Source organism: Lacihabitans sp. LS3-19 (assembly GCF_024343575.1).
Lineage (GTDB): Bacteria > Bacteroidota > Bacteroidia > Cytophagales > Spirosomataceae > Leadbetterella.
In genome coordinates this window covers 115,343-230,685 of record NZ_RJUA01000002.1, presented here as the reverse complement: position 1 = coordinate 230,685, position 115,343 = coordinate 115,343, and the positions used below count along the sequence as shown (strand labels likewise).

Genomic DNA, 115,343 nt, shown 5'->3' with positions numbered 1-115,343 from the left:
CAACGGCTTTTTTATTATCGTTTTTATCGCATTTTTGGCCTTGTATTACTACAGGACGCAATTGTTTATTCTATTGAGCCAAGCCAGAACCTCTATCAAAAGCGTAATAGCGGTGATACTAGTATTGTTTGTGATGGGTCTGGCATATTTTTGTAGTCTAAAAATCCAAAACATTTACGAAAACTCGCTATACAACCTTGGATATTCTATGAATCTAGGCTTCACTAAATTCAAGGTCCTAAGTTTTATATATTATTTTTTTGTTTTAGGAGGCTTTTTTATTGGTTCTCATATAGCGATCAACTTGTTTTTAAAACTTATTCCAAAAAAGAAATCTGGCTTTTTTCACTGGTTATATGGTTTTTTAGCAGGAATAATTATCTATTTTTTTATAGACGGTTTCGAGATAGCATTTATACTTGCAGGCATATATTTCTTCATAGTTTATTTCTTTAAATTACCGAGATATTTTTACACTTTAAGATTTCAAACTTTGATGTACTTCATCCTTGCAGCATTTTGTTTTGCACTGATTTCAGTAAAAACAGTTGAAATGCAAGAAGCTAAAAAGAGTATTCTGGATAAAAATAATTTCGGAAAAAGATACCTAGCAGAAAATGACCTACTCGGAGAAGGACTTCTAGATAGATTTAGGCAAATGCTCAGAAATAATGAGTCAATCATTGGAGCTTTCAAAAGAAATGACCTAACTTATGAGTCTATTAACCAACAAGTTAAAGATGACTTATTAGACATTTATTTTGACAAATATGATATAGAGGTTAAGGTTTTTGACAGTACGGGAAGAGCTTTAGGAGCTATTGAAAATGAATATCTTGAGAAACTTGGAGACAAATACAATTTAGAAAATCATAAAACAGATCTACCAAATATCTTTTTTATAAACGAAACAGGAAATAGTTTCATAAAGCAATACATCACTATCAATGAGGTTTTTGATGGAAATAATAAAATCGGGACAATTGTTTTAGATTTAAAACTAAAAGACGAAAACGCAACAAGCGTTTATCCGGAATTGCTGCTTGATAAAAAGTTTGTACAAAACCCCGAATCAAAAAATTATAGCTATGGAATATTTGACAATAAAAACCGCCTGATATTTAACTCGGGTAGTTTCAATTATTTGATGCATTTTCCAATGCAGCTATTATCAGAGGGTGTTATTTTCCAAAAAGAAGTGATAGCATCTGGCAGCTCTCATTTTGCAATAAAAGGTCAAAAAGGAAAAACAATAGTGGTTTCACAGCAAAACAATTATTGGAAAAACTTGCTTTCAAACTTCTCTTTCTTGTTTTTAATTTCAATTTTAGGTGTATCTGCACTTTTATTGGTATTTTCTACCTTAAACGGATTTAAGAGCTTCACGATGAATTTTTCAACCAAAATTCAATTTTATCTCAATGCCGCATTTCTTTTGCCACTGATTATATTAATAATATTGACATTGAGTGTAGTTAGGACTACCTTGATTTCGATTCAAGAAAAATCATTTTTAGATAATACAAAGAATATCTCCAATAGCCTTCAGTTTCATCTGGAAAACTACCAAGCAGGAAAATCAAGCAGAGCATTTTTTGAAAACGAAATAAATGAACTAGCTAGAAACACTAAAGTAGATATCAACTTATTTGATAACAATGGCAAACTCAATTTTACTACTCGTCCATTAGTTTATCAATATCATTTATTGTCAAATTTCCTCAACCCTATTGCATATAGTAACATAATTGAGCAAAAAGCCAATGAATTATTGACCAACGAATCACTCGGTGAATTGAGCTATAAGACTGTTTACATAGCCGTAAAAGGGAAGGAAAATAAAAATTATGGTGTTGTGGGTATTCCGTTTTTTGATGCAAAAACTTTGCTTGATATTCAAGTAAAAGAAGTGGTTGCTACTATACTCATTATCTTCCTTCTGATGTTTTTGGTTTTATTAATATCATCATATTTTGCAAGTTCGCAGCTTACTTCACCTCTAAAACTTATAGCTCAGCGAATAAAAAAGACCAACCTTGACAAATTAGATGAAACAATAGATTGGAAATCTAATGACGAAATCGGGCTGTTGACGAGGTCTTACAACAAAATGATTAAAAAGTTGGACGAAAGTAAAATAGCACTTTCGCAAAGTGAAAAACAAACCGCTTGGCGAGAAATGGCGAAACAAGTAGCTCATGAAATCAAGAATCCTTTGACGCCAATGAAACTTTCGATTCAACAGTTGCAAAGGACTCTCCCACTTGACGACCCGAAATCACGAGACAGAATTCAAAGAGCTTTAAATTCTTTGACAGAGCAAATAGATAATATCAGTGAAATAGCTAATTCGTTTTCTGAGTTTGCCAAAATGCCTGTTCCAAGAAACGAGCGGTTTGACTTAGTGCCAGCCGTACAAAAAACGGTGGATCTATACTCACAAAACAACAATATTAAGATTGCCTTTGAATGCAAAGAAAAAGAAATCTTTGTAATGGGGGACAGAATGCTCGTAAACCGCGTAGTTACCAATTTGATTTTGAACGGATTACAAAGCGTCCCACCCGTTCGCCAACCTGAAATCCGGGTAAAATTATACAAAAACCCAGAGGAAAATTTCGGTATGATTGAAGTAAAAGACAATGGTGTGGGTATACCAGAAGACATCCGCAAAAAAGTCTTTATTCCAAACTTCAGCACCAAAGTAGGCGGTTCAGGCCTTGGATTGGCGATGGCGAAAAGAGGCATAGAGCATGCTGGAGGTAATATTTGGTTTGAAACGGTAGAAGGCGAAGGAACGACATTTTTTGTTGACTTACCTTCAAACTAAGAAAATTTAAGAGCAAAAAACCTCCTTAATGCCTATATTTGTCAAAATTTTGACAAACAGATGACCAAAATAAAATCTTTCGTATTCTCTCCTTTTTCAGAAAACTCCTATGTACTTTATGACGAAACCCTTGAAGCCGTAATAATAGACCCAGGCTGTCTATCTCAGGCAGAGAAACTAGAATTAAAAGATTTCATAGTCGAAAATAAACTTAAAGTAAAGGCACTTTTACTGACGCATGCTCATTTAGATCACGTATTTGGTGCAGCATTTGTGAAAAGAACCTTCGATGTCGAAATGTACCTTCACGACTTAGATTTACCAATTTTGGCAGATGTGGAAATGAGATGTAAAACATGGGGAATTCCCGGATATGAGCCTGTGGAAGCTGACAAAAGCCTAAATGAAGGGGAAAGTTTCACTTTTGGAAATACAAAACTTGAGATCATACATGTACCAGGACATGCACCAGGACATGTGGCATTTATTTGTCATCAAGGTAAATTCATTATGGGGGGCGACTGTCTTTTTCACAGAAGTATTGGCCGAACTGATTTTCCAGGGTGTAGCCACGAAGCTCTTATACATTCAATAAAAACCAAATTTTTCACGCTCCCAGATGAATATACTGTATATGCTGGACACATGCAGCCTACCACCATCGGAGCAGAAAAACAAAACAACCCATTTTTAAAATGAAACTATTCACTTTACCGAATTTCATCACATTAGGAAACCTTATATGTGGTTGCTTGGGAATAATATATGTGTTTGAATCAAATTTTGCTATGGCATCTTATTTGATGTTGGCTGCTCTAATTTTAGACTTTTTAGATGGTTTTGTTGCGAGGTTATTAAAAATTAGCTCTGAGATCGGAAAACAGTTGGATTCGCTTGCTGACGTTGTAACTTTTGGTGTTTTGCCATCTTTTATAATTTTTAGATTTTTAGAAAATTCAAATCTTGAACCTCCGTATCTTAAATATTCAGCCTTTATTATGGTTGCCGCGTCCGCTTTACGCTTGGCCAAATTCAACATTGACACAAGGCAATCCAGTAGTTTTATTGGCTTACCAACTCCAGCAAATGCAATGATTGTAGCCACTTTCCCTTTTTTAATTAATGATTACGGAATCCTTGGAGAGTTACTGAATAATCCTTGGGTATTAATTGGATACGTTTTAGTGTTTAGTTTTTTATTAAATGCTGAACTACCTTTGTTCGCTTTAAAGTTCAAAAACTACTCTTGGGCAGATAATAAAACAAAATTCATATTTTTAGGTACTTGTGTAATTCTACTTTTTTCTTTAAAACTTGCTGCTGTACCTTTAATTATTTTGATTTATATTCTTATGTCTATGGCTGTAATGCGAAAAAGCAGAAAGAAATAAATATTATCTTTCGAATAGGAAATTTTCCAAATAAGTAAAAATTCTACCGCCTTCTTTTTCTTGGCAAATCAAGTGCAATTTCGGTTTTCTTTTTATAGTCTACTTTCAAATTATATTGTTTAGTCTCTATCCTTTTTAGACTTTTAGGCCGAATCCTGTTTATTTTCAAAATATCTCTTTTTAAAATTTCCGCCTTAGTAGATTTCGTTAAAAACTCAGCGTTTTTTAACCATTCATAATAATTTACAGGCCACGGATAAAAAGTTTCATCTAATTCTAAAAACATCAAGTGCAAATGTGTATCCGACCTCTTATTTAATGCATTAAAGCCTGTACGACCTACCTCTCCCAGCTTGTTACCTGGTTGAACTATTTGCCCAGGCACTACCACAACTTTACGCTCATGAGCATAATACCAAAGACCTCCTCGTTCGAAATCATAAACCCAAACATAATTACCTCCTCTGTAATCAGAGCTATCTGTCCAATCTTTTTCAACGGCTAACACAATTCCATGACTTACTGAAACCACATCAACATATTCATTTTTTCGATTATCTATACAATCATGATCTGGATCGAATATGAAAATATCATGAGCCGGATGGCTTCCAGTAACAGCATGGTCGAACATATTATATTTTCTATCATAAAAACCTCTTCCTTTGCCCCCTACTGCCGAAATACTACTTTTGATTAATGGAAAAACGATTTCTTGATCCGCTCTATATTTTTCTGAATTTGGAAATTCCTCTTTCAAAAAACGCATAATACTTTTAAACTCCATTTCTGCTTCGATTGGAGAAATTTTCTCTTCTCGAATATCTATGAGTAAGTTTTTATAGCGAGAGAGGTAGTCGGTTTCGTTAGAAAAAGTAAAAGCAGGACTTATATCCGATTTGATACTTAAAATCGAAAAAAAAGAAAATAAAATATTTAAAAGCATGCTAGTTTTTATGGAATTCAGGAATTTTATTTTTTTAAATAAAGTACAAATATACACGTTGAAACATTGCTCACCAAAATCATAAACTTTTAGAACAAAATACTGAAAAAGTTTACTAAATAAACCAAAGTAAAAATTGGGAAATTATTTAAGAACTTGTAAAAACATTTAAAATATAGGATATTTGCGTTTCCAAAAAAACAATTTGAAGAAAATTACCAAACTTATTAAATCTAAAAAATCCCTTATTGCATATTTTTTTGCGGCAGGTAGTGGGGTAATTGTTCAATATTTGGTGGGAACTACCTATTGTATTGGCCATCTAAATATGAAACCAACAACAGGCTATTCTATCGGCTTTATTGCCTCTGTTCCCGTAGGTTTCATATTATCAAAGATTTTTGCCTTCAAAAGTCGTAATTCTGGAAATACTTCTAGAGAAATGATAAAGTTCGGGATTGTACTTTTCTTTTCTTATTTAATTACCGTATTTGGATCTGATTATGCTTTAAAAACACTGACCTTAATTTTTGGAGAATTAAAAACCAAAAACCCATTTACTGATACAGAGTTTAGCCTTATCGGCACTTTAAGTCACTTTACTGGTATGGGCCTAAGTTTTATTTTCAACTATTTTACGCACAAAAAATTCACTTTTGTAGAAACTGGCCTTTTTGATAAAATTAAAGAAATCAAAAATAACAAAGCTTAAGCTCCTTGAGCTATTAATTCTCTGAAAATCAAAGTCATATTCGGCTCTGCTTTCGCAGCATTTGCTAATATCTTGTTTAATTCGGCTTTTTCTAGCGTTTCAGGAATACATAAATCTGTAATAACCGAAATACCGAAAACTGGTATTTCCAATTGTCTGGCAACTATTACTTCTGGCACTGTACTCATTCCTACGGCATCAGCTCCCACCAATCGCATCATTCTATACTCTGCCTTGGTTTCAAGTTGCGGACCTGTTACACTTACATAAACGCCTTCTTTCAAACTTGAAATATTATTTTTCAAAGCTATTTCTTTGGCTAAAGCTATCATTTTGGGATCATATACTTCACTCATATCTGGAAATCTATCTCCCATGATGTTTGGGCCAATGAGTGGATTGCCAGGAAGAAACTGCGAAATATGATCGTTAATAATCATTAAATCGCTTTCCTTAAAACTTGGATTTAAACCACCTGCAGCATTAGAAATCAGCAATCTCTGTATACCTAGCAACTTCATCACTCTGATTGGAAAAGTAATCTGAGACATAGAATAGCCTTCGTAATAGTGAAATCTGCCTTGCATACAAACCACATTCTTTCCAGCAATTTTTCCAAATATTAACCTTGATTTGTGAGACTCAACAGTAGCCTCAACAAAATTTGGAATAACACTATAAGAAAATTCAAAATCGATTTCGATTTCATCGGCTAATTTCCCTAGTCCAGTACCTAGTACAATACCATATTGAGGCACAAAGCTGCCAATTTGTTTTTTTAGAAACTCTGAGGTTTCAGTTATTTTATCAAGCATAGGGCAAAAAAAAAGATTGAATTTCGAAATGATTCAAAATTCAATCTAAAAAAAAATAAAAAAATATTTTATAAAGCTAATGTTCCTTTACGAGCTGCACTCAATAAAGTAGCCTCTAATCCTTTTTTGTTGATAGTTCTGATTGTACTAGTAGCAACTTTCAATTCAACCCAAACACCTTCTGACTCAAGAAAAAACTTCTTAGTCTTAAGGTTAGGATAAAACTTACGCTTAACTCTATTATTAGCGTGCGAAACATTGTTTCCAGATCTTGTTCTCTTACCGCTTATTTGACAAACCTTTGACATGATTGTTTTATTTTTAATTTTCTAAACTCCGTTTACTCGAAACGAACACCTTAATTGGGCTGCAAATATCCGAATATATATTTAAAAAACAAAATCCTATTTAGATATTTCTAATTTATATGGACAATTTAAGCAATTATTTTTGCAGCAATAGCCTCTTTTAAGGTGGTATTCTGCCGTAAAGACCATAAGTCCTTCTTTATTAAAATAATAGTCTCTATGTTTTAAAGTTCTTTTTTGCCCAATTTTCATTTTTTCTCTTCAAATTATTTTAAAGAGGTATCCGTGTAGACCATTTTACTTCGGTCATTACAAACATGGATTGTACGTTTTGAATATTTTCAAGAGCCGCCAATTTGTTTACCAGAAAATTTTGATATTGAGCTATATCCTTCACCATAACCCTAAGTAAATAATCGAAATTTCCAGCCAAATAGTAACATTCCACTACCTCAGTAAAAGTAACTACTTCTCGCTCAAATTGTTCAAGAAAAGGTTTAGCATGTTCTTTTAATTGAACACTACAATAGGTCAAAAGGGGTTTTCCAATCTTTTCTCTATCTAACAATGCCACATAACCAGATATTACACCTTCTCTTTCCATGCGTTTGATTCGCTCATAAATCGGCGTCTGAGACAAATCAAGGTCGTAGGATAGTTCTTTGGTTGTGGTGCGTGAGTTTTTCTGTAAAACCTCTAAAATTTGTCTATCTATTTGATCTAATTCCGTCATTCTTTAAAATATTATTATCCAAAAAGCTCAGAAAAAACTTCTTCTAATTTACTCACTGCAATTATTTTGATTTTGAAATCTTCCATATTTAAACCTTTTGTATTGTTTTTTGCTATAAATATTTTCTCAAACCCCAATTTCGCCGCTTCCGATATCCTGCTCTCTATTCTGTTTACTGGCCTTACCTCACCACCCAAGCCGCACTCAGCACAAAAACATATAGAATGACTTACAGGCAAGTCTTCATAAGAAGAAACAATAGAAACACATACGGCCAAATCAATAGCTGGATCTTCAACTTTTAATCCACCGGCTACATTAAGAAAGACATCTTGGGTTCCTAATCTAAATCCTCCACGTTTTTCTAAAACAGCCAATAGCATTTGTAATCTCCGAGGATCAAAACCATTGCTACTCCTTTGGGGCGTTCCATAATTAGCCGTACTAACCAATGACTGAATTTCAATTTGTAAAGGTCGATTTCCTTCAATCATTGCAGCAATAGTCACTCCTGAAATACTCTCATCTTTTTCTGAAATCAATATTTCAGAAGGATTACTTACCTGACGTAAACCCGTACTTAACATTTCATAAATACCTAACTCTGAAGCATTTCCAAATCTATTTTTTGTAGTCCTAAGGATTCGATAAGTCATAAACTGGTCACCTTCAAACTGCAAAACGGTATCAACCATGTGTTCTAAAACTTTTGGCCCAGCTAAAGAACCATCCTTCGTAATATGGCCAATCATAATTACAGGAACATCAGACTCTTTGGCATACTTCATTATTTCTGATGCACATTCTTTTACTTGGGAAACACTTCCAGCACCACTTTCTATTAATGGCGAAACCAAAGTCTGGATGGAATCAATGATTACAATATCAGGCTCAATCAATTCAATTTGCTTAAAAATAGCATCCGTCGCAGTTTCTGTCAAAACATAACATCTATCGTTTGACAAAGGAATACGCTCAGCTCGCATTTTTATTTGCTGCTCGCTTTCTTCACCCGAAACATACATTACTGTATAATCTTTCAAACTCAAAGCCAACTGTAGCATCAATGTAGATTTTCCGATACCCGGCTCACCTCCTACCAATGTTAACGAACCTGGCACCAAGCCTCCACCAAGAACCCTATTGAATTCATTATCCTCAGTTACAATTCTATATTTCTCTGCTTTATTTATTTCGGAAATAAGTCTTGGTTTATTGCTAGTTTTTGCACTTTTACCAAATCTCCACGAACCTTTTTCTGGCTCATCTTTTGCTATAAGTTCTTCAACTATAGTATTCCATTCGTTGCAAGATGGGCATCTACCGAGCCATTTGGGCGAATTATAGCCACAACTTTGGCAGAAATAGGAGCTTTTTAGTTTAGCCATTTGTTAAAGACTCGTTAATTTTGTACTAATAATTCGCAATATACGTTTATAAGTACGATTCAAAAAAATATTAATTAATATCACATTTATGAAAAAAATAATTTTTGCTTTTATAGCATTATTAGCTGTTCAAAATACTTTTGCCCAGTTTAAACTTGGCGTAAAAGGAGGAGTAAACGTTTCGAAAGTTTATACTGACGCCGGTTCATTTAAAGCGAATTTTAATGAAAGTATGGATACTAAAACAGGTTATTCATTTGGACTATATGCAAGAGTAGGCAAAAAACTCTATTTGCAACCAGAGGTAATGTTTGCAACAAAAGGTGGAAAGGTAAACGTAACTCCAATAGGCGGAGGAAGTCCCGTATCAGTTAATATTAAAACCAATAATATTGATATTCCAATTTTGGTAGGATATAAATTGTTTAACAGAATTAGAATTAATGCAGGGCCAGTGGCTTCAATAAAAATAAATGAAGATGGGAAATTTTTAGAAGAATTAAAAATGGTTACATCAAATCCTAACCAAGCCTTTGAAAACGCCACATTTGGCTACCAGGCTGGCGTGGGAATCAAACTTTTAGGATTTGATATAGATTTAAGAAAAGACGGAAGTTTGTCTGATATTTCTTCAAAACAATTTGATGGTAATCAATTCAGCCAAAGATTGTCAGGTTGGCAATTGACCTTGGGAAGGAAAATAATCTAAAATTTTTTAGCTATAGAAAAAGGTCGCCTCGGAAGAAGCGACCTTTTTTATTAAATCCCAAAAGTTAAAAACTTAATCTACATCCCAGAAAAGTCTAGTAGCAAAAACGTCAATAGTTCCTTGGGCCGTAACGTTTTCAGCATTCGAACCTGATTCAGTATTTGGATAATAGAATCTAATTGGACGCTTGGTATCAGGCACCTGGATACTTTGAGGAGTTACAGGCAAGCCAGTTTTTCTGTATTCACTCCAAGCATCTAGACCGTTAAAATTACAAAGTGCTAGCCATTTTTGAATTGCAATTGCATCTAATTTATTAGTTGTAGCTGCATAGTCATAATTTTGAACACCACTTCCAATAAAATTTGCTGATGCTGTTGAACTTGCACCTAAGGCTCTATAAGATTGCTTGATACCTTCTTCGAAATACTCTTGGGCAGAACCTGTTAAATTTACACCAGAGCCGTATCTTTCTTTAGCTTCAGCCAAGTTTAATAAAACCTCAGCAGCCGTCATCAAAATATATGGTCTGTTGTATTCTCCTTTCACTAAAAGACTAGGTCCAATCGCACTACAGCTAGCTGGCAAAAACCCTGAGCTTGTACCAAAAGGTGCACCAACATAATTAGCCGCAACTTCAGCTTTAGCACTAACTCCAGGAGTAGAACTTTCACCACCAATAGCATATCCAATTCTTTTTAATCTGACAGTGTCACCAGAGGCTTTCATAGAGTTTACCAGATATTGGGTTAATCTTGGATAATTATTCAAGGCTCTTTTTGCTCCATTAGCATCATATCCCCAACGATCATATACTGGATTTAACTTACCGGCAGTTGCCAAATAGAAACCATTTCCACCAGAACCTACTTCTTCAGAAGTTAAAAATCCAGAACCTTCAGAAACAATTTTGTTAATCTCTGTTTTAATATAAGAATCTTTTCCACTTACTTTGGCTTGACGCATTAAGATTCTCATTTTCAGACCATTGGCAAACTTAACCCATTTTGAAGTATTTCCTTTGAACACCAAATCTGCATTTGCGAAAGAACTAGCAAAAGTGTTAGCTTTTGTTTCCACAATTGCTTCATCAAGGGTTTTAATTAAATCTTCATATACTGCTTTTTGATCATCAAATTTAGGAGCCAAAGAAGCCACTCCTTTTAATGCATCAGAGTAAGGAATACTCCCGTACATATCAACCAACTGCTGGTACAACAAAGATTTCATTATTTTAGCAGGACCTGAAAGATACTTTTGGTTATAAGAATCTGCGTTATCTATTACGAATTGATAATCATTAAGGTTATCATAATATCCATCCCAATAGTTAAAATCACCATTGGTGAAATTATAAGCAAAAGTTGTAGTTGAAATGATATAACCGTTAGACTGCGTCCATTGTCCTGACCAATAAGATCCGATTTCATTGGGAGAAACCATATTAGCAGCGGAGGTATTTAAAGCATTTGTAAAAACAAAGCTCGGAGAGGCTGTTGGAAGTGAATTAGGGTTTGTATTGATATCTAAAAAAGATTCAGTACAGCTTGTTCCTAAAACTGCGACCAAAGCAGTAATTAATATTGATTTTATTTTCATTGTCTTAAATTTTAATTTAATTAAAATACCAAGTTTAGATTTACACCATACTGACGAACTGGAGGAGTTTGAGAAGTATTGTTGATACCTAAACCATTTCCAGTAGTGTAGCTATACTCAGGATCCGTATAGTAGTTTTTCTTATCAACAATTGTCAATAGGTTTCTACCATATGCTGCAATACTAGCACCAGAAAATACTTTTGTTTTTTCCAAAATTGCAGATGGAATAGCATAAGACAAATTGATATCTCTAAGTTTAATAAACCAAGCTTTGTTAACAAAATTCTCAGAAATCAAACGATAATTATCAACCCAAAGAGCATATTCTGCTTCACGTACATAAAGAGAAGTATTAGGTGTAACTGTCTTACCATCAGAATTTAAAATAGCAGAATTTGGGAATATTTGAGGCTCACGATTTGAGGTCCAACCGCCTGCACCTGTAAATGTCATTTGACGACCCAAATCACTAAACATATAATTTCCTCCACGATATTCGAAGTTAAACGTGAATCCAAATTGACCATAAACAAACTTAGATCCTAAGCCCATAATATGACGAGGCAATGTACCACCTCTAGTAGACAAAGTAGTTTGTCTTAATGGATATCCAGTAGTTGGATTTACCAATACCATTCCAGATCCATCTGGTGCATATTGGTAACCGTCAGTTTTCAACATCGGAAATCTTTCTCCTTTGATTACGTTGGTATTTGCATAAGAATAACCACCATATTGGAATTCATTAATTCCGGGATATAGATCAACCACTTTGTTGTCGTTGTAAGAATATCTGAATGACATATCCCAGCTAATCTTTTGTTTTCTGAATAATAAATACTTCAATTCAGCTTCATATCCCCAGTTTTTAGTCTCACCAACATTTATCAAAAGGTTGTTAAAACCAGTTGTATTTGGAACTTTTACTGTGATAACTTGACCTTTAGAAGTTTGAGTATAAGCAGTAACATCCAAGTTTACTCTATCATGAAACAATTGGAATTCTCCACCTATTTCTTTGGAATATACTTGCTCAGGCTTAAGGTTTGCATCAGGCAATACATTTCCAACAGAAAGACCTACTGTATTTCCATAAGGGAAATTTGCACCATTTGTATAAGCTAAATCTAGGCCGTACAAAGGGATGTTATCATTTGCATTCTTGTTGATATTGGCACGAATCTTCATGAAATTAATAACATTGCTCTTCAAGCCAGGAATCGCATCTGTAGCAACAAAAGACAACGCAGCACCATAATAAGGATAAGAATAAAAACTCTTAGCACGATTTGGTTTGTAGAATCTAGAAGTTTGGTCATAACGGAAAGTACCGTTAAAAATCAACCAGTTTTTATAGTTAGAAGTTAAGTCAGCATAGTAACCTAGTTTTCTTTCCATTGTATTTGACTCACCTCCAGTTAGTTCTCCTTGACGGTTAGATACGTTGTAGATATCAGGAACTACCAATGAGCTAGACCCAATTGCAATGTCTTTAGTATATCTCTGATAAATACTATAACCAAGAATCAAACGATTTTTAACTGTGCTGAAATCTTTAGTTAACTGAGCCTGAAATTCACTATTAAGAACGTTTTCTGTTGAAGAATAATCAGAAACTGAACCTAAAACGTTTGTAATAGCACGATAAATACCATCATAGTCGTCATCATGGGTCCATGGCTCAATTATGTTGGCACTATTTTTTGCCCAGTCAGAATACAAAAATTGTCCAGTCGTATTTTTTCCAGTTCTAGAGTTGTTCATAATACCCAAACGCTCAGTAAATTGCAGCCAGCTCGTAGTTCTATGTGTCAAGCTCATATTTCCTGATAAGTTTGCATCTTTGTAGTTCATTCTGTTATTTCCAGCAATGAAATAAGGGTTATTAAGATAATCATTGTAATATCCATTTGGACTTGCTAATGGGTTATTTCTCCAATCTCTTAGCTCATTTAATGGAATATTAGCAGGTTGGTTTAAAACCTCATTGTAGAAATTACCAGAAGTTCTATCGTAGATAGCTTGCGTATAATTTCCATTAAATCCTGCAGTTAATTTACCATATTCTTTTGTACCTGAAATTCTCACACCAGTTCTATCACTTTTATCGCCTGGTACCACACCGTGAACCAATTGATTTTCAATTGACATATAAAATGAACTTGTTTCATCACCACCTTGAAAACTCGCTTGGTTGTTAGTAGAAACACCAGTATCAAAAGTTTTTCTTCTTATTCCAGCAATAGGAGCATAAGGAATCACTAATTTACTTCCGTCTTCGGCAACTCTACCTTGTAATCTAGTAGAACCATCAAACGCATCACCATATTGTTGATTCTCATAAGGTCTCCAGTTTCCAGCCATTCTAACTTTGTAGTCAGTACTGTATCCTGCAGATCCAAAAGACTGATAATAGTGAGATCCTGAACCATATTTATCTTGAAAATCTGGCAAAAAGCTAATGTTCTCAAAGTTAGTACTATTAGAATATTGAACTTTCAATTTGCCCTTAGTGCCTGTTTTTGTAGTAATTACGATTGCACCATTGATACCAGCAGAACCGTACAACGTTGCTGCTTGACCACCTTTTAGGATAGATACGCTTTCGATGTCGTTAGGGTTGATTAGAGCCAAAACAGTTGAAGTTGTTTGCATACCATTCAATACAACCAAGGCTTCGTTGTTTCCTGTTAAAGATCTAAATCCTCGCAAAACCACTTTTACTGCTGGGTCTACAGAGTTGTTAACATTGTAAACAGCCAAACCTGTTACTTTGCCAGAAAGTGCCTGAGCCAATTGTGGCGAACGCCCAACGGTAACATCTTCTGTAACAACTTTAGAATAAGCGTAACCGATTTCCCTTACGTTTTTACGAATACCTTGTGCAGTTACCACAACCTCTTCTAATTGAGAAGCATCAGTTTTTAAAGCCAAATTAATAACGTTCTGACTCCCAACTGTGACACTTTGGCTAGTAAAACCAATAAAACTGAACAGCAAAACATCGCCTTTTGAGGCCGTAATTTTGTAATTGCCATCGGCGTCTGTAGTAACACCTTTAGAGGTGCCTTTTACTGCAACGCTTACACCTGGAAGGGCTGATTTGTCGTCACTAGAAGTGATACGACCTGACACATTTACAGATTGAGCAAAGGACTGCACAACCCAAATCATCAGAAAACTGACGAGTAGAATTTTTTTCATAAAGTCTGTTATTAAAGTTTTTTAAAAATTAAAATTCGAATTTATTTCCAAATCTCAAATTCAAATTAAATGTTATAATTTTTGTTAAAAAATGTTAATAAATTGTTAATAAAATCCTATACATTATAAAAAAAATTAATAAAAATTATAATTTTTTTTTATGTAATCTATTTTTTCTAAGAAAAAAACTTTGAGGATATTTTATAAAAATCATATATACAAAATTATATTTTATAAAATCAAATAATACTTATCCCTTTTTTTAGCTTTTAATAAGAATGAGAGTCATTCTAAGGTTATTTAAAAAGAGAATTATTAAAAATATTATATACCTAAAACAGCCTTGAATTCAAAATCAATAAAACAAAAAAGGCCGCTTCTTTCGAAGCGACCTTTTTCAATAAATAAACTAATAATTACTTACTTATCCCACCAAGTTTTAGTTTCCATTTCATCAGGACCTTGACGAGCTAATGCAGCTTCGTAGTTAACCTTATTAAGCTGAAACTCAGATGAGGTATATCCACGTCTTCTAGGAATTTCTCTATCAAGGGTAGCATTTGGAGCTCTTTGTAATACAGGATAATCTAACCTTTTCCATTCATTCCAAGCCTCTTGGCCTTGTGTATATAAAGAAACCCACTTCTCTTCACCAATAGACTTTTTCCAATTTGTTGCATCATAGGTTGCGGCAGCTAAATAAGCAGTACCGTCAACTCCCCATTGCTCCATAGAGGCAGAAATAGCAGATTTAAACAACGCTTCAGCATCACCAGAAGTCCAACCGCGGGCCGCAGCTTCCGCTTGATTAAACAACACTTCGCTGTAAGTCATATAATAATAAAGTGATTTTGCAGATCTTACAGCAATACCCGGGAATGAAATTTCATCGTTGGTAATGCTTCCAGCTATGGTATTGTTTACACCATATGGCATACCCACATAAGTTGCAGCTTTATCCAAAGGAGCTGGAGCAGGATCCGCAAAAACTGGCAATCTTGGGTCATTTTTCGCTAACATCTTATCTGTCAAAGTATTACTAATCGCATAATCCGTTCTTGTTAAGAAATGATCATAGTAAGGATTCCAGTTATTTGCATCAGACAAATGCTTATAGGTAGCATTTTCATCGTTTGAAGTCAATACGCCACCAGCTAATGCTGAAGTTACGGCAGCTTTTGCCGCTGCAGCATCAACCTCTGACATTCTCATACCAACTCTAAGCAACAAAGAGTTAGCAAACTTTTTCCACATAGCCATATCACCATTATAAATAATATCCCCAACTACTCCTTTCTCTGAAACCTGAATTTGGCTAGCAGATTCTTGAAGCTCCGTTACAAGACTCTTATAGATAGACTCTTGAGTATCATAAACAGGCTGGAAATTTTCATTTCCTTTCAAAGCCTCAGTATAAGGAATATCTCCCCAAACGTCTGTCATTTTTTGATAAGCCCATGCTTTTAAGATTCTAGCAACAGCTATCTGGTTGGCATTAGAACCAGAGGCAGATATTGTACCTTTTGTAGCCTCATCTGTATTAAGCTTAATTACAACATCTAAGTCAGCAAGATTGGCATAAAACCCATAAAAACTTAACTCAGGAGTTTCATATCTCGAAGTTTCAGTATACTGAGTTTCAGCCCAATGCTGTGCATATAACATACCCGTTGTTTGAGCTACTTGTCCTCTTAAGCCTCTCATGGTATTTGTAAATACATAAGAAGAAGGTACGGTACTCACATTATTAGGATCGATATTCATCTCTTCAAAATTCTCACAAGAAGAAGTAAGAATCAAAAGAGGTAAAACCAAAAGCATTGCAGCTTTAAATTTTAAAAAATTATATTTCATTTTACTATTCAATTTAAATTATAAAGAAATTATAGACCAAAACTGATATTAACACCCATTGATCTAGTAGAAGGGTGCTGACCGTTTTCAAATCCTTGAATATTGCCAGAACCTAAAGCAGACTCAGGGTCAACATTTGGAATATTCTTAAATAAGATAGCTAAGTTCCTTCCAACAAATGACACTTTGGCGTTTTTGAAAGGAGTTTTAGTTAAAGCTTTAGATGGAATATTATATCCAAAAGTAACTTGACGTAATTTCAAGAAACTTGCATCATATACAAAAAACTCACCTCTATAATTTCTCAAAGTACCCCAATAGTTTTGAGCTTCAACATATTTGGTATTTTCAGTTCCATCCTCTAATACACCAATTGACCTTAAACCACCGCCTGCTGAAACAGGATCACGCATAGGTACGCCTTTATCATTAAGCCCTACTGTGTTACCCAATAAACCTGAGTATGTTCCATATCTATTAGTTACAGAATATATATCGCCGCCTTTTTGGAAGTCAACAACAGCTCCAAGAGTAAATCCTTTATAGGATAGATCATTAACTAAACCTCCTGTATAATCAGCAAGAACTTTTCCTGCAACTTGATTTCTTTCAATAATATAGTATCCGTTTGACCCAACCAACATTCTTCCTTGATCGTCACGCTTAACAGTTTCAGCAATAATAGTTCCGTATGGTTCTCCAACTCTAGCATTAACGGAAGGTCCCCATGATGCAATCAAGTAGTTATCTAAGCCTTCCGCAAGTTCAACAACTTTGTTTCTGTTTCTAGCATAGTTAAATGACATATCCCATGTAAAGTCTTTTGTTTTAATTGGGTTGAACAATAACTGTAATTCAATCCCTTTATTCTCCATTTTTCCAGCATTTACATAAGCTCTATCATAACCTGATGTACCAGAAACAGCGATATCGAGAATTTGGTCAATAGTGGTATTCTTATAATAAGTCAAATCAAAACCAAACTTACCGTTTAAGAATCTCATATCTAAACCAGTTTCCCATGAAGTAGTAGTCTCAGGTAAAAGATTTGAATTTCTGATAGTTCCTGGAACATAGAATGCTGGATTAGAACCGTAAGGGTTAGCAGCACCATAAATATTATTTAGCTGATAAGGGCTTGTATCGTTACCCACTTTTGCCCAACCTGCTCTTAGTTTACCAAACGATAAAAATTTGGTATTTTCTAATAAACTTCCAAATACAAAACTTCCTCCAAGTGAAGGATAAACATAAGAGTTATTAGCGGCAGGCAAAGTTGAAGAAACGTCATTCCTTAATGAAGCATCAAGATATACAATATCTTTATATCCGAAATTGGCACTTCCGTAAATTGAATTCACTTGTTTTTCTTCAAAATAATCAGAAACTGCAGGTCTATCAACCGAAGCAGCTATATTAAAATAGTTAGGCACACTAAGTCCTCCAGCAGTACTTACAGAATTCAAGTAATAATTTTCTTTACGAATATTACCACCGCCTATCAGATTCATTGATAAATCACCAAACATTTTTTTGTATTGAGCCAATAATTCATAATTATTCTCTCTTTTGTCTCTAACTTCTTCTTTATACCAATCCTGTGGAATAGAGTTAGTTGCTATTCTTTGCTCTCTTCTGTCTGTGTAAAAATCAGTTCTTGCAAAGGCTGTGATTGTTAAATCTTTAACCACCTCATAAGCTAAACTAATATTTCCGAACATACGGTTACGAGAGTCAACAGTTGGAGATTCATATAATACCCAATACGGATTTTCCCAATAAAGTGGGTCAATATTGGTAGGACTTTTGATATTCCAAGTTCTATCTAAACCGTCTGCTGTTTTATAATTCCTTAGATTATCCATGCTCAACTGTCTTTGAAACCACTGATTAAAACTAGTCGCCACGTTTCCTTGCTCATCGCTATATCCAGTTGAAGGCCTACCGAATCCGTCATTTCTAACATAAGATGCATTAATACCAGCCGTAAGTTTGCTTCCAAGTTTACTACTTCCAGAGAAAGTCAAAGTATTTCTGTCTAATTTTGAATTAGGGAATGTTCCTTTTTGGTGCATATTAGAATAAGACATTCTAAACTGAGTGGCATCATTTCCGCCGCTTAATGCTACACTATTTGTCAACAAATTTCCTGTTTCATAGAAATCACGTATATTATTCGGACTAGGAACAAACGGCGTCATTTTTCCATAATTGGGATCATCAGGGAACCAGCTATACCATTGTCGTACTGGAGTTCCATCCATTTTAGGCCCCCAACTTTCATCCGCGGCATAATTTACAATAGGCTCGCCTTGGTAAGTATCAAAAGTTTGTTTGTATCCACCACCATACTCATTTTGATATTTAGGCAAAACAGCTACAGTGTTAATCATTGTTGATGAATTTACTGAAACACCAATACCTTTTCTCGATTTTCCTTTTTTGGTAGTAATTAGTATTACACCGTTTGAGGCTCTTGATCCATAAAGTGCAGAGGCTGAAGGTCCTTTAAGTACCGAAATTGACTCTATATCATCAGGATTGATATCTTGAGCAGCATTACCAAAGTCAGTACCACCACCACCGGTTTGCGTACCTGAAGAGTTATAGTTAGAGTTATCGATAGGCGTACCATCAACTACAAATAAAGGTTGGTTATTTCCATTGATTGAATTAACACCTCTTAAGATAATTCGTGAAGAGCCACCCAAGTTACCTGGTGATCCTGTGATTTGTACACCTGCTAACTTACCTTGAAGCGAGTTAACTATATTGGCATCTCTTGCCTCTATAAGTCCTTCACCTTTTACTTCTTGAACAGCATAGCCTAGAGATCTCTCCTCTCTTTTTACTCCCAAAGCCGTAACAACCACTTCTGATAACATTGCGTCATCTAAAGTCAAAGTAACATTGATAATTGATTGACTACCAACTACAATTGTTTGTGGATTCATCCCCACAAATGAATAAACTAAAGAAGAACCTTTTGAGGCTTCTATTTTATAGCTACCATTTGCATCAGTTACAGTACCTCGGTTGGTACCTAAAACTGCCACCGTAACACCTGGAATAACTGAACCATCCTCTGAAGCAGTTACCTTTCCTGTGACGCTTAATTGCTGTGCGAAAGTGAGTACACTTAGGCTTACAAAGAGCATCATAAAGTAGATTTTTTTCATAAAGTCTGTTAATTAAGTTAAAAAAAGAAAAAACTAATCTAAACTTTTACGATCGTTTTTTTAATGCTATTTTAATTTTTTTATTAAAATAGCATTAAAATTATTCATAAAATACAATGAATAATTAGATAATTACCATAGGGTTTGGCCACTTTTGACCTTTTCTTTTACTAACCATTTAACAATTTTTAACTTTTAACCTAATATTAATACTCAGAAGAATTAAAATATTTCAGATTAATAAAAATGGATAACAAAATAAAAATTACGCTTAGAAATAAAAGAGGAATCTTGAATAAAACAAGTATTAACAAACCTACAAATGCGAAAAAATACCATTGCATTTTTGATTCTTCACTAATGGTATTTACGTAAATAAATTGGTGAGAAAGAAAGAGAAGTGAAATAATAAAAATGAGCCATGAGAAATTAAAAAAAACAGAAATCCCAATTGGCTTTTGCATTAAAAAAATGAAAAACTCAGGTACAATTATTATTAAATATCCCGACATTACATAACCATTCCTGACCAAAAAAGACAAAGGTAAATTTCTATAAAACTGAAGATATTTATGCTTAAAATAGACCCATTCTGACACTATTTTTAAATGTGCCGCAGCAATTATTACAGCAAACATCCCAAAAAGTCTTTTATCATATTCGTCTGTTGGAAAAAGCCAAATAACGAAAAGCAAACTCAAAATACTAAAAGCTTTGGATAGCAATAGCAAAATTGGTTCTTGAACCAAAAGGTAATTTGGATAAAATAATAAGTAGGGCTTGGGGAATTTCAACTGAAATGAAAAAATATTTGTTAGCTTATTTTCTTTTTCAGGATGACTGAGGGTTCTTTTTTCAAAAATAAATACCCCAAAAATTATCAATATAAAATTTACTAATAGTATAGCTCCAACAGTAAAGTAACTCATTTGAAGTGCACCCATAATAGCCATAAAAACGGCATAAGAAAAGGTAAGCTGAATAAGTGAAAATTGAACAATAAACCAAATCCAAATTCTCTTCCTAAAAGGCAAAAGTCTGATATTAAATAAAAACCAAAAATCAGGCTGATTTAAAGTTCTAAGCACAAAAAGATAAGTTTTGAAAGCATAAAAGGACCATCCTAGAAAAATGAAACTTAAAATATACCAAGATTTTAATGCAGACTTTACAAAAGTTTTGTGTTCTTGTCCACTCAAAAAACCAAAAGAAAAAAGGATTACTACTAAAATAAACAATGAATTTTTTCGGTAGTAATTCCAGATAATAGACTTTTGAAAAACCAACAAAACCTCTTTCATTTTTTCACAATGATTTTATTGTCAACAAAATACAATCCGTCTACATGGAGCTTGGAAGGCACCAAATCTTGATGTGAAGAAAGAAAAAAATTGACATTATGGCTTTCTCGCAATTCCGAAATTTTGTTATACAATTTTTCTATCGAGGCGGCATCTATTAATATGAAAGGCTCGTCCAAAATTATCAAAGTTGGATTTCCCAAAAAACCAGAAACAAGCGTAATTTTCTTTAACATCCCACTCGAATAGGATCCGATTTTTTGTTCCCAATATTCATTTATCCCAAAATGCTCAGCTAATTCTTCCATTTGTCTAACCGAAGCTTTTTTGGCGTATGCAATGAACTTTAGGATGTCCTTTCCTGAAACAAAATCTGGATATTTCGGTTCTGCTTCGGAGTAATTTACTAAAAACTTACACTCTTTTTGACTTGGCAACAAACCTCTAAAAAGCATCTTTCCTTCAAAAGGTGTGATTCCTGCCAATGATTTAAAAAAAGTTGACTTTCCCGAGCCGTTTTTGCCAACAAACCAATGTATCCCCTCTACTATTGACAGTTCAGGAATATCTAATACCAAATGTTGATTATATTTTTTAAGGTAATTTTTAACTTCTAACATAGATACTGACAAATAAGTGGCTTAATGGTAATAGGTTTTGATTTTTGGGGCCTAAAAAAATATTTGGTCTAAAAATTGTAAATAAACTCTTAAGTACCCAAAATAACCAAATGATTAAATTTTTTACAATTTTAATGGTCTTAATGACCACTCTATTTACTTTTTTGACAGGAAAACGAACAAGTAATACAAATATTCAAAAAAAACATCTTAAAAATTCAGTAGATACATCACGAGTATTTTATTATTCTTTTAGCAAAGAAAAAGTTGTTGATTTAAAGGAAACAACCAAAAAGCCATTAAATGAGAAACTTATTGTTAAAAGCGGTGCAAAAGTAGTTTTAGAAGCCCCCATTTTTTATGCAAATGCTTTGTACTTGTGGGAAGGACCGGCAGGTTTTAGATCTTACTCACCTAACGTTCATTTTGATAAAGTAGAACAAAGTGATAGCGGAATTTATACAATTTCAGTAAAAAAAGGAAACGGTTCTGTGGCTGGACAAATAGAATTACTGGTTTTAAATAATTAAGCCCAAAAGTTTGATTTTCCAAATACCCGAATTTATTATTAAATTTGAAGATATTTCAAACAATTTATGATCATCATAAAAGGTGTAAAACTTCCGAGAATAGGCGGCATAGCTTTGTGGCCTTTTATAATTCTCAGAGCCAAAACACCTGGAAAAGTTATTATAAACCACGAAAGAATCCACCTACGGCAACAACTGGAATTACTTATTTTACCTTTTTATCTTTGGTATTTGACCGAATGGCTTCTACTTCTAATTAAGTATCGAAACCTATATGAAGCCTACATGCATATAAGTTTCGAAAAAGAAGCATATAGCAATGAATCTGATCTAAAATACCTAAGGAATAGGCCTTTCTGGAGTTTTCTTAAATATTTACAAATCAGATAGTTTGAGAAAATAGTTTTTCAGTTTTTTGATTTCTCTGCAAATATTGATCAAAAACCATACAAATATTCCTAACAAAAGCTCGTTCCAGAACCTCGATTCCGTCATTTTTAAGCACTAATATTCCGTCTCTCTCCATTTCCTTGAGTTCATCATAAATCTCATCTGAATCTATCTTTACTAATTCCTCAGCAGTCCATTTGGTATTAAAGTGGCACATAAGATTTAAAATTTGTTTTCTCACAAACAAATCAACTTCTGATAAAATATGACCTTTTTCCAAAGATAAATTCCCTTCAAAAATCTCTCTTTTATAAACTTCAATATCCTTGCTATTTTGTGCAAAAGCCCCCCAGATATCACTAATAGATGACGCACCAAGACCTATCATGGCTTTTGAAGATTGAGTGGTATAGCCCATGAAATTCCTATGAAGTTTATTTGCTTCCATAGCTACAAAAAGCTCATCGCCCGGCAAAGCAAAATGATCCATCCCGACTTCAAAATAACCAGCCGATTCGAACATTTCAAGACCAGCTTCATAAAGAGCCCGTTTTTCGCTCGGTGATGGCAAATCTTGTTCATCAAAACCTCGCTGACCGTTGCCCTTTATCCAAGGCACATGGGCGTAGGAGTAAAACGCGATTCTATCAGGTTTTAATTCAAGTGTTTTTAATATAGTATTTTTTATAGATTCCATTTTTTGAAATGGCAAACCAAAAACTAAATCGTGGCTTACGGAAGTATATCCAATCTTTCTGGCTAATAATGTAACATTTTCAACCGCCTCAAAAGGTTGAATTCTGTGTATAGCTTTCTGAACAATCGGGTCATAATCTTGCACACCAAAACTTACCCTTCTAAAACCCAAATCAAATAACGCTTGCAAATGTTCCTCTGTGGTATTGTTTGGGTGTCCTTCAAAACTAAAAATAGGACTTTCGTCTATATCGCTTTTTTCAAGGATTTCATTTATTAAACTTCCTAAATTTTGGGCCGAAAAAAAACTCGGTGTTCCTCCTCCCAAATGAATCTCTTTTATATTCGGTTTGTCTTTTAAAAGATCAACATACATTTGCCATTCGGCCAAAACCGCCTGAATATAAGATTCTTCTACACCATGATTTTTCGTAATTCTTTTATGGCAAGCACAAAAAGTGCAGAGGCTTTCGCAATATGGCAAGTGTATATAAAGGCTCAAACCATTTAATTGTATCTCTGCTTTTCCATAATCTAGTAATCCTGATTTCCACTTCTGCGAAGAAAAATTTACGACATCCCAAAAAGGAACTGTAGGATAACTGGTATATCTAGGACCCGCCACATTATATTTTTCTATGCGTTGAAGTTTCGCTTCTGTATTCATTCCAATCAATTTTTGACAAAATTATCTCTACCTAATGGATATATTTTATGATATTTGTCAATCAAACCTAAAATATTTTTTTTAAAGCAAAAATGAAATTAATAATAATAAATGGCCCAAACCTCAACTTATTAGGTAGAAGAGAGCCAGAAATATACGGCAGTCAGAGCTTCGAGGATTATTTTTTAGAATTAAAAGAGAAATTCAACACTGTTGATTTAGAATATTTTCAGTCGAACCACGAAGGAGAAATTATCGACAAAATACATGAAATTGGTTTCACTTATGACGGTATAATTCTTAATGCTGGCGGCTTAACACACACATCAGTTGCACTTGCTGATGCTTTGGGAGGTGTAAAAACACCTGCCGTGGAAGTGCATATTTCAAATATCCATGCTCGTGAAGAATTTAGAAAACATTCTTATTTAACGCCAAAATGCAAGGGTTTGATAACTGGCCTTGGCCTTAAAGGCTACGCACTAGCCATTCAATGGTTTTTATAAATATTCAGTTTTATTCCAAAAAAAAGCCGGATTAACCGGCTTTTTTTATTTTTGTTGCTTTAAAGATTCTTGCTTTTTTTCATAAAAATTAAGGTAACCGACCAAATCATCCAGTGGTACTCTTTTACCAATTATTTTCTTTTCACTATCCAAAACAAAAATGGTAGGCGTAACATAAACGTCATATTTCTTTTTGAAATCGTATCTAAGTTTTGAGTCTAAGACATTAATCAACTTATCTGTTTTATACTTTTTTATAAACTTTTTAGTTTCTTTAAGTTCCTCCACGGGCTCAAAAACTTCATGAACGCCTACATGGAAAACCTCTATGCCTTTACTTTTATTCTCTTCATAAAATTTCACTAGCTGTGGTGCATGATCTTGACAGTGTCCACAATTATATCTATAAAAATAAACTATTGTATATTTTGCTTTTACATCATACAAGTTAACGTCTCTTCCAAGTGTATCTTGTAATATCAAAGGTGGCATGATATTCCCAGTTTCAATAGGCTTCAGTGTCTCCACTCGTTCCTTGAACTTAGCTCTCTGAGTGCTATCCAACCAATCGGCATCTTTTAAATAATAGTTTTCAGCCAAATGAATAAAAACGCCATCAAGACCCACTATATCAATGTTTTCATACTTATTGGTAATCATCCAAAGTGCGTAACGATAAACATCTTTCTCTTTTTTAGAAAGCTTCAATACTCTGTCAGCATCAACTACGATTGAATCTTTCACTTGGTAAACCAAGTCCTTAAAATATTTTTCGATTTTAGTTTGTAAAAATGGGGTGCGGAGCATTCTTTCATCCGAAAAATCCAGATTATCGAAAAATTTATTTTTGTATTGTCTAAACATAAATGTGGAATCCTTTTTTCCATTGGCCAAAAGGGGAATCTCTTTTGGTAATTCAGGTTCCATGTTTGCTTTAATTATTTTGGCTGCAAACATACCATCATTCTCTTTTACTGTGTTTTTCATATAAGCTTGCACCTCTTCTTGCAAAGCTTTCATTTTTACTTTTATTTCCTTTACTTCGGTTGCCCCTTGAGCACTAGCCATTTCTTTCTGAACTGCCGACGCATCTTTTGATTTCTCTTCGATATATTTTCTATAAGAATAAAGAAGTTCGTTTTCACTTGAGCCTTTAAACTTAACAGTTCCCATAAAATCAGCAGTATCCGCTTCAATAAAGAACTCTTTCTCCGTTCCACTTACCAGTATATCATAATATTTTGACGGGGAAAGTACAATAACATACATACCACCTTTTAGCGGCTCGGAACCTCTAAAGTCCGCTACACCATTTTTTACAATTGCTGAATCTGCTTTAAGAAATTGATTTCCATAATAATTTGCCAATTGCACGCTTTTATTCTCTTCCAATCCCTTGATTTTAACAGAAATATGGTAAGCATCTTTTTGCTGGGCATATGAATTTCGAAAACTGAAGGTTATTGTTAAAAAGATAAAAAATCTTAGGGTATTCATAATATAAAAAAATGGGTTGTATCGATTATCCTTAAATACGAATAAAGCCGGATTAACCGGCTTCTTCTTTTCATTTAGTTTTTAAAGAATCTTGTTTCTTTTCATGAAACTCTATAAACTTATTAAATTCTTCAATAGGAATTCGTTTTCCTAAGATTCGTTTCTCGCTGTCGAGGATATAACTCGTAGGTGTAGAATAAATGTCAAACTTATTTCGAAAATAGTATCTCCCTTTGGCATCCCAAAGATTCTTCATTTTACCTGTTTTATAGGTAGTTATGAATTTTTTAATTTTCTCCAAATCATAATCTACCGCAACATTGAGTATCTCTATACCCTTGTCCTTGTTTTCGTCATAATATTTCACAAGCTCTGGTGCGTGATCTTTACAATGGCCACAGTCTGGGCTATAAAAATAAACAATGGTATATTTTGCTTTGATTTTATCGAGAGGCTGTTCCATACCCAAAGTGTCTGAAAGTATCAAGGCAGGCATTATTTTGCCAGTTTGAATTGGCTTCAGTATATCTACTCTTTCTTTAAACTTCGCCCTTTGGGTACTGTCCAACCAGTCTGCATCTTTAAGATAGTAGTCTTCAGCTAAATGTATAAATACGCCATCTAAACCTACGATATCAATGTTTTCGTATTTGTTTGTAGTCATCCAAAGCACATATCTGTAAACGTCTTTGTTCTGTTTCGACAGTTTCAAAACCTTGTCTGCATCAACAATGATGGAGTCAGTAACTTGATAAACTAAATCTTTAAAATATTTCTCTACTTTAGACTGGATAAATGGCGTGCGAAGCATTCTTTCATCCGAGAAGTCTATATTGTCAAAAAACTTCTTTTTGTATTCTCTAAATAAAAATGTGGAATCACGCTTTCCATTGGCCAACATTGGAGCTTCCTTTGGTATTTCAGGTTCCATATTAGCCTTTATGATTTTTCCTGCAAACGTAGAACCATTGTCAATAACTGCTTTTTTCATATAGGCAGTAACTTCTTCTTGCAGATTTTTCATTTTGGTTTTAGACATTTCTGCTGAAACCGGATCTTTTTGAATTTGCATGGTTTTTTGAATCACCATTGCTTCTTCTGATTTATCAGCAAGGAATTTCCTGTAGTTAAATAAAATATCATTTTCTTTAGAGCCAGTAAATTTTACTGATTTTATAAAATCGGTGGTATCGGCTTCTACACTGAACTCAGACTCATTGCCGCTTACTACTATATCGTAATATTTAGCTGGAGATAATACAATTAAATATATCCCGCCTTTTAAAGGCTCAGCTCCTCTGAAGTGCAAAACCCCATTTTCGGCTTTAGCCGAATCCACTTTCAAATATTGATTATAACCATAATAATGAGCCAAATGAACATATTTATCAGGAGTAATTCCGTTCATTTTTACAGAAATATGATATCCTGTCTTATCTTGTGCGGAAATCTTAAAAAGAAACAAAGAGAAAAATAATACAAGCCAAAAAGATTTTTTCATATAGTGTTTTTTTTCGCAAATTTAAAAAAAATTAAATTTTGATTTTAAAATTTAACAATTCATTATGTTTTTTATTTTTTCTAAAACTATCTCATTTATTGTAAAACCATTGGGCTTTCTATTTTTAATGATTCTACTCCAATTATACATTAAAAATCATACCAAAAGAAAACGACTTACTGTCTTTATTCTTGTATATCTCTATATATTTTCATGCCCAGTTATTACAAACGTTTTTATGTCAAACTTAGAAGTTCCAAATCTAGACATTACTAAAGTGAATAACTATCAAATCGGTGTGGTTTTATCAGGAGGTTTTGTAAATGAATCTAAAAGTACCAACCAAAACCTATACCTTGGCAATCAAGCTGATAGAATATGGCAAGCTGCAGAATTGTATAAATTGGGCAAAATCAAACAAATATTGATAACAGGCGGCGACGGTTTTAACAAGAAAGATGCAGAATATATCTACGAAAACGATAAAGGAAAAGATTTTTTGATAAAATGTGGAGTATCGCCCGAAGATATCATTCAAGAAAAAGAATCTGTAAATACCTATGAAAATGCATTATTTTCTTCAAAAATAATTAAAAATAAAACAGAAAAAGTATTGGTAATCACTTCCGGTTTTCATCTTAAAAGAGCTTTGGCATGTTTTAGAAAACAAAATATTATTTGCGACGGTTATCCTACTTCTCCAATTAGCAAAAACAGCAAAGTAAAATGGATAGATTTTTTCCCAACGCTAAACAGTTTCCATGATATGGACTTTTTGGTAAATGAATATATTGGAATATTAGTTTACAAAATATTTGGATATATTTAAACAATTAGCTTTTTATCTAATAACATCATAAGTTAAAAAAAAATCTCCAAAACGAATTTGGAGATTTTAATTTTATAAGCTAATAATCAAATACTTAAAATATGTACCATTCTTAAAAGGTCATCATGAATTGGCTTTTGTTTTTTAATGGTATCAATAAACGGCGTATAAACTAAGTCATTGTTTACTATTCCGGCCATTACGTTTTTGTAGCCTTTCATTAAACCTTCTACAGCTGCCAAACCCATTCTCGACGCAAGGATTCTGTCATATTGTGTAGGCGAACCACCTCTTTGGATATGACCTAAAGTAGTAACTCTTATATCTAATTTATCTCCTACCTGCTCTTTTATTTTTTCTGCAATTTCTGCAGCATGACCTTCTTCATCACCCTCAGCGACAACTACAATAGAGGATGACTTTGATCTTGTCCAACCTTCTTTCAATGTACTTACCACTTTTTTCAAAGGTGTATGTGTTTCAGGCACCATCACAATTTCAGCTCCACCACCTATGCCAGACTGTATAGCAATATAGCCAGAGTCTCTACCCATCACCTCAATGAAAAATATCCTATCGTGCGAGTCAGCAGTATCTCTGATTTTATCAATCGCCTCCAAGGAGGTGTTCACTGCTGTATCAAAACCAATGGTGTAATCTGTGCCATAAAGGTCGTTGTCAATAGTTCCAGGACATCCGACCGTTGGAATTTGGTATTCATTATAAAAAACCTCAGCTCCCGTAAAAGTCCCGTTACCACCTATAGCCACCAATCCTTCAATATTATTGGCCATTAAGTTTTCGTAAGCTTTTTTACGACCTTCAGGCGTCATAAACTCCTTACTACGAGCAGATTTCAATGTAGTGCCTCCACGCTGAACTATATTACTAACTGATTGTGAGGTCATTTCAAAAATATCCCCCGAAATCATTCCATTATATCCTCTTCTAATTCCATAAACTTCAATGCCATGATAGATAGCTCCACGCACCACCGCTCTTATACACGCATTCATTCCTGGAGCATCGCCACCCGATGTAAAAACAGCTATTTTTTTCATTAATACTTTCGTCTAATAGTTTTATTAAAAGCAAAAATAAGGAGATTTATTAAAACCGAAAAACTTAATTTTATTTTGTACGAATAGTTTTTGGAAATACTTTATTCTGAATATTTCGATTTTGCAAAATATTATTAGAATAGTGATAAAAATGGAGAATTTTGGATTTTACCGATAGTTAAGATTTGAAAATAATGATTGTTTATAAATTTCAATTAAATTAATTTTATAAAATTATCTAAACCTAAAAAAAACATGACAAAATACACATTACTTTTTTTATTTTTTTTAATCTCCAAAATATCAAATGGACAGGAAAAATTAAGCAACCTTAAGTACTTTGATTCGTATCAAAACAAGTCTTTAGTTTATTCTTTTAAAAATGACACTTTAATAGGAGGAAGCTTCTATAACATAAAGTTTGGAAGTCAATTTGAATATTATTTTTTTAAATATCAAAATAATGAAAATATCAAAATAACCCTCCCAAATGATTTATTAAAAGAATATTTGAATATAAATAGTACTAAAAAATTTGGTCTAGACTCTTTTGATGTGGTATTAAATTCGAATATAAATATTAATTATTGGATTAGAATAAACTATAAGACGGGGGTGAGTAGAATAATTAGAAAGGTTGAAAATAAAGAGAAAATATATTACGACTTTTCATTTTACAAAGATGGCATCGCCTCATTTAAAAACGATTCTTTGTTTTATATTAATGAAAATGAAGATAGCCTTTTCAAAATCTCACCATATTTTGCAACAACTGCTCAAATATTCGAATCCCCTTATCCAATATCTAGAAAAATTACTGAAACCGAATTTTCTATTATATACCAAAGAAAAATAAACATTGAAAATGTTTTATACGACCTAAAAGATCCTATAGGCGGTTATAAAACCATTTTCTATAAGGGAGACTACCTAAGCTATTCAGACACTACAATTTCGAAATTATCTAAAAAAAATAATACCTTGGAAGACTCTATTATTTTTAGAGGTAATAATATTATAATGCAAAATACAAATGATATTCTTTTTCAATCAACAGAAAATAGTAAAATAGTTTATTATAAAATAGAAAATAATAAAATACAACCTATTGAAGAACAATTCTCACCTTTAAAATATGGTGGACAGGGTTGGGAAGATGGTCAAATAAAAATCAAAAATGGTTACTCCCCTTTTACAGGAGGAGGTTTTGTAAATTATACTTTTGTGGTAAATCTTTCTGACAATTCTTATTACAATATTTCTGAATTATCAAGCTTCCAATATAAAGGTTTAGGATTACAAGATGCTTTTTTATCAAAATCAAAAACATCGAATGGCGTAACGATTATTCATACCTATAGTAATAAATCAAGTGACAATGAAGGTTTTTTATCATTTGACACCAATGAATTTACTTGGGAATTTAGCTCATATAAAGTATTAAAAAAACTATCGCCTGAGACTTTTTTAGTACTGAATAATAAAGATGAATTTGGGAAATTCGACAATAAACTTAGCATTTTCACAAAATATTCATCAATTGTTTCTAATCCCTTAAGGGACACTATATTTACTGATTTTTCTAATTATTCGAAATCTAGCGGAATATTACAGTGTGGAAAAGAAAAAATAATAGTAGAATTATTCAACAACCCTTTTGAACTTACTTATGAAAAAGAAAAAAACGCAAAAAAAGTTGAAATAAACTATAATTTCAAAAAATATACTTTAACAAGGGATAGTATAATTGCATGGAGTCTGGATAAGGAATACACTATTGCAGAAAATAGGCTTTCAGTCAAAAATTCATTGTATTTTTTTAAAAAATATCAAGACACTCTTTGGTTTTATAATTCTAATACAAAAAAATCGGAATTTATTATCGATGGAATTAAAAGCAATCAGCACTCTCTTAACTTATTTTATTTAGAAAATAACGAAATTCAAATTTTAGTTGATCAAACACTGTTAATATTAAAAGACAAAAAAGTAGTAAAATTCAGACTGCCCGAATATGCGAAATTTTTCCATTTCCAATACTTAATAGACTCCAATGAGCTTTTCTTTCTTTATCTAATTAGTCGTTTTAGCTCTATTTCAGAAAGGTATTCAACTTTTAAATCGTGTAAAGTATCTGATAATATCCTTAAAGAATTTACATTTAAAAGCGATCCCAATATCTCTTTTTTTAATGGAATTGGAATATCATCATTTAATTCTTCCAAAATCATAATAGATTTAAAAAAAGAATCGGTAAAAAATGTATTTAGTGGAGTGACTGGTGGACTAAATCTAAATTTCGTTTATCAATGGAAAAACTTTCAATTATTTTTTGAGAATTCGAGCTATGATAAAACCACATTAAGAATTTTAAACTCCCAAACTAATAGGAATATAAATTTTCATATTCCTGGTTCTTCAAGCTTTAAATATTTGTGGGCTGAAGACGAATTTGTATATTATTTAAATGGGAGACTAGATGAAATTTTCAGATTGAATTTGGAAAATTTTGAAATATCCAAACTCCAAGAAAAGATCAAAACCACTTCACAAAAGTACCATGCACTTATCATAGAAAAAGAAGATGGATTTTACCTTGTTTCAACTGACCTTAATAAAATCTATACAAATATTAATTTCTTTTATGGAAATGACTTTTATGAATTCCCTAATTTCGACATAGATGGAAATAAAGAATTTGTATATTTCCTAATTTTAAATTCAAATCATCCTCAGTTGTATAAAACTGAAAATTTACCAAAAAGGATTAATTCTTTAAAATGGATTGTTACAGAAACGATAGATGCTAATGAGCTTTATTCTTTAGAAGAATTTGTCATTTCAGTTTTTCCAAACCCGGCATATGAAAAGGTAAAAATAATTTCTAATCAAGCAATAAAAAATATTGAAATCTTTGACATGCATGGAAAACAATTATTAAATAAACCCATCATCCTAGATTTAGGATATCAGGAACCTTTAATAGTAAACAACCAAACAGCAAGTAATGAAATAAATGCCTTATTATATGGCAAAAATTCTCAAATATTTTTAATAAAATTTACTTTTCAAGACAATTCCACTTATTTTAAAAAGTTGATATCTATTTATTAAAACTATTTTTTGCATTTAAATATTACCCTTAAAATCCATATTTTCCTTATATTTGCCTAAAGTGAATTTATGGATTTTAAAAGATGAGTGACGAGAACCCGAACTACGACCCTACTCAGCAAAATGAGGTAATTGATGACATGTTTGAGAAGTATTTTCTAGAATATGCTTCTTATGTAATTCTTGAACGTGCTGTGCCCGCTGGGGAAGACGGCCTTAAACCTGTGCAAAGAAGATTACTCCATGCTCTTAAAGAAATGGACGACGGCAGGTTTAATAAAGTGGCCAATGTGATTGGTTCAACCATGCAATTTCACCCACATGGTGATGCCTCTATCGGTGATGCCATCGTAAATATTGGTCAAAAAGAACTTTTGCTTGATATTCAAGGCAACTGGGGTGATATCCGTACTGGAGACTCAGCTGCCGCTCCTAGATATATAGAGGTTCGACTTTCGAAGTTTGCCCTTGAGGTACTTTTCAACGAAGATACCACAGAGTGGCAGATGTCATACGATGGAAGAAAAAGAGAACCAGTAACACTCCCAGCTAAATTTCCTTTGGTACTTGAAATGGGCGTCGAAGGTATAGCGGTTGGACTTTCGACCAAAATCCTTCCGCATAATTTTATTGAACTATGCAATGCTTCAATAAAATATCTTAAAAAAGAGCCATTCGAATTATACCCTGACTTTTTAACTGGCGGTCAAGTAGACGTGAGCAACTACAACGACGGTGCCAGAGGCGGCAAAGTGAAAATGCGGGCCAAGATTGTCGAAGTTGACAAAAAAACGCTTAAAATAACTGAAATACCGTTTTCAACTACCACAGGAAGCATTATTGAATCCATAATAAAAGCCAATGATGCAGGTAAAATAAAAATCAAAAAAGTAGAAGACAATACAGCAAGAGATGTCGAAATTTTGATTCATTTGGCACCGAATACTTCCACCGATATTACGATAGACGCACTTTATGCATTTACAAACTGCGAAATGTCAGTTTCGCCAAATGCGGTAGTGATTATAGATCAAAAACCTAGGTTTTTAGGGGTTTCAGAAATATTGAGAAGTTCTACTGACCAAACACTTTTTTTACTAAAAAGAGAGCTTCAGATTCGGAAGGCGGAGTTAATGGAGAAATTGCTTTACAGTTCTCTTGAAAAAATATTTATTGAAAATAGAATTTATCGAGATATAGAGGAGTGTGAGACTTTCGATGCAGTTATTGAAACCATAGATGCTGGCTTAGAGCCTTTTAAGAAGGATTTTTACAGAGAAATTACGCGTGAAGATATATTAAGATTGACCGAAATCAGAATTAAGCGAATTTCTAAATTTGACGGTTTCAAAGCAGACGAATTGATGCGACGTTTGGAGGAGGAATTATTAGAAGTTGAAGATAATCTAAACAACATCGTTAGATATACCGTCAATTTCTTTGCTGATTTGATAAAAAAATACGGAAAAGGTAGAGAAAGAAGGACTGAAATCACGCAGTTTGGTGAAGTGCAAGCTGCCATAGTAGCCGCAAATAACCAAAAACTTTATGTTGACAAAGTAGGTGGTTTTGTAGGCTATGGTCTTAAAAAGGACGAATTCATAATGGAATGCTCTGATATTGATGATATTATAGTTTTTAGAGCCGATGGAAAACTCTCCGTAGTGAAAATCCAAGAGAAGGTTTTTGTTGGAAAAGATATCCTTTATTGTGCTGTTTTCCGAAAAAATGATGAACGTAGAATATATAATGTAATATATCTAGATGGAAAAACAGGCAGAACTTTTGCTAAACGATTCGCTGTAACGGGAATCACTAGAGACAAAGAATATGATATTACCAAAGGATCACCAAGATCTAAAATTTTGTATTTTTCTGCAAATGAAAACGGAGAAGCTGAAACAGTTACAATAAATTTAACAGCAAGTTCTACTGCTAAGAAAAAGATTTTTGACTTTGATTTCTCGGAATTACTGATAAAAAATCGATCAGCTATGGGCAATTTAGTTACCAAATATTCCGTTAGGAAAATTGCCTTTAAAACAGCAGGCAAATCAACCCTCGGTGGCGTAGACATTTGGTACACCACCGCACTTGGAAGACTCAACAAAGACGAACACGGTCAATATTTAGGTAATTTCGGTGCAACAGATAAGATATTGGTTATTTACAAAACTGGTGAATATGAGTTGACAAACTTTGAACTTACCAATCACTATGACCCTCGTCAGGTTCATACAATTGCCAAGTTTGACGAAAAAAGAGCAGTTTCGTGTATTTATTATGATGGTGACCAAAAAAATTATCACATTAAAAGATTCTTAATAGAAACCTCAACTTTGGATAAAAAATTCTTGTTTATCACAGATCATAATCGCTCTGAGATTTTGATGGTTTCTTATGAGAAAAAACCGAGAATTGAGGTAAAATTTAAGAAACTGAGAAAATCTGACGCAGAGACTTCACTTTTCAAAGTGGAAGAAATGATAGAAGTAAAAGGATGGAAAGCTTTAGGAAATAAGCTAGTATATGACAAAATTATTGATATCAAAATCTTAGAACCTGAGATAGAAGAAGAGGAAGATGAGGATGTTGAAGAATCAGTTTTGGAAATGAACAATGAAGACATTGAAGAAAACGAGGAAGAGTTGAATGTAGAAGGCGAAGAAGAAATAAAAGATGCTGATACAGAGAAAAAATTTACGAATATTGAATTACCTTCTGAAGATAAACCCAAAGGTGGCGAAGCTGCACATGACGGGGAGCAATTGGGCTTGTTTTGATTTCAAAGCATGCTTTTGGTTTTTATTTGTGTTTCTGGCATTTGTGCAATTGGGATATACTCAAGGAGGTTATTTTGTGGCTAAAGGCAAGATTTTGGAAAAAGGGACCGATTCTCCATTAAATGAAGCCTACATCTGCATTCCGAGCACAGGTTATGGCACTGCTCCTAATCTTGATGGAGATTTTATATTTCAGTTCCCAAATTTAAGTTTAGATTCTACTGTCATAGTTTCACTTATTGGCTACAAAAGCGAGACATTTTTGGCTTCAGATTTAAAGAAAGAAAACAATACTATTTACCTCGAAAAACAAGAATTGTTTAATGGAAACTATGGTTTGTCTGACGTAAATATTATGCTTCGAGCAGCTCTAGACAGCATTCATGTAAACTATTCTACATCGCCATATTACCAAAACGGTTTTTATCAGGAAATAATCTCATTGCCAACCATAGGCCCTATAAAAGTAAATGAAGGTGTTTTAAGAGTAGAAAGATTTCCAAACCTAAAAGATAAACCAGAAAAGGTAAAACTATTAAGAGGCAGAAGAATTGAATGGCGAGGGCAAACTCAAAAAATAGAAGGTTGGGGATTTCAGAATGGTTCTGATTTGGTTTGTAGGTCTTTGGAAAACAGCCTACCAGATTTCTTAGAAAGAAAAAAACTTAATGATTACGATTTTAGACTTGACTCTGTAATGATAAAATATGAGGATTTGTCATTATTCATCATACATTTCACGCCTAGAAAAAGTAAATTGAAAGGAGCAAAAGAAGGAACTATCTATCTCGAACCTGAAACCAAGGCAATTGTAAGAATAGAGTATAGATTAACACCAAATGGCTTAAAGGATTTGATAGACTCAAACGCAGGACCTGTTAAAATTAGAGGTAAAGAAACAAGCGTAGTATTTCAATATAGAAAGTTTAATAAAAAATGGTGTTTGCAGGAATCTCGGGTAAATTTCGATATAAATTTTGAGGACAAATTAGATGGAAAGTATAAAATAGATTCACACATTTTGATGCGGTATGTGGCATTTGAAAACCTGAACCTTATAAAATCAAATATATTCCCAAATGAAATTTTGCTGTCTACCAATAATTTCGCTGTCTCAAATTCTGTTAATTATGAATATTGGGCACCTTACAATTATCTTTTGAGTTCTGATGAAGCAAAAAATCTTTCGAGTTTTTTAACAAAATAGCCGAAATGAAAAATATAACATGTAAAAAACTATATACGCCAAATGAAGTTTTAATAAACCAAAAGATTTGGATTGAAAATGGTCTAATTTCAAAAATAGAACATCTTAACAGTGATGAAATTGCTGAATTTGAGAACCTCGCTCCTACTCTTATCGATTTACATATTAATGGTGGCGAGCAGTTTCATTTCACCCAAAAACCTGAAAGGGAAACATTAATAGATATAGAGTTTTCGGCAAAGAAAAATGGCGTTGGTTATGTTTTACCTACATTGATAACTTCTTCGATTGACAACATTTTCAGAGGTTTAGAAACTATAAAAAATTATTGTAAAGAAAATCCAAATTCAGGTGTTTTGGGAATGCACCTTGAAGGTCCTTTTCTATCCATTAAAAAACGAGGTGCACATCTTGAAAAATACATTAAAAAACCAGACAATCAAACACTTAGAGAAATCATAGACTTTGGTGGTGAAAGTCTTAAAATGATAACTATTGCTCCTGAGAATTTTACGAATGAACAAATACTGATGTTACTTGAGTCAGGCATAAAAGTATCACTAGGGCATTCAAATTGCACTTTTGAAAGAGCAAAAGAAGCGTTTGGATTGGGTGTGAATTTGGTCACCCACTTGTTCAATGCTATGTCGCCCTTCACGCACCGAGAACCTGGCCTTGCGGGAGCTTCTTTGTCTAACAATCAGGTTTTTACACCTCTAATCCTTGACGACGTACATGTAGCAACGGATGCAGCGAGGCTGGCTTTTAAGCTAAAAAAAGAAAAAATGTTTTTAATATCAGACGCACTTTTCCAAAACCACAAAAAGGAAAGGTTCCAATGGGAAGAGTTTGATGCATTTATAACAGATGGAAACTATATGAATTCGGATGGAAATCTTGCAGGTGCAACAATATCACTCGCAGATGCTGTCAGAAACGCTAAAAATTGGTTAAGTGTAGATACAAAATATGCATTAAAAATGGCAACTGAAATTCCAGCAGAAGTTATGAACTTTAATATAGGAAAAATTGAAGTTGGTGCAAAAGTTAAGTTTAGCTGTTTTAATGATGATTTAGAGGAATTTCAATATATTGAAATATAATTTTCAATAAATTCTGAAAATACAATTTATACAGTACAAAAAGAAAATTCTTTACCTACCTTTAAATTTTGGAATAATTTTTGATGTTAATGTTTTAGAAATAAGAAACTTAATTGATTCTATTTAAAAAACCATTTAATAAAAAAGGTTGCATATGGAATGTAGCTTTTGATTCTTAAACTATTTTAGAGCTTTCCAAAAAAAATAAAACTCAAAAGAAATTTTGTTTGGAAGCTTATATGCTAAAACGTTTACTATTCATATGCTTATTTTTTAGTTACAATTTGACTACTGCTCAGATAGTAATAAATGAAATAATGGCCTCTAATTCAAAGACAATCCAAGATAATGTTGGTGAATTTTCAGATTGGATTGAATTATTTAATACAAGTAACGCTCCTGTGAACTTAAACGGCTATTATTTAAGCGATAATCCCGAAAAAATAACAAAGTTCCAACTTAGCTCTACAAATGGAAATTTGACCATTCCTGCCAAGGGTTTTATTTTAATTTGGTGTAGCGGAAATACAAAAAACGGAGATAATCATACCTCATTTTCACTCTCATCTGAAGCGGAATTTATTATTTTGACTAAACCAGATGGAAAAAATATACTTGACAATATTGAATTTAAAAACCAAAGAACAGATATTTCATTTGGTAGAACTCAAGATGGTGGAAATCAATTAAAATATATCCAGAAAGCTAGTCCAAATCAATCAAACAATAATATCCCATTTTTTATAGATGCACTTTCAGAACCTGTTTTTTCTAAAAAAGGAGGTTTTTATGAAACCAATTTTTCTTTAACACTTTCGCATCCAGACCCAACAGTAAAAATCCTTTACACTTTGGATGGTTCTATTCCCAAAAAAGAAAGCTTGGGTGGCAAAACCTATTTTTACAAAAATCAATATCCTGAAAAACCAGGACAAGCAGATGGCGAACTTTTGGAAGGGCATTTTGAAACTAAAACGTATGAAAACAGCACAATAGAAGTCAAAAAAAGAAATCAGGAAGTAAATAAAATTAGTCAAATCTCATCTACTTGGCACTTTGACCCATATTATATTCCTAAGTCACCCATCGCAAAAGCGACTGTTGTAAGAGCTGTAGCTATAAAAGAAGGGTATCTAGAAAGTAAAATAATTGCCCAAACTTATTTTCTTGACAATAATGGCCCAAAAAATCCAGCTTTTGATTTAGTATCTTTAAATATCCAAGAAGATTTCCTTTTTGATTTTAACAAAGGACTCTACAATGCCGGAAAAGCATTTGAAGAGTATAGGATTCAAAATCCAAATGTTACGGCGGAATTTTGTACCCCAGGAAATTTCTCCAATGAGGGAATTGACTACGAAAAACCACTAAACTTCGAACTTTTCAGGAATCAAAACCAAGAAATAAACCAAAACATAACGTTCAAAATCCATGGAGCTTGCTCAAGAAGTAATCCTTACAAAAGTCTGAGAATATATGGATCCAATCAATTTGACAAATTTCCGTTAATCAAAAGAAATAACGATTTAAAACTTGAAAATATTCTTCTCCGAAACACCGGAGATGATTTCAATAACGGCATGATACGTGATGTTTTCATACATGATTGGCTGCACCACTTTAAATTTGGCTCTCAGGCTTCACAACCCACTTTGGTTTATTTAAACGGAGAGTATTGGGGTGTACAAAACATAAGAGAAAGAATAGATAAATACTATTTGAATGAACACTATGGCGTTAATATTTACAATATTGACTTAAAAAAAATAGTTTGGAATGGCCCTGATGAAATAGAATATGGCGATGATATCCACTATAAGCAAATGATGAATTTCTTAGAAACTACAGACTTGACCGTAAAAGAAAACTATGAAAAAGCCATTACTTTTTTGGATCCAGAAAGCTTGATAGATTACCAAATTGCAGAGATTTTTGTTGGTAATATTGATTGGCCACAAAACAATGTAAGGCTCTGGAGAAACAAGACACCTGAATATGCACCATTTGCACCCAAAGGCATGGATGGCAGATGGCGATATTTGTTTTTCGATGCTGACAAAAGCCTTGGCATGATAATAAATGCGGAAGATGATGCCTTTGAAGTAGCATTAAATAAAGAGGAAAATTTTATTTTTAGAACCTTCATAAAAAATGAAACATTTAGAAAACAATTCATCCTTCGTTTTCAAGATCATTTAAACTCTACTTTTCTCAAAGAATATTCTACTTCGGTTTTCAAAGAATTTAGAGACAAATATCGACTTGATATTGAAGACCATATCTCACGTTGGAAAACAGTTGAAAACCTTAGCACTTGGGAAAACAACTGTAATGTTATAGAAAACTATATCAGCCAAAGGGCTGAAAGTATGCGAAGATTCTTAAAAAACAGGTTTTCTCAAACTCAAGAAAATATACTTAGTGTTGCTTCTATTGATAATTCTATGGGATTTGTAAAAGTTAATTCCTTAGATATTAATGTTGATCAACCTGGCGTTTTAATAAAAAATGATGGAAATTGGGAAGGAAAATATTTTCAATCAATACCTTTAACCCTAACTGCAAAACCAAAACCTGGGCATCGGTTTTTGTATTGGGAACATGAAAATCAAAAAATTACGGATAGTGTTTTGGTAGTAATTTTAAACAAAAACGAAAAATATGTAGCGTATTTTGAGCAATCTGAATTTATAACTCAATTAAATACTCCAGCAAGTTCTCTAATAGATTGTGGATATTATTTTGAAGAATGGAGTTCGTTTTCTTCAGCTGGATCAACCCCACCAAATGCTAGGTTCGTATTTTTAAATCAAAAAGAGCCAGAAGAAAGTGCAACAATAGCTGGCTTCACAAAAGGAACTTTTGACCAAGACAGTAAAACCAGAGTTCGGGGTTTGGAAAGCGAAGGTATTTCGTTTGTAAATACAAGCGGACCGTCAGAAAACACTGGATATCCTTATAATCAACTCGGTGGAATGATAATCGCCGTAAATACAAAAGGAATAGACTCAGCCTGGGTGAGTTGGACAGCAAAAACTATAGAAGTAGGTGAACGTAAATACGGTATAAAACTATATTACAGAATAGGTGATTCGGCAGAATTTGTTGAAATTGATAAAAATCAAACCTATTTAGGAAATAATATAAAAGGTCATTTAGAAAATTTTCTAAAAATTCCAATTCCTAAAGGTGCAATTGGGAAAGAATATGTACAGTTTTTTTGGAAATATTATTACACAGGAGTTGGCAAAAGTGGACCCAGAGATGAAATTGGCCTTGACGATATAATTTTCACCACCAATTTTGATAAGACAACTTCAGGCAGTTTTGTCAATTCTGAGAATAATTTAAGACCGAAATGGTCATTCATTGAAAATAATTTAAAACTTCAAAACAATGAATTCAAACTAAATTCTGGAAATTTTGGAAGTGTAAGACCAAAAAATCCATTCATTGAATCAAAGAAACTCGAAATCTGTGGTTCTGAAAAATTAAAGATTACAGCTTCAGGTTGTATAAATGGAACTATTTTTTGGTCAAATGGCGAAATCGGGAGAGAAATTGAGGTTTCGGAAGGCGAATATTATGCTTACTGCAGTGCAAGTTGTGGAATTTCAGAAAATTCTAATTCTTTAAAAATAAAACGCATAGAGAAACTAAAAGGCCCTGAATTAGAGAGTAACAAAGAAATAATTTGTTTAGGTGAGGCCGTTACTTTAATTGCAAATTCGTGTGATGGAATCGTAAATTGGTCGAATGGTTTATCTCAAAGTAAAATAACCGTAAAACCATTAGAAAATACTTCATATTCAGCCACTTGCGAAGCCAATCAATGCCAAAGTGAACTTTCTAATCCAATAAATATTTCAATTGGCAAACCTAATATATTAAAAATCCAATCTTCCTCAAATAAACTATGTTTGGGTGAAAGTACCTTTTTAACGGCTCCACAATGCGATGGAACAGTGGAATGGGATAACGGAAATTTTGGAGAAACAATAAAGTTTACGGCGAGCAAAGTTGGTGAAACTATCTTTAGAGCAAGATGTAATTCATTCTCAAAAACTTGCACCGGCGAATGGTCTGAGCCTATTTATTTTTCAATTCCGGAAAAATTAACAACTCCAGATGTTTTATCTGAATTATATGTAGATTGCTCTTTTGAATCAACCGATTTAAATCTTGCACTAATTGACAGCACTAAAAACTTAAGCTTCGACTACATATTTTACAAAAAGGATGATCAAAAATCAGCTCCTCTTTCAAATACAAAGAATGTTGAATCTGGGAGTTATTATGTATACAAGAAAAACGCAATTGGCTGTTTTTCAAAACCAGCAAAAATCAATATTATCACAAAAAACTGCGAATCAAAAATTGGCAAAGGCGATATTGGAATATATTTAAAATCTGATAAATCAAAACTTATCCCATCAGATTCTATTGAAATCAAACTCATTATCAAAAATAATGGAGACCTAAAGTCAAAAAATATTCTTTCAAAGGTCCCGATTCCAGAAAATTTAATAGTTTTAAATAATTCTCAAAATTCAAATAATGAATTAATAATAAACTCTTTAGAGTTAAACCCCAAAGATAGTCTTATTTACGATTTTAAAATTCTAGTCTTGAATTCAAGAGAAACAGAGTTGAATGCATACATCGAAAAGACTGATTTTAATGATTATAATTTAGAAAATAACATTTCCACATTAAAATTAGAAACAAACAATCCGTTGGGCATAAGTATAAATGAAGGTGAACTTAGACTTGTGAAAAATAATGTTTTTGAAAAGACAATTGAAATATTTTTAGAAAATACCAGCTCGAAGAATATTACCCCAATTCAATTGAACCTAAACCTCAATAAATATTTTCCAACATCTGCAAAATTTATAGAAGACAGTATAAAAATTGAAACAGAAAACAATTTGGTGGTAAACAAAAACTTTAAAGGCAATCTTGAAAACCAAAATGTTTTAGTTGATTCGCTAAGCCATTTAAAAGCTAAAAGTATTCACAAAATACGATTAAGCTTCCAAGTTGATTTATCAGAACCTGAGGATAAAACCTTTTTTATACAAGCGTCAGCTAACTCTTCAAATGTATATTCAGACCTGTCAACCAATGGCATAAATCCGGATCCAGACTATGATGGAAATGCAGACAACAACATGGAATTCACCCCTTTAAATTTTGAAAGTCAGGTACCAAAACCAGCGATTGCCATAGCTCAAGCAATTATAGACAGCAATCCGATTAGCATTTATGAACATGCGTTTACCTTTGCAGTTTTAGTAAAAAACATCGGCAAATCGAATCTGAAGAATGTAATAATCAAGAATAATTTAAGGGCAGTATTTGGTGAAAACAGTTTCTATTTTCTTAAAGAAAAAATTTCGAGTTCGAAAAATTCCGTTTTAATTCCTAACCAAACATTTGATGGAAACCAAAATATTGATTTTACTTTAGGTTCGGTTAACCTTGAGCTATTACCCAATCAAACGGATACACTTGTCTACACAATTCATGTGGGTAACCAAAATCTCGAAGGACCATTTTTTAGTTCGATAACTGTTTCAGCTTTAGATCTAAATGGAGAAGTGGTTTCAGATACTTCTAACAATGGTTTAGAAATAATACCTTTTTATTCTGACCCAACAGTTATTATATTCGAAAATATTTATCGCGACAAACCAATAGTGAGTGGTGGTATTTCACCTAACGATGATAATCAAAATGACGAGCTTAATATATTTATCCCAAATGGAATAAAAATTGAATACATGGATATTTACAATAGATGGGGTATTAAAATTGCCACTTTAAGTGAAGAAAACAGAGTCGGAAATAATATAAAATGGAAAGTGCAGAAAGAAATGACAAAAAGTGACACTGTTGAAACCTTGTATTATATTTTAAAAGAAGAACGTAATCCGATTCCAATTATCAACTATATTAGCGTTCAGCCATAATTTCGAAAAAAGTTATTGTAATTTTCAATAAAAATTGAAAATACAAAAAATATAGAAAATACAATAAATACAATATTTATAATAAATATGAATGATATTGAAAAAATAATTTCAGCTTTAAAATTTATAAAATCCAACAATTGGGAAGCTGCACACAATATTGCCCAATCAAAGGAAGGGCATCCGGATTATGATAGAATTCACGCTTTACTACACAGAATAGAAGGAGATGAATGGAATGCAAAGTATTGGTATAATCGATGTAAAATCCCTTTTCCTAAAATCAGTATTGAAGAGGAAATTGAGGAATTGGGTTTAATTTATAACAAATAAAAAATAATCAACTCGAGAATCTCTCCTAATCCTAAAAACTTTTTTTAGGTACCTTACCCCTTTTAATATCCTGCTTTAACTTAGCTTCTTCAAATACTTATTTTCTAGCAAATTCAAACCTAAAATCCATGACAAATGTCATTCAAAATACTGTATAGAGTATTTTTTATTATACTCTAATTTTTTGAATTTAATGACAAAATAAAGACTCTCTTTCCAAAATTTCCGTTTGCACGATTTGCTAAGGAGACCCAAAAATGCAAAGACAAGAAATTGTAGTAGAGGTCAAAAATAATCACTTAAAATAATTCTATTATGAAAAATTTGATGGTGCTTTTGATACTGCTTCTTCCTAAACTTGCCTACAATCAAATCTATATCAATGAGGTAATGGCACTAAACACTTCTACAATAGTAGATAACACTGGAAATTACAATGATTGGATTGAAATTTATAACGCAGGTCCTTCGGATGTGGACTTGGCCAACTATTTCATTTCAGACTTGGGAACAAACCTTACCAAATTCCATTTAACTTCTGTTCCTAACCAATTGGTGGTTCCTTCGCAAGACTTTTTATTAATTTGGGCAAGCGGAAATACTTCTTCTGGCTATAACCATACTGACTTTTCTTTATCTTCTACAAATGGGGAAGCGGTATATTTAACAATGCCTGACGGCGTCACTTTGGTAAGCTCACTGGTATTTCCTCCCCAAAGAGAAAACGTTTCCTACGGTAGATTAACAGATGGGGCAAATACCATAAAATTTTTCTATCCAAGTTCGCCAAATAACAGTAACAATACTGCGACTTCTTATGATGGTTTTCTTTCTCCACCAAGCTTTTCAAGACAAGGTGGCTTTTTTAGTACAGATTTTTCGTTGACTCTCTCGCACCCAGAAAACGACGTAAATATTATTTATACCACAGATGGTTCAATTCCAGTTTCTACAAATTTATCTGGAACATCCTATAATTATAAAAATTCCTACCCAGAAAACCCAGGAGATCCTTTTGGTGGTTTTTTATCTAGAAGTTTTTCATCCTTAAACTATAGCTTGCCTATTTTAATTCAAGATAAAACATCTCAATCAAACCAAATTAGCACTATTTCGAGTACTTGGCACAAAACACCGACTTATATTCCTAATTATCAAATAAAAAAAGGAACTGTTATTAGAGCAATAGCAAGCAAAACGGGGTACTTACCAAGTAATGTAGTTACGAATACTTATATTTTTAGCAGCTCAGGTACTAATCCATTCAGTTTTCCCGTAGTTTCAGTTGCTGTTCAAGAAAACCACCTTTTTGAATACAATCAAGGCATTTATACCGCAGGAGTTACTTTTGATAATTACAGATTGGCTAATCCTAACGTACCTATAGACGTTTGCTCTCCAGGTAATTTTACCAATGATGGTTCTGCGTGGGAACGCCCAGCTAATGTGGAATTGGTAGAAAACCAACAGAATGTTTTAAATCAAGCATTGAGTGTAAGAATACATGGTTCATGTTCACCTTCTTTCCCTTATAAATCTCTAAGACTTTATGGAGCAAACCAATTTGACAGTTATCCTTTTTTCCCAGAATATCCACAACTATTTCATGATAGAATAATATTAAGAAACTCAGGAAATGACTACAACCAAACGATGTTTAAAGATGTGTTCGTGCAAGCATGGATGAAACATTTAAACTTTGCGAGTCAAAAAAGTCGACAGTCCATAGTTTTTCTAAATGGTGAATATTGGGGTATTCATAATATAAGAGAGCGAATAGATAATTATTTTTTAAATGCTTTATATGGTGTCGACAAAGACAATTTAGACATGAGGAGTGTGTCTTGGACGGGTCCTGACGAAATAGAAGAAGGAGATGCAGTGCATTATGACATCATGTATAGTTTTATTACTGGTAATGATATGAGCAATTTTACAAATTATAATACAGTCAAAGAGATGCTCGATCCTGAAAGTCTAATAGATTATGAAATTGTAGAAATTTTTATTGGAAATATAGATTGGCCACAAAATAATGTTAGACTTTGGAGAACTCGAACCTCGTACACCCCAAATGCTCCTTTTGGTAAGGATGGTCGCTGGAGATGGATTTTATACGATACTGACAGATCTTTAGGGGAAGTTGTAAATTATCAAAATTTAGATTTACAAAACCAAACCAATCATCCAGACAATATTCTTTTCAAAAAATTACTAGATAATTTAGAATTCAGAAATCTTTTTATAAATAGATATGCTGATTTATTAAATAGTTCCCTAAAATCAAGCTATTCATTACCAATTTTTAATAATCTAAAGAATATATATGCACCAGAAATTTTGGAACATATAACTCGTTGGAAAAACTTGGCAGACTTGAATGCTTGGGAAGCTCAGTGTTCGATTGTTTCGAACTATATAACTGGCAGACCAAACGAAATGTATTCACAAATTAAAGATTTTTTTGACATTGATGGTGAGTATAACCTAACTGTAAGTACTCCTGATACTGCTAAAGGCTTTGTAAAAGTGAATATGATGAACATTAAATCTTCCACAAAAGGCTTACCTGAAAATATTCAATCATGGACAGGTATCTATTTTGACGATATCCCACTAGAAATAAAAGCAATGCCCAAGATAGGATACAAATTCGCCTATTGGATCCATAATGGTGTTCAAAATTCCAATGAGACTATTTTAATAAATACAAACACTGATGTTAGTTATGAAGCTTTTTTTGAACCTTTGATATTATCTGACCACCCAATTCCCGAAATAGCTGCGGAGATAGCAAACTGTGGATATAAACTTTATTCTTGGTCAGCTAATAATTTGGCAGGCAGTTCTCCTTCAAATTCAAAATTCGTTTATCTAGACCAAGAAAACCCAACTATAACTGCAAATATTGAAGGTTTTACTTCCGGTGTGTTTAATTTAACGTCAGCCACTAGGATAAACGGCCTTGAAGATTTAGGGTTTAGTTTTATTAATACTGGAAGTGGAAATGAAGGCTATCCTGGTTCTAAACTCGGAGGATTTCTTTTAGCCATAAATACAGAAAATCTGGATACAGTGAAGGTTTCGTGGATGGGTAGAACAATTACTCCGAATCCGCGAAAGTATAAAATCAGGTTATATTTTAGAGAAGGAGATATTCAAGCATTTCAGGAATTCAATCCGATAATTGAATATACAGGAAGTACTTTTGCAAACGATTCTGTTCTTTTCAAAAACATACTAATTCCTTCTGAAATAATGAATAAACCTTACGTGCAATTATTTTGGAAATATTATTATACTGGTACAGCTACCTCAGGTGCAAGAGATCAGCTAGCGATTGATAATATAAATGTTCAAGGGACAAAGGTTTATTCAGGTACAATAAATGCTTCAAATACCTTAAATATTACACCCAATTATATTCAAAACTCAGGAAAAATATTTAGCGGAAATCAAGTATCTAATAATTCAAAAGATGGAATTATGTTAAATCCTGGTTTTGAGGCAAAAGCGGGTTCGGTATTTAAAGCCGAAATCAAAACGTGCAATTAATTTAGCGGAATATTTTCACATCCTCCAATTTGTGCTTTGAAAATTGTTCCTACTTTAGTTTCAAATCCTGGTAAAAGTTCAACTGACTTTTTAGCATCAAAATTAATATTAGTATTTGGAGAAATAATAGAACTTCCAATTATTTGATTGGAAGTTTTTAATATAATAACAGAAGAAGGTTCTATAAAAGAATCAACCGTTTGGGATGTAATACAAGGCCCAACAGCATTTAAAATTAAGGTATCCTTAAAACAACCTTTGGTATCTTCGACATGAAAAACCATCCCATCAACTGGATTAGAAACAGAAATTGATGGAACGACTCCTGCGGAAGACACCCAATTTGAAGGTTCTAGATAAGGACTTTTCAATTCAAAACTAGATACATTGGCTACAAAATCAATAGCATTCTTTTGGTTCATATCTTTTACCATCGTAAACTTATCTCTTATGTCTCCGTTTTGGCCAATCATTTTAAAGTCTAATCTATTATTTTCTATTTCCATATAAACACTCCCACCAAAATCTGGCTCAACAAATGGCAAAGCTTCGTGAGGAAAACTTGTTTGATGGTAAAGTATTTCAGCAGATGAACCAGAAACAGCATATACAGTTCCTTTTATTGTACCATTTGATTTTTTTTGATATGGACAAGAGTCAAAACTTCCATCGTAATACCCAGAAGAAGTGCTAACTAGATGAGCGGAAGGAGAAAATGTGTTCTCCAAGCCAAAATGACCCTTAATCATTTTGCTACGTTCATAATTATGAGAATGAGCCGTTAAAACCAAATCTACATTAAATCTTTCCAAAATGGGCACCAATCTTTCTCTGATAGCAACCAAATCCAACTCAGTGTCTGAATTGTGCGTTCCCATGGTATATGGAGGGTGATGAAAATAGACAATGGTCCATTTTTTTGAATTTGCAGCTAAATCTTGTTTTAACCAGACCACCTGCGGGCTTAAAGTATCCGCTAAGGCCCAATTGTTTGCAGTTTCTAAACCATAAGAATCTAAGGCAATAAAATGCACATTCCCTATATCGTATGCATAATACTCTTTATGATTTGATGGTACTCCTCCCAAAATCCCATTTCCAGCGGAACTAAAAATATCATAATATGGAATAATGTGGTCGTATTTGGCATTAGCAGTGGCATAATAATCATGATTGCCAGGCACAGGATAAATGTTGGTCTGTTTCATTATCCTATCACTTTGATATGGCAAAAAATAATTGTTCTGATATTCGTAATCCAAACCAGTATTGTAGGCATTGTCACCCAATAAAATCCATGAATCTATGTAGTTTTCACCAACATAATTCAAAAAACTATTCTTAACCGCCATTTTTACAGGCAAAGGTGTAACACAATCGCCCGTAGCCCAAAATCTAATCTTTTGAGGTGAGTTAGGTTCCTGAGTCGTAATAAAAAAATTCACATTTGAACCTTCTAATTTTTGTGTATTATTGTAGATAGCATAAAAATATTTGGAATTAGAAGCTAAACCAGAAATATTAGCCAAATGATCGTAGGTGTTTGATGAAATTACAACTTCATTATTTAAGTTTTTTGAGGACAAACCATACTTAACCCGCGTTTCTATATTTTGATCTGTTCGATACCTAATCTGGATGCTATGCTGAGTACGAAGTTGAAGATATGGGCCTCTGACAATTAATTGAGGAAAAACCAAAAATGGGACAAAAATAAGTCCAAAGGATACAAGAAAAGTTTTCATTATTAGAAGCAATGTTGAAATATTACTTCAACTATGCTATTATTTTCTAACTCCTAAAATAATAAAAAATACCCTTAAAAAAAAATAAATCCCCAAAAATATCGAGGATTTATCACACAAAAAAATATAACGTTTGGGAAATTCCTTTAATCAAAAAAATCTTCTAATTCACTAAGCTCCAGATTCCAAGCATCAGCTACACCTTTATAAACTACCGAGCCATTTACTACGTTTAGCCCTTTCTTAAGCTCAAGATTTTCGGCACAAGCTTTTTTCCAACCTTTATTGGCCAATTGCAACACATAAGGCAATGTGGCATTGGTTAAAGCCAAAGTTGAAGTGTAAGGCACCGCTCCTGGCATATTCGCTACACAGTAATGCACTACTTCGTCAATTACATAAACAGGGTCTTCGTGGGTAGTTGGTTTACAAGTCTCAATACAGCCTCCTTGATCAACAGCTACATCAACAACCACCGTACCTGGTTTCATCAATTTTAGCATGTCTTTTGTAATCAAATGCGGAGCTTTGGCTCCAGGTATCAAAACAGCTCCAACTATCAAATCTGCATCTTTAATAGCATCCTTGATATTATATTCGTTTGACAATATAGTTGTTACATTGGCAGGCATAATATCAGCCAATTGCCTCAATCTATTTAAACTAATATCCATAATCACTACTCTTGCACCTAAACCTGCGGCCATTTTTGCGGCTTGAGTACCTACTATTCCTCCACCCAAAATCAAAACTTTACCAGACGGAACTCCAGGAACACCACCCAACAAGACACCTTTACCTTTCTGCGGTTTTTCAAGATATTTTGCTCCCTCTTGAATCGCCATTCTTCCAGCCACTTCTGACATCGGAATCAATAAAGGCAAAGAACGGTCTGTCTTCTCAACGGTTTCATAGGCTAAACATACTGCCTGACTTTTCAGCATAGCTTCTGTCAATGGCTCTGACGAGGCAAAATGAAAATACGTAAAAACCAGCTGATCTTTCTTTATCAAACCGTATTCAGAAGCTATTGGCTCTTTTACTTTTACAATCATTTCGGCAATAGCATATACCTCTTCGATTGTTTCTAAAATTTGAGCACCTGCTTCTATAAATTCCTCATCTTTAAATCCGCTGTTAACACCAGCATCTTTCTGAATAAAAACTGAGTGACCAAACTTGGCCAACTCCATAACACCAGCTGGGGTCATGGCCACTCTATTTTCATTGTTTTTTATTTCCTTTGGTACTCCTAAAACCATTAGTTTGTTGAGATTGTATTGCGACGCAATATTATTTGTTTTTTGAAATGTGCAACAAAATTATATTATAAAGAATATTTTCGCACATACTTAAAAAAATAAGAATTTTATTATAGTTTTAATATAGATTTGCAGTAAATATTTCGATTATTTAAAAATATTATTAAAAAAAAAGTAATTTTTTCGGATGAAAATAAAGATAGACGATATAGACAAAAAAATTCTAAAACTATTGCAGCATAATTCTACTTTGACTTTCAAAGAAATTGCTCAAAAAATCAACCTTTCCTTGAGTCCTGTCCATGATAGAATCAAAAGATTGGAACAAGAGGGAGTGATAGAAAAATACGTTGGAATCCTGAACAAACAAATGTTAGGGGTTGGTTTGACCGTTTATTCGCAAGTAACTTTGATAAGACAAACGAGAGAAGTATCAGAGATTTTTGACCGTGCAATATTGCTACTTCCTGAAATTGTAGAATGTAATTTTGTGTCTGGAAGTTTTGATTATCTTTTAAAAATAGTTGTAAAAGACATGGAAGAATATCATAATTTTCACCAAATGAAATTATCAGCGATAGAAGGTGTATCACTGATAAATTCATTCTTTGTGATGTCTGAGGTAAAAAGCACTACCGAAATATCGCTTTAAAAACTCAATTCCTGCATTCTAACCAATCATAATCTTGGTCTATCGGCTGACCATCAGGAGCTATAAAATAACCTTTTGAGGCCAATTTGATATACTCAGATTTTAAAATATTATCCAAATAAATTCCAAATCCACCTAAAACTACTTGATTTTTAGCCACATATGCCGAGATGTTTTTCAATTCAGCTAATGTATTGCTTTTTGCTTCAATATTTGCGGTTTCGTTTTCAGAAAGCATTTTCAACTCTCTTATATACATTTCAGCTACGACTCTTTTCAGTTGTCCCGTATAGTCGTTTTTCGATAAATCGGGACTTTGAACTAAGTTTTTTGTCATTTTACCTAAGACTTCTAAAAAAGACGGAAGGGTTTTGTCAAAAACTTGTTGTGTTGCTAATCGTGAAGCTCTAGTTGGCTCCAACATCAAACTTAAAGACAATTCAGCAGAACTTTCGGCTGGAGAAAGAATATCGAAACTCATCCCTGTGTGTCTCTTAAAAGTCTCCTTTGGATTAGCTGGATACCTAAACGGCCTTGGCGGTATAAGTCCGAACAACTGTTTTGGAACAGCCAAAAACGAAGGTTTTAAAGTTTCAAGCAAAGCATCTAAGCTTTTTCTTTGATCTGCTCCGTTTACTGGTTTGAATATTTCTTGTTTGTCGCCTTTAAGTGCATTGGTATAAAAAGCTCCCCCTAAAGACTTGGCAGAAGCCTGTACTTGGAACCTATGAAACATATACATGGGCACAAAAACCTCTTCCAATGTAGCCATTGGCTGGTTTTGTTGTAATTTCTTTTCGTCAAAATTTTCCAAAACGTGTTTTCTGAGAGCAATCAATCTATTAAGTTCATCTGTAGAATTTGCTCCATTGTCCCACAAGTGCGTTTCGGGGTGAACAGAACCATTTGGTCTGGCATCCTGATCTGTCAAAAATTGCATTTTACTAGCAAACAAATCTTGCACTATTTTTTCCAGCTCAACTTTTTCGTTTTTGTTTTTTGGAAAATCCTGATATCCCCAAATAATTGAAGCCTTGTCATATTCTCCAATGCCTTTTGCATAAGCATCTGACAAGTCAACTTTTCCATTGCTCAGCGTCACATAAGGATGTGGGTAATCCATTACTGAAGCTCTATTATGCACACTCGAAATGTAATTATGAGGTAAACCCAGCGTATGACCAATTTCGTGTGCCGACAATTGTTTAAGTCTATCTATAGATAAATTATGTAATAATTCGTCACTTTGACCCGGGCTGAAATCTCCCGTAAGTCCTTGAGCCAACATGTAATCTTGGCGTACTCTCAATGAACCCAAAGAAACTTTTCCTTTCAAAATCTCCCCAGTTCTCGGATCAATTATACTCATTCCGTATGACCATCCGCGTGTACTTCTGTGTACCCATTGTACCAAATTGTAACGAACATCCATAGGGTCAGCATCTACTGGAAGCATTTTCACTTGAAAAGCGTCTTTATAACCGGCCGCTTCAAAGGCCTGATTCCACCAGGTGGCACCCTCAAACAATGCCGAACGAATTGGCTCAGGAATACCTGGGTCGATGTAATAAACAATTGGCTCAATTGCCTCACTTACAGCAGCATTAGGGTCTTTTTTCTGCAAACGATGCCTTGATGTAAACTTCTTCATTATAGGCTCATTGATAGGCGAAGAATAATCAAAAAACTCAATTCCGCCATAGCCAATTCTTGGATCATATTCTCTAGGAACATACCCTGGTTCAGGTAATTTCACAAAAGAATGGTGCTGATGCATAGTAATAAAATCAGTATTCGGAGCTACTTCAGCTACCATTCGGCCTGCTCCGCTTCCACTAAGTGTTATTACAGACTGAAACTCGGTGTTTTTTGGAAATGATTTACACATAGGCATATAAACACCTGACCTAGACAAATCAAATGAATAATTCCCTTGCTTTAGATTGGAAATATCCTTGGCAGAATTTAAGGCATCACGTAGTAAAAAAGGTGTAAAATCCACTAGGAAAACCCCATCTTGATTTTTCAAAATTTCAAATCCAAACAATATAGATTGGGCGAAAGATTCTTCCACTGCTTTCTTCTCAACGGGGTCATTACTTATGGCTCGGTATCTGTAATTGGGTTCTACCATCATGATTTTATTACCCAATCGCTCAAACTTCAGAATATGCTCGTCGCTCAATCTTCCTCGGTCAAGTCCAATGTCGTTTGACCCAAGTCCTTGTGCTAAACTTGGATAATAAAGAAATTCTTCATTTAAGGTTTTGATTTCTAGGAAAACTTTTCCTTTGGATTCGTTCCAATAAAAATTAAAAAATCCTTCAATCTTTTTGGCGTCTTTTAGCTGAGCATCAATGTCTTGAGCGTTTACTTTCCCAAAAAGAAAGGAAATGAATAAAATAAGAGATAAGATTTTTTTCATGTTTAATTTGGTTTATTTGATGAAATTTTTCTCTCCTGCATTCACAGCAACAGGAAGGGCGTTTTCCTTTGGAGGAACTGGGCATATATAATCATAACTGTAAGCACAATAATAATTTCTTGCAGAATTAAAGTCTATCACAATTTTGCCATCCATAAGATTTACTTTCGGAATATTGATATACCTGCCTCCACCGTAAGACTCTTGCCCATTTGTCAAATCTCGAAAAGGCAAAAGGTAGGATTGTCCTTCATCAAAAACATAAAAAGTAATCTCTTTTCCGTCTTTTGTGAACTTTCCTTTACCAGCTATTACAGCATTTATTTTTGAAGAATCCGTCATATCCATCTGAAAATCAACATTATCAATAGTAGGACTAAATTCCGCTTCTACAATCCAATCTTTATCTGGCTCAAAAAAATCGAAGGTTCCCTTTTCCCTTATCGGACTGTCTTGCATAGTACTAATATGCTCCTTATATTCCTCAAAAGTTTTTAAAGTTTGCTCATTGTAGCCGGGAGTTCCTGATAATGTATAATAAAGAATTCCTAAAATCCCTAGGACTACAATACCCACAATTAATTTATTCTTAAACATAAAAAATCCGTATTTTTGTGAATCATAAAATTAATAAAATTGCTCTAATGGAAAGAGCAATTTTCAAAAAACTCAATAAATGTTTACAGGTATAATAGAAAACAAAGCCCATTTGATTGAAATTATTAAGAATCAAACAAATGTAAGTTTTGTATTTGAAAGTTCGCTCACTCCAGAACTAAAAGTCGACCAAAGTGTGGCTCATAACGGCGTATGCTTGACAATTGAAAATATAGAAGGTTCACGATATCAAGTAACAGCTATTGAAGAAACTTTACAAAAAACTAGCTTGTCGGAATGGAAAATTGGCGATTTTGCTAACTTGGAACGAAGCATGCAGGCGAATTCTAGGTTTGATGGCCACATGGTACAAGGCCATGTTGACCAAATTGGTTTTTGCAAAAACATTATTGATCAAAATGGAAGTTATAGAATTGATATTGAATATAACCCAAAGTCTGGAAATATTACAGTTGAGAAAGGTTCTATTTGCTTAAACGGAATTAGTCTAACAGTATTCAATTCAACTGAAAATGGCTTTTCTGTGGCAATAATCCCTTACACTTGGGAACATACGAATCTAAATGCTTTGAAAATTGGAGATAAGGTAAATTTAGAATTTGATATTATTGGAAAATATCTTGCTAAAATGTTTAAGCCATTCGCTGAAAAACTTTCCTAGTAAAATATTCTTTTTAAAATTAAAAGGTTATTTAAAACTTCTAAAAGACAAAATAGGTGATTGCTAATTCTCAGGCATCTCTCTTTTTTTTTAAACACCTAATTTTTTATTTCATTCTGAAAGATTCAGAATGAAATAAAATTTTTAAAAATCACTTCACTAGCTCTTTAGGCACTTTACTGCCACTTCCTGAACTTACATTGGAGGTTTGACAAGGATTCATAATTTTAGCTATAAAAACAGCCCCAGTTTCCACTTCAAAGCCTGGGTTAAGGGAAATGGAATTACCTGCTCTAAATTCCGCTTTACCATTTGGCTGTAAAATAGAATTTATAGCTAAAATATATCCCACAGCTTGAGTTATTGGAACTGCTGTGCTAATATCAGAATTCCAAAAAACAGTTTGAGCTTCAGGAGATATACCTACACTAATAGTAGCTATTGCCGATGTATCTGCTACAAAATCGCAACTACTAGTTCCAGATACAAAACAACGATATTGAAAGCCATTTACTGATGAAGGAGGTAAACTTAGATTTAAAACAGGAGAAGTAACTCCCTGATAAATACCCCCGTCCAATAAATTAATAAATCCAGAACCACTATTTACTTGCCAACGATAACTTAGATTTTCTCCCTGAGCATTCACAGTAAAACTTGCATTATTACCTACACATATTTCTTGATTAACAGGATTTTTAGTTACGTTAGCAACAGGAGTTACATTTAGCGTTTTAGGTATTGTTTGACAGTAATCATTTATTAAACAACGAAATACTGCTCCATTCCACCCTGAGGGTACATTGTTGATAGTTAATTTATTTCCAATCGCTACATATCTACCACCAGTAATAACATTCTCCCATGTGGTAGCACTTGTTTTACGTTGCCATTGATAATTCAATACTCCCGGACTTAGTTTCACAGCTAAGGCTAAAAAATTAACAGAACTAAACTCGCATACTGTCTGAGAGCTAGGTTGAGACAAAATGGTAACGTCAGAATTTATAGTAATTATAGCGGATTGGGAAGGTACTTGAAAACAAGCAGTATAAATCAAGCATCGAAATGGTTTTCCACTTTTGGAATAACTAAAATTAGAAATTATAAGTTTTTTGCTATTTATTCCATAATATTCAGGGCCATTGACATTTTCAAAACCTCCACCATTATCAATTTGCCATTGATATGAAACCCCCAAACCGTTAACTTCTACCTCTAAAACAGCAACGTTGTCAAGGCAAACACTTTGAGTTATTGGTTGTTGCAAAATAATAGGTAATGCTCCTACTTTTAATTTAAAAGTATCAGAAACAATAACTTCACAACCATTAGAAATGATCGCACGGTATTGGAATCCATCTAAAGCCAAGCCACTTGGATTAATCATCAAAGTGTCAGTACTAACTCCAGCGTAAGGCGTGGTTTCTGCAAGGTCAGTAAATATGCCATTTATATTTATCTGCCATTTATAGGCAATCAAGCTAGGATTTGCCACATTTATTCCTATCTTAGTTAAACCATTTTCACAGGCAAAGACATCATTAAATTCGGATAAACTTCTAGATAATATTTCGATTCTTGGAAATACTTCTATTCCATCCATTTCAGAGCTTGTACAATTATTTGCGTTTGTAAAAGTATATGTAAAAGTATGTAACCCTACTCCAGCTATGCTTGGGTTAAAGGTGTAAGTTGTACCATTCCCATCATCTATTACGCCAGGTCCTGAGTATACTCCTCCAATAGGTAATCCTCCTCCTAATCCAGATTGCAAGCCAGCATCAATACATAAATCAAAAGGGGCAGCAAAAGTAATTACTGGTAGGGCAAACACTTCTATTCCATCTGATGTTGTGGTGGTACAGTTATTTGCATTTGTAAATGAATAAGATAGCGAATGCACTCCTACTTTGGCAGTGGTTGGGTCAAAAGTATAGGTTGTACCATTTCCATCATCCGTTACACCTGGTCCTTCATAAACCCCTCCAATTGGTAAACCTCCGCCTAAACCAGATTGAACACCAGCATTTACACAAATATCAGAAGGTGCGGAAAAAGTTACTGAAGGAATTGCAAATACCTCAACATTATCTGTGGAAGAAGTGACGCAACCATTAATATCCGTAAAAGTGTAAGTCAAAATATGAGTGCCTATTCCAGCTACCAAAGGGTCAAAACTATACGTCAAGCCATTTGCATCATCAGTTACTCCTAAGCCACTGTAGATTCCACCCGTTGGCGTGCCTCCGCCAAGTCCTAGTTGCAAACCTTCATTTAAACATAAATCTCCAGAGGCAATAAATGAAGCTTGAGAAGCAGAATTTACAATTAAATCCGCTGATGCAGTTCCAGCATTCAAAATTTCTACAGAACTAAGATTACCTGCATTGCTAGAATAGGTATTGGCAACTGTCTCACATGGTATTTTTACTGATACGGCAAAAGCACAAGTTTGACCAGGAGACAATTCTCCTCTTGCAAAATTAACAGTTGAAGTTCCACTTACTCTTGAAAAAGCACCACAAGTACCATTCAAAGGTAAATTAGTAGCAACAGCACCGCTTATAAATGCATCTAAATCATCACTAAAAGTAATTTCGGTAAAGGTTCTGCTAGGATCAGTATTGGTAATACTATAAGTTAATGTTGTAGTTCCGCCAGATACTACTGGACCAGAGAAAGATTTATTAAACTGAAGAGATTGAAAGATTAAATCATCTGAAGCTGGATCACCCACGACTGGAAGCCCAGAAATTGTTCCAGTTAGACCACTTGAAGTAAAAGTTATCACTGACCCATATGATGCACTGGCAGGGGTTTGCAAAATCAAACTAAAAGTACAAGAACTACCTACACCTAGACTACCTCCAGTATAATCAAGAAGGCCTGTTCCTACCCCAGAAATTATTCCATCACAATTACTAATACCTACACTTAAAATTGTCATACCTGACAAAACTGATTCAAAGTCTTCAGAAAATGCAATTGCTGTAACAGGAGCAGTACCAAGATTGCTTAATGTATATTCAACAGTCACATTTTGCCCGGGTATCACAGGGTCATTAATAAAAGCTTTTGATAAAGAAATTAAATTCTTATTGACAACTAAACTTCCCGAGGCTGCAGGCAAAACCTTTGCTATACCATTTAATGTTAAAGATAAAGCCGAGGTAATATTGTTATATGTATCAGATGTAGCATTTAAAGGAATCCTAACAGGTACATCAAATGTACAACTAGAACCTGCATTTACTGTTGCACCAGATAATAACAATAAAATATTACCACCTGCTACAAAAGACCCTCCACATGGACTGACTGGAAGAGGTGCCTCGGCCAAAGTTCCTGAGACTATCGATGTTAAATTATTTGTAAAAATGATATCACTTGCATCATATATAGACGTATTATCTATCGTAAATCGAAGTGTAGTTAAATCTCCCGGAATCACTGGATTTGTTAAAAACTCTTGTGAGAATGATATTCCCCCAACCTCTAATTCATCAGTAGCTATATTACTATTTGCAACTTGCTCACCAACTGTGGCTGTTAGTGTACCAGTCGAACTCGAATAATTCCCAGGAATAGCTCCAGCAGGAACCAAAACTGGCACTATGAAAGTACAACTACCTCCAGGAGAAAGTGCCCCTCCAGTAAATGTCAAACTTGTAGTTCCACTAATTTGGGCTCCAGTCCCACACATATCTGTCATTGGCAATCCAACAGCCGCCAAGCCAGGTAAAATTGCGTCTAAATTATCCAAAAAAGAGATATCCGTCGCATCTCCAGAAGCAAATTCATCATAGGTTATAGTATATTCCAAATTCACAATACTTCCTGGATTTACAGGGTTACTTAGAAAAGACTTCGAAATCCTTGGAACAGCCAATACTTCTAATTGATCAATCGCAGGATTTGCTAAAACAATTTTTCCATCCAAGATTCCAGATAAATAACTTGTATTATTGGTATACTGTCCTCCATTAATATTTTCTGAGACTTTTACATCAGCAGAAAATGTACAAGAACTATTTGGGTCAATATTTCCACCCGACATCTGAAACTGTAAGCCGTCAATAGTAGTCGACATAAAGAAAATTGATCCCGCTCCGCAAGAACCACTCGCAGGCAGGTTACTTAAGGTCGAGCCAGCTATAAACTTTTCTATAATATCAATAAAAGTAATATTCGTCAAGGCAGAGGTACTGCTGGTGTTGGTTATAACAAACTCTAAAGTCGAAATTCCTCCACCTGGAATTGGGTCATTCAGAAAATTCATAGAAAAAGTGGGAACATCCGCAATAAATAAATTTTCTGAGGCAAAATTCCCCATCACTGATCTACCATTTATGTCGGCCGTAATTGCTGAAGAAATACTAGGATAGCTTCCCAAAACCGCACCCACTGGTATTTGTAATGGTACACTAAAAGTTACAGAACCTTCTGCAGGAATATTCCCTCCGGAAAGTGTTAATAATGTAGAACCAGAAAGTGATGAACCGGACCCACAAATATTAGTTAAAGGAGTACCTGTTGCTGTAAGCCCAGTTAAAACATTGGTTAAGTTTTCAGTAAAAGTAATATTTGTCGCTTCTGATTCCCTGCTCAAATTCGAGATGGTATATATTAATTCAGTTGTACCTCCAGGCGAAACAGGGTTTGTAGCAAAAGTTTTTTTTATGAAAATTTGAGGTGGCGTGAGTACATTTAATGAGGCCGCTGCTTTCCCATTTAATGTTGATGGATTAAAGTTATTATTACTGGACAAATTCCCTGTTTCATTGATAAGTTGACCAAAGGTATTTCCAATTACATCCACACTTATAGTACAACTAGCTCCAGCAGAAAGTGTTGGCGTAACAGAAAGTGGATAATTGTAAACTATAGAATTAGAACCCGGCATAGCTGTCAAAGTACCTCCAAAACAATTTAAAGAAGCATTGGCCGGATTTGCCACAACCATTCCTGCAGGTAAAATATCTGTAAAATTTAGACCATTTAAATTGTTTGCATTCAAGGTATTGTCAATGGTAAAAGTAAGTGTACTTCGTTCCCCCAAATTTATACTAGAAGGACTAAAACTTTTTGAAAAGCCTGGCATATTACCAGATACTGTCAAACTTGCAAAAGCAGGGCCACTATTACCTGAGCTTGAAGTCAAATCTCCTGTAATATTATCATGTACTCCAACGGTATTACTTGTAACATTAACCGTAATTGTACACGAACTATTTGCACCCATAGAACCGCCAGAATAACTAATAGTTGAACCTCCATCTGGCGTAGACAATTCCCCTAAACTACAGGTATTTGTTGCATTACTTGGATTAGCAATTGTCATTCCAGCTGGCAAATTATCCGTAAAACTTATATCTCTTAGCCCAGCAGCTGATGCTGAGTTATTAATTACAAATATCAACTTGGAAGTAGACCCATGTCCAATTGTAGTCAAGTCATAAGACATACTAAAAGTTGGAGGATTCAACAATAACAGGCTTTGATTACTATTGTCCAAATTTTGGCTCAATAATCTTGAATTGTCAATACTATTTGCTTTATTAGTACTTGCATCTTTTTTACTAATTTCACGAGTATCTAAATTTTTAATTGCTTTAAAATTAACCTGATTTATTTTCTTGACTTTTAATTCCTTAGGGTTATTTTTTGCTTTTGTTTGCTTATTTTTATTTGAAATCTTTTCTTCTTCTTCTTCTTCTAATTCCTTAAAGGCTTTTGAATTTACATTCTCATTTTTACTATGAAATATTTCCAAATCAAAATCCGTTGGAAATACTAACGAAATTGTTGATTCTCTTTCTTTTGCAGTAAAAGATTCAGTAAAGGAAATAGTTTCTCGTTTCGAAGATTCTGATTCATTTAAGTGAAGATAATTTTGTTTTGAATCAATAAGAAAGCCATCAGAATGATTTATATTTTTTCCATCATATAAATTATTCTGGGCTAGTAATTTCGCTGCAAAAAAATTGCAGGAAAACACTAATAGTATTAGGTAAATTTTTTTCATAGTTTTCATTTTTTTAGCTAAAAAGTTATAATAACGATCAGTAGACGTTCGAAAAAAAATAAATAAAATACGGTATTTTAAATGTACACCCTCAGTTCATAAATACAATACTTTTTTCATCAATGCATTCTTGATTTTTTCAATTTGACAAAACTTGATATTCAGCAAATTAACCGATATATTTTAGATTTTATTAGAAAAGGAAAATGACCAGTTTAACACTTTATGAATATTTTATAAATACTTCTACTTATAGACTTTCAAAAAAATAAATTATGGTGTATTGAAACTTAAAAAAGGTCTGTGTTTTATATCGCAATCAGAGATTTTTATTTTTTTCATAAGGAAAATGGCTATAGATATTAAGAAAGTATCTTAAAAAACCATAAGGTAAAAAATAATTTCTATAAACAAAACCGAATCATCAAAACAATAATTTCTTGAGTCGTGTATCAGAACATATTTTAGAAGTTTCATAATGAGAATTACTAAGTTGTGATAATTCCATTTTTTATTTAAAATCAAAATTTCCAAGCTAGTTTGTCTATATTTCAATGCTTTTCAGTAAAAATTTCTACTCAAAACCTCAATTCTCAAAATAAACTAAGTAATGCATCAAATACTTGATTTGGTTTTTCGTATAAAAACAAATTACTTTGTCTTTTGATAAAATTTTATAAAATGCCCAAATACAGCACCAATACTAAAACTGACATTTTAATTCATCTGGCTATCATTGTTTCAGTAATAATGATTTTGTTTTTTGGGTTTTTCTTTGTGTATTTGCCATGGAGCACAAACCATGGAGATGCCATCAAAGTACCGAATTTAAGAGGGCTCAGTATGAATGATGCGGAGAAGATATTGGACGACTACAACCTGGATTATGAAATCAGTGATAGCTTATTTGTACCTGGTGCCCAGGCGTTGAGTATTTTATCTAATTATCCTAAATCAGGTGCCAATGTAAAAACAGGTAGGAAAATTTATTTGACTGTAGCTTCTATTTCGGCTCCTTTGGTTAAAATGCCAAACATAGTAGGAAGATCAACTTCAAGTGCTCAAAACCAACTACTTAGCTCTGGTTTACTATTTGCAGGAGAAGAAAAAATAGCTGCTCTTGAAGAAAATACTGTTTTGAAAGTCAAACTAAATGGAAGTGAGATTCAACCTGGCGATGATATTCCGAAAGGCTCCAAAATAACATTTGTTGTAGGAGATGGATATGGAAACTTAAAAATAGACGTTCCGAGTTTGGTGGGAATGGCACAAGACGAAGCTGACATATTGCTATCTGGAAAAGGCTTGAGTATGGGTAATATAATATATGAGCCTTCGGATAAGCCTTCAGGAACTGTCATCAAACAAAGCCCATCCGCTGGGGACGGCGAAAAAATAAAAATTGGCTCACCTATTAATGTTTGGGTAGCAGGCGATGGTTCATCAGATACAGATTTAAACTAAACTAATAAAAACATGAACGAGAATTTTGATATTACAGTAGCTCAACTAAAAGAAATGATTGAGAGCGGTGAAAAATTTAACCTTATCGATGTTCGTAATCCTGACGAATATGAGGAAGACAATATTGGTGGGATTTTGATTCCTTTGGGTGATCTACCTGACAGTTTAGACCAACTAGAAACTATGAAAGGACAAGACATATATGTGCATTGTAGAAGCGGCGCAAGAAGTGAAAGAGCTAAGCAATATTTGCTTGCTGAAGGGTTTGAAAAAGTACACAATGTGTTGGGTGGAATTATGGCTTATAGATCGTAACTGCTTAATCCCCAGCAAAAAGAGGCTAAATGTATATTTTTAGCCTCTTTTTTTTATCCGATACTAACAATTCTAATCAAAAAAAATATAGAATAAGGAGTGTAATTTCCTAGTCTATATATTTCTTCTTTTAATTAAACCCACTCCTAATATTAAAATTAATATGGCTAAGCAAAACTTCGGAAACCATTCAGGGTACTTAGTAAAAAAGCTTTTCTTGGTGACCATCAACACTTCCTCAGTACCTAAAGTTGAAGTGTACCACGGAAGTTTACTATAAACTTCCCCAAAGGGATCTATAAAACAAGAAATACCACCATTGGAGCTCCTCACTATGCTTCTTCGGTTTTCTATGGCTCTGAGGCGAGTAATGCTTTGTAATTGGTAAGCACCCTGAGTTTTGCCAAACCAGGCGTCGTTGTTCATCAAAGCAACAAACTGAGCTCCATTATCCACCAAGCTTGCCATTTTTTCAGGAAAAAGTTGTTCCCAGCAGATGGTAAGAGCAACATTAAACATTTGATCATCGAAGTTTTGATATCGAAAAACATAGGGTTCATGTCCGCGAATCATGGCTCTACCTGCCGGGGTAATGCTTTTTTCAAAATAGGGCATTAGTTCTGAAAAAGGTACGCCATGTTCTTTTTGATATACCTTCACGTCTTCAGGTTTTATTTGCAGAGAATCCCAATATCCGGCCAATTGTGGCGTAAAAACAATGACATTGTTTTTAAAAAACTGGCGATTTGAAGTATCTGGATACTCTACAAAACCCACTGCCACAGAGGTTTGCCAGGCATTTATAGCTTGTCTCGTGTAAGAAAGCATATTTTGGTTATGCATTAAGTCAAAAGGAATAGTACCCTCAGGCAAAACCAGTAAGTCAGGTTGGTCTTTACTTACGGCCGAATCAGAAAGGCTAAAGATTTCATCGAAAAGCTTTTGGCTGTGCTTAGAATCATGAATGGCATAGCTATCTTGATTGGTTTGTATAATGGAGACTTTACTCTTTAAATTCCCTAATCCAGTTATTCCTTTTGGGTGGATTTTCATACACCAAAAACTATAGACCAACGGTAATAGAAGCCATAAAGCAGGTTTAATGTATGCCAATTTTGACTTTTTGTCAATGGCCAATGCAATAAGTATATTCATCATGATAAGCCAAAAACTAATGCCATACATGCCAGTTAGGTCTGTAAACTGCACCACCCAAATGTTATTGGCTTGGGTATATGGCAAAAGGTATACCTGCATGCTGTGGGGTAGCAAATGAATGAACCAATCATTGGCGGCCCAAAGAAATGGAAGCGTCAGAAGGGCTTTGTGCCAGCCCAATTTATTTTTAAAAAAGAAATAAAGAAATAACGGTAAAAGATAAAAAGGGGCTATGTCCAATACCCCAATTAGCATATAGTGAAATTTATAATAGCCTACCCACCAGACATCTACAAAAAGAAAAGATAAAACAAAAACGGCGGATTCAAGAAAAAAGCTCTTAAAAGTCTTTTGCTGCCTTTGGTCTAAAAGAAAAGGCACGAAGGCAAACCATGCTAAGATGCCGTTTGGAATTCCTTCTACTAGAGGGTAAGAGAACCCTAAAAGAACTCCCGAAATAAATGCATATTTTAATTTATAGATAGCTCCCATTTACTTTTTGCTACCTGACCAAGTACCACCAATCCCATAAATTGCGTTTGACCAAGTGCCGCTCATGTTGTTTCCATCAATTTTTCCGGTCATAGATGAGGTAGTACTTGTCACTTGAATGTCAGCTAAGATATCACCATCAACGCTTACAGTACCCTTCCCCGGAAAAGTTATGCCCGGCACATTGGTCGACAACAAACCTCCAGTGAGTGATCCATCTGATTTGATGTTCATGGTCCAAGTGCCCATATCGTCACCTTTAAAAGTCCCCTCCCATTCGCCAGCTGCTAAAGCTCGGTAGTCGGTGGTTTCATCTTTTTCACATGAAAAAAGGAAAAAACTTAAAAGAAATAGAAATAATAATTTGGTTTTCATGAGAGTATATTTGGTTTAAATTAAAAAAAAGCCTTGCTTGTATTAGTCTAAAGCTTGAAAACCTTTGGTTTTTGCTTACATTTTCACATTGCGTTTTTTCAAAAATTTGCAGTTTTCTGATAGGTTTAGCAAATCTTCTTTCATCCTTCGGCTTTTGGGTATTTATAGGTTTCGCACCTTTAAAAAATAGGTTTCGAATAATTTTAGTAAATTCAAATTCACATAGTATTTGCGAAAGAGCCTTATAAAAGATATACACTGACTTAAAAACTGCTTATGCCAAGGTATGTGACAAGAAGATATTTCCTAAAGCCATCACTTTTGGGGAGTACGGTATAATTGGAATTGACCTTTAATAGTACGATTGCATTTTCAGTATTTGGTACTTTTGTTTTCATATGGCTAAGTGATAAAACATAGCTATTTCTATTTCTGAATCGAACTTTTCAATGCATCAATTTCTTTTTGCTGCTGAATCGTGTAAAGTGTCAATTCTTCTATTTTCTCTAATAGTTTTGAGACCATATCATTCATTGATACCCCTTCTTTTACCACCTCTTTGGCTGAAGGAACATTGGGCAAATGTTGGTTCATATCAATGAAATCAGATACTTCTGTTAAAGGCATCAATGTGTAATTCTTTTCAAAAACCTTGTCAGACCAAAGGCCTTCATTTGCGTATTTAATTTTGAATTCATTGAGTACAAATTGGCCTTGATTGTCTAATTCCAAGAAGTTTCGGTCATTGATTTTCATGCTCGGAGCATTGTAAGCCACACGCATGTTAAATACCCCTTTGACATCCAAGCGGTATTGGGGATTTGAAAGGCCAATGCCCACTTTCACCAGGGTGGTATCTCCTAGCACTAATGCATCATCAACAGATACTTTTGCGTTAACCCCAAGAGCCCCAGCTCTTTGAAGATTGTCTTTGTTTGGACCTATAGGGCCTGCATAAGTTCCAAAATAGGAGGTATTTTGAGCAAACGAACTAATTTCTACAAATGCAAAAAATAAGATAAAATATATTCTTTTCATTTTAATATGTTTTAAGTAATTAAATTTTTATAACTCAATTATCGTCCAGCTGAATTTTATATTTGAATTGCTCCTGCCTTGCTCTTTCACCTCAAAACCGGACTCCGTTTTTTTGCTGATATACAAGCCATTATTTTCACCTTCGGCCTGAAGGTTTACGATGTATTGCTCAGGGTCTAAGGTTTTTCCATCTGGAAAAGAAATGAAAGATTTTCCCTTTGTAAGTTTTGAGATACCTGCGTTCTTCTTAATGTTTATATTTTGAGAAGGTTTTACAGCCACTCGGGCAGAAGCTCCGCCGCCTGTATTATCCAATCTTTGCCAAGCGGCACCGTCGTAATAATAAAAGCCTGGTGAATTGTCGGTTTGATAAATCAAAAGGCCTTCTGTAGCATTTGCTGGTCGGTTGGCTTCTAAAATTCTCGGAATCAAAATGCCTAAACTATCACTTTCTACATCTAGGACTGCCGATGAATGTGCTCCGGCACCGTAATTATTTATGCTCACTCCAGTTCCGTCATTATTGATTTGGATAATATCATTTCCTTCATCAAAGAGGGCTGTGGGAACGGTATATCTAATTTGAATATTGCTCATGGTAGCAGTACCGCTGGCAGCTGATTTATTGGCTGTAAACATAAAGCCTTCTTCGGTTACAAAACCCACTAAATTGGTAGTTGCACTAAACGTAAATGGAGAAACTTCATCGACTCTGGAGTATTTATCTGTAGAAATTGTAAACCTTAAACATTCATATTGACCAGTTGGCGTATTAATCACCCCAAAAGCATCTACCGTTTTGGTATGAACCAAGCTGTCTAAGTATTTATTAGTAACCGGGTTTTTATACATTTCAGTAAACGAATAGCTATCTCCCAAACTCATAGGGACATCCGTAAACTTATAATTATCTGCATCAAAACTATTTTCATCTCCTTCTAAATAATAATAATAACTAACACCAATGTTTATAATCTCTGTGTCGTCGAGGTAGAAGTGGTTATAAACTTCAATTAAATTTTGCTCGGCATCACGATAATAAGATTTAGCGATGATGTTTGCCTCAGGAAACTGGAGTTCTTCTGGAACCTCCGCCATGGGAACAAAATCTTCATGTGCATAGGTTGAATAATTTAAGAGATTTCCGGGCAGATTCCATATCTGTGGGTTAGCATAGTCCACTGTTCCTATATCCATTGAAAAAGTACGGAGAGGGTCATAAAACAAGAGCCAGCTTTTTCTTACAGCTGCTATCTGTTCAAATTCCGCTTTCTCAATTGATATGGGAGTCGTGGCAGTTTTTAGAAACTGGTCTTCATCACCGGGTAGATAAAGTTGTTTTGACTTTGGAGTAAGATTCAATACATCCGGATTATATTTTTGCTTATTATTTTTGCTGAAAGCGACCCGTGCGTTAGGGTTAAAGGCACCTTCGTCACAACCTTCAACACAGTTTGGAATTTCACAAGTACTACCCAATGCAAAGCATGAGAAGTCTAAAAACAATAGGAAGACAAGGGAGAGTAAAAATGTTTTCATGAGTTGACCTGATTTTAATTTCAGAACAAAATTCATAAACAAACAAACGGTGGAGTATCAGTTTTCAGACAAATCGCATCAAAATACAGACATAGTTGCTATCTGATAGTTTTAAAGCTGTTTTTTGAACTCACCCGGAGGCATGCCATACTGTTTTTTGAAGTTCGCCACAAAATAGGCGGTGCTGCTAAATCCGGTTTTAAAGGCGATGTCTGACACATTTCCCGCATCTTGTTTCAGGAGCTCAGCGGCTCTTTGGAGGCGAATGGTTTTTATAAAATCATTGGGCGTTTGGTTTATCAAGGCCTTCAACTTCCTATTCAGTTGGCGAGTGCTTAAACCTATTTCTTTGCCCAAATGCTCTATCGTAAAGTCTTCATTTGGGATATTTTCTTCAATGATTTGCATCAGCTTTTCTATAAACTGTTGGTCCACGGAGTTTCCGGTAACTTCAGAGGCTTTGATTTGAATGGCAGCTGCAAATCGCGAACGTAGTTCTCGTCTGAGTTTTAGAGCTTTTAAATATATAATAGCTAGAATTTATTTATTCCATACAGCCTTGTATATAGGCATGAAATACAGTTCCGGCTTTAGCCTCAAAAGTAGTTCCACCTCCTGTCTGGCTAGGAGCCAATTCAATTGAATTTCCTGCTTTCATTACCACTGAGGCATCTCCACTAATTATGTTACTAGCTTTTATTGTTTCGTTAGCTTGAAAAGTTGTAGCTCCTGTTGACAAATCATTGGTAGTACTAATAAGTACCAAAGTAGTAGGACAAGGTGAACCTGACTGATTAATTTTTGTAGTAAAAACTCCACGACCATGGGTAGCCACCGCCAAGGTATTGTCGCTAGCTCTAAATTTAAGCATGTCGCACCGAACATTCGCAAGGTTGGCGTTGGTAGGTGCCCATTGAGGGTTCGAAACAGTAATATCTGATGAAGACCAAACACCCAATTCTGTTGCGAGCAGTACTTGTTTCGGGTCTACTGGGTTTATTAGAGCATATCGTATAGGAACATTGGGTAAACCATAGCCTGTTTCGTCTTTCGAGATCCAATTCGCTCCCGCATTAGTGGTATGAAAAACTGAGGCAATATTGTAATTTGATTTTGTTACCACAATCATATTTTCATTCAGGCCAAAATCAATACACGACACATTTCCTTCTGAGGTATTGGTTTTGTCCATTATTTTAGTAATAGTTGTAAGAGTCTGGTTACCAGCGGTATTTACACCAGTCACTTTAAAAACATCACCTGTGGTAGTTCCTATATATAAATTGCCAGCCGTTTTACCCAGTTTTAAAAATGAAATATCTAAAGCTCCCTGACCTTGTATTGTGAGCGTTGAGGTTGTGTAAGTATAATTTGGCGAAGTACCAGCAATATGATATCTGAATATTTTTGTGTCAGTTTCAGAAGTAACTGAAGAATTATGGTATAAAGTATGATTTGGCGAATCATAATCAGCAGGGTTGATAAATTGTCCTCTATCGCTAAATTGTGGCTGCATTTCTACTGCATTGTCAATGCCAATACCTTGGAAATTAAGCTTCGGCGACACATTGGTATAATTGCTAATAACAATGTTGGAGTCCAATTTATCTATAAAACAGAGTCCGCCATCTCCAGAGTTTATTTCGTATCCCGAACCTACTGTGCCATAAGCTGATGAAAGAGTTTGTGTACCATTGTCTTGGGAACCGGCTATAACCGAACTATTGTTGGCATAGCTGTTTATGTCTACACTAAAAAACTGAGTCACGTTGTAGTTTTTATTTCTTTTCTGAAAAGTGGGATAAGTATTTGAAGGTGAACTTCCCCAATTTGCGGAATAATAAACTCCTCCATCATTTCCAAAAACGGCTTCATTTGAAAACCCGGGTCTGGCGGCAAATGAATGGTTATCAACATGCATCATGTTTCCAATATCAGAGTAGCCCAATTTAGGCAGCCAGCTTGCTCCAGCATTTTTACTTATGCTAAATGTTATGCCTGCAGTGTATAGAATATCAGGATCGTTGAGGTGTGTGCCCAATATTAAATCATAATCTCCTTGGTTGCCCACAAAAGGCTTTTCTCCACCACCATTTAAATCATCATATAGTGGGATTGCCATATTTTGCCAATTGCCACCTGCGTCAGAACTTTGAGTAAAAAACCTAATACCATCAGACCAAGCCCCCAAAGCATATACACGTTGACTGCCTGCTGAGGTGCTTGGGGCCAAAGCCAATTCTACCCGTCCATTTGCAAAACTTCCTGCAGGTGTAATATCCACAAAATCATTTGCAGCACTTGAGGTGCTTTTAATAACCTGAGGAGGTACATCGCTATAAATTCCTCCAACGCCCACATAAAGAATATCTCCAAAACCTATTTCCAGGTCACTGATAGGTTCTGTTGGAGCATTATTCCCCGTAACCAAAGTCCAGCCAGTTCCATTGTTGATTGACTTAAACAGTCCTCCCCATGTGCCTGCGAATACATCTCCTGAACTATTAACTACAATTTTCTGAATTTCTCTGAAGGCCAATCCTTGTCCTGAAGCATTTGCTGCATAATTTGGAATTGTATTTGTAAGCCGAGCCCAAGTTGTACCACCATCTGAAGTTTTCCAAATCCCCCCACCCCCAGTGGCCGAATTTCCAGTATTTCCCACTGAGGAAGAGCCTCGTTCTCCAGTACCTACGTACATTATTTGCGTATTGTTGGGATCGTAAGCAATACAACTAATAGCAATATTGTCCCAAAAATCATCTACTTTAATCCAGCTACTATTGGCATTTGTAATATCATTATTATACCAAAGTCCTCCTGAAGCTCCCCCTGCCCAAACCTTTTTCGCAGTTGCATCATTTGGATCCCACATCAATGCCCTTGTTCTTCCGCCAATATTATTAGGCCCCCTTTCAGACCAAGTTACGTTTGGAACTGCCCCCATCAATTTTATCATTTTAGACATGATTCCCCTTGCCTTTTCTAATTCATCTCGGGGAACTATACCCGTTTTAGGGTCTTTTGTAATCTTATATTCATACATCGCCCTTTCATTCGGATTGTCTTTTCTCTGGGCCTGGCTAGTCAAAAATGCTGAGGAGAGAATTAGGAATAATACAAATTTTAAAAATAGTTTCATTAGGCTATTATTTTTGGGTTTTAAATTATTAGATAATTTTCATTCTTTAGGTTGTTCCAGTTTTCGGCTTATGATTATCTTTGGAATAAAAATAGTCCGTAAATTTTAAAATAAAAACAAATTTCTCTTATCAATTTTCGGACAATTCGTATCAAAATACGGACATTACTGTCTTAAAGTTCTCCTAAAGCTGTTTTTTATACTCTCCCGGCGGCATGCCGTACTGTTTTTTGAAGTTCGCCACAAAATAGGCGGTGCTGCTAAATCCGGTTTTAAAGGCGATGTCTGACACATTTCCCGCATCTTTTTTCAATAGTTCAGCGGCTCTTTGCAGGCGTATGGATTTTATGAAATCATTGGGGGTTTGATTGATCAAGGCTTTCAGCTTCCTACTCAGTTGGCGAGTGCTTAAACCTATTTCTTTGCCTAAATGCTCTATCGTAAAGTCTTCATTGGGGATATTTTCTTCAATGATTTGCATCAACTTTTCCATAAACTGTTGGTCAACGGAGTTTCCGGTAACTTCAGAGGCTTTGATTTGAATGGCAGCTGCAAACCGCGAACGTAGTTCTCGTCTAAGTTTGATTAAATTTTCTATTCTAATTTCGAGTTCATGCAGCTCAAATGGTTTGGTCAAGTAGGCATCCGCTCCCATTTCTAGGCCATCAGTTTTTTCTTTTTGGCTGGCTTTGGCAGTTAATAAAATGATTGGAATGTGACTTGTTTTGATATCACTTTTTAAGGTAGCTGTAACTTCATAGCCACTTTTGCCAGGCATCATTACATCGGAGATAATAAGGTCAGGTTGAAGGTCCTTGGCTCTTTTGATGCCTTTTATGCCATTTTCAGCTTCACTAACCTGGTATTTCCCCTCCAATTGCATTTTTATAAAAGCCCTTACCTCAGCGTTGTCTTCTATAAGTAAGATATGGTTTTCGGCTTTTTTTGCTTCATTTCCCACCAGAATTTCTTTTGGGACCAAAACGGAAGAGGGTTTACTTAATTCTATTTTCTCAAATCCTGCGGTGCGGATAGGTAACTTCACTTCAAAGTCAGACCCTTCCCCTTTTTTAGACTTTACGCTAATTTTACCTTTATGTAAACTTACAAGTTCTTTTACCAAGGCCAATCCAATTCCGAAACTAGAGTCATGTTCCTGTTCATCACTTGCTCTATAAAAACGCTCAAAAATTTTATCTAAATCTTGTTTTGATAAACCAATCCCAGTATCGATGACATTAAAAACAGCATTGTTATTTTTCCTTTTTATTATAAAATTAACTACTCCTCCCTGATGTGTATATTTAATTGCATTGGTTATTAAATTCACAAAAATACTTTCTAATTTATCTTTATCTACCGCCATATCTAGTTTCCTCAAGTCTGAATCGAATTGTAACTTTATTTTTTTATCAGCAGCTAGAGACTCAAATGAATAAAATAAACCTTTAAGAAATGGAATGACATCTAAAATCTTTAAATCTAAATCCATTTTTTGAGCTTCTAATTTCGACAAATCCAAAATCTCATTGATCATTTTAAGCAATTTATTGGCATTATTTTCTACCAAATCAGCTAAGTTTTGCTCTTGGCCATCATTCAAAGATTTACGTAACTGAGTAATGGGGCCTTTGATAAGCATCAATGGCGTACGAAATTCATGTGAAATATTGGTAAAGAATTTAGTTTTGAGTGTATCCAATTCTTCATAATGCTGTTTATCTATTTTAAGTTGTCTGGTTCTATATCCCAAACCCAAAGCGAATAGGAGCATTTCTAGCGTGGTACCTAACTGAAACATGCTCAGGGACCCCATGAATTTTGGATTGGCATCTAATAAAGTTTTATCAAAGAGTTGTCGAACATAATTGGGCAATATACACAAGAGAAATAGCCCGATACCCGCCATCAAAAACATATCCGATGTATCTTTTTTACTAATAATAATTCCCATTTGCACAAAATAGAGCAAACCTAGCAAAGCCATAAAAACTGAAAATGGAAAAAGTGTAGCGTATTGACTTCCATTGGTGTAAAAACTAATTCCAGCATTTATAGCCATTACGATCCCTAGCACAATTAAAAAAATCAGCATTTTATCAAGTAATGGAAATCGAGTTCTGGTATGTAAATAAGACCTCGAAAATTGCATATAAAAAGAAGAACTCAAAGAACCTGTAAACATATAAACATATGGCTGGAGGCTAGTATTTTTTTCATAAAACAATTTAAAAAGAAAAAGGCAATAATCATCCATTACAGTTCCAGCCAACATAGCCGAAAACCCATAAATGGAATAATAGAAATAGGCAGCGTCTTTGAGAATAAAAAAATAGAGCAAATTGAACAATGAAAGCCCCGCAATGATGGCCATAAAAGCGGCAGTCATCCAATTATATTTCGTCTCATTTTTCTGAAAATTAGCGGCTACTGGTAAAGAATAGATTGTTAAATTTAGATTTAAATATGGGCGGTAAGCTTTATGATATTTCAAAAAGTAAGTTTTGGTTTCATTGGCCTCCAGACGTATTGTAATCTGATCAGGTCTTTCTAAAATTCTGGTTTCAATCTGATTGCCCAATGAATCTAGTGGAACCATCATACCAGCTTTTTCTGTTTTCCAACTATTTTCTATATCACTTTTGCAATAAACATCAACCTGCTCACACCAACCATCGAATAATTTCAATTTTGCAATTTGCGGAATATTAGATGTGTTTTTTAGTGCAAATTTTAACCAAACTACTGGAATAGCATTTCGTAGTTTATTGGATTCAATATCATAGAAAACCAAATTTGTCGCTTTATCGAAATTCAAATTTCCTGAAGAATCAAAAGCCATTTGAGTGGATTTCAATATATTCTTTTCCTCAAAAACACCAATAAAAACAGGTTCTTGGGCTTTACTTTGAGATAGAACCACAAGAAAAATCAGTAAAATTCTAAGCATATATTCATGACTATTTTCAAATATAATGAAAATGTTCAATATCAATATATGCTTTGTTGAACTAAAACAGGAAAGTATGTTGTTCAGAATTATTTCAAAAACAGAAAAAAGTTTTTAGGCGATTGCCAGTAAAGTAGGCTTTGGACTTAAGATATAACCGCTAAAATTGTGATCTTCAAATTATTGTTTACACTATTATTGATCTAAATAAGCATCAAAAAAACTTAGAGGATGTTAATTATTGACCAAAACAATAATTGCATTTTTCTGAAATTAAAAAAGACAAACACCTATCTTTTATTTTGGGTATCAATAACGATAGTTACAGGTCCATCGTTTTCTATTGACACTTTCATATCCGCTCCGAATTCCCCTGTTTGTATTTTCTTACCTAAACCTTCGCTTAAACTTACAATCATGTTTTCGTATAGTGGAATAGCTATTTCAGGTCTGGCCGCCTCAATGAATGAAGGTCTATTTCCTTTTTTTGTAGAAGCCTGAAGTGTAAACTGTGAAACCAAAAGGATATTTCCGTCAATTTCAGATATATCTTTATTCATTTTACCTTCTTCGTCAGAAAACACTCTAAGTCCAATTATTTTTCTTGAAAGCCATTCTAAATCTTCTTGGGTATCAGAATGAGCAATACCCAATAAAATCATAAACCCATCCTGTATTTGACCTTTAACACCTCCTTCAATTACTACCGAAGCCTTTGTAACTCTCTGAATAACAGCTATCATAACACTTTCAATTCAAAAGATTATATGCAATCAGAAAATAAGTTCCAATACCAATAAGGTCATTAGCTGTGGTAATAAAAGGTCCTGAAGCCATTGCGGGGTTTATACCAATTTTATCCAATATCAATGGGGTAATTGTACCCATAAAAGAAGCCAAAATAACTACTGCAAATAAAGACAAACAAACCACCCAAAAAAGTTTGGGTTCGCCAATTGCATAAACATAAATACCAGTAACTACACCTACCACTAGACCATTAATCAGAGCTACACGAATTACTTTCGATAACCTTTCCCAAAGGCCCAAACTTATACCTGACTTTTCGGCCAAAGATTGCACTATTAATGAAGATGTTTGAATACCTACATTGCCACCTGTAGAGCCCATAATAGGTATAAACATAGCCAAAGCTGATATTTTGGTCAGGGTATCTTCAAATTGCCTGATAACAGATGCGGCTAGCAAACTCCCAAAAACGCCAATAACTAACCATGGAATACGGGCTTTTGCAAGCTTCCAAACCGTATCATCTTCCTCTGCTTCACCGGTGATACCAGCCATAACTTGGATATCCTCTTCGGCTTTTTCGGTGATAAAGTCAATCACATCATCAATCGTGATAACACCCAAAAGTCGACCCAAAGAATTAACTACTGGAATGGCTTCCAAGTCATACTTTTGCATTATTTGTGCTACTTCATCGCCACTCTGGGTAGTGTCTACAAACACTATATCATCTTCAAAAATATTCTCTATTTTGGTGTTTTTTCTTGCAAGAACTATCTGTTTTAGAGAGACAATCCCTTTCAGAATTTGCTCACTATCAACCACATAAACAGCATAAACCTTATCTACTTTTTCTGCTTGCTGTCTTATTTCTTCTACACACTCGCTTACGGTTTGATTGATAGAAACCTTTATCAACTCCTTCTGCATAAGACCGCCTGCCACATCCTCGGGATAGTGCAATAAGTCAAGAATAAACCTTGCTTGTTCGCGGTTTTCTAAAAGAGCAATTATTTTTTCTCTAATTTCAATAGGCTCTTCATTGAGTAAATCCACCGCGTCATCTGAATCAAAAAGATTGACATATTTGGCAATTTCCTCTACAGTAAATTGTTCTTTTATGAATTTCTTACGGTCGTCGGAATCTATATTAGATAATACTTCTGCACCTTTTTCCGTGTCAAGAAGTTTGAAAAACTGATGGGCTTTTTCGCCATCTAATTCGTAAAGAACTGATGCAATATCTGCTGGGAAGTTTTCTTCAAGTTCCGAAATCAGATATTCGGTATTGTTAGAAGTGATGGCTTCTTCAATTGTATTTACGTACTCTTTGGTTAAATCGAAAGTCGCCATTGCTCAATTCTTTAAGATTGCTTGCAAATTTCGTCAATTAAAGCCTTAAACCAAAAGATTAACCTTTTTTTTGAACATTAAATCACTTTACTTCGAAATCAAAGTTTTTCTCAAAAATTGTGATAAACCTAGGATATTCTTTCCCTAGCTTGTTATATTCGGCCGCTTCGTCAGAAATTCTATGTTTTGTAACTACAACTTCCAATTTATATTTACCTTTTACATCTAAAACTTTGCTTATTTTATAATCTCGAGACTCGCCTGGATTCAAATTATTATCAGAAAGTTTCTTGGCTACAGGGTGCCATTCCCAAGTCTCCCCTATTCTTCCATTGGACTTGGCAATCGTTTTTCCTTGAGCATCTTTCAAAAACATATCTATCAAAATAAATCTTTCAGGATCTCCTGATGGCACTCTATGGCCTGCATGTGCATTTTTTAGGGTTAAAATAAAATTCAAACTATCCGAAACTTTGTAAGTACTTTTCATTTTACTTTCTATAAAATCCAAGCTTTTTAACATTGTAGCTCCTTGATTTTCAAATTTCGGAATTCCAGAGGCAGGGAAATTATGAAAATGGCTCTTTTTGGCAGGAAATCCCGGCATTAAGGGTCGATGAGTCTCGGGCATGTGGCAACTAATACAGTTCTTTTTGCCAAAAAACGGCCCAGCCTTCCATTCATCACCCGTTTGAAAAGTACAAGCCAAAGTAGGTGTAACCACCGCATTGGCATTATGGCAGCTAATACACAATGTTTCAGAAAGATGATCGGGGTCTTTAATTACTTTATGAGGAGCCAAAGTACTTCCATTGGGCCCTATTATAGCATTATTTCTTAAATGGCAGCTTACACAGTTTATGCCTTCTTGCTGCAATTCTTTGTCAAATTCAGGATTTTTTTCTTTTACAGGTTTATAAATATCTCCATTTATTAAGCCTTTGATGATATATTCTTGTTGGTTTTGAAGCGGCACATGGCAATTAATACACATAAAAGGACTAGAATCTTTCTTAAGTTCTGCCTGAAACTGCGGATCTTTCCATGCCTGAGCATGTGTAGATGTTTTCCATTCATTGTAATACTCCACATGACAAGTTCCACAGTCCTCTGACCTCAAAGAAATCAAACCTTCTGGTACTTTTTGATTAGGCACCACTTTTTCCCAAGATTTTGTCAAAGGCATAATAACCTCAGGCTCAGAGAAAACCTTAGCTTTGTCTAAAACAAAATAGACTGCTAACCCAAAAACCAATGCAGAAATTATTAAAAATATCTTTTTCCTCATTTTCAATCCAATCAATTTTTTAAGAATTCGCAAGAAAGCACTTTAAAATCCCCAACTCTGTGACTAATGCACCACAAGCTTAGTTTCAACCACTATAGATTGATGATTTTTAATATCGGCACCTTCTTTCATTAATGACAACAAAAGGTTTGCTGTTTCTATTCCAATTTTATCAGGAAATTGTTCCACTGAGGTTAAAGGTGGGTTATCCATTAAAGTTGTTATTGGTAAATTTGCGTAGCTTGAAAAAAGAATATCTTTATTCGGAGCAATGTTATTTTTTTTACATTCCTGCATTGCGTACAAAGCCACATAGTCATTAAAAGTAAAAACCGCATCTGGAACTATTTCTTGCAACAATAGACTTTTCATTGCTTCAGCTGCACTCGTTTTAGTTAAATCGCATGATTTTATTAAGGTTGGCGAACTAAACATATTTAGTTCTTTTAGTCCTTTCAAATATCCATTGAGTCTATCATCGGAAGCGGCCAAGTTTGATGGTCCATTAATTAATGCAATTTTTTTTCTGTTTTTAGCTTTTAAAAAAGCCATGGTTTCTTTCGCACCTTGCTCAATTCCGCATTTTATTTGATGCGATGAAAAACTTCTTGGCACTCGATCAAAAAACACAACCGGAATTCCAAAATCTTCAACCTTTTTGAATTTTTCATAATTATTAGTTTCAGCTGCTAAAGAAACTACAATTCCATCGACCCTATATTTTAAAAACAAATCAATAGCATTATTTTGCCTTAGTTTTTCATCCCTACTTTGAACTACAAAAATCGAATAGCCCTCAGATTCAACTTCGTCCTCCAAATGCTTAATTACACTAAAAAAAAACTCTTCGCTCAATGAAGGGACAATCACTCCAACTACATTGGTATTTTTACCATGTAAAAACATCGTTGCAGGATTTGCTACATATTTTAACTCTGCTGCTTTAGCTAATACCCGCTCTTTTGTCTTTACCCCAATCCTTGGATTATTTCGCAAAGCCCTTGATACAGTGGAAATTGAAACATTCAATGCTTCTGCAATAGCCTTTATATTTACCTCTGTTTTCATTATTTTTTTTCAAAATGTTGGCTAAAATAAAAATTAATTTGTGCAAATGTTTGCACAAAGCAAAAATACTGTAAAAAACACACTTTAGCACCTTTTGGTAATAGTTTTACTATTTCATGATTAAATACGATAAAATAAAGATTTTTATTCGACATTAATCTTCTTAACTTTGATGTACGACCTTAATCATACTAAAAATAAAACTAGTTTGTTTCTGCAAATCCTGAAATTGCGGTATCGGCTTGTCTACATATTTTACTTGTTTTTGGTCTAATAATCATTTTTAAACCTTTAATTAATTGTCTATGATGATGACACATTTACTCAACCAAAAAGGTGTGAGGTCTATACCCTGGAAACTCGGCAACTCATCCTTCAAAATCATTCTTAGTCTGCTATTGGTTATTTCTCTTGGTAGCATGTCTTTTGCAAGAGATGTAAAAGGAAAAGTAACCGATGAAACTGGTACTGGATTGCCGGGTGTTACAGTTACAGAAAAAGGAACCTTCAATGGGGCTATTACAGACATGAACGGTGCTTTTTCAATGAATGTGACGGGAAACAATCCAATTTTGGTATTTTCATTTGTAGGTTATGCTTCAAAAGAAGTAGAGGTAGGTAGCCAATCAATGATAAATATTTCAATGGCTCCAGACGCTGCAAATCTTGAGGAAGTCGTTGTTGTAGCCTATGGAACTCAGAAAAAAGTTACAGTAACAGGTGCTGTTGTTTCCGTTCAAGGTGACAAATTGATTAAGTCGCCCTCTGTTGACATGTCCAACTCCCTTGCTGGTCGTTTACCTGGTTTAGTGGTAATTCAGTCTTCGGGAGAACCTGGAAATGATGGAGCTAAAGTTTCAATTCGTGGTACAAACACATTAGGAAACAGCAGTCCTCTAATCGTAATTGATGGAATTCCTGACAGAGATGGAGGATTAGGAAGGCTAAATCCTAGAGATATCGAATCTATCTCAGTCCTAAAAGATGCTTCTGCCGCCATTTATGGTGCAAGAGCTGCAAACGGAGCGATACTAGTTACAACTAAAAGAGGCAAGTCAGGTAAGCCGACAGTTACTTATGACTTTAACCAAGGTTTTTCTCAACCCACAGTTATTCCAAAAATGTCCAGCTCAGTTGAATATGCCAATATCATGAATGAGTTGCCAATTTACAAAACTATTCCTGTAGGAGAGTGGGGAAATGCTTGGAATGCAATAAAAACTAGTGGCGTTTATAATTCACCAACTGCTGGTGTTAATCCTGTGAATGCCAATTACAGCCCAGATGCTGTTCAAAAATACCAAAATGGTTCAGATCCTTGGGGATATCCTAATACTGATTGGTTTGCTGATGCATTTAAAAACTGGTCACCACAATCGAGACATAATCTTCAATTGTCAGGAGGATCAGACAATATTAAATACATGGCCTCTTTAGGATATGTTCATCAAGATGCTTATTACAAAAACTCTGCTACAAATTATAATCAATATAACTTTAGAACAAACATGGATGCTAAAGTTAATAAGTACATTAATACGAGTTTAGGTATAATGGTTAGACGAGAGCAAAGAAGGTATCCAACAGAAAGTGCAGGATCTATTTTTAGAATGTTGATGAGAGGACGTCCGACTGAGCCGGAGGTTTGGCCAAATGGCCTGCCAGGTCCTGATATAGAAAACGGGCAAAATCCTTATGTGATTACAACCAATGCCACAGGTTACCAAGACTCACCTACTGATTATACTCAAACAAATGGTGCTATTAATATTACAAACCCATGGATTAGCGGATTGAAATTGACACTATCGGGCTCGATTGACAAAAACAATAATACAACAAAAACTTGGCAAACGCCGTGGAGTTTATATTATTGGGATAAAGCAAGTTATGAGGCAGATGGAAAAACTCCACTCTTAGTAGGTGCTGTAAGATCTAACTTTAAAGACCCAAGATTATACCAAGGTTTCAGTTCAGTTTTGAATACCAATATGTCAGCAATGCTTAATTATGACAAAAAATTTGGTACTGATCATAACTTTAGTGCCTTATTAGGTGTAACTAAAGAAACGTTCAAAGGTGAAAATTTCAATGCATACAGAAGAAATTATATTTCTGCAGCAGTTGACCAATTGTTTGCTGGAGGTTCTCTTCAACAAAATACTGGAGGTAGTGCTTATGAAAGGGCTCGATTAGGTTATTATGGTAGAGCTCAATATAACTATAAAGAAAAATATTTAGTGGAATATATTGGTCGTTATGATGGCTCTTATATATTTCCTGAAAGTTCAAGATTTGGTTTCTTTCCAGGTTTATTGTTAGGTTGGAATATTTCAAACGAAAAATTCTTCAAATCTAAAACAATTGATTATTTAAAACTAAGAGCTTCCTATGGCCAAATGGGTAATGACCAAGTTACCTTTGATAAAAATGGAAATGGTGTAGTTGACGATGGTGAATTACAAGAATATGCATATTTATCTACTTACGGTTTTGGTGCCTATCCTATTAACAACCAAGTAGTGACAACTTTGAAAGAAACAATTTTAGCAAACCCTAATTTCACATGGGAAAGAGCTAATAATTACAACATTGGTCTTGATGGAACGTTGAAAAATGGTATGATAGATTTCACTTTTGAGTATTTCTACAATCACCGAGATCAAATCTTGATTCAGAAAACAGGCTCTACGCCAGCTTCATCTGGTATTAACTCATTGCTACCTCCTGTGAATGCTGGAAAAGTTGACAACAAAGGATTTGAATTTAATGTTGGATACAATAATAAAGCATCAAACACTTTACAATTTAGAGCTGCTATTAATGGCGGATATGCAAAAAATCGTGTAGTTTATATGGATGAAATTCCTGGTGCTCCAGATTATCAATTAAAAGAAGGAAAACCAATTGGTGCATATTTAGTATATAAATACGATGGAGTATTTAAAGACCAAGCAGCAATTGATGCAAACAAAGTAGATTATAGTGCTGTTACTTCTCAATTAATCCCTGGTGATATGAAATTCCAAGATGTTGATGCTAATGGTAAAATAGACGCTAATGATAGAGTGAGATTAGATCAAAACATTACACCTACATTCAACTTTGGTTCAACCTTTGATTTCAGATACAAAGGTTTTGACCTAAATATCTTGTTTCAAGGTGCAGCAGGTGCGTCAATCAGATTCCAGACAGAATCAGGAGATATTGGAAATTTTACCAAATATAGTTATGATCACCGTTGGTCAATAGATAATCCTAGTGAAGTTGACCCTAGACTTGCAAGTCGTGGAGATACATACTTTACAGGTGGTAATTTTGGAGATAATACCTATTATTTGTTCAGTAAAGATTACATAAGATTGAAAAACATGGAGTTTGGATATACCCTTCCAGCTAATATCGTTCAGAGAGCAAAAATTGGAAGTTTAAGAGTTTATGTAAATGGGCTTAATCTTTTTACAATTGCAAAATCAAAAGTGTTTGACCCTGAATCAACTACGGGAAGTGGAGTTTATTATCCACAATCTCGTGTAATTAACACAGGCTTAAGTTTAACTTTTTAAAAAACTGGGAATATGAAAAAAATAAAAATAAAAATTGGCCTAGTTACAGCGATAATGGTTTTAATGTTTTCTTGTGATAAAGGATTCTTAAATACCCAACCGCTAGACAAAATATCAAGTGAGGCTACTTGGGGCGATGGGCCATTGTCAGAAGCTTTCATTTTCAACGTATATTCTTTTTTAGGATATGGAGGATTTGAAGAGCAAGCCCTAGCAGCATATACTGACGAAGCAATGTTTACGCACGCTGGTAGGAATATTAACCCATTCAATGAGGGCACTGAAAGCCCTTCAAGTCTTGCATGGTTTAGTGGAACTTACGAATGGGGAAATATGTACCTTGCAATACGTCAAGCAAATATAGCTTTGGACAGATTGCCAACTTCTACTTTTGCAGATAAAACGCTTAAGGATAGATTAATGGGTGAAGCACATTTTCTAAGAGCATATTATTATCAGCAATTAGTAAGATTCTATGGCGGTGTTCCAATTATAGATAAACCTTACGGATTGGATGATGATTATTCAGCAGCGAGAAACTCTTACGATGAGTGTGTGAAATTTATCACTGCGGATCTTGATAAAGCGATCACTTTATTAGATGGGAAGGCTGAAACTCCGGGTAGAGCAACAAAATTGAGTGCTTTAGCTTTGAAATCAAGAGTATTGTTGTATGCAGCTAGTGATATGCACGATGGGGCTCAATTAAAAGCAAAAGCTCCAGGTTTAGCTTCTTTTTCAAACATTGATCTTGTGGCATATACTGCAGGTGACAGAACAGCCAGATGGCAAGCGGCAAAAGCTGCTGCAAAGGCTGTTTTAGATGCGGGAAGTGGTTATAAACTTAATCTAACAGCTCCAGTAAGCCCAGCAGAAGGTAAAGATAACTATAAAGCCATTGCAATGGGAGGCCAAAGTGCTGCAAGTGATGCAGCTGCAGCTTCTGAGCTTATTTTCCAAAGAACTCATACGCCATTGTATACTCAGGAAGACAACTGGCCTTTGGGAGGAATTCACTATGGCATCAACAATGGACCAAATGGATATCATAACTGGGCAGGAAATACGCCAATCCAACAATTGGTGGATGATTACGAAATGATGGACGGTTCGAAGTTTAGTTGGGATAAAGCGGAGCATAAAGCAGCACCTTATACAGGTCGCGACCCACGTTTTTATGCTACTATACTTTATGATGGTGCTGACTGGAAGCCAAGGCCTTCTGACGTTGCGGCTCTTGATCCAGCAAACCAAATTCAAACAGGTTACTATGATGACGGTGCTGGTGGTTTAATTAACGGAATTGATACAAGAGAGTCTGCAGTTGAAAATTGGAACGGTAGCCGTACGCATTATTATGCAGGCAAATTTATCGACCATAATCCTGCGTTAGCTGATAATCAATCGAGTGCTCAAACTGTTCCATGGCCATTTATTAGATATACAGAAGCTGTACTTAATTATGCAGAAGCCTGTATCGAATTGGGAGAAGACGGAGAGGCCAAAAATTGGCTAAACAAAATCAGATTTAGAGCAGGTATGCCAGCTATAACTGATTCTGGAGCTGCTTTAAAAGACAGATACCGAAACGAAAGACGTGTGGAATTGGTGTATGAAGAACACCGCTACCATGATGCCCGTAGATGGTTAATAGCCCCTTCTACCTTAGGAAGAGGAATAAAAACAATAAATATTGTAGCTAAATTGAAACCAGGTGCTACACCGAACAAACCGTATAAGTATGATACTTCAAAATATACTTATACCTATACTCCGGTGGATAATACCGAAAACGAAACTCGAAAATGGAATGACAAAATGTATTTCAGACCATTCAGTAGAGACGAGGTTAATAGAAATACTAAGTTGGTTCAAAATCCAGCCTATTAATATTTATTCAATCACTTGATGGAAACAGAAATCTATCCCTATTTTTGGGATAGATTTTTTCTTTTAAATAAAAAAATGATTTTCAAATACCCATTTATCTTAGCCATTCTTTTACTATTAGGAATATTAGCTTGTAAAGAAAATACTGAAGAGAATTCAGATTCTGACGAACAGGCATTATTTACTTTGCTTAACAATGAACAAACCAATCTTGGGTTTCAAAACAATTTAGAGGAAGGGCTGAATACCAATATCTTGATGTATGAGTATTTTTATAATGGTGCTGGAGTAAGTACGGCAGATTTTAATTCAGATGGACTTTTGGATGTTTATTTCACTTCAAACATGGGTGAAAACAAACTTTACCTAAATAAAGGTCAGATGCATTTTGAAGATTGGACCAAAGAATCTGGCACTGAAGGTAGACCTGGACCATGGAAAACTGGAGTAAGTGCTGTGGATATCAACGCCGATGGCAAAATGGACATTTATGTATGTTATTCAGGTTCTTTACCTGCTGAAAAACGAACCAACCAACTCTTTATTAATATTGGAAACAACGCCTCTGGCGTACCTATATTTGAAGAAAAAGCCGCAGAATATGGCCTTGACCATAGCGGATTTAGCAATCAAGCCTACTTTTTTGACTATGACAAAGACGGCGATTTGGATATGCTAATGCTCAACCACAATCCCAAAAACTTACCTCTTTTAAATGAAACTGGCACTGCCGAACTTTTAAAAAAAGACAGTCCAGAAATGGGTCTTCGACTTTTTAAAAACAATGGAGGAAAGTTTACTGACCAAACTATAGCTGCTAAAATAAATGGATCGGAACTCAGCTATGGTCTTGGAATAGGCATATCCGACTTAGACAATGACGGATGGCCAGACTTTTATGTTTCCAACGATTATTCAGTGCCTGATTATCTATATATCAACAACAAAAACGGCACATTTACCAATAAGCTATCTACTTCCATGGGTCACACAAGTCAGTTTTCTATGGGAAATGATGTGGCAGACATCAATAACGATGGTTTTACAGATGTTTTTACGCTTGACATGCTTCCCGAAGATAATATGCGTCAAAAACTACTTTTGGCTCCTGATAATTTTGCTAAGTTTGAGCAAAATGTTCGAAGTGGTTTCTATTACCAATACATGCGTAATATGTTCCAGCTCAACAATGGCAACGGTACTTTTTCAGAAATCGGGCAATTGGCGGGAGTTTCAAACACAGATTGGAGTTGGTCGGCATTATTAGCCGATTATGACAATGATGGCCTAAAAGATCTCATGATAACCAATGGGTATTTGAGAGATTATACCAATCTGGATTTTATCAAATACATGGAAAACTACGTGGCACTTAAAGGCAGATTACAGCGTGAAGACGTTTTGGAAATCATCAAACAAATGCCTGCATCAAACGTGTCTAACTTTATTTTCAAAAACAATGGCGACCTGAGTTTTAAAAACAAAACAAAAAACTGGGGAATGGAGCGAGCTTCAAACTCTAATGGGGCTATTTATGCTGATTTTGACAATGACGGCGATTTAGATGTTTTGATTAGCAATATCAATCAACCTGTTTTTTTATATCAAAACGAAGCAAATCAATCTGCTAATTATTTAAAAATAAACCTAAAAGGCAGCAATGGCAACACGCAAGGAATCGGTGCGAAAGTTCAGATTTTCCAGAATGGCAAAATGCAACAAACTGAACAATATTTAGCTAGAGGTTATTTATCATCGGTTTCTCCAATCATTAATTTTGGATTGGGGACAGCCACAGAAATAGATTCTATAATTGTAACTTGGAACAGTGGTAAATCTCAAAAATTGGGTAAAACCAAAACGAATCAAGTTCTTACTTTAGAAGAATCTCTGGCAAATTTGAATTTAAATATGCCTAAGCTACCAACAAAATTATTTACAGAAATCTCATCCAATATTGATTTTGAAAACCAGAATGAAACCGTAAACGATTTTGAAAGGCAATTGCTTTTACCTCAGCAATTGTCTTTTACAGGGCCTTGTATGAGCAAAGGTGACCTTAATGGAGATAAACTAGAGGATATTTTTTTAGGAGGTGGAAAAAATCAAGCAGCCAAAATTTATTTACAGCAAAGCAATCAGACTTTCAAAGCATTGGCTATTCCTGATTTAGAAAAAGACAAGGCTTTCTTAGATGCAGATATTCAAATATTTGACGCAAACAATGACCAGAAAAACGACATTTTGGTATTAAGCGGCGGTTATGGTTCTTTAACTGAAAATGATAGTTTACTCCAAGACAGATTATATATTAACCAAGGCAACAATACCTTCAAAAAAGTCCCTTTTCCAAAATTGGCCGGAAGTAAATCTTGCGTAAGAATGCAGGATATCAACAAAGACGGCTACCAAGATATGTTTATTGGGACTAGAGTTATTCCAGGTCAATATCCAAAAACTCCGAAGAATTATATTTTAATCAATAACAAAAAAGGTGGATTCACTGACCAAACCCAAACCTTCTGTTCTGAATTAAATAATCTTGGAATGGTAACAGATGCCGCATGGATGGACTTGGATAGCGACAAAATTGATGAATTGGTAATAGTCGGAGAATTTATGCCAGTTACAGTTTTTGAAATAAAAAACAATAAATTAGAAAATCAAACGGATAAATATTTTAATAAAAAATATTCAGGTTGGTGGAATAAAATAGCCATTGGTGATTTTAACAATGACAAAAAACCTGATTTGTTAATCGGGAACGCCGGACTAAATATCCAAATGAAAGTTTCTGAAAAGGAACCTATGGAAATGTACGCCAAAGATTTTGACAATAATGGTTCGATAGACCCCATCCTATGTTATTATATCCAAGGCAAGTCTTATCCTTTTGTAACGCGTGATGAGCTACTCAACCAACTCTCTTACAAAAGGCCAAATTATACCAATTACGAGAGTTTTTCTAAGGTAATAATGACTGAAATATTCAGTTCGGACGAACTCAAAGACGCCCAACATTTGGAAGCTAACCTATTGGCTACTACCCTATTTTTGAGCACTAAAGAAGGAAAATTTGAAATAGCACAATTGCCCATTCAAGCACAATATTCTTCTGTCAACGCAATTTCAATACAAGATTTTAATAATGACGGAAACCAAGATTTGATATTGGCGGGTAACAATAGCTATGCTAAACTTCGTTTGGGGAAATTTGATGCAAACTATGGCACCGCATTAAAAGGAAATGGCAAAGGACAGTTTACTTATTTACCTCAATATGTTTCTGGCCTTAATCTCTGGGGAGATGTAAAAAGTGTTGTAAATATTAACAATACCTTGTATTTTGGAATAAATCAGGGAAAATTAAAAGCATATAAATATCAATGAAAAGAGGGTTAATAGGTTTATTGTTAATTTTCAGCATAGTTTCATGCAAAAAAAAGGCAATTATTTCTGAGCAAGAATTGACTATCAAATGGGGCGAAATGACCATTTATATATTAAAAAACACGCCAGCAAACTCCCCTACCTTTGCTTCTAGAACATTGGGTTATATTGGACTCACAATGTATGAATCTATTGTAAATGGCTACCCAGAATACCAATCAATGGCAGGACAAGTGAATGGTTTAATTGACTTAGAAAAACCAAACCCAAATCTTAAGTACGATTGGAAAATTGCTCTCAATGCGGGGCAAGCAGAAATTTTAAGAAATATTTATATCCAAACCTCTGACCAAAATAAGCTAAAAATTGATTCATTAGAAATCCTTCTTGAAGATAACTTTAAAGAAGACAAAGAAGTATTAGATCGCTCTAAAGCTTTCGGAAAAAAAATTGCATTACAAATTTTTGAATGGTCAAAAACCGATGGTGGACATAGAGGATATTTGCATAATTTTGATAAAGAACTGAAGTTTGCCGAAAAGACAGGAGGTTGGAAGCCACCGCTTTATGCACAATCCTTCAGTCACCATCCTTTGCACCCACATTGGGGCGAAAATAGAACTTTTGTCTTAACCAATTCAGAAGTTTCAAAACCTGATTTCATACCTTACAATACCGACCCAAAATCTGCTTATTATCAGCAATTTAAAGAAGTGTATAATAAAGAAAAAAGTCTTACACAAGCTGAGAAAGAAGCGGCACTTTATTGGGGAGATGACCCTGACGAAACCCCTACTCCACCTGGCCATAGCTGGTATTTGGCTACTCAAGTTATTAAACTTAAACAACCGAGTCTTATAGTTTGTGCTGAAACTTATGCCCGATTGGGTATGAGCTTAGCAGATGCATTTCGTAATTGTTGGAAATGGAAATATGCATTTTTTACTGAAAGACCCAATACCTTCATTCCTGCTAATATAGATTCTGCATGGAATTCGTTTTGGCCAGACCCTCCTTTTCCCGCTTTTCCGTCTGGACATGCCATACAAGCCGCAGCAGCAGCCACTGTATTTATAGAAATGTTTGGTGAAAAGATAGAAATAACAGACAGTCTACATCTAGGCCGAAGGAGGGATGAATTACGAGATGTAGATTTTAAACCTAGAAAATTCAGTTCTTTCTGGCAAATAGCCCAAGAAACCGCCGATTCAAGATTTTATGGTGGCATTCATACCCAACAAGATAACCTAGCAGGTCAAATTAAAGGCAAAGAAATAGCCGAAAACGTAAATAAATTAAAGTGGAAAAAATGAAACTTTAGCCAATTTTGAGTTAATTATTCTCCAAATTTCCAACCAAATAAAACTCGGATTTTATATATTTTAAACAAGCTTTTGTAAAACAACAATGAAAACAAAAAACCTACTAATTGTACTATTTCTTTCAATAAACGGGTTTTGCGTATTTTCACAAAAGACGTTTATTGATGTTACCAAAGAATCAAAAATAAATCATGTGTTTGAAGTATATGAAGGCATGTTTGGTGGTGGTGCATGCGTGATAGATATAAACAATGACGGTTATGAAGACCTCTACATTACGAGTGGAATGCTTGATGATCAATTACTTCTTAATAATAAAAATGGCACTTTTACCAATGTTTTTGAGAAATCAGGCCTTACAAAAACAAAAAATTACGTGACCCAAGGCGTGGTTGCGGCTGATGTAAACAAAGACGGCTTTAGAGATTTATTTATTACAACCATTACCCTAAAAAATAAAAAACAACAAATACCAAGAGCTGAAAACTTACTTTTCCTTAATAATGGTAATGGCACTTTTAAAGATGCCACAAAGGATTTTGGACTTGAAAACCTTAATTCTTTTTGTACTGCGGCAAGTTTTGGTGACGTAAATGCTGATGGTTTTCCTGACCTCTATATTGGCAACTATTTTAACCAATATGAAGGTAAACTTAGCCTTATAAACGATGCCACGGTAGTAGGAGCCAACCAAATAGCCAAAGGATATTTACTCATAAATAAAGGCGGAAAAAAGTTTGTGGACGAATACGAAGATTATGGCCTTAGTCACAAAGGATTCGGTTTTGGAGGAGTTTTTACTGATTTTGACAACGACGGCGACCAAGACCTTATAATCAACCATGATTTTGGTTACAAACGAACGCCAGACCTATTACTAGAAAACCTTTATCCAAAGGCAAAATTTAGAGATGTAGCAGAAATCAAAAAAATGGATCTAAAAATAAATTCTATGGGTACGGCTGTTGGCGATATTAATAATGACGGTTTAATGGATTATTATTTCACAAACATCAGGTTTAACAATATGATGGTAAACCAAGGTCCTGAAAAGCCATTTGCCAACAAAACCAAAGATGCCAACATGACCTTTATAGCCATATCTTGGGGTGCAAATTTTGCCGATTTTGACCATGATGGCGATTTGGACCTTTATGTGTCTAACGGTGACCTCAACCCCAACTGCGTGCCAATGGCTGATTTTTATTTTGAAAACCAAGGTAAAGGAAATTTTATAGAAAAAGCCCGCGACCTAGGCCTCAACGACTATGGAATAGGCCGTGGTTCAGTTTTGTTTGATTTTGACAATGATGGAGACATGGATATATTAACAGTAAACCAAAAACCAGTTTTGGATTATCCAACAGAATCTTTTACCCGATTAATAAGAAACGATGCCGCTCATGGTAACTGGCTTAAAATCAAACTTAAAGGTGTACATAATGAGGCCTTTGGCGTAGGCTCAAAAATAGAACTAAAAGTAGGCGATACAATTTATTTAAAAGAAATAGATGGAGGTGCCTCAAGCCATTTATCACAAAACTCGCTAATAACACATTTTGGACTAGGTTCTGCCTCCAAAATCGACCAAATAACCGTAACTTGGGCAGATGGACACCAACAAACTTTAACAAATCAAAATGTCAATCAAGTTTTGGAAATAGTAGAGATACCAAAAAAAGAATCTTATTGGATGTATTGGTTGATTGGTGCTTTGATTTTGGTTTTAGGAGGGTATTTTTTAAAAAATAAATATTTGTAGATTGAGAATTTGTGATCCTTGGAACTTTTTAATTCCTATTTTTAGCCTAGTTTTTCAATTTAAAATTTGTTTTTTTGGGAATTTCATTAAACTCAATTTCAAAAAATAAAAGTACCTTAAAACTAAACTCCTAAAACTCACCGTTTAGGTTTGAATACAATTAAAAATCATAAATGACCAGAAAAGAATTCCTGAAAATATGCGGAATATTGGGTATTGGAGCTCCAGTGCACTCCGCATTTATATCTTGTAAAGCAGATGAAGTAATCGTTCCAAATTTTAAAGGAAAAGTTATTATAATAGGTGCCGGTGCGGGTGGTTTGTCAGCAGGATATTTATTGCAACAATTCGGGATTCCTTTTGAAATTTTAGAGGCCTCCGCTATTTACGGCGGCAGAATGCGTATCAACACTGATTTTGCAGACTTCCCAATTCCACTCGGTGCCGAATGGCTTGAGACTAGCTCCGGTATCTTCAAAGAGATAGTAAATGACCCTTCAGTAAAAATAAACATAGAAACAGTGGCAGACGACCCTGACAGAAAATTTGTAAATTCTTCTTGGTACAATTTTTTCGAGCAATATATTGTTCCATCTATTTCCCAAAATATTAAGTTCAACACTATTGTAAAATCAATAGACTACTCTGGTAATCAAATATTTATAAAAACTCAAAATGGCGAATATAAGGCAGACAAAGTGATAGTTTCTGTACCTCTTAAAATACTGCAAGTCAAAGACATAAATTTTACGCCCAACCTGCCACAGTCAAAAATTGATGCTATTGCTGGCCCCACAGTTTGGGAAGGATTCAAAGCTTTTTTTGAGTTTTCTAAGAATTTTTATGGTGATGGACATGAGTATTCTATTAGTCCCAAAATTGACGGCCAAAAGATTTATTATAATGCTAGTCATGGTCAAAAAACTTCCAAAAACATTTTAGGCCTTTTCTCTGTTGGCAAACCTGCCAAAGAGCTACAAACGCTTTCTAGTGCTGCATTAAAAGATTTTGTCTTAAACGAACTTGATGGACTATTTGACAAGCAAGCCAGCCCGAATTACATCAAACACATCAGCCAAAACTGGAACAATGAACCATTTATCAAAGGTGGATATATGTCAGACTATGCCGATTGGAAAACCGTAAAAGAACTCAGCAAATCAGTGGCAGACAAAATCTACTTTGCAGGTGGAGCCTATACAAATGGTGAAGATTGGGTCTCTGTAAACACTGCCGCACTATCTGCTAAAGCTGCTGTGACGGAATTGGTGAAATAAAATGAAATGAAAATACAAAGGAATGAAAGTCAATTTTAAAAACATTAAATCCTTTTAAACCCAGATTCTTGTTCTTTAGAAAATCATCCAATTTATATTAAAGCAGAACAATAAATCCCTATTTTTGGCCTTTTAAAAATTCTAACCTATTATATTTTCAGATGAAAAATAAAAACCTAATTAGCCTTTCTGTTGCGTTTGCCTTCTTGGCACTTTCTATTACGGGTATTTTACTTTATATCAAACAAAAAGCCCACGCTGTAGAGATGACCCATACCATTTTTGGTTTACTTTTTGTAGGATTCGCTATTTTTCATATTATCAACAACTGGGCATCTATAGTTGGCTATTCAAAATCCAGAAAATCAGGTTCTTACCAAAAAGAGTTTATTATTGCTGGAATTTCTTTTATAGTCATATTAGTAGCTGCAGCTACAGAATTGCTTGAACCGGTTGCCGAAGCTGGTCGATTCCTGGCCCCTAAAAGACCGCCTAGAGCCGAAATGTTGAGTTTCACTGAGGTAAAAACAAATGAAAACCTAGAAGGTCAAAGTTTGAGGATTTTAATAGAGAAAAGTAAAGAGGCTGAATTACCCGTTATGGCCATTTGGGTTGAAGATTCTGCACATAATTTTGTTAAAAACCTATATGTACCGGGTCAAGAAGCTCACATGCCTGAAAGTGAGGAAGAAGCTCGCGAAGGTCATTTTGACATGACGCCATTTTCAGCAACAACATTACCAACTTGGGCTGCAAAAGCAACAGATAAAACTCCTTTAACTGAAACAGAAACGCCAAAAGATAATTTTGTACTAAAAACTAAAGTTACTTTAGGCAAAGATTTCTATGTAATGGCTGAAGTAAAATCAAAAGATAAAAACGAGGTATATTCTGCACACATGAATAGTAAAACTGGTCAACTTGGTTCTGAAAGTGGAAATTTGATTAAATCGGGGATTGTAGTGGTAGAATAAACCATTCTTTTACCTATTTTTTTGATTAAAAAAAAATAAAAACTTTACCTTCAAATATTGATATTAAGAAAACTTTCTTAGACTCTTAAAAGTAAAAGATCTTTTGTTTTTTTTAAACCAAATCATTAATAAACAGGAACTAGACCAATAATTTTAAAATTATCTAAAGAATCGATACCAAGAAATCTATATAGGCTATAGATTGCAAAAAAAAGAAAAATATGGCCATAAAATTCGAAGAATTTTTCCAAAATCTAGCATTCACAAAACTCTGGATATTTCTTCTTGGGGTCATCACAATCTGGCTGTTAGTAAGGCTTTTAAAAAATAAAGTCTTTGTCAAAATCCAAGATAATGAAAGTAGATACAGAGCACAAAAACTAAGCGGAGGCTTAGCCGCTGTTTTGAGTATTCTTTTTGCTATAATACTTTGGAGTGATAAACTCGGCGGATTTACAATGGCCTTGGGTGTAGCAGGAGCCGGAATTGCATTCTCTTTGCAAGAAGTAATTGCCTCATTTGCGGGTTGGCTAGCCATTATGTTCGGAGGTTTTTACAAGTCTGGAGACAGAGTCCAATTAGGTGGAATAAGAGGTGATGTGATGGATATTGGTATGTTACGAACCACCATTATGGAAACAGGACAATGGGTAGACGGCGATCTTTACAATGGCAGAATAGTCTTAATTGCAAATAGTTTTATTTTTAAAGAACCCGTATTTAATTACTCTGGAGACTTCCCTTTTCTGTGGGACGAAATAAAAATCCCGATTCAATACGGTAGCAACTATGATTTAGTAAATACAATTTTACTTAAAGTAGGCAAAAATGTAATAGGTGACTTAAGCATGCTATCACATACAAATTGGAAAAATCTTCAGAAAAAATATCTTTTAGAAGATGCTCAGACAGAACCCATGGTTTCACTTATTTGTAACGACAATTGGGTAGAGTTCACACTCAGGTTTGTAGTAGACTATAAAAAAAGACGAATTACCAAATCGCAACTTTTCATGCAAATATTGAAAGAAGTAGAAGCTACAAAAGGTGAGGTAAAATTTGCTTCTGCTACCTTCCAAATGGTTGATTCGGCAGAAATAAAAGTAAAAATGAGCTAGGCATTTTTAAATAAAAAAACTAACAGAAGATTCTATAAATAAATTCTAACATAAAGCTTTATGTGAATTATTAATTTCCAAGATAAATTGAAATTCAGAGTTCATAAAGTAAGGAAGAATTACGAAACCTACTTCATAAAATTGTGACAAAACTTATTTCAAACCAAACAAATTCTATTCTAATCTGTTTATATCAAAAACCTTAAATAAATGATAAAAAAACTTTTAACCTTTTGTGTCCTACTTTTATTCACTTTAGCATGTGGAGATTCCGAACAACCTTGCGTTCAAACCAAATGGTATTTAGACCTTGACAATGATGGTTTGGGCGATAAAAACAAAGAATTCTTATCCTGTGAACAACCAATTGGATATGTTAGTAATGCTAATGATGACAATGATCAACCCGCCCCAACAAGCATTATACCAGAAAAAGGATATTCTACACCCAAAACTTATCCTAACCTAAGTCTAATTTGGGCAGATGAGTTTGAAGGTACGAGTTTGAATGAAAAAGATTGGAATTACGAATTGGGAGATGGCTGTCCGGGCAATTGTGGCTGGGGAAACAATGAACTAGAATATTATAAAAAGGAAAATACCTCTGTCAAAGACGGATATTTGATAATTGAAGCAAAAAAAGAATCTGCTGGAGGAAAACTATATACGTCTTCAAGACTAACAACACAAGGTAAAATAAACCAGAAATACGGAAGAGTCGATATAAGGGCGGCATTGCCAAAAGGAAAGGGAATATGGCCAGCACTATGGATGTTGGGCAAAAATATAAATGAGGTAAGTTGGCCAAGATGTGGGGAAATAGACATTATGGAGATGATTGGTGGACCGCAAGACGACGATACAATATATGGAACTGTGCACTGGGACAACGCTGGCTCACACGCCGAATATGGCGGAAAATCGGAATTGCTTTCAGGTACCTTTAATGACCAATTTCATGTGTTTTCTATCGTTTGGGACGAGAAATTTATCACTTGGTACTTAGATGATAAAGAATTTCATAAAATAGATATTACTCCAGCCGGCTTAAGCGAATTACGAGAAGATTTTTTCTTTATTTTCAATGTAGCAGTTGGCGGCAATTGGCCCGGAAATCCTGATGCTACACTTGTTTTTCCTCAAAGAATGATCGTGGATTATATTCGAGTTTTCAAATAACCATCTTAAAAACCTATCATAAAGAGGTTTAAGTATATCTTTCAAAAATTTGAAAACATTCCGTTTCAATTAATTTTTAAATTCTTAAAAACAAGGAACTAATGGCTCAATTACAATGTATGTATAAACATATATTAACAAACAAAAAGTATGAGTTTATTAGATGATTTGAAATGGAGGTATGCCACTAAAAAAATGAATGGCGAAAAAGTACCTCAGGAAAAACTTGATTATATTTTAGAAGCGGCAAGATTGGCACCTAGTTCTTCAGGTTTACAAGCTTTCGAGGTTTTTGTTATTTCTAATAAGGAAATTTTAGAGAAAATCCAACCATTAGCTTTTGGTCAAAGCCAAATCGTAGATTGTTCTCATTTATTAGTTTTTGCTGCATGGGAAAACTATACAGAGGAAAGAGTATCTGAGGCTTTTGATAGGTCCAACACCGAAAGAGGATTGCCTTTAAATACTACCGATGCATACAAAGCTCAAATATTGGGTATGTATTTACCTCGTGACCCACAGGTGAATTTTGAGCATTTAGCAAGACAGACCTATATTAGCTTAGCGGCGGCATTGTTTGCGGCGGCAGAACAAAAAGTAGACGCTACGCCTATGGAAGGATTTAATCCAGCGGCGTTAGACGAATTGCTAAATCTAAAAGAAAAGGGTTTGAAAAGCACGGTTATTGCTACGCTAGGTTACAGAGATCCTTCAAATGACTGGTTGGTAAACATGAAAAAAGTAAGGAGATCGAAAGAAGACTTTTTTACTTTTATTGATTAATTGATAGTTTTTTTTTCAAAAAAGCCTTCAAGATTTGTTTTCTTGAGGGCTTTTTTCATTTTTACAATTAAAAAACAAATACTCTTCTTATTTCTCCACCTTACTCAATCTCTTTTCCAAATCAATAATATACAAACTCAACTCCTCTATTTTCTCTAAAAGTTTGGAGGTCATTTCTGTATTGTCCACGCCATTTTTTACTACTTCTGCAGCGGAAGGAATATTGGGCAAATGCTTGTTTTTTGAAACGAAGGCATCCAATTCCTGAATAGTTAAGAGCTTATAATTTTTATCAAAAACTTTATCTGACCATTGGGCCTCATCGCTGTATTTCATTTTGAAATTTGAAACCCAAAACTCGCCTTCCTCTCCTATTCCCATGAAATCGCGGTCGTTGATTTTCATACTTGGGCTATTGTAAGCTACTCGCATATTTACTACGCCTTTTACATCGAGCGGGTACTGAGGATCGTGCATCCCTATACCTACTTTCACCGCATTGGCACCTACGCCGCCGAGGGTTAAAGCATTTGAAACTGTCACTTGAGCCTGATAGCCTATAGCGGTAGCATTAATTAAATTATTCACAACGGAGGATGGTGCTGCATGATTTGTGCCAGTCCAAGTACCTGATTGTGAGCCTATGAATACAGAATTGGTATTATTTGTTGCAGCAGAATGACCATTTGCATACCCTCCTATTGCAACCGTCGCTCCACCCGTAGTATTGTATGATGAAGCCGCATGGCCAATAGCAATGTTAAAATTAGCGATAGTTTGGGCTCCAGTATAATTACCAATAAATACGCCATAAGATGAGTTTTTGGCCGTAGTTCCTACCCCATCATAACCAGCATTGGATCCAATCATCACATTATGATCCCCAGTGCGGTTATTGGCACCTGCACCTGAGCCAAAATATTGATTAAATGACCCTGTAGTATTATAAACACCCGAACTAATTCCCAAAAAACTGTTATTTCCGCCGTTTGTGGTCAAACCACCCGAAGCAGCACCTATCATCGTATTTCCGTAGGTAGCAACAGTTGGGTTTGTTCCTATCGCACCACCGGCACTCGATCCCAACAATGTGTGTCCTACAGCGTTTGAGGCGGCGGTAGAATTTGCCACAAGAATAGCTCCTGCACTTATTCCTCCAAAAGTAAGATTTGCATTTACTGTGGTAAAGTTGGGATTTCCTCCTCCTGAACCTTGAACATCAGGAACCAAAATAATGTCGCCATTGGCATTTACACTGAGTGCTTTGCCATTGGTGGCTGTAGTAGCTGAGGCAGAGGTTAAATTGGCCAAGCGAACGCCATTGTTTCCTATAGTAAGTGGTACACCAACTCCGGTCGTTATTGGATTCGGAAAAGTACCTACATTATCTGGCACTAAAATTATATTTCCTGCCGCATCAACACTTAGTGCTTTATTGTTAGAAGTAGAAGTGGCTGATGCCGAGGTAAGGTTGGCTAATTTTACGCCATTATTTCCGATGGTGAGTGGTACGCCAACTCCTGTGGTGATCGGATTTGGAAAAGTTCCTATATTGTCAGGAACCAAAATCAAGTTACCGTTAGCATCTACGCTCAAAGCTTTGTTATTTGAGGTGGTAGTTGCTGAAGCTGAGGTCAGATTAGCCAGTTTAACCCCGTTATTTCCAATAGTAAGCGGTATTCCTGTGGGCGTAGTTATTGAATTTTGAGCCCATGATGTGCCCAATATTGAGCTTAAGAATACGATTTTTAGTAAATTTTTCATTGTATTGTTTTTTTATTGATTCTTGATTTCTAATGTTCCTCCAGTTAAGTTCAGTTCTCCACCATTCATCTGAATGGTTTTTATTGTATTACCAGTGTTTGGTATACTTACGGTATGTGAAGCATTGATTTTGGCTATCTTTTTAGCTGTTGGAACTACCGGATTTGTAGGTGCTATCCAAGTGCCACCGTTATTCCAATTTCCAGTTATTATAGTTTCAAAAATGGGTAAAAAGCTATTGCTACTAGTTGCCGAAGCCAAAGTGAAAAGCCCTGATGCATTTAAAGGTGCGGCCGTAACTATATCGCCCGACAAATTGGTACCTGTGGTTCCACCATTGCCATTATCAACCCATGACCCGTTTACATAGCTCGATATTCGTAAATCCGAAAGGTTGTCTATTATTCCGCTTCGAGCGGTTTCCCAGCTAAGGCTTACTAAAACGCTACTGCTGCCGGTTGTTTGAGCCAATAACCAAACTTCATTGAGCGATAAATGGTCCAAAGTAACTTCTTTGAGCGTTGAATTTCCAGGAGCATTATTAAAATAGCTCGCTGTAAATTCATCGGTAACGCTCGAAGGTGCCGAGATACTGATTTTGGCCAATTTGCCTTCACCACCTAAAGGAAAAACAAAAGCATCATTGCCTATTTTTATGGCCGAACCTTCAATATAACTTGCATCGGAAGCTCCAGTATAACCTATGTTGTCAGGAAAAATCAATTCCTTACCAACTGTTGCAATTAAATAGCCACTCGTAAAGGCTATTGAATTGCCAATTGTAAGTTGATTATTGAGCGTTATTTTTCCAGCCCCTGTTTTTTCTAATTTAATGTTGGGAATAATAAAAGCCTGAGTACCCAGTTGTTCAAAAACACCGTCAGAGCTACCGATAAATTTAACATTGACAAGATTAATTCCAGAAGCCGAATTGAGTGTTATTCCTTTCCCATATTCGTTTTCTGCACCCGAAGAGATATCCAGAATACCTCCTATTTTAGTATAAATTACATCACCCAAATATTTATTTGCTGTGTTTGCTGTGTTAGCATCATAAAATGTATTAGTACCTTTATTTGTAAAACTGGCTGTACCACCAATTTCATTTTTATAAATAGTAGTATAATAACCACCGCCATAACTTGCATGGTCAGCTATAGTAACATCTCCTGAAATTTTATTGTAATTGAGCTTGGCATATTGGCTTCCAGTGTAGTCTGTTACTGAGAGTGAATTAACAAGGAGTGTATCGTTCAATACTTCAAAACCTAAACTGTTCTGAATGGCAATTATCCCTCCAGCTGTTTGATTAACAAAGCGATATAAATAAAAAGAAGAGGTAAGGATATTGGTAACCGTTATATCAACTTTACCACCTATATCCGTTTTATTTGATAAATTACCCAGAACAGTAGAGCCTGATGTTGGATTGGTAAATAAAAAATTACCCGTAATGGTAGCCCCAGCTCCAAAAATAGTGCTTGTACCCGCCGCTGTTCTTGTGATATTAACATTGCCACCGTAAGTAGATTTTGAGCCATTGCCAATATCTAATGCACCAGAGCCATTGGCAGTATAACTCACATTTCCTGAATATTTATTGGCTGTATTGGCTGTGTTAGCATCATAAAATGCATTAGTACCGTTATTGGTAAAAATGGCAGTTCCACCAATTTCATTATTATAAATGGTTGTGTAATAGCCTCCGCCATAGGTGGCATCGTCAGCTAAAATTAAGTTTCCTGAAATTTTATTATTTCGAAAATTACTATACTGAGATCCTTTATAGTCAGTAATAGAAATTGAATTGACCATAAGGGTGTCATATTGAACTCCAAAACCAATGGTATTTTGTATAGAAATTACCCCGCCAGCAGTTTGATTCACAAAATGATTTATAAAGAAATTTGAAGTGGTTGAATTATTAATGGTTATATCCACTTTACCAGCGATCGAAGTTTTATTGGTGAGTTCACCAAAATAGGAAGAACCTGCTGTTAAATTTGTAAAAGAAAAATCACCATTAATAACAGCACCGTGTCCAAAAATAAAGGAAGCTCCGCTGGCTGTTCTATTTATGGTTACATTGCCACCATATATAGATTTTGCTGAGTTTCCGATCTCTATTGTGCCCGATCCATTTGCTGTATAGCTTACATTTCCTGAAAAAAGATTTTGGGTATTCGGACTATTTGCTTCATAAAAAATATTACTTCCGTTATTGGTAAACGAAGCAGTTCCACCAATTTCATTTTTTTGAATGGTGGTATAATAGCCCCCACCATAACTGGGATCATCAGCTATCGTTACATTTCCTGTAATCAAATTGGTTTTAAGATTGCTGTAATTTGAACCCTTAAAATCAGTGATAACAATTGAATTTATTTGCAGCGTATCGTTAATTATGTCAAAACCCAAGCTATTTTGAACGGCAATTGCTCCCCCTGAGGTTTGATTAACAAAGTGATATAATGCAAATGGAGAGGTAGAAGAATTTAAAACCGTAATATCCACTTTACCTCCGATTGCAGTCTTTATATTTTGATTACCCAATGAAGTGGAGCCCGATGTTGAATTGTTGAATGAAAAATTACCTGAAATAGTAGCACCAGCTCCAAAAATAGTGCTTGAACCTGCCGACATTCGAACAATACTCACATTCCCTGAATAGGTTGATTTTGATCCGTTTCCTATGTCTAATATACTTGAACCGTTTACCAAATAGTTTACATCTCCAAGGAAGGTATTCTGGGTGCTAACCGTATTTGCCTCATAAAAGGTATTGGTGCCAGAAAGATTGAAAGTTATGTTGTCATTGATAGTGTTGTTATGTACAACGGTATAATATCCTCCAACCCCCAAATCGAGGTCTATCACGATGTCAGTAGCTGCCAGGGTGTTGTTGAGCGTAGCTCCAGTGAAATAGTTGTAAGCATTTACAGAATTGATTGTGAGTTTTTTACCATTGAAATCAATCACACTACCCGAAGCCATATTTATGCTGTTTATGGTCACATCAGCTTGCAAAACAGGGTAATTTGAAAGTGAGCCTGGGATAGTCACATTGCTGGTAGCAACAGGCAATATACTGGTATTCCAATTTCCTGGCTCATTCCAAAGCGTATTGATTGCCCCTGTCCAGGTTTGGCTATAAACGGACAAGTAATTCCCAAGAATAAATATCAAAAGTAGATTTTTTTTCATTTTTAGTAAGTTTAAAATTCTCATACTTATATCACAAAATTCTATATATCAGTACTACCTATCAATCCACGGATACCTGTAAAATTTCGACATTGACTAAAGGTTTACCTGTATGCTCATTGATTTTTAATTTCTAAAGTGCCGCCATTTAAATTGATTACGCCGCCATTCATTTGTATGGTTTTCACTTCGTTGCCTGTGTTGGGTATTGTTACGATATGGGTATTATTTATTTTCGTTGTATTGGTGGATGTTGGTGGAGTGTTGGAGTTCCATGTAGCGTTAGCATTCCAATTTCCTGTTGCAATAGTTTCGAAAATCTGAAGTGCCTGATTGAATCTCAATAACTCATTGCCTATTGTACCATTGTCAGCATCAAAATAAGAATAGCCATTCAATTCGGTAAAACTATCCGCAAAACTTCCCTTTGGGCCAGGATTTATATCATAAAAAAACTGGGTGTTTGCAATAGTGCCATCAGTTTTCCATATTTCTTGACCATGAATCAAATCATAAAAAACAAAACCAATTTCATTTTCACTTATGTTAAAAATGTAATTTTTGTTTCCATTAAAAAATGAGTTGTAATTTTCATAATCAACTGTAAAAGAAGAGAGTTCTGAAGTGCCTAAAACTGTACCATCGCTAATCCATAATTTATTCGTAAAATACTCTTCGCTATTGCTTACATAGAGATATGAATGCGTATAAAAATAAAACTTATTGCCCTTAACGAAAATTGAAAAAGGGTACAAATTATAGGTTAAATCATTTATTTCAAGCGATGAATTGACGGAAGTAACAGTAACATCTGGCGAAACTACTTTTACGAATGTAGTCCCTATATTAGTTCCATCAGTTTTCCATAGTTCGATATGTGCTTGATAATTATTGCAATTTATAATTGTAAAATATACCTGATTATTAAAAACAAACAGCTTACTATTTCTATCGATGAAATATCCAAAAGTCGAACCTGTAAGTTTATTAAAATCGTAAATAGCATTGGTATTTGCAGTTGTTCCGTCAGACTTAATCAATGAAAGTGTCTTTCCGTCATTACTTGTTGTTAAAAAAGTATAAAAACTACCATTATGTGAAATCGTTTTGACATCATCAATATATGACCAATCCGTACCTGGATTCATGTCTTTTAACAAGACAGTGCCCGTTATTGTACCATCAGTTTTCCAAAGTTCTTTGCCGTACAAATTGCTATTAGCAAAAAAAAACAATTCATTATTATGGTTAAAGAAATTAATAGGAAATGAACCTCCCACCCCTGAATATATGTCTTTTAGAAAGGTCCCAACCCCATTTTCGTTTTTCCATAACTCATTACCATTTGCCCCATCAGTCTTTCCATAAAATGCATTATTGTTTAAGACCCCAAAACCTCCAAATCCAAGAGCCGTTGGCTCTACGGTAGTTGTTCCAGAAGAGGTACCATCTGACTTACAAAGAAATTTTCCTCCGTTAGTAAAATAAAAGTTGGTATTATCAATATTTCTGAATTCAAAATCATTATTAAATGAGTAATTTACTGCAAAATCTTTTAAAATTTGAGTGCCTGGAATCGAACCATCAGTAAAATACGGATTTTTATTATAAGGATAAAATGCTCCATAATTGGATGAAGCACTGAAGTAAATTCTATTTCCAATTTTTGTAAGATCAAATGGATTTGAACTATAATTTATAGTTAATATATCTTTTAGTAAACCTGTTCCAGCTGCTGTTCCGTCACTTATAAAAGGTTTAAATGAACTAGTAGGTCCATAATAACCCGTAAAAACCAATTTATTATTTATATCCCAGTTGCCAGCTCCTTTAAATGAAATTCCGTCGCTGCTACCAGGTAGCAAATCAGCAATTATATTGGTATTTACAGTTGATCCATCTGTAGTATACATTTCTCTTCCATTGGCTGCTGTAATTGCCATAAAAAAGGTTTTCCCATTGATATATTGAAAATCCATAGGATTACTATTTCCTGTTCCAACGTTTATATCTTTAATAAAGGAAGTGCCAGCGATAGTACCATCAGTTTTAGATAGTTCTATACCTGTAGAAAAAGTAGAAGATCTAAAATATAAAGTAGTGTTTGCACAAAAACATAAATTATCGAAGGTACTAAATTGGCTATTTACTGCATCAGAAAGTGCAACAGTTCCTGCTTCGGTCCCATCAGTTTTGTAAAGTTTATATGCAGTACCATTATTGGCAACAAAAAATAATAAACCATTACAAGTTGTAAAAGTATTGCCGATAGGTGAAGAATTACCACTACCAAGATTCAAGTCGACGAATAAATGAGTTCCAGAGGCTGTACCATCTGTCACCCAAAGTTCATAACCGTTAGTAATATCATAGTTTACGTAATAAGCCTTTGTCCCTAAAACCCCAAATTTATTAGGATAAATATTGGAATTTGTATTTATATCAATAATTTTGGTAGTACCATTGAAAGTGCCATTTGACAGCCAAAGACTTGAGCCTCCACTTTCTCGTACTGAAAAAAGTGCCGATCCATTTAAATTTGTAATTTCACCTATTCCAAAAAATGAAGGCATTCCAAAATTACTTATTAATGTGGTACCTGCAATTGTTCCATCTGTTTTCCAAAGCTCTGAAGTAGTACCTCCTACTGGAACAAAAGTAAAATACAATTCATTGCCTATCAACACTTTAGGATTGTAAAGCAAAGATGGGACATTTAATATATTGGTTGTTCCAGTTGCAGTACCATCAGTTATCCATAGTTGATTTACTCCGTCATTATTTACCTCAATGAAAAACTTAGTAGGTGTTGAAATTAAGATATTTAAAAATTTAACATTAGAAAACTCAGTTAAGACCTGAATTGTTCCTGAATTAGTGCCATCGGTCTTCCAAAGTGAAAACTTATCGCTTGTATTTGAAGCAAAATACAAGAACCCATTTATTTTTGCAGATGAGTTTAATAAATTGGGGTATTGAAAATTATTAATATTCTTTACTATTTCAAGTGTTTGTCCAAAAACAACTTGATTAATTAGAATTAATACAACTATTATCTTTCTCATTGATTTTTAATTTCTAAAGTGCCACCATTTAAATTGATTACGCCGCCATTCATTTGAATGGTTTTTACTTGATTGACTGAGTTCGGTATGCTTACTGTGTGAGTTGAATTTATTTTAGCAGTTTTGGTTGCATTAGGTAATAATGTATTAGTAGGCGAAATCCAGGTGCTGCCAACATTCCAATTGCCGGTGGTGATGGATTCGAAGATGGCGGCAAGAATTCCTTTTTGAATATAAAAATTTGACAATCCTGATGCTGTTACATTTATCATAGTGATACCATTTTGTTGACTGGCTGAATTTTGATTTACTAAAAGACCTCCTGAGCTATAATTAGGCACGCAAACAGTTGAATATAAATTTCTAACACTTAATTCAGGAACAGTTGCTGCTAAGTTGGAAATCTCAGCATTTAACATGAAAAACTGAATATCAGCTGAATTCACACCATTTCCATTTATAAAAAAATTTCTATTGCCATAAGGAATACTTGACCCATCGTTTCTAGCAGAAGCTGAAACATTTAAGGAAGGCATATAGCCTATAGCTGAACCAGAGGTTTGTTTAAGGTTTAATATGAGCTTACCAGTAATGTCTGTCATGGATATCCAGCCTCTGTAGTTAGGGTTTGTTGGAAAAATGGTTTTTCCAATGGTGCAACTTCCTGTCGATGCCAACATGGATGTAGTCAGCTCTTGCATGGTTATGCAAAAAGAACCCTCATCAAATAGGCTACCTTGCTCTACATTTACGTAGTATGTATTACCTGCCACTAAACCTGAAGCGTATAGGTTTGACATCCCGATATTTACCCCATTGCTATCAGCACATGCAATATTTGTAAATGTGCCAAAATCATTAACATCTGTGGCTGAAAAAAGACCCAAACGAGTGTACTCCAAAGTACCTCCAAGGTAATCGGTTGAAATTTTTACTGAACCAGAAGGAGGTGCCACAAACTTATACCACATAGCTTTTAAACTACTAGCTTTAACACCTCCACCTGCAAAACTTACAATATAATCGCAGCCTGGAAGCACCTCTCTGTTATTATGGCTTGCATTTGAGATATTATAAGGAACACCTGAACAAGAGCTATTCAGAGTGATGGCATTTTGTGGTAAATCATTGGCTACTTTAGTATAAAAGCCATCAGGTAAGGCCCGCCATATCTCTTTTACTCCATCGGTTACGCATCGTACCCAAACATAATAATGGGTATTTGGAATGAGATTTTTTAAAGAAACCGAACCGTTGGCATAAAAGGTAGGTGTTGTACTTGGAATAGGTGTGGTTTGTGAAGTTGAATGGTAAAACTCACTACCACAACCATACCAAGAAATGGTTGCAGTAGTACTGGTAGTGGGCCCATAGCTTATTGAAGTTAAACTTGTTGGACCTTCCCCGGCTGGCTCACATAATGATATTGCAGCATCCCAACCTGGTCCTGTTGAAAATTGATCAATATTGGTAAATACAAATGTGAGTTGACCTGTAGGTCCCGTGGCGGTATAAGTTGTAGGTAAATTATACTTGGTATAGGTTCCAATGAGTTCACTACTCGCATTGGGTCCATTATACATTTTCAGATTGCTAAATTTATCAATATTAAAGGAGTTGAAAGTTACTTTAACCTTTAAATTTGGAGCGGTAGGCGTAAAAACCGTTGTAACAGGTGCAGAAGCTGAATAATTGCCCGATGGTCCACCAGGGTCATAAAAGTTAGTAGTACAAACTGGATTTGTATTTGTGAAAGTTACCATGGGACAACTAGCACAGCAACCACCTGCATCGCCACTGTAATTAGTAGGAATAACCTTTAAATAATAAGTTGTGCCTGCCAATAAAGAATTGGGTGTGAAAGTAGTAGTTGAAGCATTCAAATAAGCCATTTGTGATATTGGCGGATTCGAAGTACTTAACAAAACTTTATAGTTTAAGGGCGTAGTTCCACCAACAGGTGCCGACCAAGTAATTGGTGAATTGATGGCCACATTGGTCGCCCCATTAGCTGGACTGGTAATAGTTGCACAATTTGGAGCTGCACCTGGGTCATATACACATATTTCAAAAAAAGAATTTGGCTCAATATCTTCGTCCCACACTCTTATATATATTTGATCGCCAGGACTTAAACCATTCAAACTTAAAACGACATCACTTTTGGTATCACATAAATATTTAAAATAAGTATTGCTATAAATTGCCATACCAAGTTTAGAAGAATAATGCAGAACACCGCGATATGGACTTAGTTTAAATACCATGGCACCACTCGCTGGCACAGTTATTTTAAACCAAAGGTCTTTAACGGAAGCCTTACCACAAGATGGATTTGTGACCGAACTGGTATTGGTAGCACCTTGAAATGAATAACTTGGTGAATAATCAAAGTTACATATAGTTGAGACTACTGGTAAGGTAATAGCACCTGTTGGCTCATCCTGGGTTGGAGATATGGGCATGGTCCATACCTTTATATATTTCCATTCGCTTTTATTTGTATTGTCACAATTGCTCCTCACATAAACATAATAGGATGTATTTGCCGAAAGGCCTGTTAATAATCTATTTAAACTCGTAGTACTATAAGTGGGGGTAGTAGTAGCTGTGGGCACTATATTAGTTGTAACAAAAATATCATATCCAATACCTGGAGGGACTCCTGAGGCGGTCCAACTTAATAGAAATGACGTGGGTGTGATATTAGAGGCAGACAAGACGAGAGGCATATAACAGGTTGGTGGTGCTGTGCATGTAACTGGTGCTGCCCACCCATTCCACGAATTTGCACCTCCAGCTAAAAATTTGAATGTTAATGCTCCAGAACTATGGGATGAGATAAATTGTTCTGGGATATTATTGGTGTGAAACTTGCCTAATGATGGTGAATTGACATCAGGCCCGTCAAATACATATAAGGTATCTTTCCCATATGCCGATTCCAGCTGGAAAGTTGTGAAAGTTACTTTTACTTTATCTGTTGCTACAGTTGGATGAATTGTAGTAACAGTGGAGTCATTATAAGAATATTCACCTGTTGGTCCTCCTGTGTCATAATAAGTTTGGCCACAGGTAAGTGGTGGGTTTTTGAAATAGTAAATTCCGGCCTCACAACCAGCATGCCCAGTTCCTTGATTTTCAATATTTTCTGGTCGTATTTTCCAATAAATTGGTTGGTCGTAATAATATCTGGAATTACTAAAAGTATATGTTGTGGCAGGTGCAGATATTTGAATTGGATTTGTTAAATTATTAATATGTTCATCTAGATATAATTTGTAGCCTGTCGGTGCGGGGCCTGTGGTAGGGGCATTCCAAGTTAAAGTAGGTGCCAATGAAACATTTGTAGCACTATTTGCAGGCGAAACAAGTTGGCTGCAATTTGGTGAGCCTGGCAATGTTGAAAAGGAAAATGAATTACTTGCTTTACAATTATTTGAATTATAAGCCCCATAGTTTGCTTTTACAAACCATTTATAATTTGTACCCTTTTCAAAAGGGATATTAGAATAAGATGAATAAGGATTATGATTAAAAGACACACTATTTCCCGAAGCAGAAACAGAATCGGTTGTTGCCCAATTATCGCTACTATAATAAAACCAATAGCTTGAAATGCCATTAATGGTATTCCAATTAAAGCCTGCTCCAGATGCAAAGTTAGGAGGTGCTCCAGCATAGCTCATGCCAGAATATCCATTTATAGGTAAAACCAAACTTACACATGGCACATATACTGCAGATTTCCATGCGGAAAAGCTTCCCCCACACTTGCTACGCACATGTGCATAAAGAACAGTATTACTTACTGCTGTTGTGACAGATGCTGAAAGTGAAGTTGTATTTGTACCGCTGGCTGGGGGCATTTGGCTTGTTGAAAAAGCGTATTCATAAGAACTTGCCCCAGCTACAGAAGCCCAGTTAAAGCTCGCATTTGGTGTGGTCACTGAAGTAATATTAACGTTTGCAGGAGGTTTACAAACAATGGTTTGCGGAGTCCATATAAATGTTAAACCAGAATTAGGAACATTCAAATTATTAAATGCTACCATTGCAGTATTAGAAATACCTGCCGTTGTGGCATTCCAAGCACCAGTCCCTACTCTATTATTAAAATCAGTTGGAGTTTCGCCTCCAAGTCCCACTTCTGCTCCAGCATTGGCTGCTATTCCGGTACAACTTCCAAATACTACTTTTACTTGGTTACTGGTTTCTAAAAGCTGAATTTGAAAGTTAACATTATCACCAATAAGGCCATATTCATGTACATTGGACCATTGTATAACACAGATTCTATTTGGAGCTGTCCCGATAGTTTCGACCCGAACCTCAGAATTAGGGTTGGCAACATTATCTTTCAGCAAACCAGCAATTCTATTCCTTAGATGAGCTCCTGATGAGGGAATTCCATCGGATAAATTATATACATTGGCATCTACTGCAGGGCTAAAACTACTTGAACCCAAACTTATAACGCCATTGTAACTTACACCAATCCTATCAAAGACACGATTATTGAAAATAAAATCAAAGCCTATGGGTAATCCCGCTGCATTAATATCACAATAATAGCTGATCCCACGACATATCCCAGACGGGTTATTTTCATCAAAAAACGTTTCGTATTTTGAATTGAAAGTGCCATAAACCTTGCCTCCAGTAATGGGTATGTAGGTGCCGTTTGTTTGGCTAAATGTATAACCACTAACTTGTGCTAATCCAATTTGATTAAAACAAAATAATATTATGGCTAACATGTAAACTATCTTTCTCATTGATTTTTGATTTCTAAAGTGCCACCATTTAAATTGATTACGCCGCCATTCATTTGTATGTTTTTTACTTGATTGCCTGTATTGGGTACGGTTACTATGTTTGAACTATTTATTTTAGCAGTTTTGGTTGCGGTTGGTAAAAGCGTATTTGTAGGCGAAATCCAGGTGCTGCCAACATTCCAGTTGCCGGTGGTGATGGATTCGAAGATGGCGGTAGAAATTACAAACTTTAAAGTCCAGTAATCATAATTACCAATTCCTATTTCTGTTTTATCACCTGAAATTGGCCCCTCCGAAATTCCAGTAATAACTAAGCCGCCATCCACTGATTTTGAAAGAGCATTTGCATAGTCTGTAAATGTACTTCCGATGGTTTTATCCCAAAGTTTTTGACCCAAATTATTCACTCCAACTAACCAAATATCTTCACCTCCTATTGGTGATTCAGTTTTACTGCCCGAAATAGGGGATTCTGAACTTCCGGCTAAAATAAAGGAACCATCTTGCAAGGCAACAACTACTCTTGGCCGCTCATAACCAGTTCCCCCAAAGGCTTTGTCCCATTCTTTTATACCCGAGCTATTTATTTTTACAAGCCAGTAATCATCTGAACCGAAATTGGCCTCAGATTTTTCAAAAGAAATATCTGAGCTGGAATGCCCTAAAATAGCAAAACCACCATCATTTGTAGGTACTAAAGAATATGGCACATCACTATGGTTTCCTCCAATAGTCTTATCCCAGAGTATTTGCCCAGAGTTATTTAGTTTAATTATCCAAAAGTCCCAAACTCCTCGATTACTTTCTGTTTTATCGTAGCCAATGACCGAATCCGAATTCCCAAGAATTAGAAAACCACCATCGGTTGTGGATACAATAGACCTGGAATTATCGAAACCTGGTCCACTTATTTGTTTGTCCCAAATTTTTGTTCCCGCACCATTTATTTTTACAACCCACATATCACCATAAACATGACTAGAAGGATTATCCTCTGTTTTATCTCCTGAAATATCAGAGTTTGAGTCACCTGCAATAACAAATCCCCCATCCGAAACAGAGGTTATTGCCCTTGCCTCGTCCCTTCCACTTCCCCCAATAGATTTATCCCATATTGGTTGACCAGTACTGCTTATTTTAATTATCCAAAAGTCATTTCCACCCTTACTCGCCTGAGTTTTTTCTCCTGAAATACCTGAGTTGGAGTAACCAGCTAATATAAATCCACCATCTGAAGTAGCTACTGCGGCAGTTGCAAAATCTTCCCCGTTTCCACCATAAGTTTTCTCCCATTCTTTTTGCCCAAGACTGTTTAATTTTACAGCCCAATAGTCATTATTCGGAAAACCAAATTCATTTACACCTCCTCTATTGGCTTCGGTTTTGTCACCACTTATCCCACTACTCGAACTTCCTAAGATCAAAAAACCTCCATCATTGGCAGCCACAATAGCTGTTGCATAATCATAAGCATTACCACCAACTGTTTTATCCCAATCTTTGGTTGGTACTTGACTCATGGCAAGTTTCGAAATTAAGTATAATAGAAAATGAATCTTTTTCATTTCGCTGCCAAATAATCAATAATTATATATGCCTCCGTAAAGCCAATGCCAAAACCCTTCGATCGGAGGTCGTCAGACAAGGTTTTCCATTTGCTATCTGGCGTAAGCCCTTTTTTATAATAATAATGAAGCCTAAGATTACTTTTATCCAGCACTTCTACTATTGCTGGTTGTTTTTCGGTAAGACCGGGTCTTTGAAAATTAATTTCGGATTCATTTTTTATCCATTCCCAACTTAAATTTTCACTTAGTTCATTATATACTTCAAGAGCATTATAAGTACCATCACTTTTAAAAGTTATATAGGCAAACGAAAAATCAGTATAGTAAGGCCCGGTAGTTTCTGTGGCCAGCTGTGAAATACTCCGTGTAGGTGTATTTGGTGTTCCAATGGTATATTTAAAGATATTCCACTTTTGGGCGGTTATCAATTTTGTTTTGGCACTTGTGGTGTCCACTGGAGTTACTGTTTCAGCTTCCTGACATTGCCAAAAAATAAATGGTAAGGCGATATAAAGGAGTGTTTTTCTCATTATCAATTCCCGCTCATCAATTGGTTAAAATTTTGCCCCAAATGCTCTTTTCTACGTCTTGACACCAAAACAGAATGGTTATTAATCAAGCGTAAAGAGCTTGATTCAATGCAACTTATGTAGTTGAGATTGACGATGCACGATTTGTGTGACCTGAAAAAATCGTTACTCACATTAAACTGTTCTGATAGTTTTTTGAGCGTTTTGGCGATGGTGATTTTTCCGCCATTTTTCAGGTAAAAAGTAGTGTAATTGATTTCGCCTAAAAGGTAGATTACTTCATCTGGCATTACCTTTTTCTTTTTTAGTATACTGATTTCTTGACTTTTCATGGGACATTTAAATTATGCTACAAATTTGCTAAGCCCTTTTTCTCCAATCAATCCATGATTTCTTGTATATTATTTCAATAGCATACAGGTAAACCTGTATTTTGTCAAAAAACTTTGGAATAGCTTGTTTTTTACCTTACTTCAAAAGATTTTTCGCTAAAACATGAAGAAACTTTTTTTCATTTTAATATTTTTCTTACCATTTAATGCCATTGCTGGTCGCCCACTAATAGATAGTCTGGCAAAAGAAGTGATGTTATTAAACAAAAAGCCTCAAAGTTTAAAAAGAGACACCTTGCTGGTTACGGCTTACTGGAGGTACTCTTATTATTCTATCTATTTTCATGAAAAAAATGCAAAACTTAGGCTTGATTCTCTTGAAAACCTAACAAGGAGAATTAAATGGAAGGTTGGTGATGGCATGTTGCTAATAAATAAATCCTATTATTCTTCCTATTTTGACAATGACTTTTCAAATGGATTAGCACTATGTCTAAAAGCAAAAGATCTGCTCGAAAACACAAAAAACTACGAGGCATTGGCAACAGCAAAATTGAGAATTGCCTCAATAATGCTTTGGAATATTCAAAACATTCCAGAAAATAAAAATGAATTTTTAAAGAAAGGAATGAAAATTTCTGAGGAAATTTATGAATTGGGAAGAAAAACCAAAAATGCTGACATTATGTGTTCTGGTTTAATTTACGAAGCCAATTATCTTAATACTTCAGGGAGTATACCAAAGACAATAGAAACTTTAAAAAGAGCTGAAAATTTGATGACGAATCAGAAAGTAAGTTATTTGACAGAAAATTTAATTTATGGAATGTTGTCAACCACTTATAGTGCTTTAAAAGATTCAAAAAACGCCATATATTATACAGAAAAGACTCAAAATCTAGCCGAAAAGCAACAAGATTATTATAGTTTACTGTCAATTTATAGATTTAAGGCCGAATTAGAAATAGCTAATGCTAAGCTTGATAAAGCTCAAGAATATCTAGAAAAATCCTATTTTTATGCAAAGAAATTTGAAACTCTGAAATTCATTTCTTTAACGGAAGGTTGGTTATATGGTGTGCATAAATATCAAAACAATAAAGAAAAAGCCCTTGAATATTTAGAACTTTACATAAAGCATGAAGACTCTTTAACAAATGAAAAAACACAAAAAATTTACGCAGATTATGATTTAGCTACCAAAGAATCAAAAATTCAAAAACTTGAAAATCAGAGTCTTATAAGTAGTAAAATTGCTATTGAAAAAGAAATAAATTATTTGAAGATTTTTAAATTAAAAGAAGATTCTTTAACTCTCCAAAAAAACAATAAAATCCAGACAGATTATAAATTAGCCAAAAAAGAAGCTCAAATAAAGACCCTTGAAAACGAAAAACTACAAACAGAAGCCAATAGAAATCAGCTAATTCGCAACATTTTGATTTTAAGTTTATTTGCAGGATCTGGATTTGCATTATATTTATACAAAAACAATAAAAACCTCATTGCTAAAAACAGAGAAATCAAGGAGGCACTTATCAAAGGACAAACTATTGAGCGTAAAAGAGTTGCTCAAGAACTCCATGATAATCTATCAGCAAAAATATCAGGTATTCGCTGGCGTTTGGAGTCCATTCAACCTAAGTTTGAAACTGAAAAACAAGGGAATATCTATAATTCAACAATCAACGCTCTTGCTGAAGTTTACACGGATGTAAGGTTAATTTCGCACAATCTATTGCCAGAAGATCTCGAAACTAAAGGTTTAAAGGTTTCTATTGAAAAACTAATCGAGGAACTAAATTCTTTGGGAAAAACTCAATTTACAATCCAAATATCTGATAGCCTTGGTAGGTATGAAAGTAGAATAGAATATGAGATTTTCAGTTTACTACTTGAGATTTCAAACAATATTTTGAAACACTCCCATGCTCAAGAGGCAATTGTAAGCTTAGAAAAATTTGGAAATACGCTGCAATTGAATATTTCTGACAATGGTGTTGGTTTACCAGAAAATGCCGAGAAAAAAGGTATGGGAATGCCAAATTTGCGGTCTAGAGTGGCATCATTGAAAGGGAAAATAGATTTTATTAATGAAAATGGACTAAAAGTAAATATACAAATCCCAGTTTAAAGCCATTTTTAAATAATACTATTTTTCAAAGCGAACTTCACCAAACCAATTGAATTTTTAATACCAAGTTTTTTCAAAATGTTATGACGGTGGGTTTCGACAGTTGCAGGACTTAGAAATAATTTCTCAGCGATTTCATTGGTAGAATTTTCCTCTGCTATAAGTTTTATTATTTCAATTTCTCTAATCGATAATTTAGCCAAATCATCTTTCAAATTATCTCCCACCAAATCTGATATTTTTTTGTCTCTATTTAAAAGCTCAAAAACAACCGATTCACTATAATATTTCTTTCCAGAAGATACAACTTTTATGGCTTTTTCAAATTCTTCCTTTCCCGCTTTTTTCATTACATACCCCGAAACGCCTGCTTGAAAAGCTTCCTGAATAGTTTGAACTTCCTCTGAAACTGTAAGCAATAGTATTTTAATTTGAGGGTATTTTTGACGAATTTGGTAAGTAAGCTCAATACCATTCATTTGAGGCATATTATAATCTGTCATTACCAGATCAATATTTTCATGAAAATTTAGAGAATCAAAAAGCTCTTTTCCATTATTAAAAGTGGCCACCACTTCATATTCGGGTATGGTTGAGAGCAAAATCTCTATACTTTCCAAAATGAATTGATGGTCATCGGCTATCAAAATACGCATGGGACATTATTTGATTTACACCGCAATATAGTAAATTTTAATAAAGTCTTCCTAAACCATAAAAACCTTAAGCTTTACAAACCCATTAAATCTTCAAAAACTTTATATTCAAGTTTTTCTCTATTACTCTAATTATTTGTAATTCTTCCGAACTTACAAAAGCAATCGAAATACCTCTTTTGCCTGCTCGAGCGGTACGTCCACTTCTGTGTGTGTAGTATTCTATTTGGTCAGGAAGCTGATAATGAACCACATAGCTAAGTCCTTCAATATCAATACCTCTGGCCGAAATATCCGTCGCCACCAAAACTTGTATTTTCTTATTTTTAAAGGCTCGCATCACTTTGTCGCGGTCTCTTTGCTCTAAATCACCATGTATGGCATCAGTAGATATACCTTTGGCTTTTAGTCTTTTAGCCACCATTTGAGCATCATCTCGAGTTCTCACAAATACTATTCCTCTGGCAGCTCCTTGGGATTCTAAAAACTTCAGAACGTAGTCAAACTTAACCTTGTTTTCACAGATAAAAAACTGGTGCTCAATCTTATTATTTACAACTTCTTGCTTGCTTACGCTCACTTTGTGAACATCAGGAGCCATGTATTTTTCCATGAGTCTCTTTAAGGAATCTGGAACAGTTGCCGTAAATAACCATTTGATATTTTCAGGATGTATTTGTGCTATTATCTCATCTATGGCATCTTTAAAACCCATGCTTAGCATTTCGTCCGCTTCATCTAATACTAAAGTTTTCACTTTACTGATATCCAAAGCTTTTCTTTCTAACAAATCCTTCAATCTACCGGGAGTGGCCACCACAACCTGCGTTGGACGCTGCAACCTAGCCATCTGAATTTCAATCTTTTCACCTCCATATACTGCTTCTGCAAATACTTTTTCAGAGTATTTTGTCATTTTAAAAATCTGCTTGGCTATTTGTTGGCATAATTCTCTGGTTGGCGACAAAACCAAAACTTGAATTTCTTTGATTTTGGGATTGAGTCTTTGCAAAAGGGGAATTCCAAACGCTACTGTTTTACCAGTTCCTGTTTGAGCCTGACCAACAAAATCCGTATTGTTTTTTAAAAGATAAGGAATTACAAGTTGCTGTATTTCAGAAGGTTTAATTATTTTATTTTCCTCGAGAGCCTTTATCAAATTTTCGGTTACTCCGAGTTGCTTGAATGTTTCCAATGTCAAAAAGTGTTAATTGAAATACAAAGGTAGGGATTTAATGGGGGAATTGGATATGAAGCCAATTTCCTGAATGAAAGAAAAAATGAAAGATTCAAAACTCTACTTTTGAAAAAAAATATTATATTCGAATACTTTTAAATATAAAGAAAATGGCATCTGGAGTAATTATTAATAAAAAGAAATTTTTCATAGCTTCCAATAAGGAATATAAAGTTCTTCAAAAAAATGCTATTCTAGGTGTTGAACAAGATGATTTGTTTACCATTGAAGAAGCCCGGAAATATAGTAGGAAACTCATAAATCTATGGGCAAAAGAAAAATCAGAATAAAAAAATCTGCATCTGAAAGTATCTCTTCTATCTCATTTTATATAGAATCCAAACGCTTAGAAAAAACAGCGGAAAATATTCTGACTCTGTATATGATTTTATTGAAAAATTAGACTCTGAATTCAAAATCTATAGACTTTGCTGAGAAAAAAGTAGAGCGGCATTAGGTTTGAAATGTGTCAATTTTCATAAGAAGTACACCATTGTATTTTTTGAAAATGAGAAAGAAATAATTATTTCTGAATTCAGACCATCAAAGTTGATATTTTGGTAACATAAAAAAGAGCCTTCCGGCTCTTTTTTACTATTCAAATTGAAGGAAAGAAAATCAAATACCTAAAACTTTCTTATTTACTGCCTCGTCAGCACCAGTAGCAGCAAAATCGTCAAAAGCTCTGGTTGCTACTTCTATTATATGGCTTTCGATAAATGGTGCACCTTCGGCTGCTCCTTGCTCTGAGGATTTGATGCAACATTCCCATTCCAAAACCGCCCAACCGTCGTAATCGTATTGTGAAAGTTTAGAGAAAATTGTTCCAAAATCCACTTGACCATCGCCTAATGAACGGAAACGACCAGCTCTGTCTGCCCAGCCAGAATATCCAGAGTAAACGCCTTGTTTTCCAGTTGCATTAAACTCCGCATCTTTTACATGGAATGCTTTGATTCTATCATGATAAAGATCAATAAACTGTACGTAATCCAAACATTGTAACACAAAATGACTTGGATCGTAGTTAATATTGGCTCTTGTATGCCCGTCTAAATAATCTACAAACATCTCAAAAGTAGAACCATCAAAAAGGTCTTCACCTGGGTGCAATTCATAGCAATAATCTACACCGTTTTCGTCATAAACATCC

The 115,343-nt window shown here is 34.7% G+C and carries 74 protein-coding genes (2 of these 74 running past the window's edge); 32 read left to right on the top strand and 42 right to left on the bottom strand.

Going from position 1 to position 115,343, the window contains the following annotated elements; genetic code table 11:
• The 3 genes in view from EGI22_RS03270 to pssA are tightly spaced (at most 60 nt apart) and all read left to right on the top strand, a layout consistent with a single transcriptional unit that may run on beyond the window.
• Positions 1-2,830, top strand: partial view of a PAS domain-containing sensor histidine kinase gene (locus tag EGI22_RS03270; protein WP_255066386.1) — the 3' portion only. Its footprint begins 878 nt before the window's first position; only the last 2,830 of its 3,708 coding nucleotides appear in the window; its start codon lies beyond the left edge, outside the window; its stop codon occupies positions 2,828-2,830.
• Positions 2,831-2,890: 60 nt separating this feature from the next.
• Entirely contained in the window at positions 2,891-3,529 is a 639-nt protein-coding gene (locus EGI22_RS03265) for an MBL fold metallo-hydrolase (RefSeq protein ID WP_255066385.1), read from the top strand.
• Positions 3,526-4,221 carry a CDP-diacylglycerol--serine O-phosphatidyltransferase gene (pssA, locus tag EGI22_RS03260; RefSeq protein WP_255066384.1) on the top strand — a complete coding sequence of 232 codons (696 nt, stop codon included), beginning with the start codon at positions 3,526-3,528 and terminating at the stop codon, positions 4,219-4,221. Before EGI22_RS03265 ends, pssA begins: the two co-directional genes overlap by 4 nt.
• A 43-nt stretch (positions 4,222-4,264) precedes the next feature.
• Here the strand turns inward: pssA and EGI22_RS03255 are convergent, their stop codons facing one another.
• Positions 4,265-5,167 (bottom strand): M23 family metallopeptidase, encoded by a 903-nt coding sequence (locus EGI22_RS03255; protein WP_255066383.1) that lies wholly within the window; start codon positions 5,165-5,167, stop codon positions 4,265-4,267.
• Positions 5,168-5,372: 205 nt separating this feature from the next.
• On the opposite strand from EGI22_RS03255, the gene EGI22_RS03250 reads away from it, so the two are divergent.
• The gene (locus EGI22_RS03250; protein ID WP_255066381.1) at positions 5,373-5,879 is read left to right on the top strand and encodes a GtrA family protein; all 507 of its coding nucleotides are present in this window, start codon (positions 5,373-5,375) and stop codon (positions 5,877-5,879) included.
• Here the strand turns inward: EGI22_RS03250 and EGI22_RS03245 are convergent.
• The 5 genes from EGI22_RS03245 to radA form a co-directional block, all read right to left on the bottom strand.
• Entirely contained in the window at positions 5,876-6,694 is an 819-nt protein-coding gene (locus EGI22_RS03245; RefSeq protein ID WP_255066380.1) for a purine-nucleoside phosphorylase, read from the bottom strand. The genes EGI22_RS03250 and EGI22_RS03245 overlap by 4 nt on opposite strands.
• A 68-nt stretch (positions 6,695-6,762) precedes the next feature.
• A complete protein-coding gene (gene rpmB / locus EGI22_RS03240; protein ID WP_255066379.1) occupies positions 6,763-7,002 on the bottom strand; it encodes a 50S ribosomal protein L28 in 240 nt (79 codons plus the stop codon).
• Between the two features lie 96 nt (positions 7,003-7,098).
• Positions 7,099-7,254: a DUF5522 domain-containing protein gene (locus EGI22_RS03235; protein WP_255066378.1), complete on the bottom strand. Its 156-nt coding sequence runs from the start codon at positions 7,252-7,254 to the stop codon at positions 7,099-7,101.
• Positions 7,255-7,273: 19 nt separating this feature from the next.
• Positions 7,274-7,735: an Lrp/AsnC family transcriptional regulator gene (locus EGI22_RS03230; RefSeq protein WP_255066375.1), complete on the bottom strand. Its 462-nt coding sequence runs from the start codon at positions 7,733-7,735 to the stop codon at positions 7,274-7,276.
• 14 nt (positions 7,736-7,749) lie between these two features.
• The gene (gene radA, locus EGI22_RS03225) at positions 7,750-9,123 is read right to left on the bottom strand and encodes a DNA repair protein RadA (RefSeq protein WP_255066373.1); all 1,374 of its coding nucleotides are present in this window, start codon (positions 9,121-9,123) and stop codon (positions 7,750-7,752) included.
• Between the two features lie 88 nt (positions 9,124-9,211).
• Between radA and EGI22_RS03220 the strand changes: the two genes are divergently transcribed.
• Complete coding sequence (locus tag EGI22_RS03220; RefSeq protein ID WP_255066368.1) at positions 9,212-9,832, top strand: porin family protein; 621 nt, start codon at positions 9,212-9,214, stop codon at positions 9,830-9,832.
• Between the two features lie 72 nt (positions 9,833-9,904).
• On the opposite strand, the gene EGI22_RS03215 is transcribed toward EGI22_RS03220, so the two are convergent.
• From EGI22_RS03215 to EGI22_RS03190, 6 genes are all read right to left on the bottom strand, one after another.
• Positions 9,905-11,431, bottom strand: a complete 1,527-nt coding sequence (locus EGI22_RS03215) for a SusD/RagB family nutrient-binding outer membrane lipoprotein (protein WP_255066367.1) — start codon at positions 11,429-11,431, stop codon at positions 9,905-9,907.
• A 20-nt stretch (positions 11,432-11,451) separates the two neighbouring features.
• A complete protein-coding gene (locus EGI22_RS03210) occupies positions 11,452-14,637 on the bottom strand; it encodes a SusC/RagA family TonB-linked outer membrane protein (protein ID WP_255066365.1) in 3,186 nt (1,061 codons plus the stop codon).
• Between the two features lie 420 nt (positions 14,638-15,057).
• Complete coding sequence (locus EGI22_RS03205) at positions 15,058-16,491, bottom strand: SusD/RagB family nutrient-binding outer membrane lipoprotein (protein ID WP_255066363.1); 1,434 nt, start codon at positions 16,489-16,491, stop codon at positions 15,058-15,060.
• Between the two features lie 29 nt (positions 16,492-16,520).
• Positions 16,521-19,670: a SusC/RagA family TonB-linked outer membrane protein gene (locus EGI22_RS03200; protein WP_255066362.1), complete on the bottom strand. Its 3,150-nt coding sequence runs from the start codon at positions 19,668-19,670 to the stop codon at positions 16,521-16,523.
• Positions 19,671-19,876: 206 nt separating this feature from the next.
• On the bottom strand, positions 19,877-20,971 hold the full coding sequence (locus EGI22_RS03195) for a hypothetical protein (protein ID WP_255066358.1): 1,095 nt from the start codon (positions 20,969-20,971) through the stop codon (positions 19,877-19,879).
• On the bottom strand, positions 20,968-21,591 hold the full coding sequence (locus EGI22_RS03190) for an ATP-binding cassette domain-containing protein (protein WP_255066357.1): 624 nt from the start codon (positions 21,589-21,591) through the stop codon (positions 20,968-20,970). The genes EGI22_RS03195 and EGI22_RS03190 overlap by 4 nt, the downstream gene beginning before the upstream one ends.
• 110 nt (positions 21,592-21,701) lie before the next feature.
• Between EGI22_RS03190 and EGI22_RS03185 the strand changes: the two genes are divergently transcribed.
• A complete protein-coding gene (locus EGI22_RS03185) occupies positions 21,702-22,121 on the top strand; it encodes a hypothetical protein (protein ID WP_255066355.1) in 420 nt (139 codons plus the stop codon).
• 66 nt (positions 22,122-22,187) lie between these two features.
• Complete coding sequence (locus EGI22_RS03180) at positions 22,188-22,511, top strand: hypothetical protein (protein WP_255066354.1); 324 nt, start codon at positions 22,188-22,190, stop codon at positions 22,509-22,511.
• On the opposite strand, the gene hemN is transcribed toward EGI22_RS03180, so the two are convergent.
• Positions 22,504-23,874, bottom strand: coding sequence for an oxygen-independent coproporphyrinogen III oxidase (hemN, locus tag EGI22_RS03175; protein WP_255066353.1), 1,371 nt, complete (start codon positions 23,872-23,874; stop codon positions 22,504-22,506). The two genes, EGI22_RS03180 and hemN, sit on opposite strands and share 8 nt — an antisense overlap.
• Positions 23,875-23,966: 92 nt before the next feature.
• On the opposite strand from hemN, the gene aroQ reads away from it, so the two are divergent.
• Complete coding sequence (gene aroQ / locus EGI22_RS03170; RefSeq protein WP_255066351.1) at positions 23,967-24,380, top strand: type II 3-dehydroquinate dehydratase; 414 nt, start codon at positions 23,967-23,969, stop codon at positions 24,378-24,380.
• Between the two features lie 45 nt (positions 24,381-24,425).
• On the opposite strand, the gene EGI22_RS03165 is transcribed toward aroQ, so the two are convergent.
• Together EGI22_RS03165 and EGI22_RS03160 are read right to left on the bottom strand one after the other, a co-directional pair.
• Positions 24,426-25,877, bottom strand: coding sequence for a TlpA family protein disulfide reductase (locus EGI22_RS03165; protein WP_255066350.1), 1,452 nt, complete (start codon positions 25,875-25,877; stop codon positions 24,426-24,428).
• 70 nt (positions 25,878-25,947) lie between these two features.
• A complete protein-coding gene (locus EGI22_RS03160) occupies positions 25,948-27,378 on the bottom strand; it encodes a TlpA family protein disulfide reductase (RefSeq protein ID WP_255066349.1) in 1,431 nt (476 codons plus the stop codon).
• A 238-nt stretch (positions 27,379-27,616) separates the two neighbouring features.
• Between EGI22_RS03160 and EGI22_RS03155 the strand changes: the two genes are divergently transcribed.
• The gene (locus EGI22_RS03155; RefSeq protein ID WP_255066347.1) at positions 27,617-28,207 is read left to right on the top strand and encodes a YdcF family protein; all 591 of its coding nucleotides are present in this window, start codon (positions 27,617-27,619) and stop codon (positions 28,205-28,207) included.
• 86 nt (positions 28,208-28,293) lie between these two features.
• Here EGI22_RS03155 and pfkA read toward each other — a convergent pair whose 3' ends face one another.
• The gene (gene pfkA, locus EGI22_RS03150) at positions 28,294-29,268 is read right to left on the bottom strand and encodes a 6-phosphofructokinase (RefSeq protein ID WP_255066346.1); all 975 of its coding nucleotides are present in this window, start codon (positions 29,266-29,268) and stop codon (positions 28,294-28,296) included.
• A 615-nt stretch (positions 29,269-29,883) separates the two neighbouring features.
• On the opposite strand from pfkA, the gene EGI22_RS03145 reads away from it, so the two are divergent.
• From EGI22_RS03145 to EGI22_RS03115, 7 genes are all read left to right on the top strand, one after another.
• Positions 29,884-32,382: a T9SS type A sorting domain-containing protein gene (locus EGI22_RS03145; RefSeq protein WP_255066344.1), complete on the top strand. Its 2,499-nt coding sequence runs from the start codon at positions 29,884-29,886 to the stop codon at positions 32,380-32,382.
• 83 nt (positions 32,383-32,465) lie between these two features.
• Entirely contained in the window at positions 32,466-35,165 is a 2,700-nt protein-coding gene (locus EGI22_RS03140) for a DNA gyrase/topoisomerase IV subunit A (protein ID WP_255066342.1), read from the top strand.
• Positions 35,092-36,372: a carboxypeptidase-like regulatory domain-containing protein gene (locus tag EGI22_RS03135; RefSeq protein WP_255066337.1), complete on the top strand. Its 1,281-nt coding sequence runs from the start codon at positions 35,092-35,094 to the stop codon at positions 36,370-36,372. The genes EGI22_RS03140 and EGI22_RS03135 overlap by 74 nt, the downstream gene beginning before the upstream one ends.
• A 5-nt stretch (positions 36,373-36,377) precedes the next feature.
• Positions 36,378-37,475 carry an N-acetylglucosamine-6-phosphate deacetylase gene (gene nagA / locus EGI22_RS03130; protein ID WP_255066336.1) on the top strand — a complete coding sequence of 366 codons (1,098 nt, stop codon included), beginning with the start codon at positions 36,378-36,380 and terminating at the stop codon, positions 37,473-37,475.
• 284 nt (positions 37,476-37,759) lie between these two features.
• Positions 37,760-43,450 carry a CotH kinase family protein gene (locus tag EGI22_RS03125; RefSeq protein WP_255066333.1) on the top strand — a complete coding sequence of 1,897 codons (5,691 nt, stop codon included), beginning with the start codon at positions 37,760-37,762 and terminating at the stop codon, positions 43,448-43,450.
• An 87-nt stretch (positions 43,451-43,537) separates the two neighbouring features.
• Positions 43,538-43,783: a hypothetical protein gene (locus EGI22_RS03120; protein WP_255066329.1), complete on the top strand. Its 246-nt coding sequence runs from the start codon at positions 43,538-43,540 to the stop codon at positions 43,781-43,783.
• Positions 43,784-44,098: 315 nt separating this feature from the next.
• Positions 44,099-47,338 carry a CotH kinase family protein gene (locus tag EGI22_RS03115; protein ID WP_255066328.1) on the top strand — a complete coding sequence of 1,080 codons (3,240 nt, stop codon included), beginning with the start codon at positions 44,099-44,101 and terminating at the stop codon, positions 47,336-47,338.
• On the opposite strand, the gene EGI22_RS03110 is transcribed toward EGI22_RS03115, so the two are convergent.
• Positions 47,335-49,083, bottom strand: coding sequence for a metallophosphoesterase family protein (locus EGI22_RS03110; protein WP_255066324.1), 1,749 nt, complete (start codon positions 49,081-49,083; stop codon positions 47,335-47,337). The two genes, EGI22_RS03115 and EGI22_RS03110, sit on opposite strands and share 4 nt — an antisense overlap.
• A 146-nt stretch (positions 49,084-49,229) precedes the next feature.
• Positions 49,230-50,345 (bottom strand): alanine dehydrogenase, encoded by a 1,116-nt coding sequence (gene ald / locus EGI22_RS03105; protein WP_255066323.1) that lies wholly within the window; start codon positions 50,343-50,345, stop codon positions 49,230-49,232.
• Between the two features lie 187 nt (positions 50,346-50,532).
• Between ald and EGI22_RS03100 the strand changes: the two genes are divergently transcribed.
• Positions 50,533-50,997: an Lrp/AsnC family transcriptional regulator gene (locus tag EGI22_RS03100; RefSeq protein ID WP_255066318.1), complete on the top strand. Its 465-nt coding sequence runs from the start codon at positions 50,533-50,535 to the stop codon at positions 50,995-50,997.
• A gap of 4 nt (positions 50,998-51,001) precedes the next feature.
• Here the strand turns inward: EGI22_RS03100 and EGI22_RS03095 are convergent, their stop codons facing one another.
• The gene (locus EGI22_RS03095; RefSeq protein WP_255066317.1) at positions 51,002-53,422 is read right to left on the bottom strand and encodes a zinc-dependent metalloprotease; all 2,421 of its coding nucleotides are present in this window, start codon (positions 53,420-53,422) and stop codon (positions 51,002-51,004) included.
• 12 nt (positions 53,423-53,434) lie between these two features.
• Complete coding sequence (locus tag EGI22_RS03090; RefSeq protein ID WP_255066315.1) at positions 53,435-54,019, bottom strand: DUF1684 domain-containing protein; 585 nt, start codon at positions 54,017-54,019, stop codon at positions 53,435-53,437.
• A 79-nt stretch (positions 54,020-54,098) separates the two neighbouring features.
• Between EGI22_RS03090 and EGI22_RS03085 the strand changes: the two genes are divergently transcribed.
• Positions 54,099-54,701 (top strand): riboflavin synthase, encoded by a 603-nt coding sequence (locus tag EGI22_RS03085; RefSeq protein ID WP_255066313.1) that lies wholly within the window; start codon positions 54,099-54,101, stop codon positions 54,699-54,701.
• 151 nt (positions 54,702-54,852) lie between these two features.
• Here the strand turns inward: EGI22_RS03085 and EGI22_RS03080 are convergent, their stop codons facing one another.
• Positions 54,853-60,729, bottom strand: coding sequence for a 3-coathanger stack domain-containing protein (locus tag EGI22_RS03080; protein ID WP_255066312.1), 5,877 nt, complete (start codon positions 60,727-60,729; stop codon positions 54,853-54,855).
• 681 nt (positions 60,730-61,410) lie between these two features.
• Here EGI22_RS03080 and EGI22_RS03075 point away from each other — a divergent pair.
• Together EGI22_RS03075 and EGI22_RS03070 are read left to right on the top strand one after the other, a co-directional pair.
• On the top strand, positions 61,411-62,193 hold the full coding sequence (locus EGI22_RS03075; RefSeq protein WP_255066311.1) for a PASTA domain-containing protein: 783 nt from the start codon (positions 61,411-61,413) through the stop codon (positions 62,191-62,193).
• A 12-nt stretch (positions 62,194-62,205) separates the two neighbouring features.
• Entirely contained in the window at positions 62,206-62,508 is a 303-nt protein-coding gene (locus EGI22_RS03070; RefSeq protein ID WP_255066309.1) for a rhodanese-like domain-containing protein, read from the top strand.
• A 114-nt stretch (positions 62,509-62,622) separates the two neighbouring features.
• Here the strand turns inward: EGI22_RS03070 and lnt are convergent, their stop codons facing one another.
• From lnt to EGI22_RS03015, 11 genes are all read right to left on the bottom strand, one after another.
• Positions 62,623-64,158 (bottom strand): apolipoprotein N-acyltransferase, encoded by a 1,536-nt coding sequence (gene lnt, locus EGI22_RS03065; protein WP_255066308.1) that lies wholly within the window; start codon positions 64,156-64,158, stop codon positions 62,623-62,625.
• Positions 64,159-64,533 (bottom strand): hypothetical protein, encoded by a 375-nt coding sequence (locus EGI22_RS03060; protein ID WP_255066306.1) that lies wholly within the window; start codon positions 64,531-64,533, stop codon positions 64,159-64,161.
• Between the two features lie 426 nt (positions 64,534-64,959).
• Positions 64,960-65,571 (bottom strand): hypothetical protein, encoded by a 612-nt coding sequence (locus EGI22_RS03055; RefSeq protein ID WP_255066305.1) that lies wholly within the window; start codon positions 65,569-65,571, stop codon positions 64,960-64,962.
• A gap of 27 nt (positions 65,572-65,598) precedes the next feature.
• Positions 65,599-67,110: a hypothetical protein gene (locus EGI22_RS03050; protein WP_255066304.1), complete on the bottom strand. Its 1,512-nt coding sequence runs from the start codon at positions 67,108-67,110 to the stop codon at positions 65,599-65,601.
• A gap of 111 nt (positions 67,111-67,221) precedes the next feature.
• A complete protein-coding gene (locus EGI22_RS03045) occupies positions 67,222-67,518 on the bottom strand; it encodes an AraC family transcriptional regulator (protein WP_255066303.1) in 297 nt (98 codons plus the stop codon).
• A 136-nt stretch (positions 67,519-67,654) separates the two neighbouring features.
• A complete protein-coding gene (locus EGI22_RS03040; RefSeq protein WP_255066302.1) occupies positions 67,655-70,252 on the bottom strand; it encodes a 3-coathanger stack domain-containing protein in 2,598 nt (865 codons plus the stop codon).
• 184 nt (positions 70,253-70,436) lie between these two features.
• On the bottom strand, positions 70,437-73,202 hold the full coding sequence (locus tag EGI22_RS03035; RefSeq protein ID WP_255066301.1) for an ATP-binding protein: 2,766 nt from the start codon (positions 73,200-73,202) through the stop codon (positions 70,437-70,439).
• Between the two features lie 290 nt (positions 73,203-73,492).
• Positions 73,493-73,945 (bottom strand): D-aminoacyl-tRNA deacylase, encoded by a 453-nt coding sequence (dtd, locus tag EGI22_RS03030; protein ID WP_255066298.1) that lies wholly within the window; start codon positions 73,943-73,945, stop codon positions 73,493-73,495.
• A gap of 7 nt (positions 73,946-73,952) precedes the next feature.
• Positions 73,953-75,305, bottom strand: a complete 1,353-nt coding sequence (mgtE, locus tag EGI22_RS03025) for a magnesium transporter (protein ID WP_255066293.1) — start codon at positions 75,303-75,305, stop codon at positions 73,953-73,955.
• Between the two features lie 82 nt (positions 75,306-75,387).
• Positions 75,388-76,593: a cytochrome c family protein gene (locus tag EGI22_RS03020; RefSeq protein WP_255066289.1), complete on the bottom strand. Its 1,206-nt coding sequence runs from the start codon at positions 76,591-76,593 to the stop codon at positions 75,388-75,390.
• A 63-nt stretch (positions 76,594-76,656) separates the two neighbouring features.
• Positions 76,657-77,661 carry a LacI family DNA-binding transcriptional regulator gene (locus EGI22_RS03015; protein WP_255066287.1) on the bottom strand — a complete coding sequence of 335 codons (1,005 nt, stop codon included), beginning with the start codon at positions 77,659-77,661 and terminating at the stop codon, positions 76,657-76,659.
• Between the two features lie 305 nt (positions 77,662-77,966).
• Here EGI22_RS03015 and EGI22_RS03010 point away from each other — a divergent pair, with 305 nt between their 5' ends.
• The 10 genes from EGI22_RS03010 to EGI22_RS02965 all read left to right on the top strand — a co-directional run bounded on the left by EGI22_RS03010 (position 77,967) and on the right by EGI22_RS02965 (position 94,922).
• On the top strand, positions 77,967-81,227 hold the full coding sequence (locus EGI22_RS03010; RefSeq protein WP_310588116.1) for a TonB-dependent receptor: 3,261 nt from the start codon (positions 77,967-77,969) through the stop codon (positions 81,225-81,227).
• Between the two features lie 12 nt (positions 81,228-81,239).
• The gene (locus EGI22_RS03005; protein ID WP_255066285.1) at positions 81,240-83,117 is read left to right on the top strand and encodes a RagB/SusD family nutrient uptake outer membrane protein; all 1,878 of its coding nucleotides are present in this window, start codon (positions 81,240-81,242) and stop codon (positions 83,115-83,117) included.
• 75 nt (positions 83,118-83,192) lie between these two features.
• Positions 83,193-86,507, top strand: a complete 3,315-nt coding sequence (locus EGI22_RS03000) for a VCBS repeat-containing protein (RefSeq protein ID WP_255066282.1) — start codon at positions 83,193-83,195, stop codon at positions 86,505-86,507.
• Entirely contained in the window at positions 86,504-87,820 is a 1,317-nt protein-coding gene (locus tag EGI22_RS02995) for a vanadium-dependent haloperoxidase (protein WP_255066281.1), read from the top strand. Before EGI22_RS03000 ends, EGI22_RS02995 begins: the two co-directional genes overlap by 4 nt.
• A gap of 94 nt (positions 87,821-87,914) precedes the next feature.
• Positions 87,915-89,591 carry a CRTAC1 family protein gene (locus EGI22_RS02990; protein ID WP_255066280.1) on the top strand — a complete coding sequence of 559 codons (1,677 nt, stop codon included), beginning with the start codon at positions 87,915-87,917 and terminating at the stop codon, positions 89,589-89,591.
• A gap of 173 nt (positions 89,592-89,764) precedes the next feature.
• The gene (locus EGI22_RS02985; protein ID WP_255066278.1) at positions 89,765-90,868 is read left to right on the top strand and encodes an FAD-dependent oxidoreductase; all 1,104 of its coding nucleotides are present in this window, start codon (positions 89,765-89,767) and stop codon (positions 90,866-90,868) included.
• Between the two features lie 161 nt (positions 90,869-91,029).
• Positions 91,030-91,842: a DUF4405 domain-containing protein gene (locus EGI22_RS02980; RefSeq protein WP_255066277.1), complete on the top strand. Its 813-nt coding sequence runs from the start codon at positions 91,030-91,032 to the stop codon at positions 91,840-91,842.
• Positions 91,843-92,063: 221 nt separating this feature from the next.
• Entirely contained in the window at positions 92,064-92,960 is an 897-nt protein-coding gene (locus EGI22_RS02975) for a mechanosensitive ion channel family protein (RefSeq protein ID WP_255066275.1), read from the top strand.
• 210 nt (positions 92,961-93,170) lie between these two features.
• Complete coding sequence (locus EGI22_RS02970; RefSeq protein WP_255066273.1) at positions 93,171-94,139, top strand: family 16 glycosylhydrolase; 969 nt, start codon at positions 93,171-93,173, stop codon at positions 94,137-94,139.
• A 150-nt stretch (positions 94,140-94,289) separates the two neighbouring features.
• On the top strand, positions 94,290-94,922 hold the full coding sequence (locus EGI22_RS02965) for a nitroreductase family protein (protein ID WP_255066271.1): 633 nt from the start codon (positions 94,290-94,292) through the stop codon (positions 94,920-94,922).
• 87 nt (positions 94,923-95,009) lie between these two features.
• Here EGI22_RS02965 and EGI22_RS02960 read toward each other — a convergent pair whose 3' ends face one another.
• From EGI22_RS02960 to EGI22_RS02930, 7 genes are all read right to left on the bottom strand, one after another.
• Positions 95,010-96,686: a hypothetical protein gene (locus tag EGI22_RS02960; RefSeq protein WP_255066269.1), complete on the bottom strand. Its 1,677-nt coding sequence runs from the start codon at positions 96,684-96,686 to the stop codon at positions 95,010-95,012.
• 12 nt (positions 96,687-96,698) lie between these two features.
• Positions 96,699-99,890 (bottom strand): hypothetical protein, encoded by a 3,192-nt coding sequence (locus EGI22_RS02955; RefSeq protein ID WP_255066267.1) that lies wholly within the window; start codon positions 99,888-99,890, stop codon positions 96,699-96,701.
• A gap of 116 nt (positions 99,891-100,006) precedes the next feature.
• Positions 100,007-102,955, bottom strand: coding sequence for a hypothetical protein (locus tag EGI22_RS02950; RefSeq protein WP_255066266.1), 2,949 nt, complete (start codon positions 102,953-102,955; stop codon positions 100,007-100,009).
• A complete protein-coding gene (locus EGI22_RS02945; protein WP_255066265.1) occupies positions 102,952-107,733 on the bottom strand; it encodes a CUB domain-containing protein in 4,782 nt (1,593 codons plus the stop codon). The genes EGI22_RS02950 and EGI22_RS02945 overlap by 4 nt, the downstream gene beginning before the upstream one ends.
• Complete coding sequence (locus EGI22_RS02940; RefSeq protein WP_255066264.1) at positions 107,730-109,298, bottom strand: hypothetical protein; 1,569 nt, start codon at positions 109,296-109,298, stop codon at positions 107,730-107,732. The genes EGI22_RS02945 and EGI22_RS02940 overlap by 4 nt, the downstream gene beginning before the upstream one ends.
• Positions 109,295-109,831, bottom strand: a complete 537-nt coding sequence (locus EGI22_RS02935; protein ID WP_255066263.1) for a hypothetical protein — start codon at positions 109,829-109,831, stop codon at positions 109,295-109,297. Before EGI22_RS02935 ends, EGI22_RS02940 begins: the two co-directional genes overlap by 4 nt.
• A gap of 2 nt (positions 109,832-109,833) precedes the next feature.
• The gene (locus EGI22_RS02930) at positions 109,834-110,163 is read right to left on the bottom strand and encodes a LytTR family DNA-binding domain-containing protein (protein ID WP_255066262.1); all 330 of its coding nucleotides are present in this window, start codon (positions 110,161-110,163) and stop codon (positions 109,834-109,836) included.
• 163 nt (positions 110,164-110,326) lie between these two features.
• On the opposite strand from EGI22_RS02930, the gene EGI22_RS02925 reads away from it, so the two are divergent.
• Complete coding sequence (locus EGI22_RS02925; protein WP_255066261.1) at positions 110,327-112,297, top strand: sensor histidine kinase; 1,971 nt, start codon at positions 110,327-110,329, stop codon at positions 112,295-112,297.
• Between the two features lie 8 nt (positions 112,298-112,305).
• On the opposite strand, the gene EGI22_RS02920 is transcribed toward EGI22_RS02925, so the two are convergent.
• Together EGI22_RS02920 and EGI22_RS02915 are read right to left on the bottom strand one after the other, a co-directional pair.
• The gene (locus EGI22_RS02920; RefSeq protein WP_255066259.1) at positions 112,306-112,953 is read right to left on the bottom strand and encodes a response regulator transcription factor; all 648 of its coding nucleotides are present in this window, start codon (positions 112,951-112,953) and stop codon (positions 112,306-112,308) included.
• A gap of 85 nt (positions 112,954-113,038) precedes the next feature.
• Positions 113,039-114,148: a DEAD/DEAH box helicase gene (locus EGI22_RS02915; RefSeq protein ID WP_255066257.1), complete on the bottom strand. Its 1,110-nt coding sequence runs from the start codon at positions 114,146-114,148 to the stop codon at positions 113,039-113,041.
• Positions 114,149-114,300: 152 nt separating this feature from the next.
• Here EGI22_RS02915 and EGI22_RS02910 point away from each other — a divergent pair, with 152 nt between their 5' ends.
• The gene (locus EGI22_RS02910) at positions 114,301-114,480 is read left to right on the top strand and encodes a hypothetical protein (protein ID WP_255066256.1); all 180 of its coding nucleotides are present in this window, start codon (positions 114,301-114,303) and stop codon (positions 114,478-114,480) included.
• A 328-nt stretch (positions 114,481-114,808) separates the two neighbouring features.
• Here the strand turns inward: EGI22_RS02910 and EGI22_RS02905 are convergent, their stop codons facing one another.
• Positions 114,809-115,343: the 3' portion of a sugar phosphate isomerase/epimerase gene (locus EGI22_RS02905; protein WP_255066255.1), read on the bottom strand. The gene runs 518 nt beyond the window's last position; 535 of the gene's 1,053 nt are visible here — the last part of the coding sequence; the start codon falls outside the window, past its right edge — the gene reads right to left on this strand; the stop codon is at positions 114,809-114,811.

What these genes read in the sequence shown, in the direction of transcription:
- EGI22_RS03265 (WP_255066385.1), top strand. Translation starts at nt 2,891, where the DNA reads ATGACCAAAATAAAATCTTTCGTATTCTCTCCTTTTTCAGAAAACTCC.
- pssA (WP_255066384.1), top strand. Translation starts at nt 3,526, where the DNA reads ATGAAACTATTCACTTTACCGAATTTCATCACATTAGGAAACCTTATA.
- EGI22_RS03255 (WP_255066383.1), bottom strand. Translation starts at nt 5,167, where the DNA reads ATGCTTTTAAATATTTTATTTTCTTTTTTTTCGATTTTAAGTATCAAA.
- EGI22_RS03245 (WP_255066380.1), bottom strand. Translation starts at nt 6,694, where the DNA reads ATGCTTGATAAAATAACTGAAACCTCAGAGTTTCTAAAAAAACAAATT.
- rpmB (WP_255066379.1), bottom strand. Translation starts at nt 7,002, where the DNA reads ATGTCAAAGGTTTGTCAAATAAGCGGTAAGAGAACAAGATCTGGAAAC.
- EGI22_RS03235 (WP_255066378.1), bottom strand. Translation starts at nt 7,254, where the DNA reads ATGAAAATTGGGCAAAAAAGAACTTTAAAACATAGAGACTATTATTTT.
- EGI22_RS03230 (WP_255066375.1), bottom strand. Translation starts at nt 7,735, where the DNA reads ATGACGGAATTAGATCAAATAGATAGACAAATTTTAGAGGTTTTACAG.
- radA (WP_255066373.1), bottom strand. Translation starts at nt 9,123, where the DNA reads ATGGCTAAACTAAAAAGCTCCTATTTCTGCCAAAGTTGTGGCTATAAT.
- EGI22_RS03220 (WP_255066368.1), top strand. Translation starts at nt 9,212, where the DNA reads ATGAAAAAAATAATTTTTGCTTTTATAGCATTATTAGCTGTTCAAAAT.
- EGI22_RS03215 (WP_255066367.1), bottom strand. Translation starts at nt 11,431, where the DNA reads ATGAAAATAAAATCAATATTAATTACTGCTTTGGTCGCAGTTTTAGGA.
- EGI22_RS03210 (WP_255066365.1), bottom strand. Translation starts at nt 14,637, where the DNA reads ATGAAAAAAATTCTACTCGTCAGTTTTCTGATGATTTGGGTTGTGCAG.
- EGI22_RS03205 (WP_255066363.1), bottom strand. Translation starts at nt 16,491, where the DNA reads ATGAAATATAATTTTTTAAAATTTAAAGCTGCAATGCTTTTGGTTTTA.
- EGI22_RS03200 (WP_255066362.1), bottom strand. Translation starts at nt 19,670, where the DNA reads ATGAAAAAAATCTACTTTATGATGCTCTTTGTAAGCCTAAGTGTACTC.
- EGI22_RS03195 (WP_255066358.1), bottom strand. Translation starts at nt 20,971, where the DNA reads ATGAAAGAGGTTTTGTTGGTTTTTCAAAAGTCTATTATCTGGAATTAC.
- EGI22_RS03190 (WP_255066357.1), bottom strand. Translation starts at nt 21,591, where the DNA reads ATGTTAGAAGTTAAAAATTACCTTAAAAAATATAATCAACATTTGGTA.
- EGI22_RS03185 (WP_255066355.1), top strand. Translation starts at nt 21,702, where the DNA reads ATGATTAAATTTTTTACAATTTTAATGGTCTTAATGACCACTCTATTT.
- EGI22_RS03180 (WP_255066354.1), top strand. Translation starts at nt 22,188, where the DNA reads ATGATCATCATAAAAGGTGTAAAACTTCCGAGAATAGGCGGCATAGCT.
- hemN (WP_255066353.1), bottom strand. Translation starts at nt 23,874, where the DNA reads ATGAATACAGAAGCGAAACTTCAACGCATAGAAAAATATAATGTGGCG.
- aroQ (WP_255066351.1), top strand. Translation starts at nt 23,967, where the DNA reads ATGAAATTAATAATAATAAATGGCCCAAACCTCAACTTATTAGGTAGA.
- EGI22_RS03165 (WP_255066350.1), bottom strand. Translation starts at nt 25,877, where the DNA reads ATGAATACCCTAAGATTTTTTATCTTTTTAACAATAACCTTCAGTTTT.
- EGI22_RS03160 (WP_255066349.1), bottom strand. Translation starts at nt 27,378, where the DNA reads ATGAAAAAATCTTTTTGGCTTGTATTATTTTTCTCTTTGTTTCTTTTT.
- EGI22_RS03155 (WP_255066347.1), top strand. Translation starts at nt 27,617, where the DNA reads ATGTCAAACTTAGAAGTTCCAAATCTAGACATTACTAAAGTGAATAAC.
- pfkA (WP_255066346.1), bottom strand. Translation starts at nt 29,268, where the DNA reads ATGAAAAAAATAGCTGTTTTTACATCGGGTGGCGATGCTCCAGGAATG.
- EGI22_RS03140 (WP_255066342.1), top strand. Translation starts at nt 32,466, where the DNA reads ATGAGTGACGAGAACCCGAACTACGACCCTACTCAGCAAAATGAGGTA.
- nagA (WP_255066336.1), top strand. Translation starts at nt 36,378, where the DNA reads ATGAAAAATATAACATGTAAAAAACTATATACGCCAAATGAAGTTTTA.
- EGI22_RS03120 (WP_255066329.1), top strand. Translation starts at nt 43,538, where the DNA reads ATGAATGATATTGAAAAAATAATTTCAGCTTTAAAATTTATAAAATCC.
- EGI22_RS03115 (WP_255066328.1), top strand. Translation starts at nt 44,099, where the DNA reads ATGAAAAATTTGATGGTGCTTTTGATACTGCTTCTTCCTAAACTTGCC.
- EGI22_RS03110 (WP_255066324.1), bottom strand. Translation starts at nt 49,083, where the DNA reads ATGAAAACTTTTCTTGTATCCTTTGGACTTATTTTTGTCCCATTTTTG.
- ald (WP_255066323.1), bottom strand. Translation starts at nt 50,345, where the DNA reads ATGGTTTTAGGAGTACCAAAGGAAATAAAAAACAATGAAAATAGAGTG.
- EGI22_RS03100 (WP_255066318.1), top strand. Translation starts at nt 50,533, where the DNA reads ATGAAAATAAAGATAGACGATATAGACAAAAAAATTCTAAAACTATTG.
- EGI22_RS03095 (WP_255066317.1), bottom strand. Translation starts at nt 53,422, where the DNA reads ATGAAAAAAATCTTATCTCTTATTTTATTCATTTCCTTTCTTTTTGGG.
- EGI22_RS03090 (WP_255066315.1), bottom strand. Translation starts at nt 54,019, where the DNA reads ATGTTTAAGAATAAATTAATTGTGGGTATTGTAGTCCTAGGGATTTTA.
- EGI22_RS03085 (WP_255066313.1), top strand. Translation starts at nt 54,099, where the DNA reads ATGTTTACAGGTATAATAGAAAACAAAGCCCATTTGATTGAAATTATT.
- EGI22_RS03080 (WP_255066312.1), bottom strand. Translation starts at nt 60,729, where the DNA reads ATGAAAAAAATTTACCTAATACTATTAGTGTTTTCCTGCAATTTTTTT.
- EGI22_RS03075 (WP_255066311.1), top strand. Translation starts at nt 61,411, where the DNA reads ATGCCCAAATACAGCACCAATACTAAAACTGACATTTTAATTCATCTG.
- EGI22_RS03070 (WP_255066309.1), top strand. Translation starts at nt 62,206, where the DNA reads ATGAACGAGAATTTTGATATTACAGTAGCTCAACTAAAAGAAATGATT.
- lnt (WP_255066308.1), bottom strand. Translation starts at nt 64,158, where the DNA reads ATGGGAGCTATCTATAAATTAAAATATGCATTTATTTCGGGAGTTCTT.
- EGI22_RS03060 (WP_255066306.1), bottom strand. Translation starts at nt 64,533, where the DNA reads ATGAAAACCAAATTATTATTTCTATTTCTTTTAAGTTTTTTCCTTTTT.
- EGI22_RS03055 (WP_255066305.1), bottom strand. Translation starts at nt 65,571, where the DNA reads ATGAAAAGAATATATTTTATCTTATTTTTTGCATTTGTAGAAATTAGT.
- EGI22_RS03050 (WP_255066304.1), bottom strand. Translation starts at nt 67,110, where the DNA reads ATGAAAACATTTTTACTCTCCCTTGTCTTCCTATTGTTTTTAGACTTC.
- EGI22_RS03045 (WP_255066303.1), bottom strand. Translation starts at nt 67,518, where the DNA reads ATGCAAATCATTGAAGAAAATATCCCAAATGAAGACTTTACGATAGAG.
- EGI22_RS03040 (WP_255066302.1), bottom strand. Translation starts at nt 70,252, where the DNA reads ATGAAACTATTTTTAAAATTTGTATTATTCCTAATTCTCTCCTCAGCA.
- EGI22_RS03035 (WP_255066301.1), bottom strand. Translation starts at nt 73,202, where the DNA reads ATGCTTAGAATTTTACTGATTTTTCTTGTGGTTCTATCTCAAAGTAAA.
- dtd (WP_255066298.1), bottom strand. Translation starts at nt 73,945, where the DNA reads ATGATAGCTGTTATTCAGAGAGTTACAAAGGCTTCGGTAGTAATTGAA.
- mgtE (WP_255066293.1), bottom strand. Translation starts at nt 75,305, where the DNA reads ATGGCGACTTTCGATTTAACCAAAGAGTACGTAAATACAATTGAAGAA.
- EGI22_RS03020 (WP_255066289.1), bottom strand. Translation starts at nt 76,593, where the DNA reads ATGAGGAAAAAGATATTTTTAATAATTTCTGCATTGGTTTTTGGGTTA.
- EGI22_RS03015 (WP_255066287.1), bottom strand. Translation starts at nt 77,661, where the DNA reads ATGAAAACAGAGGTAAATATAAAGGCTATTGCAGAAGCATTGAATGTT.
- EGI22_RS03010 (WP_310588116.1), top strand. Translation starts at nt 77,967, where the DNA reads ATGATGATGACACATTTACTCAACCAAAAAGGTGTGAGGTCTATACCC.
- EGI22_RS03005 (WP_255066285.1), top strand. Translation starts at nt 81,240, where the DNA reads ATGAAAAAAATAAAAATAAAAATTGGCCTAGTTACAGCGATAATGGTT.
- EGI22_RS03000 (WP_255066282.1), top strand. Translation starts at nt 83,193, where the DNA reads ATGATTTTCAAATACCCATTTATCTTAGCCATTCTTTTACTATTAGGA.
- EGI22_RS02995 (WP_255066281.1), top strand. Translation starts at nt 86,504, where the DNA reads ATGAAAAGAGGGTTAATAGGTTTATTGTTAATTTTCAGCATAGTTTCA.
- EGI22_RS02990 (WP_255066280.1), top strand. Translation starts at nt 87,915, where the DNA reads ATGAAAACAAAAAACCTACTAATTGTACTATTTCTTTCAATAAACGGG.
- EGI22_RS02985 (WP_255066278.1), top strand. Translation starts at nt 89,765, where the DNA reads ATGACCAGAAAAGAATTCCTGAAAATATGCGGAATATTGGGTATTGGA.
- EGI22_RS02980 (WP_255066277.1), top strand. Translation starts at nt 91,030, where the DNA reads ATGAAAAATAAAAACCTAATTAGCCTTTCTGTTGCGTTTGCCTTCTTG.
- EGI22_RS02975 (WP_255066275.1), top strand. Translation starts at nt 92,064, where the DNA reads ATGGCCATAAAATTCGAAGAATTTTTCCAAAATCTAGCATTCACAAAA.
- EGI22_RS02970 (WP_255066273.1), top strand. Translation starts at nt 93,171, where the DNA reads ATGATAAAAAAACTTTTAACCTTTTGTGTCCTACTTTTATTCACTTTA.
- EGI22_RS02965 (WP_255066271.1), top strand. Translation starts at nt 94,290, where the DNA reads ATGAGTTTATTAGATGATTTGAAATGGAGGTATGCCACTAAAAAAATG.
- EGI22_RS02960 (WP_255066269.1), bottom strand. Translation starts at nt 96,686, where the DNA reads ATGAAAAATTTACTAAAAATCGTATTCTTAAGCTCAATATTGGGCACA.
- EGI22_RS02955 (WP_255066267.1), bottom strand. Translation starts at nt 99,890, where the DNA reads ATGAAAAAAAATCTACTTTTGATATTTATTCTTGGGAATTACTTGTCC.
- EGI22_RS02950 (WP_255066266.1), bottom strand. Translation starts at nt 102,955, where the DNA reads ATGAGAAAGATAATAGTTGTATTAATTCTAATTAATCAAGTTGTTTTT.
- EGI22_RS02945 (WP_255066265.1), bottom strand. Translation starts at nt 107,733, where the DNA reads ATGAGAAAGATAGTTTACATGTTAGCCATAATATTATTTTGTTTTAAT.
- EGI22_RS02940 (WP_255066264.1), bottom strand. Translation starts at nt 109,298, where the DNA reads ATGAAAAAGATTCATTTTCTATTATACTTAATTTCGAAACTTGCCATG.
- EGI22_RS02935 (WP_255066263.1), bottom strand. Translation starts at nt 109,831, where the DNA reads ATGAGAAAAACACTCCTTTATATCGCCTTACCATTTATTTTTTGGCAA.
- EGI22_RS02930 (WP_255066262.1), bottom strand. Translation starts at nt 110,163, where the DNA reads ATGAAAAGTCAAGAAATCAGTATACTAAAAAAGAAAAAGGTAATGCCA.
- EGI22_RS02925 (WP_255066261.1), top strand. Translation starts at nt 110,327, where the DNA reads ATGAAGAAACTTTTTTTCATTTTAATATTTTTCTTACCATTTAATGCC.
- EGI22_RS02920 (WP_255066259.1), bottom strand. Translation starts at nt 112,953, where the DNA reads ATGCGTATTTTGATAGCCGATGACCATCAATTCATTTTGGAAAGTATA.
- EGI22_RS02910 (WP_255066256.1), top strand. Translation starts at nt 114,301, where the DNA reads ATGGCATCTGGAGTAATTATTAATAAAAAGAAATTTTTCATAGCTTCC.